This is a genomic window from Acinetobacter sp. 1542444 (assembly GCF_000581835.1).
GTDB lineage: Bacteria > Pseudomonadota > Gammaproteobacteria > Pseudomonadales > Moraxellaceae > Acinetobacter > Acinetobacter pittii.
In genome coordinates this window covers 692,058-807,400 of sequence record NZ_JEYA01000001.1, presented here as the reverse complement: position 1 = coordinate 807,400, position 115,343 = coordinate 692,058, and the positions used below count along the sequence as shown (strand labels likewise).

100 protein-coding genes and 1 pseudogene (2 of these 101 cut by a window edge) are annotated in these 115,343 nt (G+C 38.1%); 73 read left to right on the top strand and 28 right to left on the bottom strand.

The window, feature by feature from the left end:
- The 6 genes from pcaF to J580_RS08040 form a co-directional block, all read right to left on the bottom strand.
- On the bottom strand, positions 1 to 790 hold the 5' portion of the coding sequence (gene pcaF / locus J580_RS08065) for a 3-oxoadipyl-CoA thiolase (RefSeq protein ID WP_032003740.1). The gene continues 425 nt to the left of window position 1, outside the view; only the first 790 of its 1,215 coding nucleotides appear in the window; it begins with the start codon at positions 788 to 790; its stop codon lies off the left edge, out of view.
- 400 nt (positions 791 to 1,190) lie between these two features.
- On the bottom strand, positions 1,191 to 1,844 hold the full coding sequence (locus tag J580_RS08060; RefSeq protein WP_032003739.1) for a 3-oxoacid CoA-transferase subunit B: 654 nt from the start codon (positions 1,842 to 1,844) through the stop codon (positions 1,191 to 1,193).
- Positions 1,845 to 1,862: 18 nt separating this feature from the next.
- On the bottom strand, positions 1,863 to 2,534 hold the full coding sequence (locus J580_RS08055) for a 3-oxoacid CoA-transferase subunit A (RefSeq protein ID WP_017386040.1): 672 nt from the start codon (positions 2,532 to 2,534) through the stop codon (positions 1,863 to 1,865).
- A gap of 134 nt (positions 2,535 to 2,668) precedes the next feature.
- A complete protein-coding gene (gene catA, locus J580_RS08050) occupies positions 2,669 to 3,589 on the bottom strand; it encodes a catechol 1,2-dioxygenase (RefSeq protein ID WP_032003738.1) in 921 nt (306 codons plus the stop codon).
- A gap of 160 nt (positions 3,590 to 3,749) precedes the next feature.
- Positions 3,750 to 4,040: a muconolactone Delta-isomerase gene (gene catC / locus J580_RS08045; protein WP_005069136.1), complete on the bottom strand. Its 291-nt coding sequence runs from the start codon at positions 4,038 to 4,040 to the stop codon at positions 3,750 to 3,752.
- A 23-nt stretch (positions 4,041 to 4,063) separates the two neighbouring features.
- Complete coding sequence (locus tag J580_RS08040) at positions 4,064 to 5,170, bottom strand: muconate/chloromuconate family cycloisomerase (RefSeq protein ID WP_025467469.1); 1,107 nt, start codon at positions 5,168 to 5,170, stop codon at positions 4,064 to 4,066.
- 100 nt (positions 5,171 to 5,270) lie between these two features.
- Between J580_RS08040 and J580_RS08035 the strand changes: the two genes are divergently transcribed.
- Positions 5,271 to 6,185: a LysR family transcriptional regulator gene (locus tag J580_RS08035; RefSeq protein ID WP_017386078.1), complete on the top strand. Its 915-nt coding sequence runs from the start codon at positions 5,271 to 5,273 to the stop codon at positions 6,183 to 6,185.
- Positions 6,186 to 6,265: 80 nt separating this feature from the next.
- Positions 6,266 to 7,072 (top strand): TorF family putative porin, encoded by an 807-nt coding sequence (locus J580_RS08030; protein ID WP_032003737.1) that lies wholly within the window; start codon positions 6,266 to 6,268, stop codon positions 7,070 to 7,072.
- A 68-nt stretch (positions 7,073 to 7,140) separates the two neighbouring features.
- On the opposite strand, the gene J580_RS08025 is transcribed toward J580_RS08030, so the two are convergent.
- Both J580_RS08025 and J580_RS08020 read right to left on the bottom strand, forming a co-directional pair.
- Positions 7,141 to 7,857: a FadR/GntR family transcriptional regulator gene (locus J580_RS08025; RefSeq protein WP_009388335.1), complete on the bottom strand. Its 717-nt coding sequence runs from the start codon at positions 7,855 to 7,857 to the stop codon at positions 7,141 to 7,143.
- Positions 7,858 to 7,940: 83 nt separating this feature from the next.
- Entirely contained in the window at positions 7,941 to 9,674 is a 1,734-nt protein-coding gene (locus J580_RS08020; protein ID WP_032003736.1) for an IlvD/Edd family dehydratase, read from the bottom strand.
- 169 nt (positions 9,675 to 9,843) lie between these two features.
- Between J580_RS08020 and abaQ the strand changes: the two genes are divergently transcribed.
- From abaQ to J580_RS08005, 3 genes are read left to right on the top strand one after another with little or no spacing between them, the layout of a single operon-like run.
- Complete coding sequence (gene abaQ, locus J580_RS08015; protein ID WP_032003735.1) at positions 9,844 to 11,148, top strand: multidrug efflux MFS transporter AbaQ; 1,305 nt, start codon at positions 9,844 to 9,846, stop codon at positions 11,146 to 11,148.
- 10 nt (positions 11,149 to 11,158) lie between these two features.
- Entirely contained in the window at positions 11,159 to 12,157 is a 999-nt protein-coding gene (gene araD1, locus J580_RS08010; RefSeq protein WP_032003734.1) for an AraD1 family protein, read from the top strand.
- Positions 12,158 to 12,168: 11 nt separating this feature from the next.
- Entirely contained in the window at positions 12,169 to 13,743 is a 1,575-nt protein-coding gene (locus J580_RS08005) for an aldehyde dehydrogenase (NADP(+)) (protein ID WP_032003733.1), read from the top strand.
- Positions 13,744 to 13,797: 54 nt separating this feature from the next.
- On the opposite strand, the gene J580_RS08000 is transcribed toward J580_RS08005, so the two are convergent.
- Positions 13,798 to 14,694 carry a hypothetical protein gene (locus J580_RS08000; protein WP_032003732.1) on the bottom strand — a complete coding sequence of 299 codons (897 nt, stop codon included), beginning with the start codon at positions 14,692 to 14,694 and terminating at the stop codon, positions 13,798 to 13,800.
- A gap of 329 nt (positions 14,695 to 15,023) precedes the next feature.
- On the opposite strand from J580_RS08000, the gene J580_RS07995 reads away from it, so the two are divergent.
- The 3 genes from J580_RS07995 (at position 15,024) to J580_RS07985 (ending at position 18,335) form a co-directional block, all read left to right on the top strand.
- A complete protein-coding gene (locus J580_RS07995) occupies positions 15,024 to 15,854 on the top strand; it encodes an alpha/beta fold hydrolase (protein WP_032003731.1) in 831 nt (276 codons plus the stop codon).
- 159 nt (positions 15,855 to 16,013) lie between these two features.
- Positions 16,014 to 17,252 (top strand): NADH:flavin oxidoreductase/NADH oxidase family protein, encoded by a 1,239-nt coding sequence (locus J580_RS07990; protein WP_032003730.1) that lies wholly within the window; start codon positions 16,014 to 16,016, stop codon positions 17,250 to 17,252.
- Between the two features lie 15 nt (positions 17,253 to 17,267).
- Positions 17,268 to 18,335 (top strand): saccharopine dehydrogenase family protein, encoded by a 1,068-nt coding sequence (locus J580_RS07985; protein ID WP_032003729.1) that lies wholly within the window; start codon positions 17,268 to 17,270, stop codon positions 18,333 to 18,335.
- Between the two features lie 225 nt (positions 18,336 to 18,560).
- Here J580_RS07985 and J580_RS07980 read toward each other — a convergent pair whose 3' ends face one another.
- Positions 18,561 to 18,977: a MerR family transcriptional regulator gene (locus J580_RS07980; RefSeq protein WP_032003728.1), complete on the bottom strand. Its 417-nt coding sequence runs from the start codon at positions 18,975 to 18,977 to the stop codon at positions 18,561 to 18,563.
- A gap of 156 nt (positions 18,978 to 19,133) precedes the next feature.
- Between J580_RS07980 and J580_RS07975 the strand changes: the two genes are divergently transcribed.
- Positions 19,134 to 19,826, top strand: coding sequence for a type 1 glutamine amidotransferase domain-containing protein (locus tag J580_RS07975; protein WP_032003727.1), 693 nt, complete (start codon positions 19,134 to 19,136; stop codon positions 19,824 to 19,826).
- Between the two features lie 94 nt (positions 19,827 to 19,920).
- Here the strand turns inward: J580_RS07975 and J580_RS07970 are convergent, their stop codons facing one another.
- Complete coding sequence (locus J580_RS07970) at positions 19,921 to 21,126, bottom strand: NAD(P)/FAD-dependent oxidoreductase (protein ID WP_032003726.1); 1,206 nt, start codon at positions 21,124 to 21,126, stop codon at positions 19,921 to 19,923.
- A 158-nt stretch (positions 21,127 to 21,284) separates the two neighbouring features.
- Entirely contained in the window at positions 21,285 to 21,833 is a 549-nt protein-coding gene (locus J580_RS0104040) for an RrF2 family transcriptional regulator (RefSeq protein ID WP_032003725.1), read from the bottom strand.
- 406 nt (positions 21,834 to 22,239) lie between these two features.
- On the opposite strand from J580_RS0104040, the gene J580_RS07965 reads away from it, so the two are divergent.
- A complete protein-coding gene (locus tag J580_RS07965) occupies positions 22,240 to 22,608 on the top strand; it encodes a hypothetical protein (RefSeq protein ID WP_026056125.1) in 369 nt (122 codons plus the stop codon).
- Positions 22,609 to 22,666: 58 nt separating this feature from the next.
- Here the strand turns inward: J580_RS07965 and J580_RS07960 are convergent, their stop codons facing one another.
- From J580_RS07960 to J580_RS07950, 3 genes are all read right to left on the bottom strand, one after another.
- Positions 22,667 to 23,686, bottom strand: a complete 1,020-nt coding sequence (locus J580_RS07960) for an MBL fold metallo-hydrolase (RefSeq protein WP_032003724.1) — start codon at positions 23,684 to 23,686, stop codon at positions 22,667 to 22,669.
- 139 nt (positions 23,687 to 23,825) lie between these two features.
- A complete protein-coding gene (locus J580_RS07955; RefSeq protein WP_017481053.1) occupies positions 23,826 to 24,395 on the bottom strand; it encodes a TetR/AcrR family transcriptional regulator in 570 nt (189 codons plus the stop codon).
- 93 nt (positions 24,396 to 24,488) lie between these two features.
- Positions 24,489 to 25,424, bottom strand: coding sequence for a LysR family transcriptional regulator (locus J580_RS07950; RefSeq protein ID WP_032003723.1), 936 nt, complete (start codon positions 25,422 to 25,424; stop codon positions 24,489 to 24,491).
- A 179-nt stretch (positions 25,425 to 25,603) separates the two neighbouring features.
- Here J580_RS07950 and J580_RS07945 point away from each other — a divergent pair, with 179 nt between their 5' ends.
- From J580_RS07945 to J580_RS07850, 23 genes are all read left to right on the top strand, one after another.
- Positions 25,604 to 26,368 (top strand): SDR family oxidoreductase, encoded by a 765-nt coding sequence (locus J580_RS07945; RefSeq protein ID WP_032003722.1) that lies wholly within the window; start codon positions 25,604 to 25,606, stop codon positions 26,366 to 26,368.
- A 12-nt stretch (positions 26,369 to 26,380) separates the two neighbouring features.
- Positions 26,381 to 27,136 carry an SDR family NAD(P)-dependent oxidoreductase gene (locus J580_RS07940; protein ID WP_032003721.1) on the top strand — a complete coding sequence of 252 codons (756 nt, stop codon included), beginning with the start codon at positions 26,381 to 26,383 and terminating at the stop codon, positions 27,134 to 27,136.
- Between the two features lie 44 nt (positions 27,137 to 27,180).
- Positions 27,181 to 28,092 (top strand): SDR family NAD(P)-dependent oxidoreductase, encoded by a 912-nt coding sequence (locus J580_RS07935; RefSeq protein ID WP_000154577.1) that lies wholly within the window; start codon positions 27,181 to 27,183, stop codon positions 28,090 to 28,092.
- A 2-nt stretch (positions 28,093 to 28,094) separates the two neighbouring features.
- Complete coding sequence (locus tag J580_RS07930; RefSeq protein ID WP_032003720.1) at positions 28,095 to 28,556, top strand: MaoC family dehydratase; 462 nt, start codon at positions 28,095 to 28,097, stop codon at positions 28,554 to 28,556.
- Between the two features lie 9 nt (positions 28,557 to 28,565).
- Entirely contained in the window at positions 28,566 to 30,389 is a 1,824-nt protein-coding gene (locus J580_RS07925; protein ID WP_032003719.1) for an acyl-CoA dehydrogenase, read from the top strand.
- Between the two features lie 157 nt (positions 30,390 to 30,546).
- Complete coding sequence (locus tag J580_RS07920; RefSeq protein ID WP_032003718.1) at positions 30,547 to 31,920, top strand: outer membrane protein transport protein; 1,374 nt, start codon at positions 30,547 to 30,549, stop codon at positions 31,918 to 31,920.
- Positions 31,921 to 32,057: 137 nt separating this feature from the next.
- Positions 32,058 to 33,695: an AMP-binding protein gene (locus tag J580_RS07915; protein WP_032003717.1), complete on the top strand. Its 1,638-nt coding sequence runs from the start codon at positions 32,058 to 32,060 to the stop codon at positions 33,693 to 33,695.
- A gap of 74 nt (positions 33,696 to 33,769) precedes the next feature.
- Complete coding sequence (locus tag J580_RS07910; protein ID WP_032003716.1) at positions 33,770 to 34,672, top strand: bile acid:sodium symporter family protein; 903 nt, start codon at positions 33,770 to 33,772, stop codon at positions 34,670 to 34,672.
- Between the two features lie 366 nt (positions 34,673 to 35,038).
- A complete protein-coding gene (locus J580_RS23520; protein ID WP_154020721.1) occupies positions 35,039 to 35,200 on the top strand; it encodes a hypothetical protein in 162 nt (53 codons plus the stop codon).
- A gap of 236 nt (positions 35,201 to 35,436) precedes the next feature.
- Positions 35,437 to 35,991 (top strand): TetR/AcrR family transcriptional regulator, encoded by a 555-nt coding sequence (locus J580_RS07905; RefSeq protein WP_081403592.1) that lies wholly within the window; start codon positions 35,437 to 35,439, stop codon positions 35,989 to 35,991.
- Positions 35,992 to 36,057: 66 nt separating this feature from the next.
- Complete coding sequence (locus tag J580_RS07900) at positions 36,058 to 36,381, top strand: hypothetical protein (RefSeq protein WP_228131056.1); 324 nt, start codon at positions 36,058 to 36,060, stop codon at positions 36,379 to 36,381.
- A gap of 143 nt (positions 36,382 to 36,524) precedes the next feature.
- Complete coding sequence (locus J580_RS07895; RefSeq protein WP_032003713.1) at positions 36,525 to 37,040, top strand: hypothetical protein; 516 nt, start codon at positions 36,525 to 36,527, stop codon at positions 37,038 to 37,040.
- A gap of 78 nt (positions 37,041 to 37,118) precedes the next feature.
- Positions 37,119 to 37,697 carry an SMI1/KNR4 family protein gene (locus tag J580_RS07890; protein WP_050675741.1) on the top strand — a complete coding sequence of 193 codons (579 nt, stop codon included), beginning with the start codon at positions 37,119 to 37,121 and terminating at the stop codon, positions 37,695 to 37,697.
- A 173-nt stretch (positions 37,698 to 37,870) separates the two neighbouring features.
- Entirely contained in the window at positions 37,871 to 38,713 is an 843-nt protein-coding gene (locus J580_RS07885) for a hypothetical protein (RefSeq protein ID WP_032003711.1), read from the top strand.
- A gap of 139 nt (positions 38,714 to 38,852) precedes the next feature.
- Positions 38,853 to 39,572 carry a hypothetical protein gene (locus J580_RS07880; protein WP_228131055.1) on the top strand — a complete coding sequence of 240 codons (720 nt, stop codon included), beginning with the start codon at positions 38,853 to 38,855 and terminating at the stop codon, positions 39,570 to 39,572.
- Positions 39,573 to 39,583: 11 nt separating this feature from the next.
- Positions 39,584 to 40,063 carry a hypothetical protein gene (locus tag J580_RS0104030; RefSeq protein WP_032003709.1) on the top strand — a complete coding sequence of 160 codons (480 nt, stop codon included), beginning with the start codon at positions 39,584 to 39,586 and terminating at the stop codon, positions 40,061 to 40,063.
- 101 nt (positions 40,064 to 40,164) lie between these two features.
- On the top strand, positions 40,165 to 40,671 hold the full coding sequence (locus J580_RS07875) for a DUF2247 family protein (RefSeq protein ID WP_032003708.1): 507 nt from the start codon (positions 40,165 to 40,167) through the stop codon (positions 40,669 to 40,671).
- A gap of 66 nt (positions 40,672 to 40,737) precedes the next feature.
- Positions 40,738 to 41,217: an SMI1/KNR4 family protein gene (locus J580_RS07870; protein WP_032003707.1), complete on the top strand. Its 480-nt coding sequence runs from the start codon at positions 40,738 to 40,740 to the stop codon at positions 41,215 to 41,217.
- A 115-nt stretch (positions 41,218 to 41,332) separates the two neighbouring features.
- Complete coding sequence (locus J580_RS07865) at positions 41,333 to 41,794, top strand: hypothetical protein (RefSeq protein ID WP_032003706.1); 462 nt, start codon at positions 41,333 to 41,335, stop codon at positions 41,792 to 41,794.
- Positions 41,795 to 42,150: 356 nt separating this feature from the next.
- Positions 42,151 to 42,291, top strand: a complete 141-nt coding sequence (locus tag J580_RS22965) for a hypothetical protein (RefSeq protein ID WP_032003705.1) — start codon at positions 42,151 to 42,153, stop codon at positions 42,289 to 42,291.
- Positions 42,292 to 42,438: 147 nt separating this feature from the next.
- A complete protein-coding gene (locus J580_RS0104025) occupies positions 42,439 to 42,750 on the top strand; it encodes a hypothetical protein (protein WP_032003704.1) in 312 nt (103 codons plus the stop codon).
- Positions 42,751 to 43,002: 252 nt separating this feature from the next.
- Positions 43,003 to 43,716 (top strand): DUF2314 domain-containing protein, encoded by a 714-nt coding sequence (locus J580_RS07855; RefSeq protein ID WP_081403591.1) that lies wholly within the window; start codon positions 43,003 to 43,005, stop codon positions 43,714 to 43,716.
- A 160-nt stretch (positions 43,717 to 43,876) separates the two neighbouring features.
- Complete coding sequence (locus J580_RS07850) at positions 43,877 to 44,260, top strand: hypothetical protein (protein ID WP_032003702.1); 384 nt, start codon at positions 43,877 to 43,879, stop codon at positions 44,258 to 44,260.
- Between the two features lie 37 nt (positions 44,261 to 44,297).
- Here J580_RS07850 and J580_RS07845 read toward each other — a convergent pair whose 3' ends face one another.
- Positions 44,298 to 45,230, bottom strand: a complete 933-nt coding sequence (locus J580_RS07845) for a LysR family transcriptional regulator (protein WP_032003701.1) — start codon at positions 45,228 to 45,230, stop codon at positions 44,298 to 44,300.
- Positions 45,231 to 45,329: 99 nt separating this feature from the next.
- Here J580_RS07845 and J580_RS07840 point away from each other — a divergent pair, with 99 nt between their 5' ends.
- From J580_RS07840 to J580_RS07830, 3 genes are all read left to right on the top strand, one after another.
- Positions 45,330 to 45,764 carry a DMT family transporter gene (locus J580_RS07840; RefSeq protein WP_001166490.1) on the top strand — a complete coding sequence of 145 codons (435 nt, stop codon included), beginning with the start codon at positions 45,330 to 45,332 and terminating at the stop codon, positions 45,762 to 45,764.
- A gap of 9 nt (positions 45,765 to 45,773) precedes the next feature.
- Complete coding sequence (locus tag J580_RS07835) at positions 45,774 to 46,244, top strand: DMT family transporter (RefSeq protein WP_032003700.1); 471 nt, start codon at positions 45,774 to 45,776, stop codon at positions 46,242 to 46,244.
- 192 nt (positions 46,245 to 46,436) lie between these two features.
- Entirely contained in the window at positions 46,437 to 47,135 is a 699-nt protein-coding gene (locus J580_RS07830; protein ID WP_002113797.1) for an IclR family transcriptional regulator, read from the top strand.
- Between the two features lie 60 nt (positions 47,136 to 47,195).
- On the opposite strand, the gene J580_RS07825 is transcribed toward J580_RS07830, so the two are convergent.
- A complete protein-coding gene (locus J580_RS07825; protein ID WP_032003699.1) occupies positions 47,196 to 48,515 on the bottom strand; it encodes an MFS transporter in 1,320 nt (439 codons plus the stop codon).
- Between the two features lie 75 nt (positions 48,516 to 48,590).
- Positions 48,591 to 49,580, bottom strand: coding sequence for a hydroxyacid dehydrogenase (locus J580_RS07820; RefSeq protein WP_081313622.1), 990 nt, complete (start codon positions 49,578 to 49,580; stop codon positions 48,591 to 48,593).
- Between the two features lie 199 nt (positions 49,581 to 49,779).
- Between J580_RS07820 and J580_RS07815 the strand changes: the two genes are divergently transcribed.
- The 6 genes from J580_RS07815 to J580_RS07790 all read left to right on the top strand — a co-directional run bounded on the left by J580_RS07815 (position 49,780) and on the right by J580_RS07790 (position 60,841).
- Positions 49,780 to 50,457, top strand: a complete 678-nt coding sequence (locus J580_RS07815) for an RraA family protein (RefSeq protein ID WP_032003697.1) — start codon at positions 49,780 to 49,782, stop codon at positions 50,455 to 50,457.
- A gap of 156 nt (positions 50,458 to 50,613) precedes the next feature.
- Complete coding sequence (locus J580_RS07810) at positions 50,614 to 51,882, top strand: DcaP family trimeric outer membrane transporter (protein ID WP_032003696.1); 1,269 nt, start codon at positions 50,614 to 50,616, stop codon at positions 51,880 to 51,882.
- Between the two features lie 61 nt (positions 51,883 to 51,943).
- Entirely contained in the window at positions 51,944 to 52,132 is a 189-nt protein-coding gene (locus J580_RS07805) for a type II toxin-antitoxin system Phd/YefM family antitoxin (RefSeq protein ID WP_000435195.1), read from the top strand.
- Between the two features lie 199 nt (positions 52,133 to 52,331).
- Positions 52,332 to 54,071 carry a ShlB/FhaC/HecB family hemolysin secretion/activation protein gene (locus J580_RS07800; RefSeq protein ID WP_032003695.1) on the top strand — a complete coding sequence of 580 codons (1,740 nt, stop codon included), beginning with the start codon at positions 52,332 to 52,334 and terminating at the stop codon, positions 54,069 to 54,071.
- Between the two features lie 24 nt (positions 54,072 to 54,095).
- Positions 54,096 to 60,305 carry a DUF637 domain-containing protein gene (locus J580_RS07795; RefSeq protein WP_032003694.1) on the top strand — a complete coding sequence of 2,070 codons (6,210 nt, stop codon included), beginning with the start codon at positions 54,096 to 54,098 and terminating at the stop codon, positions 60,303 to 60,305.
- Positions 60,302 to 60,841 (top strand): hypothetical protein, encoded by a 540-nt coding sequence (locus J580_RS07790; protein ID WP_032003693.1) that lies wholly within the window; start codon positions 60,302 to 60,304, stop codon positions 60,839 to 60,841. The genes J580_RS07795 and J580_RS07790 overlap by 4 nt, the downstream gene beginning before the upstream one ends.
- A gap of 301 nt (positions 60,842 to 61,142) precedes the next feature.
- Here J580_RS07790 and J580_RS07785 read toward each other — a convergent pair whose 3' ends face one another.
- Positions 61,143 to 62,060, bottom strand: coding sequence for a LysR family transcriptional regulator (locus J580_RS07785; protein ID WP_032003692.1), 918 nt, complete (start codon positions 62,058 to 62,060; stop codon positions 61,143 to 61,145).
- A 97-nt stretch (positions 62,061 to 62,157) separates the two neighbouring features.
- Between J580_RS07785 and J580_RS07780 the strand changes: the two genes are divergently transcribed.
- From J580_RS07780 to J580_RS07770, 3 genes are all read left to right on the top strand, one after another.
- Entirely contained in the window at positions 62,158 to 63,540 is a 1,383-nt protein-coding gene (locus J580_RS07780; protein WP_081403563.1) for an aspartate aminotransferase family protein, read from the top strand.
- A 108-nt stretch (positions 63,541 to 63,648) separates the two neighbouring features.
- The gene (locus J580_RS07775) at positions 63,649 to 65,217 is read left to right on the top strand and encodes a CoA-acylating methylmalonate-semialdehyde dehydrogenase (protein ID WP_032003690.1); all 1,569 of its coding nucleotides are present in this window, start codon (positions 63,649 to 63,651) and stop codon (positions 65,215 to 65,217) included.
- Positions 65,218 to 65,320: 103 nt separating this feature from the next.
- Complete coding sequence (locus J580_RS07770; RefSeq protein WP_005075928.1) at positions 65,321 to 66,712, top strand: amino acid permease; 1,392 nt, start codon at positions 65,321 to 65,323, stop codon at positions 66,710 to 66,712.
- An 88-nt stretch (positions 66,713 to 66,800) separates the two neighbouring features.
- Here the strand turns inward: J580_RS07770 and J580_RS07765 are convergent, their stop codons facing one another.
- Positions 66,801 to 67,886 (bottom strand): HlyD family secretion protein, encoded by a 1,086-nt coding sequence (locus tag J580_RS07765; RefSeq protein ID WP_032003689.1) that lies wholly within the window; start codon positions 67,884 to 67,886, stop codon positions 66,801 to 66,803.
- Positions 67,883 to 69,460 (bottom strand): MFS transporter, encoded by a 1,578-nt coding sequence (locus tag J580_RS07760; RefSeq protein WP_032003688.1) that lies wholly within the window; start codon positions 69,458 to 69,460, stop codon positions 67,883 to 67,885. Before J580_RS07760 ends, J580_RS07765 begins: the two co-directional genes overlap by 4 nt.
- Positions 69,461 to 69,626: 166 nt before the next feature.
- Here J580_RS07760 and J580_RS07755 point away from each other — a divergent pair, with 166 nt between their 5' ends.
- A complete protein-coding gene (locus J580_RS07755) occupies positions 69,627 to 70,247 on the top strand; it encodes a TetR/AcrR family transcriptional regulator (protein ID WP_032003687.1) in 621 nt (206 codons plus the stop codon).
- Between the two features lie 80 nt (positions 70,248 to 70,327).
- Here J580_RS07755 and J580_RS07750 read toward each other — a convergent pair whose 3' ends face one another.
- The 3 genes from J580_RS07750 to J580_RS07740 all read right to left on the bottom strand — a co-directional run bounded on the left by J580_RS07750 (position 70,328) and on the right by J580_RS07740 (position 74,972).
- The gene (locus J580_RS07750) at positions 70,328 to 71,905 is read right to left on the bottom strand and encodes an aldehyde dehydrogenase (NADP(+)) (RefSeq protein WP_032003686.1); all 1,578 of its coding nucleotides are present in this window, start codon (positions 71,903 to 71,905) and stop codon (positions 70,328 to 70,330) included.
- A gap of 16 nt (positions 71,906 to 71,921) precedes the next feature.
- Entirely contained in the window at positions 71,922 to 73,709 is a 1,788-nt protein-coding gene (locus J580_RS07745; protein WP_032003685.1) for an IlvD/Edd family dehydratase, read from the bottom strand.
- 87 nt (positions 73,710 to 73,796) lie between these two features.
- Positions 73,797 to 74,972, bottom strand: coding sequence for a fumarylacetoacetate hydrolase family protein (locus tag J580_RS07740; RefSeq protein WP_032003684.1), 1,176 nt, complete (start codon positions 74,970 to 74,972; stop codon positions 73,797 to 73,799).
- Positions 74,973 to 75,083: 111 nt separating this feature from the next.
- On the opposite strand from J580_RS07740, the gene J580_RS07735 reads away from it, so the two are divergent.
- The 4 genes from J580_RS07735 (at position 75,084) to J580_RS07720 (ending at position 79,486) form a co-directional block, all read left to right on the top strand.
- Positions 75,084 to 76,019 (top strand): LysR family transcriptional regulator, encoded by a 936-nt coding sequence (locus J580_RS07735; protein WP_032003683.1) that lies wholly within the window; start codon positions 75,084 to 75,086, stop codon positions 76,017 to 76,019.
- 213 nt (positions 76,020 to 76,232) lie between these two features.
- Complete coding sequence (gene denD / locus J580_RS07730) at positions 76,233 to 77,204, top strand: D-erythronate dehydrogenase (RefSeq protein ID WP_032003682.1); 972 nt, start codon at positions 76,233 to 76,235, stop codon at positions 77,202 to 77,204.
- Positions 77,205 to 77,237: 33 nt separating this feature from the next.
- Positions 77,238 to 78,614 carry an MFS transporter gene (locus J580_RS07725; RefSeq protein ID WP_032003681.1) on the top strand — a complete coding sequence of 459 codons (1,377 nt, stop codon included), beginning with the start codon at positions 77,238 to 77,240 and terminating at the stop codon, positions 78,612 to 78,614.
- Positions 78,614 to 79,486, top strand: coding sequence for an NAD(P)-dependent oxidoreductase (locus tag J580_RS07720; RefSeq protein WP_032003680.1), 873 nt, complete (start codon positions 78,614 to 78,616; stop codon positions 79,484 to 79,486). The genes J580_RS07725 and J580_RS07720 overlap by 1 nt, the downstream gene beginning before the upstream one ends.
- 116 nt (positions 79,487 to 79,602) lie before the next feature.
- Here J580_RS07720 and J580_RS07715 read toward each other — a convergent pair whose 3' ends face one another.
- Positions 79,603 to 80,946, bottom strand: a complete 1,344-nt coding sequence (locus J580_RS07715; RefSeq protein WP_032003679.1) for a PepSY-associated TM helix domain-containing protein — start codon at positions 80,944 to 80,946, stop codon at positions 79,603 to 79,605.
- 323 nt (positions 80,947 to 81,269) lie between these two features.
- Here J580_RS07715 and J580_RS07710 point away from each other — a divergent pair, with 323 nt between their 5' ends.
- The 18 genes and pseudogenes from J580_RS07710 (at position 81,270) to J580_RS07635 (ending at position 100,078) form a co-directional block, all read left to right on the top strand.
- Positions 81,270 to 82,289, top strand: a complete 1,020-nt coding sequence (locus J580_RS07710; protein ID WP_032003678.1) for an ABC transporter substrate-binding protein — start codon at positions 81,270 to 81,272, stop codon at positions 82,287 to 82,289.
- A 2-nt stretch (positions 82,290 to 82,291) separates the two neighbouring features.
- Positions 82,292 to 83,302 (top strand): FecCD family ABC transporter permease, encoded by a 1,011-nt coding sequence (locus J580_RS07705; protein ID WP_081403562.1) that lies wholly within the window; start codon positions 82,292 to 82,294, stop codon positions 83,300 to 83,302.
- Entirely contained in the window at positions 83,299 to 84,063 is a 765-nt protein-coding gene (locus J580_RS07700; RefSeq protein ID WP_032003676.1) for an ABC transporter ATP-binding protein, read from the top strand. Before J580_RS07705 ends, J580_RS07700 begins: the two co-directional genes overlap by 4 nt.
- Before the next feature lie 2 nt (positions 84,064 to 84,065).
- Entirely contained in the window at positions 84,066 to 84,554 is a 489-nt protein-coding gene (locus J580_RS07695; RefSeq protein ID WP_032003675.1) for a GNAT family N-acetyltransferase, read from the top strand.
- Positions 84,555 to 84,561: 7 nt separating this feature from the next.
- Positions 84,562 to 84,657, top strand: a pseudogene (locus tag J580_RS23515) (sulfite exporter TauE/SafE family protein); the annotation flags it as partial.
- 182 nt (positions 84,658 to 84,839) lie between these two features.
- Entirely contained in the window at positions 84,840 to 85,724 is an 885-nt protein-coding gene (locus J580_RS07690; RefSeq protein WP_032003674.1) for a phosphoribosyltransferase family protein, read from the top strand.
- Between the two features lie 11 nt (positions 85,725 to 85,735).
- Entirely contained in the window at positions 85,736 to 87,229 is a 1,494-nt protein-coding gene (locus J580_RS07685) for a nicotinate phosphoribosyltransferase (protein WP_032003673.1), read from the top strand.
- Between the two features lie 60 nt (positions 87,230 to 87,289).
- A complete protein-coding gene (locus tag J580_RS07680; RefSeq protein ID WP_032003672.1) occupies positions 87,290 to 88,057 on the top strand; it encodes an NUDIX hydrolase in 768 nt (255 codons plus the stop codon).
- Positions 88,058 to 88,129: 72 nt separating this feature from the next.
- On the top strand, positions 88,130 to 89,524 hold the full coding sequence (locus tag J580_RS07675) for a methylenetetrahydrofolate reductase C-terminal domain-containing protein (RefSeq protein WP_032003671.1): 1,395 nt from the start codon (positions 88,130 to 88,132) through the stop codon (positions 89,522 to 89,524).
- A gap of 168 nt (positions 89,525 to 89,692) precedes the next feature.
- Positions 89,693 to 89,815 (top strand): hypothetical protein, encoded by a 123-nt coding sequence (locus J580_RS23910; RefSeq protein WP_000737387.1) that lies wholly within the window; start codon positions 89,693 to 89,695, stop codon positions 89,813 to 89,815.
- A 729-nt stretch (positions 89,816 to 90,544) separates the two neighbouring features.
- On the top strand, positions 90,545 to 91,606 hold the full coding sequence (locus J580_RS07670) for an HlyD family secretion protein (protein WP_032003670.1): 1,062 nt from the start codon (positions 90,545 to 90,547) through the stop codon (positions 91,604 to 91,606).
- Positions 91,607 to 91,630: 24 nt separating this feature from the next.
- Entirely contained in the window at positions 91,631 to 93,178 is a 1,548-nt protein-coding gene (locus J580_RS07665; RefSeq protein ID WP_032003669.1) for a DHA2 family efflux MFS transporter permease subunit, read from the top strand.
- A gap of 188 nt (positions 93,179 to 93,366) precedes the next feature.
- The gene (locus J580_RS07660) at positions 93,367 to 94,155 is read left to right on the top strand and encodes a hypothetical protein (protein WP_171071969.1); all 789 of its coding nucleotides are present in this window, start codon (positions 93,367 to 93,369) and stop codon (positions 94,153 to 94,155) included.
- The gene (locus J580_RS07655; protein ID WP_032003667.1) at positions 94,152 to 95,738 is read left to right on the top strand and encodes a GH3 family domain-containing protein; all 1,587 of its coding nucleotides are present in this window, start codon (positions 94,152 to 94,154) and stop codon (positions 95,736 to 95,738) included. Before J580_RS07660 ends, J580_RS07655 begins: the two co-directional genes overlap by 4 nt.
- Complete coding sequence (locus J580_RS07650) at positions 95,735 to 97,063, top strand: TolC family protein (RefSeq protein ID WP_032003666.1); 1,329 nt, start codon at positions 95,735 to 95,737, stop codon at positions 97,061 to 97,063. Before J580_RS07655 ends, J580_RS07650 begins: the two co-directional genes overlap by 4 nt.
- Positions 97,056 to 98,219: a hypothetical protein gene (locus J580_RS07645; RefSeq protein WP_032003665.1), complete on the top strand. Its 1,164-nt coding sequence runs from the start codon at positions 97,056 to 97,058 to the stop codon at positions 98,217 to 98,219. Before J580_RS07650 ends, J580_RS07645 begins: the two co-directional genes overlap by 8 nt.
- A 231-nt stretch (positions 98,220 to 98,450) precedes the next feature.
- Positions 98,451 to 99,422 carry a 5'/3'-nucleotidase SurE gene (gene surE / locus J580_RS07640; RefSeq protein ID WP_081403561.1) on the top strand — a complete coding sequence of 324 codons (972 nt, stop codon included), beginning with the start codon at positions 98,451 to 98,453 and terminating at the stop codon, positions 99,420 to 99,422.
- Positions 99,423 to 99,433: 11 nt separating this feature from the next.
- Entirely contained in the window at positions 99,434 to 100,078 is a 645-nt protein-coding gene (locus tag J580_RS07635; RefSeq protein ID WP_032003663.1) for a hypothetical protein, read from the top strand.
- A gap of 34 nt (positions 100,079 to 100,112) precedes the next feature.
- Here J580_RS07635 and J580_RS07630 read toward each other — a convergent pair whose 3' ends face one another.
- Positions 100,113 to 100,553, bottom strand: coding sequence for an HD domain-containing protein (locus J580_RS07630; protein WP_032003662.1), 441 nt, complete (start codon positions 100,551 to 100,553; stop codon positions 100,113 to 100,115).
- Between the two features lie 807 nt (positions 100,554 to 101,360).
- Here J580_RS07630 and J580_RS07625 point away from each other — a divergent pair.
- From J580_RS07625 to J580_RS07605, 5 genes are all read left to right on the top strand, one after another.
- Positions 101,361 to 101,927: a TetR/AcrR family transcriptional regulator gene (locus J580_RS07625; protein WP_032003661.1), complete on the top strand. Its 567-nt coding sequence runs from the start codon at positions 101,361 to 101,363 to the stop codon at positions 101,925 to 101,927.
- A gap of 600 nt (positions 101,928 to 102,527) precedes the next feature.
- On the top strand, positions 102,528 to 105,821 hold the full coding sequence (locus J580_RS07620; protein ID WP_228131053.1) for an STY4851/ECs_5259 family protein: 3,294 nt from the start codon (positions 102,528 to 102,530) through the stop codon (positions 105,819 to 105,821).
- A 2-nt stretch (positions 105,822 to 105,823) separates the two neighbouring features.
- Positions 105,824 to 112,147 carry a DEAD/DEAH box helicase gene (locus J580_RS07615; protein ID WP_032003659.1) on the top strand — a complete coding sequence of 2,108 codons (6,324 nt, stop codon included), beginning with the start codon at positions 105,824 to 105,826 and terminating at the stop codon, positions 112,145 to 112,147.
- Positions 112,148 to 112,501: 354 nt separating this feature from the next.
- The gene (locus J580_RS07610) at positions 112,502 to 113,020 is read left to right on the top strand and encodes a GNAT family N-acetyltransferase (protein WP_032003658.1); all 519 of its coding nucleotides are present in this window, start codon (positions 112,502 to 112,504) and stop codon (positions 113,018 to 113,020) included.
- Between the two features lie 245 nt (positions 113,021 to 113,265).
- The gene (locus J580_RS07605) at positions 113,266 to 114,048 is read left to right on the top strand and encodes an HNH endonuclease (protein WP_032003657.1); all 783 of its coding nucleotides are present in this window, start codon (positions 113,266 to 113,268) and stop codon (positions 114,046 to 114,048) included.
- Between the two features lie 131 nt (positions 114,049 to 114,179).
- Here the strand turns inward: J580_RS07605 and J580_RS07600 are convergent, their stop codons facing one another.
- A complete protein-coding gene (locus tag J580_RS07600) occupies positions 114,180 to 114,815 on the bottom strand; it encodes a PolC-type DNA polymerase III (RefSeq protein WP_032003656.1) in 636 nt (211 codons plus the stop codon).
- A gap of 400 nt (positions 114,816 to 115,215) precedes the next feature.
- A protein-coding gene (locus J580_RS07595) for an SDR family NAD(P)-dependent oxidoreductase (RefSeq protein ID WP_032003655.1) crosses the window boundary here: on the bottom strand, positions 115,216 to 115,343 show its 3' end. It continues 709 nt past the right edge of the window; the window shows 128 of its 837 coding nt (coding positions 710-837); its start codon lies off the right edge, out of view — the gene reads right to left on this strand; the stop codon is at positions 115,216 to 115,218.

Here is a 115,343-nt window from a genome sequence, read left to right as displayed (position 1 = left end):
GCAGAGCCGCAGCACCATCGTTAATACCTGAAGCATTGCCTGCTGTTACTGTGCCATCTGCTTTAACCACAGGTTTAAGTTTGCTTAAAGCTTCAAGTGTGGTTGATGCACGTGGATGCTCATCAGTATCAATCACAACAGCTTCGCCCTTACGCTGAGGGATTTCAACTGCCACGATTTCTTTAGAAAAAAAGCCTTTGGCTTGCGCGCTTGCGGTGCGTTGTTGGCTCACCAAGGCAAACTGGTCTTGATCTTCACGATTGACGTTGAACTGTTCAGCCACGTTTTCGGCAGTCTGGGGCATGGTGTCTACACCATACAATTCTTTAAGTTTTGGGTTAATGAAACGCCAGCCCATGGTGGTGTCTTCAATCTTCTGGTTGCGACCAAAAGCACTGTCTGACTTACCCATCACATAGGGTGCACGGCTCATGCTTTCCACACCACCTGCAATTATCAAGTTCGCTTCACCTGCTTTAATAGCACGGGCAGCAATGGCAATGGCATCGAGTGAAGAACCGCACAAACGGTTAATGGTCGTTGCCGGTACTTGATATGGCAAACCTGCAAGCAGTGCTGACATACGGCCGACATTACGGTTATCTTCACCGGCTTGGTTGGCGCAACCATAGATCACATCATCGACCTGATCCCAATCTACATTTGGGTTACGCTGCATGAGAGCTTTGATCGGCACAGCACCAAGATCATCGGCACGGACAGGTGCAAGACCACCGGCATAACGGCCGAATGGAGTACGGATGGCATCGATGATATAAGCGTTTTTCATTCTAACTTTTGTCCTTTACTTCAGGCCTTTTTAGCCATTCTCCGTAAGTATTTCGTGGTGGCGACATGGATGTCGCCGTGTTGCTCAGCACAACAGGGAGGTTGTGTCTGAGTAACAAAGGTTTTTGGTTACTTTTTTAAAAAAGTGACACGAATTAGCTGGTGGCATTTGGCTTAAACAGATAAGACCCTGTTGTGATGATTTATAAATTTTCATATCAACGGATAACATCACGGCTGTAATTTATTGTGATATCCATAGGTCTGTTGTATAAGCGATACCTTACTTTTGAAAGGTCAAAAGTAACAAAAACCTTTGTTGAACAGAGGAGGCTTCCTTGCTTCCCTGTCCAACGGGCGACATCCATGTCGCCTGTCACGATAGTTACTGCTGTTTAAACTTACCCTTGAGTCGCATCAATCAAAGTTGCACCAGTTAAAGCCTGTAACTCATCAAAGCTAAGACCTTCAACTTTCTCGATCACCTTTAAACCATCTTTAGTCACGTCAATCACACAAAGATCGGTGTAAATACGGTCAACACATTTTTTACCCGTAACTGGATAAGTTAGCTCAGCCACAATCTTCGGCTCACCTTGCTTGGTCACATGATCTGTAGTGATAAATACTTTCTTGGCACCCACAGCTAAATCCATCGCACCACCCACAGCAGGAATCGCATCGGGTGCACCTGTATGCCAGTTCGCCAAGTCACCATTGGCGGCAACCTGAAATGCACCAAGTACTGCAATATCAAGGTGACCACCACGCATCATCGCAAACGAGTCGCCATGGTGAAAAAAGCTGCCGCCTTCGAGCATGGTCACAAACTCTTTACCCGCATTAATCAGTTCAGGATCTTCTTCACCTGCAGCTGGCGGTGGGCCAAAAGCCAATAGGCCATTTTCAGAATGAAGAAAAATATCTTTATCGTCAGGTAAGTAGCTTGCAATCTTGGTCGGTAAACCAATACCCAAGTTCACATAGGCGCCATCTGGAATATCTTGTGCCACACGTTGTGCAATCTGGTCACGGCTGAGTTTCTGGTAGCTCATGTTATTTCTCCTTATTGCTTACTGTGCTGGCGCTACTTGTACAACATGCTGTACAAAGATACCTGGGGTGATGATGTGTTCCGGGTCTAATCCACCTAGCTCAACCACTTCAGAAACCTGAGCAATGGTGACATCCGCAGCCATGGCCATGATTGGGCCAAAGTTACGTGCAGATTTACGGTAAACCAGATTGCCCCAGCGGTCGCCTTTGTAAGCTTTAATCAGAGCGAAGTCAGCTTTAATCGGGTATTCGAGTACGTAATCTTTACCATCAATCTCACGGGTCTCTTTACCTTCAGCCAAAAGTGTTCCAAAGCCTGTTGGGGTAAACACAGCGCCAAGTCCCATACCCGCTGCCTGAATACGACACGCCAGATTACCTTGCGGTACCACTTCAAGCTCGACCTTTCCAGCACGGTACAGTTCATCAAATACATAAGAATCTGACTGACGTGGGAAAGAACAAATCACTTTTTTAACTGAACCAGCTTTAAGTAGTTTCGCCAGACCATAATCGCCATTACCGGCATTGTTGCTGACAATGGTTAAATCTTTAACACCGAGTTCAATAAGACCATCAATGAGTTCAGCGGGTTGTCCTGCGGTACCGAAACCACCAATCAGAATGGTTGCACCATCTTTAATCTGCGATAGAACCTCGCTTAGTGAGGACTTACTTTTGTCAATCATGTGAGAAACCTTAGAGCATGGGGTAACGTGATGTATTACTACCGCTAAAAATTTATTGAAATTCTTAATGGTAGTAATAAATGGAATAAATTTTGTGAGTCAAAAGCGAACTTTTAACTCACATATACTTTCAATTAAGCACTAGCGCGACGGCGCTCAACTTCAGTTGAAGGAGTAGCAGCGGCATCTTTAACAAGTTCGATGTTAAATGTGATGTGTTTGAAAGCGTGATCTAAACCACGGCGTTGAATTTCAGCTGGGTCAGTTACATCAACTGCTGTTGCAACTAAGCCGTCACGCGTTGCGAAAGCAAAGTCGTCCCATAAGTACTCATCACCCTCAATGTTGAATTGAGTAGTTAGCTTGCGGTAACCCGGTGCGGAAACGAAGTAATGAACGTGAGATGGACGGTTACCATGACGGCCTAATTTGTTAAGAAGGGCCTGAGTTGTACCTTCTGGCGGGCAACCATAACCTACAGGCATCGTCGTTAATGCAACATACTTACCATCAGCATCAGTCAAGATAGTACGACGTAAGTTGAAGTCAGATTGAGACTTATCAAAGAATGAATAGTTACCCAAACTGTTGGCATGCCATACTTCAACTTTGGCATTTTCAATGATATTGCCATCAGTATCAGTTACGGTACCTTCAATAATTAAGGTATCGATTTTGCCAGATTCTGTACCATCATCCATACGCGCAAAACCAACAGATTCAGGCGCGCCAGCTACATAAAGTGGGCCTTCGATGGTACGAGGTGTGCCACCCGTAACGCCAGCTTTTGCATCAGCTTCATCTGCACGTAAATCAAGATAGTGCTCTAAGCCTAAGCCAGCTGCCAAAAGACCAAGTTCGTTTGCTTGACCAGCATCTGTGAAATATTCCAAACCTTTCCATACTTCTGAAGGTTGAATATCTAAATCTTCAATGGCTTGAAATAAATCCCCAAGAAGGCGCACTACAATTTGTTGAACACGTGCATCAACTTCGCCTTTTGCAGTGTCGACATTCATTTGTTTTACAAGCGCATCAATTTGTTGACGGTTCATACTAAAACTCCTTAAGTATGCAATACGGTTTTGGGTGGCAGCGCTGCGGGCATTTTGTTTTGCTAGCGAATAAGTGCCGCCACGTTCCTTGTTACCTTCTGAATAATCTGCTTGGTTTTTAAATGGACTTCAGAGATCACATTTAAAAAATTCTTTTGGTTTACGAATCATCATCACGAACAGAAGAAGGGTGGCGATTCATTGCCATAACTTCAATGTTCATATAAGGATAGAGAGGTAAACCCTGTAAAATATTGTGCAATTCTTCATTGCTCTCGACATCAAAAATGCTGATGTTTGAGTACTGACCTGTAATACGCCAGATATGACGCCATTTACCTTGACGTTGTAAATCTTGCGAATAAGCTTTTTCAACGGCCTTAATTTCATTTGCTTTGTCGGCTGGCATATCAAGTGGAATATGCACATCCATACGTACATGAAATAACATGGGAAACTCCTTATCCTGTTGCCTTAACGACGTAACTTCTCGACTTTATCTTCATCAATTTCAATGCCTAAGCCGGGAGCCGTTGGCAAGTGCAATTCAAAGTTTTCGTAACGTAGCGGTTCTTTCAGAATTTCTTCGGTAAGCAATAACGGACCAAATAATTCAGTACCAAACGCTAATGTTTCAAAGGTTGCAAACGCATGAGCAGAAGCCATGCTACCTACAGGGCCTTCAAGCATAGTGCCGCCATAAAGATCAATTCCAGCCAAACCTGCAACCTTGGCAACTTCACACGCTTCAATGAGACCACCAGATTGTTCAATTTTCACGGCAAATACATCGGCACCATGACTTTTTGCAATACGGTATGCGCTGTCGGGACCAGTTAAAGCTTCATCCGCCATGATTGCGACATCAAAACGCTGTGTTAAACGCGCAAGTGCTTCAGTATTTTGAATAGCACAAGGCTGTTCAATTAAATCAATCCCGCCATCTTGAAGCTGTTGAATACCTTGAATACATTCCAGCTCTGACCATGCACGATTTACGTCAACGCGTACACTAATATCTGCACCGAGTGCTTTTTTAATTGCAATCACATGATCAACATCGTGTTGCAAAGGGCGTGAACCAATTTTGAGTTTGAACGTGTTATGACGTTTTAACTCAATCATTTTTCGAGCTTCAGCAATATCTTTTTCTGTGTCACCAGACGCGAGCGTCCAAAGTACAGGTAAACTATTACGCAGACGGCCACCTAAAACTTCACTTAATGGCACGCCTAAACGTTTTGCCTGAATATCAAGTAGAGCAGTCTGAATGGCACATTTCGCGAAACGGTTACCATTAATATTCTTACGAATCAGTTTTAGTGTTTGAGCAACATTTAAATCTTTAACTGATGCGAGTAATGGTGCAAAGTAAGTATCAATATTGGCTTTGACACTTTCAGGACTTTCTTCACCATAGTTCAGTCCACCAATGGTGGTCGCTTCACCCCAACCTACAATACCATCCGTGGTCGTAATTTTAACGAGCACCAAAGTCTGAGTACGCATTGTAGTCACAGACAGCTGGTGAGGACGGATAGTTGGAATATCCACAAGTATGGTTTCTATGGTTCTATACATGAAGTTTCAACTATTTCAAACTTGTTTACATACCATAGAAGAATGTAATAGCCTAAAATAGATATAGAACGGTATTTTAAGATACTAAAAAGGTATATTAATGGAATTAAGACATCTACGTTATTTTGTTACCGTTGTTGAAGAACAAAGTCTGACTAAAGCCGCAGAAAAGCTTTTTATTGCTCAGCCACCACTCACGCGTCAAATTAAAAAACTAGAGGAAGAGTTAGGTATTGATCTGTTCGTGAAAGGCTCACGTCCATTAAAAGTGACAGAAGCAGGGCTGTTTTTTTACCAACATGCTGTTCAGATTTTAACGCATACGGCTCAAGCAGCTTCTATGGCTAAAAAAATGAAGCTGGTCGAGAATGTTGTTAAAGTTGGCTATGTGAGTTCGCTTCTTTATGGGCGATTACCACAGGTCATTTATCTATTTAGACAAAAAAATCCTGACATTCATGTTGAGCTTATTGAATGTGGTACACGAGATCAGGTCGAAGCCTTAAAGTTAGGAAAAATTGATTTAGGTTTCGGACGGCTACCTATTAGCGATCCTGCCATTAAGCGACTTCTACTTCGAAAAGAAAAATTAAAACTCGCGATTCATAAAAAACATCCTTTAAGTGAGTTCCAAGAATCAGGAATTTATTTATCTCAAATTATCAATGAGACAATTTTTTCTTATCCCACAACACCTAAGCCGAATTTTTCGACCACTATTCAAGCTTTGTTTACCAAATTAGGTCTTGTTCCTGCCAAACTGACTGAAGTCCGCGAAATTCATATGGCACTGGGCTTAGTGGCATCTGGAGAGGGTATTTGTATTATTCCGGAAAGCGCCTGTGACATTGGAATGAAGAATCTAACTTATTTAAATATCTTAGACTTAGAAGCTTATAGTCCCATTTCTCTATCGATGCGCAATATGGACCAAAGTTCATATATTCCTAAAATATTAGATTGTATTGAAGAGATCTATAGCGAAGAAGAAGTATCCAGAAATTTAAATTTATAACTTTTTAATACGTTTTAAATTGAATTATCATGTTATTTTAAAACTTTAAACCTATAGGTAATATTTAAAAGGATTATTAGATGAGAAAAATTTTAGGGATAGCTTCTCTTATTATGTCTACTGGTGTTGTACATGCTGAGCAAGTAAATGAACAAGTCAACGAACAAGAAAAAATTTCTCCATACAGTGCTAATGTAACCTTCGCAAGTCAATATATATCACGTGGTTTTCAACAAACTTGGGGCAAGCCTGCATTACAAATTGGTCTAGATTATGCAAATCCGAATGGATTATTTGTGGGGACTTGGGCTTCAAATGTAAGTTCTAACTATCTTCGTGATGCTTCAGTTGAGTGGGATTTTTATACTGGTTATATAAAAACTTTTGATAAGTTTTCGGCTGGAATGACGGTTTTTTATTACTATTATCCAAGAGCTAAAAGTACGCCTGAAACGGGAAGTACCAGTTATAACTATGGCGAAATTGTGCCTCAAATTGGTTATGGACCTTTGACTCTTAAATATTATATTACCTACACTCCAGATTATGCAGGCTATAACTCAGATACGATGGGTGGCACAGAAGGTAAATGTTCACGAGGAACAACTTATCTGGATCTAACTTTTACTCAGCCTATCAATGAGTCTTGGACTTTTGGTGCCCATTATGGGTATGAAAGAATTAAAAATTTCTCGGAAGCTAACTTTCAAGATATGAAAGTCGAGCTGATTAAGGATTTAGGAGATGGCTGGACTACTAGCTTAGCGTATGCCAAAGCTTGGGACAAAGATGGTTTCTATAAAAAGTATAGTAATGGTGAAGCAGATGCACCAATTTCAAACCCGATTGATTCGACATTTACTGTTTCAGTTAAAAAGGTATTCTAATTTATAAATAAAAAAGCCTGATGACTCTATTTTGAGTGATCAGGCTTTAAATATTGAATACATAAAGATTATTTTTTAATTAAATCGTAAGCCATTTTGGTGTCGTCTAGCTGAACAAGTGAAGCATGGCGAGCCGAGAGCGGATCTTTATTTTCAATTGCGGTTAAAATCGCTTTATGTCTAGGTAACGAATGGCCTTGTAAATTTGGGCGTAGACTGGTGACTTGAATTGATTGCTGTAATGGTAAAACTAGCATTTTTGACATATAAGCCAATAAGTCATTATGCGTTGCTTTAGCAATTGCTAAGTGAAATTGAATATCTGGCTCTATAAATTCTTCAACTGTTGTCGCTTTTTCCATCCCATCATAAGCATGTTTAATACGTTCAATATCTTCTTCGTTTGCCGTACTTGCTGCAATATAAGCAAGCTCGGGTTCTAAAACGCGTCGTACAGTAGAAAGTGTTTTAAAAAATTCGTGTTCAGGCGTTGTTTGAATTAGCCAAAACAGTACATCGGGGTCGAGTAAATGCCATTCGTCTTTAGGTCTAACCACCGTTCCGATTTTGGGTCTAGAGTAAGTTAAGCCTTTAGCATTTAAAACGCGTATTGCTTCGCGAAAGACAGGGCGGCTGACTTTATATTCCTCACATAAATCTACTTCACTTGGGAGCTTTTCATTTTCTGAGATTTCTCCAGAAACAATTTTTAATCCCAATTGTTGAACAATTAATGCATGTTGGCTTTTGCTTGGAATAGGATTTTTATAGTCAGCTTTACTCATATTTCACTATTACGACATGTTGAATATCCTATGGTATAGATGACCTTGTGTTTTAACAAGATCATCTTTTTCAAGAATAAATATTAATGAGAATGACGTGGAACTTCTGAGCCACGGCAACCGACCAAGAAATCAAAATCACAGCCCTCATCGGCTTGTAAAACATGTTCTACATAGAGCTTACGGTAACCGCCAATAAAACTTGGTGGAGCTGGAGGCGCTAAATTCTCAAGACGTTGCTTAAGTTCTTCATCACTCACTTCTAGGTGAAGTTTTCCAGCATAGGCATCAAGTTCGATAAAGTCACCATTTTGAACTACGGCCAAAGGCCCACCTGCCATGGCTTCAGGGGCAACATGTAAAACGACCGTGCCATACGCTGTTCCACTCATTCGTGCGTCGGAAATACGAACCATGTCGGTAATGCCTTTGGCTAAAATTTTTGGTGGTAGCCCCATATTTCCAACCTCGGCCATGCCCGGATAGCCTTTAGGGCCGGCATTTTTCATCACAAGAATACAAGTTTCATCGACATCTAGATCTGGGTCATTAATGCGGGCTTTATAATCATCGAAGTTTTCAAATACGACTGCACGACCACGGTGTTTCATCAATTCCGGTGTGGCAGCAGATGGTTTAAGCACCGCACCTTTAGGCGCTAAATTTCCGCGTAAAATACACATACCGCCATCTTGGCGAATTGGGTTATCTATTTTACGAATCACTTCATCGTTATAAATAGGTGATTGCTGGCAGTTTTCCCAAATGGCTTGACCATTTACGGTTAAAGCGTGTGGATGTGGTAAGAGATTGGCTTCACCCATACGGCGAATTACAGCGGGTAATCCACCACTATAATAGAACTCTTCCATTAAAAAACGACCCGAAGGCTGTAAGTCAACAATGGTTGGCATTCCACGGCCAATACGGTTCCAGTCATCGAGTTGTAAATCAACCCCAATACGCCCAGCAATTGCCTTTAAATGAATCACGGCGTTGGTTGAACCACCAATAGCCGCATTGACTTTAATGGCATTTTCGAAAGCTTCTTTGGTTAAGATTTTGGAAAGACGTAAATCTTCATGAACCATGTCAACAATACGCATGCCAGAAAGATGAGCCAACACATAACGGCGCGAATCTACCGCTGGAATGGCCGCATTGTGGGGTAAAGAAGTGCCTAAGGCTTCCGCCATACACGCCATTGTAGAAGCCGTGCCCATGGTATTACATGTACCAGCTGAGCGTGACATACCAGATTCGGCAGATAGAAATTCATTTAAATCAATTTTGCCTGCTTTGAGTTCTTCATGCATTTGCCAAACGATTGTACCCGCACCAATGTCTTTGCCTTTGTGCTTACCATTCAGCATGGGACCGCCAGTCACTACAATGGCAGGAATATCACAACTTGCAGCACCCATTAATAAGGCAGGGGTGGTTTTGTCACAACCTGTCAGTAACACCACGCCGTCAATAGGGTTACCACGAATAGCTTCCTCAACATCCATACTGGCCAAGTTACGGGTAAACATGGCGGTAGGACGTAAATTAGACTCACCATTTGAAAACACAGGAAACTCAACAGGGTAGCCGCCCGCTTCTAAAATTCCTTTTTTTACATGTTCGGCAATTTTTCGAAAATGCGCATTACATGGGGTGAGTTCAGACCACGTATTACAAATTCCAATAATCGGTTTGCCTTGAAACTCATGATCTGGAATTCCTTGGTTCTTCATCCAGCTGCGATACATAAAGCCATTTTTATCCGTTGTACCAAACCAGGCAGCCGAACGAAGAACTTGTTTGTTATTCATACAAATTTCCCTATATAGTATTACTATTAGAATTAATTAATTTAAAAATACACCATAAATTTTATTTTTAAAAGGTTTGAAATTTAAATAGTATTACTATATTTTAAATTGAAAGGATAATTTACGAGCAAGATGCTCTATAAGTAAATAATAGGAAATGGAGTCGAACATGGATTTCGAAAAGGATGTAATACGGACGGTCACGTTTAAGCTGATACCTGCATTAGTCATACTATATCTGGTGGCATACATTGATCGGGCCGCTGTTGGGTTTGCCCATCTGCATATGGGTGCAGATGTAGGAATTGGTGATGCTGCCTATGGTCTAGGAGCTGGCTTATTTTTTATTGGATATTTTCTTTTTGAAGTTCCAAGTAATTTGCTTTTAGACAAATTTGGTGCTCGTAAATGGTTTACCCGCATTTTACTAACATGGGGCCTCATCACCATGGCTATGGCGCTCATTCAGGGACCAAAAAGCTTTTATCTGTTACGGTTTTTACTTGGTGTAGCAGAAGCAGGCTTTTTCCCGGGTGTTTTATATCTCATCACTCAGTGGTATCCCGTGCGCCATCGCGGAAAAATCATGGGAATGTTTGTGCTTTCACAACCGATTGCCATGATGATTGCAGGGCCTTTAGCGGGTCTATTACTTGGCATGGATGGCATTGCAAACTTACACGGTTGGCAATGGTTATTTATTGCAGTTGGCTTACCCGCGGTTTTATTGGCTTTACCAACATTTCTGTGGTTACCCGATAATATTGATAAAGTGAAATGGTTAAGCATTGAACAAAAACAGTGGCTTAAAAATGAACTTGTTAAAGATGAAGCCGAATACGATCAAACTCGACATGCCAATCCATTACATGCTTTAAAAGACAAACGCGTACTTTTATTAGCATTGTATTACCTACCAGTGACTTTAAGTATTTACGGTTTAAATCTCTGGTTGCCTTCTATTATCAAGCAATTTGGAGGCGGTACTGATCTTCAAATTGGGTTCTTATCTAGCATTCCCTACGTTTTTGGAATTATTGGATTATTAATCATTCCACGTAGTACCGATCGTCTAAATGATCGCTATGGACATTTAAGTTTTCTCTACGCCCTAGGCGCTTGCGCAATGTTTTTGAGTGGTTGGCTAAATTCTCCAGTCATGCAATTAGCTGCTTTGGCTGTGGTTGCGTTCTGCCTATTTTCATCAACTGCTGTGTTTTGGACATTACCGGGCCGTTTCTTAACAGGCGCAAGTGCAGCGGCTGGCATTGCCTTAATTAATTCTGTCGGAAATTTAGGTGGCTATGTCGGGCCATTTGGCATCGGACTTTTAAAAGAATACACGGGAAATATGGCTGCTGGTTTGTATTTCTTATCTATCGTTATGCTTTTTGGCCTGATTTTGACTTACATCGTCTATGCCAAGCTCGAACGTCAAAAAACACAAACAGTGAATATTCAAAAGCCTTTGTAAGGAATAAAACATGCAAATTATTCAATTTGAAAATCGTGCAAATCAACGTGCCGTTGCCAAAGTAGAAGGCAATATGGCATATCCGGTTAAAGATATTCAATCGGTTCGTGATTTAGCACTTTTGGCAATCCGCAATAAAGTTTCACTGGAACAACAAGTTGAGGCGTTAGGGTTTGAGTCCGAAACTTATGATTATTCATCTTTATTAGCAGACTTAAAGGTATTGCCGCCTTTAGATCATCCAGACCCAACGCACTGTCTGGTGTCCGGTACAGGCTTAACCCATTTAGGTTCTGCATCTGCACGCGACAAAATGCATCAACAAAATTTAAGCGATGACAGCTCGGTGACCGACACCATGCGAATATTTCAATGGGGGCTACAAAAGGGGCGTCCAGCACAAGGTCAGATCGGGGCGCAGCCAGAATGGTTTTATAAAGGCGACGGTTCAATTGTGGTAAGGCCGGGAGCTGAATTACCTTTACCACCATTTGCCGAAGATGGCGGCGAAGAACCTGAAATCGCAGGCCTCTATGTGATTGGAGAAGACTTAAAGCCTTACCGAATTGGGTTTGCGCTGGGCAATGAGTATTCTGATCACGTGATGGAGCGCCGTAATTATTTATATCTGGCCCATTCAAAATTACGTTTTTGTAGTTTTGGTCCAGCATTACGGACGGGCGAATTACCAAAACATTTAGTTGGAACCAGCCGTTTGCGCCGTGATGGGCAAATCATTTGGGAAAAAGAGTTTTTGTCGGGTGAAGACAATATGTGCCATAGCTTGGCAAATCTGGAATATCACCACTTTAAGTATCAACAATTCTTAAAAGCAGGGGATGTTCATATTCACTATTTCGGTACAGCGACTTTATCTTTTGCTGATGGTATTCAAGCACAGGTTAATGATGAGTTTGAAATAGAAATGAAAGAGTTCGGTTATCCACTCAAAAACAAACTTGCTCATATGCAACCCGAGTTACCGATCGGTTCAGTTATCACACTCTAAGGAATATAAAAATGGTTATCGGACACAACTTTATTGGCGGTTCACGTAGTGCACAAGGTTCTACTTTACTAAAAAGTGTGAATGCAACAACTGGCGAAACGCTGCCTTATGAGTTTCACCATGCAACCGAACAGGAAATCAATCAGGCTTGTGATGCAGCGAGCCAAGCTTTTAAGACTTACCGCCATACATCACCTGAACAGCGTGCTGCCTTTTTAGAAAATATTGCTGATGAACTCGATGCCTTGGGCACAGATTTTCTAGAAATCATCTCACAAGAAACCGCTTTACCACTTGCACGTTTACAAGGTGAGCGTGGCCGTACCAGTGGACAAATGCGCCTGTTTGCCAAAGTGTTACGCCGTGGTGAATTTTTAGGGGCGCGGATTGACACTGCTTTACCAGAGCGTCAGCCTTTACCGCGCCCAGACCTGCGTCAGATTAAAATCGGTGTCGGCCCTGTTGCAGTCTTTGGGGCAAGTAACTTTCCTTTAGCATTCTCAACCGCAGGTGGTGACACTGCTTCGGCACTAGCGGCAGGCTGTTCTGTAGTGGTAAAAGCCCATAGTGGACATATGGCGACAGCAGATTTTGTAGCGCAGGCAATTGAACGTGCCGTAGAAAAATCAAATATGCCTAAAGGTGTATTTAACATGATCTATGGTAATGGCGTGGGTGAACCTTTAGTGAAACACCCTTTAATACAGGCTGTAGGTTTTACGGGGTCACTTCGTGGTGGTCGTGCTTTATGTGATATGGCCGCAGCCCGTCCACAACCAATTCCGGTCTTTGCGGAAATGAGCAGTATTAACCCGATGCTGATGTTGCCAGAAGCCCTAAAAAACCGTGGAGAAAAAATTGCACAGGACTTGGCAGATTCAGTGGTTTTAGGCTGTGGTCAGTTCTGTACCAATCCGGGTTTAATCTTGGGTATTAAATCAGCCGAGTTTAGTCAGCTCATTAGCAACCTAACCGAAATTATAGGTGGCAAACCTGCACAGACTATGCTGAATGCCGGCACCTTAAAAAGTTATACCGCTGGTCTTGAGCATTTAACTGAGCATCAAGGTATTGAACACTTGGCAGGCAATACTCAACAAGGCAATCAAGCGCAACCGCAACTGTTTAAAGCGGATGTTGAATTATTACTGGCAGGCGACCAACTTCTGCAAGAAGAAATCTTTGGGCCAACTACGGTCATCATTGAAGTTGAAGATAAAGCCCAACTCATTCAGGCGCTACAAAGTATGAATGGTCAGCTGACTGCAACTTTAATTGCCGATGAAGCAGATTTAACCGAGTTTGCAGATGTAGTTCCTGTGCTAGAAGAGAAAGCTGGACGATTACTCATAAATGGTTATCCAACAGGTGTAGAAGTATGTGATGCCATGGTACACGGCGGACCATATCCAGCCACTTCAGATGCACGAGGCACTTCTGTTGGAACCTTAGCAATTGACCGTTACTTAAGACCTGTATGTTATCAAAACTATCCGCAAAGCTTATTGCCAGAAGCTTTAAAAGACAGCAACCCGTTGCAGATTTTAAGGCTGGTGAATGGTGAAATGACCAAAGAAGCGATCTAATCAATTAAAAAAGAGACCACAAACTGGTCTCTTTTTTATATCCTGAATAATAATTTATAGCGGAGTAGGCAAATTAAGCACGACTTGAGCATCTTCAATAACATCTAAGCGGAGAATAGTTGAAGCACTAAGCTCATTTAGCAACGTAGTTAAAGGTCCCTCATTTTTCTCAAGTTGAACATTCTTTGGAAAAAGCTTTTGTGCAAAAGAAAGAATGTTGGACTCAACTTCAGTTTGATGCCATTTTCCGTCAACAATATGTAGCATGGTGGCTCTGTTGATATGTGTTTCAGAATCAACATGTTTTAAAGTCGGTACAGAGGTCTTTAAGCTTAAATCCAATTTGCCATTAAAATCAAAAATATTGGCTTGGACTTCTTTTGAGTTAATGTTGACGTCAATTTTAGTTAACCATTTTGGTAGCTGGTAACCATATACACCACGTACTCTAGCAATTTCTGTATCTACAGGCAAAGCTAAAACATGTGCATGAAAGTGGCGTTGATGCATCGATTTCATTAACTCTGCGATGTGAGGCCCACGAGCATGAGGTTTACGTACAACAATCGCAATCGACACTTCGTCATACGGGTCATTGTCACAAACCGAATAACTAAAGAACGTAACTGCGACCAACCCATAGCCCGGAAATGGTTGTAATGGCGTTAAGTCAGCAGGAAGTTTTGCTTTAATCTGTTTAATAGGTGCAAGCATGAGCAGTTGTACATTTGCACTACGATAATAAAAGTTCGGCGCCCAAACAGGGCCTACTCGGGATTCCATAATTTTTTTAGGAATATGACGAAAAAAATCGATGTTGCCAACAGCAGGATCTTGCGCGACTTCATCTAAATCAGGATTCATTCTAAAGCGGTCATAATAACCACCTTTGGGTACTTTGACTTTTTGTTGTCCAAATTCAACCTCAGTAAATTGTTGTTTTATATTCATGAGAGTTCACCTTTAATATTAATAGTACGAGTAGCTACGATTGTCTTTATCAAGACATTTAAATTTATTACCAAGACAGAAACTATAAGATTGAAGCTAACTTTAAGGTCAAGTCTTTAATTTTGAGGTGTAAAGTCTTTGACATTTAACAGAAATAAAATAAAAACAATTAAAGATTAAAAAGATACAATGTCGCCTAGAGTCTTCATATAAATTTTATTTTTAAAATATCATTTAAGATGATTGACCTTAAAGTTAACTTTAAGATTAATATAAATATCTAACCTTTATAACGAATCAACAAGCAGTTTTTCATCAGGAGAACAAAGATGGGATATGTAACCACAAAAGATGGCGTAGAAATTTTCTATAAAGATTGGGGACCACGCGATGCCCAAGTTTTATTTTTTCATCACGGTTGGCCTTTGAGTTCAGATGATTGGGACACACAGTTGCTTTTTTTCCTTAAAGAAGGTTTTCGTGTAGTTGCTCATGATAGACGGGGACATGGACGTTCGAGTCAGGTGTGGGATGGTCACGATATGGACCACTACGCAGATGATGTCGCAGAAGTGGTTAAACATCTGAACATTAAAAATGCAATTCATATTGGCCACTCAACAGGTGGCGGTGAAGTAGCTCACTATATTGCACGTCATGGTCAAGATAATGTTAAAAAAGCTGTACTTGTCAGTGCAGTTCCGCCACTGATGGTTAAAACTGAAAATAATCCTGAAGGTTTACCAAAAGAAATCTTTGATGACCTGCAAAATCAGGTTCTCACAAACCGTGCGCAATTTTTCCGAGATCTTCCATCTGGTCCGTTCTATGGTTTTAACCGACCAGATGCGAAACCATCTGAAGGCATCATCTCTAACTGGTGGCGTCAGGGCATGACGGGTAGTGCCAAAGCACATTACGATGGTATCGTGGCGTTCTCACAAACTGACTTTACCGAAGATTTAAAAAAAATCACCATTCCTGTTTTAGTGTTGCATGGCGATGACGACCAGATTGTGCCTTATAAAACGTCTGGCGTAAAATCTGCTGAGTTACTTCCAAATAGCCAACTCAAGATCTATCCGGGTTTTTCTCACGGTATGTTAACTGTAAACCATGAAGTGATTAATGCTGACTTGTTGGCGTTTATTCGTGAATAATTTGAAGTTCTAATCTTTTAAAAAAGAGGCGCATTGAGTGCCTCTTTTTTTATATAAAAATAATAAATTCAATTAATTAAATATAGAAGTGCGAAAAGGTATTGACATTAAAGTTAGCTTTAATCTTAAAGTAAAGCCATACTGAATGAGGTCATTCCAATGAAAGTGTTCGAAAAATTAGTATTCCCAAATGGCTCATATGTTCCAAACCGTATTGCTAAAGCGGCAATGGAAGAAAACATGGCTGATTTAAACCACGCACCATCAGAAGAATTAATGCGTTTATATCAAGCTTGGGCAAATGGTGGTGTAGGTCTAATTATTACTGGAAATGTGATGGTAGACCGCCGAGCGATGACTGGACCGGGCGGTGTAGTATTAGAAGATGAAAAGCATCTAGATACTTTTAAAAAATGGGCACAAATTGGTCGTTCAAAAGGTGCTCAGGTTTGGCTTCAAATTAACCATCCAGGACGTCAAATGCAAGCAAATCTTGGTCAGCAGACTTGGGCACCATCGGCTATTTCACTTGATCTTGGCAAAATGTCAAATCGCTTTAATACACCAATTGAAATGACTGAATCTATGATTGCAGAGGTGATTCAGCGTTTTGCAAACACAGCGCGTCTAGGTGAAAAAGCTGGGTTTACTGGTGTAGAAATTCATGCAGCACATGGTTACTTATTAAGCCAGTTTCTTTCACCACTCAGCAATAAACGCCAAGATCAGTGGGGTGGTTCTTTAGAAAATCGCGCTCGTATTTTAATTGAGATTGTGGAAGCAGTTCGTAAAGTCGTTTCGCCTACGTTTACTGTTGCAGTAAAACTGAACTCAGCCGATTTCCAACGCGGTGGATTTAGCGCTGAAGATGCTCAACAAGTAGTTAAAATGCTAAATGAACACGCTGTAGATTTGGTTGAACTTTCAGGCGGTAGTTATGAAGCACCTGCCATGCAAGGTCAAGCACGTGATGGCCGTACACTTGCTCGTGAAGCTTACTTTTTAGAATTTGCACAAGAAATTCGTAAAGTTGCCAAAATGCCTGTTATGGTGACAGGTGGCATACGCCGTAAACAAGTGGCAGAGAAAGTGGTTGAAAGTGGTGTAGATATGGTCGGTATTGCCACAGCTTTAGCAATTGAACCTAATTTGCCAAATGCTTGGAAACAAGGCAAAAATGTTTCACCTGAACTTAAGCCGATTACTTGGGAAAATAAAACATTCGCTTCTCTTGCCAATATGGCAGTGGTGAAATTCCAGTTACGTAATTTAAGCGCTGGTAAAAGAACAAAACCAAATGTTTCACCAGCTTGGGCTTTAATTTTGCAACAATCAGCGATGTCATGTCGTCCCCGCCAATACAAAAAAGGCATGCGTGACTATACATTTGCTTCTTAATAAGTGAGTTGTGTTATGACAAATCCGAATGATTCAAACTGGATAATTTATGGAGCAAATGGCTACACGGGCGAGTTAATCGCTCGTGAAGCTGTACGCCAAGGTCTAAAACCAACTTTGGCTGGTCGTAACAAAGCTAAGGTTGAAACATTAGCTCAAGAGTTGGGGCTCGACTATAAAGCTTTTGGGCTTGATAACATAAATGCGGTAAGTGAACAACTCCAAGGCTTTAAACTGGTCATGCACTGTGCGGGGCCATTTTCAGCGACATCGAAACCTATGATGGAAGCGTGTATTAAAGCAGGCGCTCACTATTTAGATATTACGGGTGAAATCTCTGTATTTGAATTGGCACAGTCACTTAACAGCCAAGCTGAAAAAGCCGATATTGTGCTTTGTCCGGGTGTTGGTTTCGATGTGATTCCGACAGATTGTGTCGCTGCTGCGCTCAAAGAAGCATTGCCAGATGCGACCCATTTAGCGCTTGGCTTTGACTCTAGAACAGGGTTTTCTCCAGGTACAGCTAAAACAAGTACAGAAGGCATGGCCGAAGGTGGAAAAATTCGTAAAAACGGAAAAATTATCACCGTTCCATTAGCCCATTATGTGCGTACCATTGATTTTGGTGATGGTAAAAAAAGTGCCATGAGTGTTCCGTGGGGAGACGTATCTACAGCTTTCTATACAACAGGTATTCCAAACATTGAAGTATTTGTACCTGCATTTCCCAAAATGATTATGGGCGCGAAAATGATGAACTATTTACGCCCAGTATTAAAACTAAATGCTGTACAGAAGTTTATTAAGTCGCGTATTGAAAAGACAGTTGTTGGGCCAAATGAGGAACTTCGCGCAAAAGTACCCACCTATGTTTGGGGTGAAGCAAGAAATATGCGTGGGGAAATCAAAACCGCCCGTATCCAAACGGAAAACGCTTATAGCCTTACGGTAAATGGTTCACTGACTGTAGTGAATTATTTGCTCAAAAATACCGTTAAGGGTGGTACATACACACCTGCAAAATTGATGGGTTATAAGCTAGTGACCGAACTACCGGGTTCTGGTCCACTGGTCATTAATTAATAAAGCCTTTATTAAAACAGTACATTTATTGATGGTCCCGAGTAAGGTTTTCACTATCAAAAGATTGGCTGATTTTTTCTATAGTATTTGTATGAAAAAACGAATTACAGCGTGGGTCCGTAATTCGTTTTTTTAGATTTATAGATTGATACTTAAACGCTTTGGTTACTTAGTTGATACCAGTACCCATCTATACAACGCGAGAGCGATTAACTCTAATTGAAATTATGGTGTTTTTGCGTTGTCAAAATAGAGATTCATCAGACGTTCTGCATTTTGCTCACATGTAATTTCATCTGGTTTGTTATTAATAGCTTCAATCATGGTATATAAGTTTTGCTTACTGACTTTTAGCTTTTGTTCTAAAAGTTCTATTTCCTGAATTTTGGTTTCAATCGTTTGAATGAGAGCATCATGGTCCCAAGCGACAACTTTCGATGGCAAAAATGCTTTAATTTCTGCTAAAGAAAACCCGACTTGTTGAGCTTGCTGGATTAAAGAAAGTTGTTTCAAATCGTTATCTGTATATTCACGGTAACCATTCGATTTTCTTTTGGCTTTAGGCAAGAGTTTAATTTGCTCGTAATAACGAATAGTAGGGGTACTTAAACCACTTAATTTCGATAACTCGCTAATATTCATAGCTACATACTCTCTTGACATTCAAGCTAACTTTAGACTTATAGTAACACAAAAGCAAGGTTCATAACTTTACCAAGCACACACTTTCAGTAACAACTTTCTATGCTTTGATAGACGAAAGAATAGAATTATAAATATGAAGAATGAGGTGAGAAAATGTCTAAACGCATATTACACGTCGTGACCAATGTTTCACGCTATAAGGATGTAGATCAACAAACAGGACTGTGGTTAGGTGAACTCACCCATGCCTATGACGAATTTGAAAAACAAGGTTATGTGCAAGATATTGTGAGTCCAAATGGCGGAAAAACTCCAATTGAACCAAAATCGCTTGTCCCTTTAGTAGCAGATAAATCTGTTAAAGACCGAGAAAAAGATCAGGCTTTTATTACGCTGCTGGCAAATACCTTTAAGCCTTCCGATATTAATTGGCAAGATTATGACGTGATCTATTACACAGGTGGCCATGGGGTGATGTGGGATTTTTTAGATAATCCTGAACTTCAAGAAATCACCAAAAACATTTATGAAAAAGGCGGCATTGTTTCGAGTGTTTGTCATGGCTATTGTGGCTTGCTCAATGTCAGACTTTCAAATGGTGAACGACTTATAAAAGGTAAAAAATTAACAGGCTTTGCATGGAGTGAAGAGGTTTTGGCAGGGGTGGCAAAAAAAGTGCCGTACAATGCCGAAGAGTTAGCGAAAGAATATGGCGCTCGTTATGAAAAAGCTTTTATTCCTTTTGCACCATACGTCGTTCAAGACGGCAAATTAATTACCGGTCAAAACCCTTTTTCAGCTAAAAAGACGGCTTTAGCGATAATAGAAGAGCTAGAAAAGTCATAATTTAGTAATTCAAATATAAACCCTAAAAGTAGGACCAGCGATGGGCTTACTTTTAGGGTTTTTAAATAAATGGATTGATCCTACGAGGTTAAATTTAAGGAACAATCACAAAATCAGGGTTTGCTATTGCAAAAACTGCTTCACGGTCTGCAACTGGTGGATAAATCCAGACAGTATTAATTTCCTGTTTAATTTTTTTCGCTTCTTCACGCACAAATTGAACTTGTCGATCCCAACCTTCGGTATAAAGTGCACCCCAAGGACCTAAGTCAACACAAGTTACATATTTTGGTTGGCTGTATGGATGAAGGGGTAAATCAACCAATTCTGCCGCAGCGTTATAACCCGCTACACGGCCTAAGCTCATAGCATGCTGACACGACATCACGTTAAAATTATCTAAATCATCGGTTGGAACTTTTACAGTGTCGCCAGTCACAAAAATGTTTTTTGCTTCAGGTGCATGTAAATAAGCATCCCCAATCAAACGGCCCAAATTATCTTTTTCACCAGCAATTTGAGAGGCAAGTGGGTTGGCCCGCATACCGGCAGTCCAGATCACGGTTTCTGTTTCAATTTTTTCTCCGTTAGAAAGCGTTACACCTGATGCATCTAACGCCGTAACTCGTAGCCCAGCTTTACCTTCAACACCGAGTTCGTTAAGGGCCTCTCGAATAACAGTAGCAGCTTGGTCACCCATTGCTGCACCAATTTCTGTTGAAGAATCAACTAAAACCACACGAACATCAGTTTCACCTAAAATGCTACGCAGACGTTCAGGCATTTCGGTCACGGTTTCTAAGCCAGTCAGTCCACCACCAGCAATAACTACAGTGTTACGTGCCGCATTTGCAGGTTTATGGGCTAAATTTTTAAGATGTTGATCTAGCTTTTCCGCATCTTCTAATGTACTTACACTAAAGCCATATTCGGTAAGGCCCGGTACCGGGGGCATAAAAGTGGTACTTCCTGTTGCCAGAATAAAACGATCATAGCTTAAGGTTTGATTGTTGCCATCAGTGGTTGAAACTTCGATGGTCTGTTGGTCGACATCAATTTTATTTACCCAACCTGCCAGAAATTTAACTCCCACCACACTTAATAACTCTGAAATATCTGGATTCATGTTTTCGAGCACAGCTTCATAAAGACGAGGACGAATCCCAACATTCGGGCTAGGGGAAACCATCAGCACCTCAATGTTTTGTTCTTGCGACGCTAAGTGAATTGCTCTTTGGGCAGCGAGTGCAGCCCATAAGCCAGCAAAGCCAGAACCTGCAATAATAATACGCTTACTCATTTGATTATCCTTTTGATAGATTTTCGGACATCACATTCCAACTCATCACAAAATTTTGGGTGAGCGAATCCATTCTCTGATTGTCCGAAAAAATCTGAGAAGGCATTTAAAAAGGATTAAGGGTATTTTATGTTAGGGTGCGAACCCCTACTAACTTATTAGTCGGGGGTATCCCGCGATATTTTACTTTTACGCATTTTTGCTGTTCTTCCTTCGATGCGTTGATTGATCCAGCCATTTACATCACTAAAAAACACGTCAGGTGCATAACGGCCAAAACGGTCTGCAATATCGCCAAGTGTATGAGCACCTAAAGCATCTCGCATGGCTTTTTCGGCTTGTAGCATGACTGCATGTACTGCGCACACACCACTGGTTGCCCAATCGGGTGGGGCATTGTTAAAAACTGCACATTTCCCACGAACTTCTTGGCACTCAAAAAGCGGTTTTTCACCCTCAATTGCATTCACGATATCTAAAAAACTGATTTCGTGAGCAGATCGAGCCAGTAAATATCCACCACGAACACCTTCTTGAGCAATAACGAGACCTGCCTTTTCAAGTTTAGGAAAAATCTTGGCCATAAAACTCGGAGAGACTCCTTGTAATTCAGCAAGATCCTTACTACTCAAAGGTTTATCTTCATTGTTCACAAGAAAAAGAAGACAGTGAATCGCATACTCGACGCTACTAGTGATATAAGCCATTTAATTTCATAATTGATCAATTACAAACACAGACTAATGTAGTCTGTGTTTTAAGTCAACAACAAAACTAAGACAAAGTAAGTCCTAGTTTTAAAAAGGCTATTTAAAAGTATTAATTTTGAATATATCTAATTGAATAATTTAAATTTTATTAAATAAAAAGATTTTAATAATTTATAAAAAATATTTTATTGAGTTCTTTTAATCGTATGAATGTCTAATAGGTGTTTAATCAAATAGTTCACAACTTATAAGTAAGATAGATGAAATGGGATAGGCATTTATCATTTATTTATAGAGTCTTTTAAATTATATTTACGTAGATTGTTTTACTTAAAATATTGAATAGCTTTATCTGAATAAAAATATTTTTTACATAGCATGATGAATGAATAAGAGAGTTGTTTTGAAAACTGAATTTATTATTAGATGTATTTATGCACTTTGCCTTATCGGTGCAGGGTTCAACCATTTACAAACAGTTTTGATGCATGGTTTGTTTTGGGACTATAACAATGCGCCTTTATTTACTTGTATTTATTGGACATCTTTAACGTTTATTGATCCACTTGCAGCAATTCTTCTATTTTATAGACCTCGTATCGGCTTAATTCTAACTTTTCTTATTATATTTAGTGATGTCATTCACAACACTTGGATTACATTAAAAGTAGGGCGAGACTTGCTCAACTATATGTATATTTCGCAATTTTTATTTCTGGTTTTTGTTTTGTGCACAATTAAGTTTCCTTGGAAAGCACATAAAACAAGTTAAAATTTAAAGATTGGAGAGCAAAAGCATTTTTTTTACTCTCCAAATAATTTTTTCAAACTTACGAACGCCACCAATAATTTTCAATATTTGGTTCCTCTAAGTTCAATAATTCACCCATTTGCGGTGTGCTAATCGCTAAATTATTTTGTTGAGCCAAAGCGACGATACGTTCAAACGGGTCATCCCAAGCATGAAGTGCCAAATCAAAAGTACCATTGTGCACAGGCAACAAATGACGACCTTTTAAATCGATATGCGCTTGTAAAGTTTGCTCTGGCTGCATGTGAACATCAGGCCATTCAGGGTCATAAGCACCAGTTTCTAGCATGGTCAGATCAAAAGGACCGTAACGATGTCCAATCTCTTTAAATCCATCGAAATAGCCCGTGTCGCCACTAAAAAATACACGCAAGTCATTATCAATAATCACCCACGAAGCCCAAAGTGTGGCATTGCTATCACCCATACCACGGCCTGAAAAATGATGGGCAGGGGTGGCAACCAGTTCGAGTCCATCGACAGATGTTGTGTCCCACCAGTCGAGCTGTTGAACTTTTTCTGATGGAATTCCCCATTTAATGAGTGTGTCGCCCACGCCAAGAGGTGTTAAGAAATGCTCAACCTTATCTTGAAGTTGCATGACTGCATGGTAGTCGAGATGGTCGTAGTGGTTATGCGACAAAATCACGCCTTTAATGGGTGGTAATTCGGCAATGCTAATTGGGGGCTGATGGAAACGTTTTGGTCCAAGCCATTGAAAAGGTGATGCACGCTCTGAAAAAACAGGGTCGGTCAACCAAAACTCATCTTGCAGTTTTAATAAAATGGTTGAGTGGCCCAAACGAAATAGAGAGCGATCGGGTGCACTTAAAAGCTGTTCTTTTGACAAACTTAAAACAGGAATTTCTTTGTTTGGAACAGTGTCTTTGGGTTTGTTAAATAAAAACTTCCACATGAGTTGAAGCGTTTTGCCAAAAGAAGGCTTGTGTTGGTTTGGACGTGTATTTCTAAATTTGCCATTGTGTTGCTGAGATGGCATTAAGGGAGCAGGCAAGTCTGTTGTGTTTGAAATAGTCATTTTGTTTTTCCTTATTGGAACAAACCTATACGTACAAATAAGAACTTGGGCTAAGTACTTATTTTGATTTATTTAAATGAGTATTTACTCACTCATTAATTCATTCAAAAATAAGGACGCCGTGCATCCTTACTTTTATCTATATTGAAACTGCATGCCAAAAGGCTTCAAAACCAGATTTGCGATAACGCTCGGCTTGAGAAGGGTCTTGGGCAATAAAATTGAGTGTAACTTCGGCAAGCGCACCTAAAATTGAAGCAATAAATAACGGTGGGTAATCTCTTAATTTTCCGTCATTAATACATTCTTGAATGTTTTGGGTGAGGTCACAAAAGGTTTGCATGCCAATTTGTTTGCTTTGCTCAGTAATTTGTTCCGATGTTGAAAGCTGCGCCATTACTTTACGTTTAAGGGGAGTTTCTAAACTCCAGTCCAAATAGCTTTGCCAAATATGTGACATTTGTGTTTGCAGGTCTGAGTCAGCCGGGTAACCATGCATCATGACCTGACGTAGTTCAGCCTTTAGTGAAAGATATAACTGGTTAAGCAGCTCTTCTTTATTACTAAAATAGGTAAATAAAGTACCTTCTGCCACACCAGCAACTTTAGCAATTTTTGAGGTAGACGCACGCTCGCCAAGCTCTGCCAATGTTTCGATAGCAGCACTTAAAATTGCATTCCTTTTATCTTCACTACGAGGACGAGCCATATACAAAAATATTAATTGAGTGATTACTCAATCATACATAAAAATATGAGCAGTGCAAGCGAAATAGAATTTTACTGTCATAAATTTAATATTTTATAAACTATTCATAAGCTGCAATATTTGGCTCTTACACCATACAATTTGGTGTTCATGGGACTTTTGCTGATCCCAATATAAATTCATTTGATATCTAACAATATCTATCGGTAGCGGATGCACCTTAATTTGAGGGTAATTATCTTTAAAATGAGCAATTTGACATTGAGGAATCGTGAGTAAATGGTCCATTTGTGTAATTAATCGGATTGCCGTTTCATATTGTTGGCAGCGGAAACTAATTGTTCTTTTGATACCTTGTTTAGATAAGAAAAAATCTTCAAAGACACGACCTGTAGGACGAGAAGACACTGTAATGTGCTTAGCTTCTAAATAAATTTCTTTGGTTAGGTTCGTTTTGGATAATAAGGGATGCTGCTTGCGACTTATTACCACAAATTGATCTTTAGTAAGGCATTCATAACCAATGCTATCTTCAACCGAATGTTGAACATCAATCGCAAAATCGATTTTCCCAGTAGAAAGCTCATGTCTTAAGTTTTTACGATCAATGCGTACGCTATTTAACTGTAAATTAGGATTAAATTGAGTTAAGTGCTGAATAATAGAGGGTAAAAAAATTCCTTCATACTCATCATTCATAGCAATTGTGAGATGCTTTAAATCTCGTGCTGGGACAAAGTCATGCGTGCTTTGAATTGCTTGATGCATAAGTTGTAATGACTGTTCAATTTTAGGCCATAAACGTTTGGCTAAAGGTGATGGAACAACACCGTGTCCATCTCGAATAAATAATGGGTCATTAAAATGATCACGTAAACGAGCTAATGCATGGCTAACAGCAGGTTGACTTAGAAAAAGTTGTTCACTGGCCCGTGTTAGATTTTTTTCTTTATAAATTGCCACAAATACACGAAATAAATTGAGATCAATACGAGCAAGAGAGGCAATATTATTATTCATTTCATTCATAGTTTGTTATTCAAACAATTCATTTTATTCATTGTAACAAGTTAGATATGGTCAGGAAATAGCATAAGAAATAGAGTGATTAATACTGTGAATTTTGAATGTAGCGCTTGTAGTAACAGCATTTAGAAAGCGTTGATTACAACTAATTTTTATAAAACCTATGAACATAAGGAAATGATATGGCAACACATTTATTTGATTTGACTGGAAAAATAGCCTTAGTTACAGGTGCAAGCCGTGGTATTGGTGAGGAAATTGCCAAACTTTTAGCAGAACAAGGTGCACATGTAATTGTATCTAGTCGGAAAGTTGAAGATTGCCAACGTGTTGCTAATGAAATTATTGCAGCAAATGGAAAGGCGGAGGCAGCCGCTTGTCATGTAGGTAAGTTAGAAGATATTGCAGAAATTTTTGAATATATTCGTAAAGAACACGGTCGTTTAGATATTTTAGTCAATAATGCGGCCGCCAACCCTTATTTTGGTCATATTCTGGATACAGATATTGGGGCCTATAACAAAACGGTTGAAGTCAATATTCGTGGATATTTCTTCATGTCTGTCGAGGCGGGGAAATTAATGAAAGAACAGGGTGGCGGTGCAATTGTGAATACCGCATCTGTAAATGCCCTGCAACCCGGAGACCGACAAGGTATTTATTCTATTACTAAAGCTGCGGTGGTGAATATGACTAAAGCTTTTGCAAAAGAATGTGGACCATTGGGTATTCGAGTGAATGCTTTATTGCCGGGTCTTACCAAGACCAAATTTGCTTCGGCACTATTTGAAAATGAAGATATTTATAAAAGCTGGATGGACACAATTCCATTACGCCGTCACGCAGAACCGCGTGAAATGGCTGGAACTGTACTTTATTTAGTGTCAGATGCTGCGAGTTACACCAATGGTGAATGTATTGTGGTTGATGGCGGTTTAACTATTTAGGGAGGAATAGCAATGTACGAACATTATTCAGGTCAAGTAGTCTTAATCACAGGTGCGGCGAGTGGATTTGGTGCATTGCTGGCACAGCAACTGGCAAAGTATGGTGCAAAATTAGTGTTGGGTGACTTGAATATTGAAGGGTTAAATACTGTAGTTGAACCGCTACGCCAAGCAGGAGTGGAGGTGGTTGCGCAAGTGTGTGATGTTAGCTGTGAAGCAGATGTACAGGCTTTGGTGCAAAGTGCAGTTACTCAGTTTGGTAGAATCGATGTCGGGATCAATAATGCAGGTATGAGTCCGCCTATGAAAAGCTTTATTGATACCGATGAAGCAGATCTGGATTTGAGTTTTGCCGTCAATGCCAAAGGTGTGTTCTTTGGAATGAAGCATCAAATTCGTCAGATGTTGCAACAAGGTGGTGGCATTATTCTGAATGTTGCTTCTGTTGCCGGTTTAGGTGCTGCTCCCAAATTGGCTGCCTATTCTGCGGCAAAGCATGCTGTGGTGGGATTAACCAAAACAGCAGCGATTGAATATGCAAATAAAGGCATTCGAGTTAATGCAATTTGTCCATTTTATACAACCACCCCGATGGTGGTCGACAGTGAACTCAAAGAGAAACAAGACTTTTTAGCGCAGGCCTCGCCAATGAAGCGTCTTGGCCATCCAAGCGAAGTGGTGGCAATGATGCTGATGATGTGTGCCAAAGAAAACTCATATCTCACAGGTCAAGCCATTGCAATTGATGGCGGCGTAACAGCTTATTAAAACATTTATTAAATACATCTTATTCATATATTTAGGAAAAAATCATGACAATTAATTTAAGCAATCGAGTGGCTATTGTTACAGGTGCAGGCGCAGGTCTAGGGCGGGAACATGCATTGTTACTGGCTCGTTTGGGGGCAAAAGTGGTCGTGAATGATCTTGGTAGCGATGTGAACGGAAAAGGCGGCTCAACCATGGCGGCCCAAAAAGTCGTGGATGAAATTATTGCGGCTGGTGGCGAGGCGATGGCAAATGGTGCTTCAGTCACGGATATTGAACAAGTACAACAGATGGTAGATGAAACAATTGCCCGTTGGGGACGTGTAGATATTTTAATTAATAATGCTGGAATTCTTCGAGATAAAACTTTTAGCAAAATGTCCTTAGATGACTTCCGTACCGTGATTGATGTCCACTTAATGGGGGCAGTAAATTGCACTAAAGCGGTATGGGATATCATGCGCGAGCAAAAATATGGTCGTATCGTTATGACGACTTCATCCTCTGGTCTATATGGCAATTTTGGGCAGTCCAACTACAGTGCTGCAAAAATGGCATTGGTTGGACTCATGCAGACACTGGCTTTAGAGGGTGAAAAATCTAATGTTCGGGTGAATTGTTTAGCACCAACAGCTGCAACTCGTATGCTTGAAGGATTATTACCCGAAGAAGCCCTTAAAGCTCTTGCTCCAAGTGCGGTCAGTCCTGCAATCGCGACTTTGGTTAGCGAAGATGCACCTACCCGTATGATTCTTTGTGCTGGCGCAGGTAGTTTTGAAGCTGCCCACATTACCCTTACGCAAGGAATTTATTTAGGTACGGATGAACAAGTTCCGCATGTTTTAGCACAACGTTTAGCTGATGTTTCAGACCGAACAGATGAGTTTGTGCCTGTCAGAGGAGGCGCTCAGGGTGAGCTTGAGCTGAAAAAAGCTTCATTAATGGCAGGAGAATAATTTTGACAAAAAATACATTAAGCATCGACCAACTGGTTGAGTTGCAAGGTCAAGCATTAGGTAGCTCGCAATGGATGACCATTGATCAAAGCATGATTAACACCTTTGCGGATGTCACACAAGATCATCAATTTATTCATGTGGATGAAGAAGCTGCTCGTCAGACACCTTTTGGGGGCACGATTGCCCACGGTTTTTTAACACTCTCTTTACTTTCAGCGATGGCCGCTCAGGTCTTGCCGACTGTACAGGGGCAGAAATCTGGCGTGAATTATGGCATCAATAATTTGCGTTTTATGAGTCCTGTACATAGCGGTAAGCGGGTACGTGGAAATTTTCACTTAAAAAATGTTTCCCAAAAAAATAAGGGAAGTTATCAGTTGATCATGGAAGTCACGATTGAAATCGAAGATCAGGCAAAACCAGCACTTGTGACAGAGTGGCTTACACTTGTAAATGTATAGGAATAAACCATGAGCAATGAATTAATTCTCTCTCGCCGTGATGTCGATTTTTTGCTATTCGATTGGCTAAAAGTCGAAGAACTCAGCCAACGCGATACTTTTGCAGGGCAGGACCGTTTTGAATATACCTCTGTTTTAAACGTTTACGAGGCTTTGGCAACCGATTTATTTGCTCCTCATAATAAAAAAAATGACAGTAACGAACCTGTTTTTGATGGTGAACGTGTAACTGTCAATCCTGAAGTCGGGGTAGCACTTAAGGCCTTTGCTGAAGCAGGTTTGATGAGTGCAGCGTTTCCGTCAGATTGGAATGGGATGAACTTACCCAATACCATTGAGCGTGCAGGTATGGCATATCTACTTGGTGCCAATTCGGGAACAGCGGGTTACGCCTTTTTAACCATTGGTAATGCAAATTTATTAATGGCTCATGGTGAACCTGAAAAAGTTAAACCCTATATCAACGCCATGATAGAAGGCAAATGTTTCGGAACGATGTGTTTATCGGAGCCGCAAGCAGGTTCAAGTCTGGCTGATATTCGTACACGTGCGATTAAAACAAAAGATGGTCGTTATCGTTTGTTTGGAAACAAAATGTGGATTTCAGGCGGCGAGCACGATATTTCTGACAATATTGTTCATTTGGTTTTGGCAAAAATTCCAGATGAAAATGGACAATTACCAGCAGGTGTGCAAGGCATTTCTCTGTTTACCGTACCGCGCAAATTACTCGATCAAAATGGACAGCCAAGTGAACGTAATGATGTGGTATTAGCTGGAATTAACCACAAAATGGGTTATCGGGGAACTGTGAATTGTGTGCTGAATTTTGGGGAAGGTCGTTTCACACCCGAAGGAGAAGCAGGCGCAATTGGTGAACTAGTCGGCGAAGCTGGTAAAGGACTGGCCTATATGTTCCATATGATGAATGAAGCCCGAATTTCGGTTGGGCTTGGGGCAGCAGCATTGGGATATACAGGTTATCTTCATGCTTTAGATTATGCAAAAACCCGAGTACAAGGTCGTTCTCGTAGTGAACGCAATCCAAGTTCTCCACAAATTCCGCTCATTCAACATGCGGATGTTCGCCGTATGCTCTTGGCGCAAAAAGCATATGTCTCAGGTGCGTTGGCACTGTGTCTATATGCAGCCCGATTAACCGATGATATTCACTCGCTTGAAGATGCCGAGCAGCGCAATCAAGCCCATCAATTACTTGATCTATTAACACCAGTGGTGAAAAGCTGGTCTTCTGAATGGGGGCTTGTGGCAAATGATTTAGCCATTCAAGTTCATGGAGGCTACGGTTATACCCGTGAATATAATGTTGAACAGTTTTATCGGGACAATCGGCTCAACCCGATTCATGAAGGAACATTTGGCATTCAAGCACTCGATTTATTAGGAAGAAAAACTCGTCTTAATCATGGACTGTCGATGAAGCTATTACATGAAAAAATCATGAATACGATTGAAAAAGCCAAAGCAGAGCCTTCTTTAAAAGATCATGCAGATCAATTAGACCAAAAATGGCAACTCATCCGAAATGTAACAGAGAAATTGCATGCCTTAACTGATGTAGAACTTCAACTGGCAAATGCAGCCAATTATCTGGAAGCTTTTGGACATCTTGTGGTGGGGTGGTTATGGCTTGATCAAGCGGTAGTCATTCATAAACTCATGCCGAACTCAACAGATCCTGATTTTCTGTATGGGAAGCTTGCAGCGTGTGATTATTTCTTTGGCTGGGAAATGCCGAAAATTATGAGTTGGTTAGCGGTGCTTGATCCGGTAGAGACGACTCCACTCAATATGTCAGAAGAATGGTTCTAGTAAGAACCATTCCTTAACCGCGCCGTTTGACAGAAAAGGAGAACAACCTGATTTTATAGAAAATGCCTAATAAGAATCACTATGTAAAAACAAACATCAGGCGTTCAGTAAAGAGCGCCCTAATAAGTAAAAATAAAAATCTAGGACGGATTAAAAGATGAAAAAGAAAACATTAGTCATGGTCATGGCTGCATTTTGTACGAGCCCAATCTATGCAGCAGCATTTGATCGAACAGGACAATCAATTTCTGCATTTCTACAACCCGGTAATTATTTTGAGGCAAGTTTATCTGTTTCAGATACTTCGTTAGAAGGACAAGAAGCGGGGACAAACCCAACGCGTAATAGTATTTCTGATATTGCAAACTCTGATTATCGTCCCAGTGCAGCTTTGAAATTACAGTTAGCACCTCAGTTTTCATTTGGTTTTCTTTACGATCAGCCATTTACTTCCGACTCTGAATATTATGGAAATAACAGCTTTGTTGCTAAGCCGAGTGATACGATTTTAATACCGGGTATTGATTCAGCAACACTTGCCCAAAAGACCGGTAGAGAAGTCGTAACAGGGAACACCAAATCGAATTTTGTTATGCAAAATTTTAGTCTGATATTTGGTTATCAACCGGATAAGAACTGGAACTTTTATGCAGGTCCTGTTTATCAGACGTTTAAAAGTAACGTCAATTTAAGAGGTCAAGTTTTCAGTTTATATAATGGCTATGACTTTAATGCCAAAGAGGTTGGAGATTGGGGATGGTTGGCAGGATTTGGTTATCAAATTCCCGAAAAAGCCATTAAAGCCTCATTGACCTATCGTTCAGAAATTATGCATGAAGTGACAGCTAATGAAAATGCGCCACTGGTTGATATGTTAAGTACGCAGCAAGGCCGTGATTTTCTTGATCAGCATTTAGCCTATATGGTTTCTATAGGACAACTCACTGAATCGCGGAAGGAAACACTCAATCGTATTGTTGCGGGCTTACCCGCAGCAGGCACATCAGGCTCAACTAAGTTTAGAGCTCCAGAGTCAGTGAATTTGGAATTTCAGACCGGATTACGCAAAGGTACTTTATTGTTCGGTAACGTACGTTGGGTTCACTGGAATGATTTTGAATTTAAACCCTATCGTTTTGGCGAAATCTCAGAAGTTGTTGGGGTTCTATCAACGCCAAGTCGACCAAATGGTTTTAATCTGGTTCGTTATTATGATGATCAATGGTCTGCCAATCTTGGGATTGGACAACGCCTAAGCGATAAATGGTCGGGTTCAGTTTCTGTAGGTTGGGACTCGGGAGCAGGTGAGCGCGTGTCCACAGGTGGGCCAGCTAAAGGTTATTACAGTGTTGGTCTTGGTGCGCAATATAGTCCAACTTCAAAATACTTTATTTCAGGTGGAATGAAGTATCTATGGCTCGGTGATGCCAAAGGTCAGCTTGGTGCTCAGGCAGGCAGTGAATATTATGTGGGTGAATATAAAAATAACTATTCAATCGGTTACGGTTTGAAAATTGGTTATAAATTTTAATTCAACTATTTGATGGATCGCTTAGTTATATAAAGAGTTTATTTCTGCACCAGAGTAAGCAGATTAAGAGATTAAAGAAAATATAAAAAGTGGAGTAGGAACAGTTCCATTTCTCCCTCTCATAAAAGGACAATAAGATGACAAATCAGATCTGGTTAGACGAATATAAGCAATGGAATATAGAAAGTACGATTACATTGCCGGATGAACACACTTCACTTCTCGATTTTTGGGACAACAGTTTTAATAAGTTCCAGCAAAGAAAGGCTTTTATATTTGCAGATCAATCTTTTTCTTATGCTGAAATTGATTTATATAGTCGACAAGTAGCAACATTCTTGCAAAGTTTAGGGCTAGAAAAAGGTACACGTGTTGCCGTAATGATGCCCAATATTATTCAGTACCCAATTATTTCACTTGCCGTCATTCGTGCAGGTTACATTCTGGTCAATATTAACCCCCTCTATACAGCACGTGAGTTAAAGCATCAATTAAATGATGCAGGCGCAAAAGTCTTATTTATATTAGAGCAGTTTTTACCTGTTTATGACGCTGTCAAAGAGCAAGTGGCGGTTGAACAAATTATTACCACCACCATGACTGAAATGTTAGACCAACCTACTGAATTAGACACCTTAGATTCTAAAAAATACGCTTTTAAGCAAATCTTATTGAAGACAAATGCCCGAGACTATATACGTCCTAAGCTTGTTCTTGAGGACACTGCGCTTTTGCAATATACGGGCGGAACCACAGGTGTATCCAAGGGCGCAGAATTAACCCATAAAAATATTGTCGCCAACTTATTACAAAATAATGTGGTTTTTAAAAGCTACTTTGGTGACCGAGATGCTTTCGAAGATGAAATAGCGATCTGTGCCTTACCGCTTTATCATATTTTTGGTTTTACTGTCTGTTTATTGCACAGTGCAATGAATAAAGGTTATGCCACTGTTTTAGTTCCAAATCCGCGTGATTTAGATGCTCTTGTACATTGTTTTGAAAAATATCGTCCTACGGTTTTTCCTGCTGTAAATACATTATTTAATGCACTGATTAATCATGAAGGCTTTAATAAGCTGGACCACAGCCGTTTAGAAATTACCACAGGCGGCGGTATGGCAATTTTGAAATCCACTGCCGATGGATGGGAAAAACTGACAGGACGTATTATCCGTGAAGGGTATGGCTTATCAGAAACTTCTCCTGTTGCGACCTTTAACCCGCCAATCTCTAATACTTTTAGTGGCACAATCGGTATTCCTGTACCGAGCACGGATATTGCAATTTTGGATGATGAAGGTCATCAATTAGCGCCCGGTGAAACTGGAGAAATTGCAATTCGTGGCCCGCAGGTCATGAAAGGTTATTGGAATTTACCTGAAGAAACGAAAGCGGTCATGACTGCTGATGGTTTCTTTAGAACGGGTGATATTGGCTTTATGAATGAAAAAGGCTATACCAAAATTATTGACCGTAAAAAAGACATGATTTTAGTTTCAGGCTTTAATGTTTTTCCGAACGAAATTGAAGAAGTTTTAGCCCAACATCCAAAAATTTTAGAAGTCGCCGTGGTTGGCATTGCAGATGAAAAATCGGGTGAAGTGCCGAAAGCCTTTATTGTCAAAAAGGATGACTCTTTATCGGTTGAAGAAATCCAAATCTATGCAAAAGAAAACCTGACTGGCTACAAACAACCACGCTATATTCAATTTATCAATGAATTACCCAAGTCGAATGTGGGTAAAATTTTAAGAAAAGAACTAAAAGTTTAATAAGAACTTTTAATTAAAAACATAAGCGTATGGGACTAGAAGCTCCATAAATAAATGAAAAAAGGAATGAGATTATGGGTTCAGGATTAATTACCGTATTTTTACCAATTGCACTCGCAATTATTATGGCTGGGTTGGGTCTAGAGTTGACCATAAATGACTTTAAACGCGTGCGACAACACCCAAAAGCCGTGTTTATCGCATTATTTTGCCAACTGGTTATTTTAGTCGGTATTGCATTTATTATTTGTAAGGTTCTTGCTTTACCACCCATGCTTGCTGTTGGATTAATGCTCCTTTCTGCATCACCGGGCGGGCCAACAGCTAATTTATTTAGTTATCTCTATAAAGGGGATATCGCTTTAAATATTACTTTAACAGCTATAAATTCGGTCATTGCTGCCTTTACACTTCCATTAATCGTGAATTTTGCAATACAGCACTTTATGGAAAATGGGCAAAATGTAGGATTGCAATTCTCTAAAATCATACAGGTTTTTCTTATTATTTTAGTGCCCGTTGGGATCGGGATGTTAGTCCGTCATTTTGCGCCGCATACGGCTGAAAAACTCAATAAACCTGTGCGTATCTTTGCTATCGTTTTTCTCGTATCGATCATCATATTAGCAGTTGCACGAGATTACCAAAATCTAATGACGTATATTGGGCAAATTGGATTGGCAACTTTGCTGTTTTGCGTATGTAGTTTAATGGTTGGCTACTTTGTTCCACGATTATTGGGTGTAAATAGCTTTCAGGCAAAAGCTTGCGCGTTTGAAATTGGAATTCATAACAGTACCTTAGCCATGACCATTGCTTTTACAGTAATGGCAAGCAGTATGGCCGCTATGCCAGCAGCAGTTTACTCATTATTTATGTACATTGTTGCTGCAATCTTTGGCACATTGCTAAATCGTCTAGAAAAGAAAGACATCACCCAAATATCACCTAAAACGTACTCAAAGAATCTTCAGTAATATCGGGCAGATAACGGTATTTAACTACCACCAAATGTTTATAGTTTGAATTAAAAGAGGAGGCTAATACCTCCTTTTTTAGTCTCAAAATTTAAAATATTTATGGCCGAGTAAGCGCAGTCACAATAAAAGAAAGCGTTAGAGTGCTGTTATAAAAGCAAATTGTTAAGCTAATATTTAAGGTTTTCCTTAATTATGTAATTAAATGAAAAACAATAATTTAATTAAATAATTTCTAGCCAATTTCACATTGACAGCTCAAATATTGAAGATTACCATTTGCGGGCTGGCCTACATTGCCAGCCGGTTTTGACGGACCGCTATTTGAACCACATCAGGATTATTTCTTCTGAGGAGTAGTCTTGTGTGCACACCTCGTTCCCTCCCGTAGCGGTAGGGCGGGAGTGGGACACCTTCGGGTGTGCTGGAGTTCAAACCAGTCCGTCAACCTGCTTCCGTTCTGCCACCATAATTTATAATGCTTTGGCAGAACTCCCAAAAGAAGGAGTTGGCTATGCACATTCATAAATTATTGGCAGTCACTGTCAAAATCTATCTCGACACAACTTAAATCAATTTAAAGCAGTTTGATGAGCTATAGGCTTTTCAGGCTTTAAATCATTACGTCTAAAACTTAGCAACAATAAAACATGAGATGTGCCAAGCACAGTCTTTACGGCTTTGCTGTGCCTTTTTTTCTCCCAGAAAAGGCACAGGCTTTTTTATCTCTTTTAGCAACAACAAGAATTTATAACGGTAAAACAATGCCAACTTTAGAAAGATCTTCCAAAAAATTACAGGTTCTTCATACAGCAATTGAACTGTTCAATCTCTATGGATTTCACAATGCGGGCGTGGACTTAATTGTCAAAAAATCCAAAATTCCTAAGGCCACTTTTTATAATTACTTTCACTCAAAACAGCGACTTATTGAAATGTGCGTATCCTTTCAAAAAAGCAAACTCAAAGAAGAAGTGCTGGCAATTATCTACTCAAGCCGTTACCGAACCTCAAGCGATAAACTCAAAGAGATTATTGTTTTACATGTCAATTTTAATAGCCTGTACTATCTATTGCTTAAAGCCATTTTTGAAACTGAACAGATTTACCCGCAAGCCTACCGTATAGCGCTTGAATATAGAAAATGGCTGCTTAAAGAGCTTTTTGATCTGGTTTTTAGTTTGGAAACTCCTGCTTTAAAACCAAGTGCCGACATGGTTTTAAACCTGATTGATGGCTTGATGTTCCAAATTTTAAGCTCAAAGAGTTTGGAGGAAAGGGATGTGGTGGTGGGGAGGTTTTTTTGGGATAATATTTGATAATGCTTAATTCTAATTTTTACTCACTAAAGGTTAGAGATAAATTTAAAGTTATAACTGTAGACCATGGAAACTAAACAAATAATTGAAGGGGTTTTAATGCAAGATGTGAGGGAAGGTTTATTAATACTTGAAAATAAAAAAGTTGAGAATATTGCTGAAGTCTATTCTTTTGAACAAATTAGAGAAATACTTATTTTTGCTCTATCTGATAGTACTTCAGAATATTGGACAATATTAGCTCTAAACCTATTGAGTAAAAAATCCGAGTATATTTCTGATGAAATAATCTTAATACTTAAAGAAATAGCAGGCATGCCAAAAAAATATACACAAAAAACCAGACATGAAGCATTAAAAATATTTAAGCAACAAAAGTGGAAATACTAATTAGGGGAATTGTATGAATTGAATTTTCCAAAGAATATAGTAGTTAATTTAACATAGGAGTGGCTATGTATAGATGGGGTATACCGCAGTGAAAAGTATGAATGAAAACTACGTTCATCTTTTCATAGTGTTGGAGTTTTATTGTGCAGAATATTAAAATGAAAGATGACTCATGTCATTTTTTTACTGAGCAAGATATTACAAGTAAGCAAGTTATTAAAGTTTGCTTTGATATATCTGATTTTGAAGAAATTCAAGAAGTTTATGATTTTTTTGGTGATAAAATATATGGAAATAATCGAGAATATTTGAATGACATTCATCCAAATACAAAACAATTTGGAAGGAATTTGTCAGCATTTCATGACTATTTAAGAGGATATCTCATTGGTATTTTTTCAGAAAAAAGAAATGAAATTTTATCAATAACTATAACCAATAACAGCAATAAAAATGTGGATGATGATTGGTTGGATTTCTTTAGTATAATTATGCAAACATTTTTTGATGCACATAAAAATATAAAATATGGAATTTATATGGACTTGAATTTTTCAAGAAGCATTATGGCTAATATGATGGATTATTTTAGTTTTTTAATTTCTGATTATCATAATAGGCCAAAAGACGAGCTGGATGAGAATGGTAATTATGTGTAAAAGTCTTTAATTTGGTATACTAAGTTGTGAATATTTATAGATCTATTTTAAGGCTTCCCAATCTATAAGGTACTTTATATGAGTAATTTGGTGACTATGCTTTCTTCTATTAAAGCTGAAAAAAATTATTTTATTGAAAAATTAGAAAAAGTTAATGGATATTCAGAACAAGAAATCGCTGAAATTGAGAAATTAAATAATATTTCTGTGCATGGTCAATTGAAAGAGTTGCTAACAACTATGGGTAAATGTTCAGGAGGGTTGATTTTTGGTGATGATTTTTACATATACAGATATTATAGAAATGCGGGATTTAATATACAAAGGCAAAAAAATTTAATGGCTGATAAAGAACTTGCTATCAATTATAGAGAGAGTGGTGAGAAATTAGATTTAGCTGAAGAACAATATTTTGAGATTTGTGGTGAGAATGAACATGCTAATATTTTCTTCATGTATACAAAGGATATTAATGATATTGTTTATGAGTGGGATGAAAATAGCAATATAGTAAAAAGATTTGGAACACTATTTGAGTACTTAATTCGATACAGAAAGAGATTAGGTTCATATTCGTCTCAAGGCACAATTCGAGGTGATGAAGATCCTACTTTATTCGATGAGTTAACAACAGGAAGATTATTGCTTTCTAGCTAAATTAGAAATAATACAACTTTATTTGTAAAAAGTTTTACAAGCTATATATTAAAACTATCTTATGAATTTTAAATTATTTTATTCCAAAATATTGGTTTTTAAATTTATAATCATGAAGTTAACTATTCTTAAGGAATATTTTCTTATATTGTGAAAACTATTGAGATTGCCTGATGAAAGAAATAAGAGAATTAAATAAATTATTAAAATGTTATAAAACATATAGTATTGGAAGTTTAATTCATTCATTAAAATTTGATCAAAAACACATACTAGATACCATAGATGGGGAAGATATACTTTTTCCTCATCATATAGTTAGTATGTCTATATCTTATGCCCAATTGGCATTCTTAAAAATTGAAAATAATAAGGCAGATATGGATGCTTTAAATAGTTTAAATCTTGCCTTGATGTATGCAGAGGTGGGAAGAGCATTACAATTAAATGATTTTAAAATAAAACCTTTAGATAAAATGAATGTACATGAGTTAAAGAAGTATTTTTCAGAATTTTCTGCACTACTTTTTTGGGCAATTCTATTGAATAATAAAAATTTAGCAAAGAAATTAGCGCGCCAAGTGGAGTTTTGTTTACAACAAAAATTTCTATCTGATTTTCCTTTAAGTTATAACTATTTTTCATTATGGGCTTATTACAAATGGATTAATGAAGAATTTACATTAGCGTCAAAAATAGATGGAAAATTTAAAGATTTGATAAATAATTGGTTATGTGACTCAGTATTTTTAGAACTATTACTCATAGATATAGCAAATTTACACTGCGAAGAATTAATAGATAATAATTTACGTAAGTGTCCTCCAAAATTCATTAACCCTCCATTCACTTTATTGCCACTTGAAATTCATGTGATTAATAAATTACGTGCATTAGATAAATTAGATGAAATATCTTTAAATCATCCTTTAATGAACACTCATTCAGCAAAAATTAAAGAACTTGAAGTGATAAGTGATGATTTGCTTGAAACGATACAGATAAATTTTTTGTAGCTGAATCAATCTACTCAAAAGTTTGGTTGCAAACAGATGGGGGTACAGGAGGATACAATGGCATGAATTTATATATCTACCGAATATATTGATAAATTTGAATTAATTATAGTCATTACTTAGAAATGGCTATTTATAGATGGGGTATACCGCAGTGCAAATTATGATTGAGCCATCAGTTCTTAGAAGCAAATCTCCATTTTTTATTATTGCTAAAAATTTCCTTATTTTTGGATTGCTTTGGATTTTATCTTTATTCTTGTATAGTGTTTTTGACTATGAGTCATATTCTTCCATATTTATTTATCTAATTAGTTTCTATGCTAATTATTTTTTTGGATATTTAATATCTAAACCTATTGTTACAGACCTTGACTCAAACACTCTTAATCGAGTTAAGTTTTTAAGCCTTATATTTTTTGCTCTTTATTATGTAATAATACCTCTACGGTTCTTTCTATTTGAAATTCATGATGATTTATATGGTTTTAGACTTGGATTTGGACTCGTTTTTCCATTCTGGACACTAACTCCAATTTTTATCACTAATCTGAAGAGTAAGTTTTATATTTATTTATGTGTCTTGCTATGCGCTCTAGAAGTAATTTTTTGGGTAATGTTTTTTAAAATGAGTGAGTCTGAATTTTACAAGAGACCTTCATCTGTTGCTATGTTCACAAGTTCTCTTATATTCGCTTTAACTTTTCCTTGCTATTTATCTTGGCTAAGAGAAATAGACATCAATAAATGGGTTTTACCATTCTTTTTTAAAGAAGATAGATTTATATCTAAATTAATATCATGGGTAGCAATAGGACTTGGTAGTTGCTTTATGTTTTTATTCTATCTTTTCTTCTAAAAGGAGTACCTCTGAGATCTTTACATCAGGTAGCAGCTAGCCAATTGGGTATAGGAGTATGGTACCAGAAAGGATTTGAACGAAATGGTATTTTGTTTATTCGACCAAATCATTACCACCCATCGGAGGCAATGGGGGCGCAATGTGCAAATTGTAATACGATTGTTTGGATAACTGGACGTAATGATCCTATTTTAAATGAAGAGTTGCCAGAATATGCTGTTAATGGTGGTTCTCTTTATCGTAATTATATTGAGAATAAGACTAAAAGGTTTTTAAACTCTTTACCTTCATGTCCACATTGCTATCAACAAGCCTATGATTTATTTATAAATAGTACAATTATGCCGAGATATCAAAATGGGGACTACTATTCATTAGAAAGTGATCTAGGTCCTAATGAAGAAATGTCAGCTAAAGTCAAAGATATATCAGTGTGGTGGTATGGTGATGAAGCCGAGGCTAAAAGACTGAGTTTGAAATTGTTATAATATTTTTAAATATATGCTTGATAATCAATAAACTATTACTTGTTAAGATTTTGCACATAGTAGAATTACAGTCTTTTTATTAACAAACGAGACACAAAGAGATGAAGTTGTTTCCAATACCTGCTGATTTTATTAATGAAAAGGTGAACCTTTCATGGTGTGATATCAAATGGGGCTATGAAAATAATCTTCTCACTTCAGAAATACCAATAAAAAAAGCAGAAAATAGTTTATTAACGGCAAACTATACTAACGCTGAACTTGAGTTGTCATTCCTTATCCCGAGTGAATCAAATGACATTACTGTCTTCATTAGTGAACTATGTCCTAACTTTAAAGAAGATGAATATGAGAACATCAGTCAAAAATGGTTATATGTAATTCTTAGCTGGCTCTGGCTTAATCGCGCAAGTTTTGAAGATCCTTTAGATGAGGTAGAAAATATTTATACAGATTTTGATTATCCAGCCGAAATCGATAATTTTATTAAATATATGCCTCCTACGGATGGATACGATCCTTCATTGTATTCTCATGCAGAAAATATTAATCGCTTAATGAAGAATTGGGAAAATTATTTACAACAGAGTGCTCTAATGTACAAATAAAGCACTATGTGATTTATGACACTTAAGAATATTAGGCAAATTTTTTAAATAGTGGAGAACCATCAAATGCTACAAGATATTGGGGATCAGTATCCAAATGGCACAATTAATAAAGAAATTATTGAAAATTTTGCAGCTACCTTAGAAGTTATATTTCCACCAGAATATGTTGAACTTATTTCTCAACATGATGGCATCTATCCTGAAATTTCTAGCTTTGACTATGTTGATACTGACGGTGAGCTAAATATCAGTACAGTAGAGTTAGGAGGATACTTGCATGAACCTAGAATAGAAGGGATGCAATTTCCTGAAGGCGATGATGACTATGAGGGAAAATTAATTAGCTTTGGATCTACACCTGGTGGAAATTTTATATGTTTCGATTACAGATTTCCTTGGATCAAAGATCAACCTAAGATTGTGCTTGTTTTACATGATGAATTCTATAATTTTGGAATAAATGAGGGTAAAAGAAAGGTTCTGTATCTAGCAGATAACTTTGTGCATTTTATAAATTCATTACATGAATTTATTGAGTATTAGCAATCTACGATAGTTTTTTGATTTTTAAATAATAATTTATTTAAAAGTGCTCAATAGTTGAAAAATAACAATTTGGAGACAGAGCGATTGGTAAAGTAAATATTAAAGGCTAGTAATGATTTTATATGTTTGTAGTTATGTAGTAAGAACCCCATTTTTTTCAGAGAAAAGAATAGATTTAAAAGAAATGGGTTGGGAAAAATTATCAAATATAATTAAGAACGTTTTTTATTTTGGAGGTAGTGTCATTATTCATAAGACAGACGCAGATTATTCTGAAGAGTTTGAGCGATTAGCATATAGTGATATTGATAGCTACAGCATGGTTTGTGATTCTAGATATGGTTATTTGTTGGGATGTAGTATTAGTGAAAATGAAGAATATCCTCATGGTACTTATTTACGTCTTGTGAACAGAGCCGCTAAAAATCCTGATGAAATTTATATTTTTGAACCCCATGAAGATGAATGGAAAGCAAAATATGTTAATCAAGATTTAGAATTATCATTAAAATTATTTAAAGATATTTACGAGGATGGCGAATTATCATTTGAGTCAAAAATAATGTTTGAGTAGCTAAATAAGATTTAAAAAATTAATAGCAAAAATGTAGTATTTCCAATCTCATTATATTGTTGGATATTTGGGTGACACAGTTGTAGTTATGAAATCCTAAGTGTTTGAAATAATTCGATTGTAGTGATAGAACTTCTGAAATTGAACCTGTGCAAGGTAAATACTGGATTGCTTTATAGTGGGCTAAGTATAACTAAATTGCACTTTTGGCATTAGAGAAAGTTCACGAAGATATGGGAGTTTTTTATTTTACACATTGCTTAAAAAATATACAGAAACCTCTCTAAAACGAGTTGGAACACTACAAACGCGAATGATACGTTAAGTTTCACTCTTCCCAATAAGTGAGGTGAGCAATGAAATTGTTAGCTTTGATTAGTATGGGAGTTGCAGCGAGTTATTGGTATAAAACTATAAAAGATAGCAAGCCAACTCTTCTAAAACCAAATTTTGATGAAATAGTAAAAAACTTTGTATTAGCAGAATTTAACGCCTAATACATACCGTTAATTTTAATTAAATAAAAAGCTCATCGGAAGGTGGGCTTTTTATTGTAGTGGTTTTTATTTATTTTATTGTTGACTGTTAAAATTTAAAAATATATTTTGTCTTTTTTGTTTTTTAATTCAACGAACTAAGAAATTATGAATAAATATCTTATGCTAACTCTTCTTGCAGCTTCTACTCTTTCTTTGACTGGTTGTGCACAAATGTTTCCAGCTCAAGCTTCTAAACTTGAAAATGGAAACTATATGATTCAAACCACTTCTAATATTTTAGGTTCTAATGAAGCAATGGAAAACAAAGTAAACAAAAAAGCTGAAACCATTTGTGCTGGTAAAGGCTTTAGTGAAATAAATAATAATCATCAAACTCATAGCCAACAGATTTATACAGCTCAAGTAATTACAACAGGTACCTATAAGACTTTCAATAAGACGATTAAATGTAATTAACCACTTTTACAGATTGCAATTGAACCCACTTCGGTGGGTTTTTTTAAAGGTAATTTTAATTTGCCGAACTTCTTATGGTTCAAGAGGCTTACTTTTATTTAGTCTTGGTCTTTTTATCTTTGAACATTGGTGTCATAGTTAAGAAATTTAAAGATATTTAAATTTATCATAGTGTTATTATAAGAAAGTTTAATATTAATTAACTGTAATATGGGTTATATGAATAAATTGCATAAAAATGAATCTCCAGAAATGATTCTAGCTTTTGAGAGTGCTATAAGTACATTTAAATATTTTTGGCGTGAACTTTATTGGGAATATCGACGGATTGTTCCAGCTTTAGAACTGGCTTATGTGAAATGTGCATTTATCCAAGAAAACCTTGAAGATAAAAATCAACCTTTAATTGAGTATATGTGGATTGATCAAGTTGATTTTGATGGCAGTATAATTTCAGGAACTTTGTTAAACGAACCTTATATTATTGATAATGTGCAAGCTGGTGAAACAGTAAGGCTTCAATTTGAGTCTATAGTCGATTGGATGTTCTTATCTAATGGCACTGTTCATGGTGCGTTTACGATTCAAGAATATCGTAAGACTTTAAATACATCAGGTCGTAAAGAATATGACGAGGCGTGGGGGATTGATTTTGGTAATCCTGATGAAATTTTTCTAGTTTATGACCAGAAAAATTGTCCCGAAAATCTAGACGAACATCCCATGTGTAAGAATATTTTGGATCAGTTCATAAATATTATAAATACAGATCCTACAATCATTACTGAAAAAGATGAAAGTGGTAATCAATTATTACATCGTGAAGTTATAGCGGGGAATTATTTATTTGTTCAAGAACTTTTAAGTTTGAATACTAATAATTTGGAAGTGAATAATAAATCAATGACTCCTTTAGATTTGGCTCATAAGATGGGTTGGAGCAATATTGTAAGTTTACTTAAGTAGTTTTGAGCTGGCCCTCTAATGGAGGGCTTTTAATGAGTGAAATTTATGAAAAATAAAATTAGCTTTCAAATACTAATAAGGATTAAGTAAATTCTTAAAAATTAATATAAGTTCTTGAAATTTTGATAGAATAATTTTTCTTAAAGATTGATAAAAATACATGTTTATAGAATTTAAAGATTTAAAGAAAAAACGGTACATTGCTTTACTAACTATAGTTTTTCTTATTTTTAGTGGTGGGTATTTAGTTGTTAACAATAAGGGAAATATTCAAAGAGTTGAATTAGTGATATATACAGATAAAGCTATAAGTGAGAAATTTGGAGAAATCAAAAGTTATAGTATCCGTAGTTTTGGGTCGGACCATTATTCTAGTCCTAAGCGACCAGCTTACTCTTATAAGGTTGATATAACTGGTGAGAAAGCTGATGGGATAGTTGAAATTGATATGAGAAAAGAGCAAGAACAGCTTAAATATCTATATACGATTAAAATTACGGATGTAAGTCCTCATAGTTTTCGTATACGAATAGGAAAACATTGATACATCTTAGTCTTTAAGATTTGTTATAAATCAAAAATTAATTCTGCCAATACGGTGTGTCTCCATAGATTTCAGCAAAATAATCGATCACCACTCGAATATTTAAGGGTGGATGGCGGACATTTGGGTAAATGGCTGCGATATATTGGGGATGTGATTTAATCGTGGCTTCATATTCAGGTAAAAGCTTTATTAAATCACCTTGTTTTAAAGCTTCGCCAATCAGCCAATCAGGAAATAAAACAATCCCCATGCCATGAAGCGCGGCTGTCATTAAACTCTCGGCATTGTTTGAAGAAAGCAAAGGAGTAATTGGATAATGTACCCATTCTTCATTGGACTTTCTCACTAACCAGCGGTTAGGACCTTCAAAACCTTTATATACAAGGCATTTGTGCTGATTAAGCTCTGCCGGATGATCAAGCGTACCGTATTTAGCAACATACTGAGGAGACGCCGCTAAATGATATTGTTGTGTAGCCAAAATACGTGCATGAAATGATGAATCAGTCAGTGTTCCAATGCGGAATATTAAATCTGTGCTTTCACGTAATGGATCTATAAATTCATCGGTTTGAATCAATTCTATTAAAAGTCTTGGATAACGCTCTGACAATCCTGCCAGCCACGGCGCAATATGCCGTTGACCAAAAAACACAGGGGCATTAATTCGGACGAGTCCGGATGGCTCTATAGTTTTATCTTGTAATGCCTTTTGTGCTTCATCAAATTGTTCGGTAATTCTTTTCGCATATTCAAAAAATAATTTGCCCGATTCTGTCGGAGTAATTGCTCGCGTATTTCTATAGAAAAGTTGCTGCCCCAACGCATCTTCAAGCTGCTGGATGGTTCGAGAAATCATAGATGCAGATACGTCTTCTTTACGCGCTACATTTGAGAAGTTTTGTGCGTTATAAACACTAATAAAGAAGCGAAGCGTGCGGATATCAATCGAATTTGTTAAATCCATTTGTGCAATTTCTGCAAAAGTGATTCATGAATTATGCTGTTTTTCTGATGAATTGGCTACTTTAGTATTCGTTGCCTAGATACAGATGAGGCAATGTAGATGCAAATTCTATTACTACTCCTAACTATTTTAGGGGGAATGGGGCTATCGGTCGAAGCAGGGCTTTTAGGGCCGTTAGGAAAGGAAGTGGGTGAGTTATGGGCCACGTTTAGTATTTTTGGCGTGGGTGCAGCACTTACCTTTTTACTCATGTTGTTTTTTAGTCCACGTAATAGTCCTTCATTTTTTACACTTCCATCTTGGCAATTACTGGGTGGTGTTTTGGGTCCTGCTTACGTCATTATTTTGACCATTACCACTCCAATTATCGGTATTGCCATGACGATGATAGGCATTTTAGCGGGTCAGGTGTCTAAAAGTCTGATCATCGACCATTATGGTTTGTTGGGGACTCCACACCGAAAGGTAGACCGTAAACGAATTTTGGCACTCATTTTTATTGTTGCTGCACTTGTACTTGTCGCAAAAGCATAGGAGAGCCGCATGACAATTTTAATGATCCTTCTCGCCGTCATTGGTGGTGCTTTATTGAGTGTACAGGCTGCAATTAATGGTCAACTTGGAGCTAAGGTTGGTGTATTTCGTAGTGCTTTTTTGACTTTCTCAGTCGGTGCTCTAATTACTGCACTCCTTATTTTTTACTTTGAACCGAAACACACCTTAACCTTGTTAGATGTTCCCAAATGGCAGTTGTTGGGTGCTATGTGTGGAGTGCCTTATATTGTCATTATGGTACTGGCCGTGCAAAGAATCGGAGCCGCGGTTGCTACGGTGGCTGTTATTTTTGGGCAACTTTTGATGAGTATCTTGATTGATAACTTTGGCTGGTTTGGTAATGAAATGCTCTCTTTTTCACCGTATCGATTAGGAGCGCTAATTTGCTTAGGGATTGCTTTATATTTTATCTATTCAAGTAGTAAAGACAAAAAAAATAGAAGCGTAATACAAGCTTAAAATTGAAATTAATATAGGTCTCATTGTTAGTCGTAAAGCATACTAATAATGAGGCTATGCTTCATATTTTAAGTACGTTGATAAATGAAAGAAGTTGCTGTCGAGAGATAGAATTAAAATATAAGAAATATGGTAAAGTTAAAAACCTAATTCAATACATTAAAATTGATATCAAGCTATTGTAGGAAAAACATGGTTAAAATTAAACCTCACCCAGCAACAAGCGGAAATGCATCGGCTGATCGCCTTTTAACTTTGTTAACTGCTTTTAGAATAGGTGATAAATCTTTAACCCTAGCAGAACTCGCAGAACGAACAGAATTAAATAAAGCAACCATCATGCGCTTAATTGTTTCGCTAGAAGATTTTGGTTTTGTTAACCGTCTTTCTGATGGCAGATATACGCTTGCCAGCGAAGTTATGCGTTTAAATACAATTTATCAAGATGCTTTAGATCTAGAAAGACATGTGGTGCCGTGTTTACAGCAACTTGTTGATGAAACTGGTGAAACTGCTTCATTTTACGTTAAACATGGGGCATATCGTCTTTGCCAATATAGAGTGAACTCTACCCATCGACTGCGTGTTCATATTCAGCCGGGCGAAGTTCGACCAATGGATGGAGCAGCAGGCGCTCAAGCATTGCGATCAACACACGAACAAGTTTTAGCAAGAACTGAACCTTTTTATTCAACGGGTGTAACGGAACCGCATGCTGCTTCAATGGCATTGCCAGTATTTGATGCTCAAAATGATGTAGTTGGAGCATTAGTCGTTTCGGGGCCATCAAGCCGTTTTACTGCGGAAATTGCAAAATCTGTGGGGGATTTTTTCTTCAAAATTGCAGATGATTTAACGAAAAGTTTAGGTGGTAAGAGTATTCGTAATTAATTCTAATATTGTAGATATAAAAAAGAGGCTAAATCGTTAGCCCCTTTTTATGTATATTGTTTATGAAGTACTTTGTGGTTGGCTAAACAAAACAGCTTTCTTTCTAGACATAATGAAAACCATGATAGCCGACACGAGATTTAAGGCTGCAAGTGGAAGTAAGGCAATTGCGTGGCTTCCTGTTGCATCATGAATTGCGCCATAGATATTCACCATCATGCCGCCACCAATCAGATTGGCAAATGCACCAATGGCTGCTAGACCTGCCGCCGTTGTACTCGGTGACATCCACGATGATGCTAAAGCCCAGAAAGGACCTTTCATAGAATATGCGCCAATTAATACGACACTGAGTAAAAAGATTGTGCCAATAAGTGAAGACGTGAACAAAGCAATTAATAAACCAAATGAGATCATCAATAGTGTGATTGCTGTATGCCAACGGCGTTCATTTTTACGATCTGAGCTACGACCCCAAAAAATCATGGCAATAGAAGCTAGGCCATAAGGAATTGCATTCACTAAACCAATTTCTAAATTACTCAAACCAAATGATTTAATTAATTGTGGCGCCCAAACACTCATTGTACTGCCAGCAGCAGAAGCACCAGAATAAATAATGATCATAAACCAAATATATTTATTCTTTAAAAGTTGCCATAGTGAAATATGGCCAATTGGGGTTTTTTGTTGACGTTCAAACTGTAATCTTTCAACTAACCAAGCTTTTTGTTCGCTATTAAGCCATTTTGCTTGTTCTGGTCGATCTGTGAGTGCAAATAGGCAGGCAATACCTAATAAAATGGCAGGGATACCTTCTAAAATAAATAGCCAATGCCACCCACGCATGCCCATCCAGCCATCTAGCGATAATAAAAGTCCCGATAGTGGTGAACCGATAAAGTTTGCACCCGGAATCGCCACCATAAATATTGCGACCATTCTGGCTCTATAATTAGCAGGCAACCAATAGGTTAAATATAAAATTACACCAGGGAAAAAGCCTGCTTCGGCAGCGCCGAGTAAGAACCGCATAATATATAATGATGTGGAGCTTTCAACGAAAGCTGTTGCGGCTGTAATCACTCCCCACGTCACCATAATTCGGGCAATCCAAACTTTTGCTCCAAATTTTTGCATGGCGAGGTTGCTGGGTACTTCAAATAGAAAATATGCAAAGAAAAATAAGCTACTGGCAAAACCAAAAGCAGTAGCTGTTAGGCCAAGATCTTCATTCATTTGTAATGAAGCCATACCAATATTGCCACGATCAATAATAGCGATGACATAACAAAGTGTTAAAAATGGCAGTAATCGCCACGCCACCTTGCGCATTGTTTCACGTTCAATCGCACTCGGTTGAGAGTATTCTGTAGACATAAAAAAATCCTTTTTTATATTCAGTATTTTAATTGTTCTAGCATCTAAAAGCTCAGAAACAATTCAGTTCCATGATTAGCTATTAAGTAACTTCCAGTTAGCGATAGCTCGTGGGTTTAGTAATTGGCCATTCCAAATACTCACAATCTGTTCAAGTGCTAAAAGACCGACGCGATTACGTGAATCTGTTGTGTTTGCTCCTATGTGAGGAGTCACAACCAAGTTAGGTAATTCCCATAGTGGATTATCTTTTTCTGGTGGTTCTGAAGAAAAGGTATCTAAACCTGCACCAGCAATTTTATTATTTTTTAGTGCATCAACTAATGCAGCCTGATTAATTAATTCACCACGTGCTGTATTGATTAAGATGCTTGAGCGTTTCATCTTTTCAAATTGGGCATGAGAAAATAAGTGTCTATTCTCTGCTGTAAGTGGGCAATGTAGGCTAATAATGTCACTAGTTTCTAAAAGTTTTTCAAAGTCGTGTTCCTGTTCTACATAATCGAGCTCTGGTAAATTTTGTAAAAACGGATCATATACTTTTACTTTCATGTTTAAGGGAGCGACTAACTTCATGAGTATGCTACCGATTGCCCCTAAACCAATTAAGCCCAACGTTTTGCCATAAAGCTCCACACCATTTGCACTTGCTTTGTCCCAATGACCTTCTCGAATACGTTGGTCTAACCATGTGACTTGTCGAGCAACATTAAACATGAGTGCAAAAGCGTGTTCGGCAACAGATTGTGCATTCGCGCCTACTGCAATAGTGACAGGAATTTTTCGTTCAGCAGCAGCTTGAGTGTCGATTGTGTCAAACCCAACACCATGTTTTGCAATCACTTTTAAATTATCAGAAGCAAAAATCATATCTCTAGAAAGTTTGCCTGTTCGAACAATGATTGCATCAGGTTGTTCATCATGGATGAGTTTTTCCATTTCATCTTTTGCCATGTAGGGTTCAGTTGGAATCAACTGAATATCATGAGACTGAGCATACAGTAACGCATCTGAAGTTAATGTTGGCCCCGTGATAAGAACTTTACGTTTCATTTTGACTTGCACTCCATTTAAGTATTTTGAGCAAAATACGTCCTTAATAATCCATATTATTAAAACGACATTTCAAAAAAATAGTCAATAGTAAAAACAAAATTTAAAAATTGAGTAAATTTTAGTTTAAATTTAATTAAAAATGAAATGACATTTCAAAAAAATGCTGTCATATTAATTTGCACAAGAAAACTGATCTAAGGGAAAAGTTATGGCAATTGGTTTTAGAGTGCTAAAAAACGACAGAAAAGTTGAGCAAAAATGGATTGAGCAATATCGAGATCTACCAGTCGCTAATGTCAGTGACTCAATGAATCGAATGACATCAGGTGGGGCTCAATTAAGACCAATGCATAAAAAGGGATATCTTTGTGGGCCAGCCATTACAGTTAAGGCTCGTCCGGGTGACAACTTGATGTTGCACTATGCTATTGATATCGCCCAACCGGGAGATGTCATTGTGGTTGATGCTGGTGGCGATCTAACCAATGCATTAATTGGAGAGATGATGGTTGCGTATGCCATTAAGAAAGGTATAGCTGGCATCGTTATTAATGGCGCTATTCGTGATTCGGTTGTCATTGGAGAGGGAGATTTTCCACTTTTTGCAGCAGGAGTATCACATCGAGGACCTTATAAAGACGGACCGGGGGAAATTAATGTCCCTATCGCGATTAATGGAATGGTGGTTGAACCTGGAGACTTAATTTTAGGGGATGAGGATGGGCTTTTAAGCGTGCCGTATGCAGATGTCGAAGAAGTTTATCTGAAAGCAAGCGCCAAACATGCCGCTGAACAAAAGCAATTAGAGCAAATCGCCGTAGGTGAAAATGACCGTAGCTGGGTGATTAACAGCTTAAAACAAAAGGGCTGTGAATTACCGGAATAAGGTTATTCAAAACCATTCAAGTTCGACGGGAACTAGCGAAGTCAATGATTGAGCTTCGTTAGCCTATCTAAAGTTAATTCAATAATCATTATTTTACTGATTGAAAAATAGGAAATTTCAATTCGGTCTATGTGATTTCGTCTAAAGGAAAAAGACATGAAATATAAAGGGATAATTTCTTTATCATTATTAATGAGTATGACTTTGCAGCAAGCCAAAGCTGAAAGCGAAGATAACTCAGCGCTAAATGAAAAAATAATTAAATTACAACAGCAAATAGATTATCTCATGGAGAGGCAGAACTTAAATCAAAATAACGGATTGAATAAAGCACCTGAATTGAGTCAAAACAAAACATCAAACACTGACAAGCCTGTTTCGACTGATCAGACTAAAATTAAATTTTATGGAAATATACGTGTTGATGCTGCATATGATTTTGAAGGTTCAACGCGTTCAATTGCGAATAAAACAGGGTCAATACCATTAGACAATTCAAACTCAACAAGTAAATCATTAAATGTCTCTGCTGCGACTTCACGTGTTGGGGTGGATATCGTTAAGCCGACCTCGAAAGGAGATTTGGTTGGAAAGCTAGAAGCCGATTTCATGGGAAGTGGTGGAGATAACGGTAATGGTTCGGTTCGGGTTAGACACGCTTATATTTCACTAGGAAATTGGTTAATTGGTCAGACGACTTCACCTTTTGTGAATAGTGATACTGCTCCAAGTTTGGTTGATTTTACAGGTGCGATGGGCACAGGAACTCAGCGTAATGTACAGGTCCGTTATCAGCATATCGTTGATGCCAAACAAAAACTATTAGTCGCTTTGGAAGGCGGTGATGTTGAAAACAAAAATGTAGAAGGTGGAAGCCGTTTTCCTGCATTAACCATGCGATATGAATTTAAGAATCCAGATTTTTTGGTTCAATTGCATGGCATGCTTCATGAAAATCGAGCAGTTTCTGACTCGAATGAAGAGCAAACTAAACTTGCTTGGGGTGCTGGATTAGGCACAAAGTATAAGCTTTCTGAAAATGACTCAGTTGTGTTTAATTACTATCACATAGCTGGTGATAACCGTTACATGCTTTATTCAAAAGATAATGATGCCTTCTACTTTGATCAAAATCGGATGTATTTAAGTGAATTTGATTCTGTCGAGTTAGGGTATATGCGCAAATGGAATGAAAATTTACGCTCTTCTTTGTCTGCTGGTAGTCTTATCTATAAAGATTCAAATTTTTCAGTAAATAATCCTGATCAAAATAAAAGGCTAATCAATGCAAGCGTCAATTTATTTTGGACTCCTGTTGAGAAAGTCGATCTTGGTGTTGAATACACCTATGGAAAGAGAGAAACATTTTCAGATTTAGAAGGGAAATTATCTCGAATCAACTTATTAGGTCGATACAATTTTTAATGTAATTACAGCCACTTTAATATCAGAAGTGGCTTTCTTTTATCTGAGAAGGGCTAATATTATGGAACAAATTAATTATGCCAATGCAAGATCACAATTTTCAAAGGTCATGGAAAGAGTGCTGTTAGGTTACGCCGTAAAAATTACACGAAAAGAGAAAGATGCTGTGGTTCTAATCAGTGAAAAAGCATACCTTGAATATAAAAATGCAATGTTTGAGCTCAATAAATTAAAAAACAAAGATTTTTAACTCCCAACAAGCAGCTTCTCAAGCATTTCCATAAAAGTTTTTAAAATAATATTATGGTTTTTTGATTAAAATTAATAAGATGAAGGCCGCTAGTTACTTAATCTTCATAAACTTTATTTTATCAAAAGATAAAGAAAAATTGAATAATATGTTATTTTGTGTAAAATAAAGTTCTTATACGTACAATTCTGTATATGAGATGTTAACTAGAAATTTTATAACCTCTTCCATTGTTCTTTTTGCGGGTTTTCACCAATATGTTTATGCCATCGAAGATGTTTCATTGCCCAGTCAGGTGCTACAAGATCAACGTTTAAAAGAGCTTAACCAGCAATTACAAGACCAGATTTCTCAGCAAACTCCTTACCAAAACACCAAGCCATTACAGGATTTTAAGCATTTAGTTGTTGAAGAAAGCCCATGTGTAACGGTTAAAGAAATTAGTCTTATCCCTTTAAATGGTCAGTCGCAGTCTGACTTACAGCAATTTAACTTTGTGGTTAAAGCTATAAAAAAACACCCACAGAATGTTTTGGGTAAATGTATTGGAACCCAAAGTTTACATAACATTGTCAACTATGCCCAAAATGAACTTCTAAAAAAAGGTTTTATTACCAGTCAAATTGTCGTGAGTCCACAAGACTTAAATCAGGGGAATCTGAACCTGAGTATTCAAATCGGACGTTTAAATAAGATTGTTATACAAGAAGGAAAAATTTCCTCATTACAGCTTAAGACAGGGTTGCCATTTAAAGCTGGCGACATTGTAAATCTAAAAAAACTCGATCAGGGGCTGGAAAATCTAAAACGTGTCTATGCGGTAGATATGCAAATTACTCCCGCAACTGCTCAAGATAAAGAATTAACGGGCTATAGCGATTTAATACTCAAACTTCAATCCCTACAAAAAGTTAATTTCAATTTAAGTGTAGATGACTCGGGTAATCAGGACACTGGTACCTATATGGGGAATATTGGGCTAGGTATCAATAATCCATTTCATTTAAATGATATTTTATCGTTAAACGTGAGTCACTCTTTAGATGACTTTAATGAAGACTTAAACCGAAGTTATTTTATTAGTTATCAGTTACCCGTTGGTTATTATGATTTAGGTCTTAGTTATAATGACTATCAATATAAGCAAACAGTCTTAGGTGGGAATGGTCCACTGCTTTACCATGGCAACAGTCAGCAAGCCAACCTAAATTTATCTCGTGTCATTAGCCGTAGTGGACAACATAAAACCAGTGTCTATGGAAAGATTTATCATAAGGAAAGCCAAAGTTTTATTGATGATATTGAAATTAATGTCTTACACCGAAGAACCTCAGGCTGGAATTTAGGGTTTCAGCACCGTCAATATTTAGGAAATGCAGTATTAGACGGCAGCATCGATTACCGTCGTGGGATGGGAGTAGGTGCCCGAACTGCACCAGAAGAAAATATTACCAATATTGAGGGAAAACATCTTCCTGTAGAAGGTTACTCCCGTGCTCCACTTTGGAGTGCAGATCTGCGTTATACCACACCATTTCTTTTGCTCGAAAAACCAGCTCAATATCGCCTTAACTGGCGTGGACAATATGCGCCTAAAATTTTAGTACCCAATGACCGCTTTTATATTGGTGGGCGCTATAGCGTGCGTGGTTTTGATGGTGAGCTCATGCTTTCCGGAGATAACGGACAGTATGTACAGCAAGAAATCAGCTTGAACGCACCAATTCCAAATACCCAGTTTTACATGGCAGTCGATCAGGGTTGGGTTAATGGGCGTAATAGCATACCGGGTCAGCGTTATTTACTCGGAAGTGTTTTAGGTCTACGCACTTATCAAAATAGTTTTTATCTGGATACCTTTACTGGTCGGGGGCTGATTGCACCTGACAGCATAAAAAAAGACTGGGTTACCGGTTTTAGTATCAACCTTTCTTATTAATTTACTTTAGAAAAGACTTCATTCATGAACAAGAATAGTTATCGCATTATTTATAGCAAAGCACGTCAAATGTTTGTGGCCGTGGCTGAAAATGTACGAAGCCAAACCAAGACTTCTGGTCAAAGTGAAGCAAGTGGCCACAACAATATTAATAACACTGAATCTCAGGCATTTCATCAACTCTGGCAAGTGAAAGCACTTGTTGCCAGTATTAGCTTGTGGATGCCTTTAGCACCTGTCTATGCGGGTATTGTAGCGGACAGTGCGGCAAATGCTGCGAATAGAGCAGTGATTGGTGCTGGTAAGAACTCGGCAGGTACTGTTGTTCCTGTCGTTAATATTCAAACTCCCAAAAATGGGATATCCCATAATATTTATAAACAGTTTGATGTACTGGCTGAAGGCGCTGTACTGAATAACAGTCGTCAGGGTGCTACAACAAAAACAGTAGGAAACGTTGCAGCGAACCCATTTTTAGCTACAGGTGAAGCACGAGTTATTTTAAATGAAGTAAACTCATCAGCCGCTTCACGCTTTGAGGGGAACTTGGAAGTCGCAGGGCAAATGGCAGATGTGATTATTGCCAACCCGTCTGGTATTAACATTAAAGGTGGTGGCTTTATTAATGCCAACAAGGCAATTTTCACCACAGGTAAACCTCAGCTAAATGCTGATGGCAGTATCAAGCAATTTACGGTTGACCAAGGAAGAATTACGGTTTCAGCGAACCCTAATTCTAAATTTGGACTAGGTGGAAATAATAACGATGCAAATTATGTGGACCTCTATGCGCGTGCATTAGAACTCAGTGCTGAACTACGTGCCAAAAATGATATTCAGGTCATTGCCGGGGCGAATAATGTCAGTGCAGATTTACAGGATGTTACTGCTAAAACTGGTACTGGAACCGCACCGACATTGGCGGTAGATGTTAAAGCGCTGGGTGGGATGTATGCCAACAACATTTATTTGATGGGAACTGAAAAAGGTTTGGGCGTGACTAACGCAGGGACGATTCAGGCAGTCAACAATCTGGTGATTACCAGTGCCGGAAAGATTGAACACAGTGGCACAATCAGTTCGACCAGTAAAACCCAAGGTTTAGTGAATATACAAACAACGGGTACTGGTGCAGCTGCCGACATCAACTCATCAGGCAGTATTAACAGTAATAGCATGTTAAATATTGATTCAGGTAATAACCTGAATGTAAATGCTAAAGAAATTATTATTAATAACGGTAGCCTGGCTTCATCACCTTTAATCGTTAATGCCAAAGGTAATATCAATCTGGCTGCTGATACCCGCATTATGGATGACTCACAAGGTGGAGATGTCTATATTGATGCAGCGAATATTAATCTTGCCGCTGGGTCAGAACTCAAAAGTAACCGTGGTACAGCAACCATACAAGTACAAAAAGACTTGGTTGCAGCCAAAGACGCAAAACTGATTGCTGCCAAAGATTTAAATGTTTTAAGTAATGGTAAGTTATCACTTACAGAGAACCATATACAGGCATCTTTAGGTTCAATCAACTTACAAGCAAATTCAGCTAATACCCAAAATATCATTGACCTTCAAGGCGGGACGATTTATGCGGGTAAAGATTTAAACCTGTATAGTTCAGGAGATTTAAATCTAAAGAATCTTGGATTTTCACTTGAAAACGCTGCAACAAGAGTTAAAAACATTAAAGCCTACAGTGGACGTGATCTGGTCTGGAACAATGCTGACAAGGCACTTCCGCTTATTACAGGCATTGTTCAGCTTGATGCAGCCAATAATTTAACCGTTACGGCAAAAGAAATTTCTAACAAAGACAGCATTCAACTACATGCCAATCAAATAGCACTCAATAGTGCACTGACTTCACAAAAGAATATTGATGTGAGTTCTGAAATTGCTGATCTTGTTTTAAGTCAGGCACTCAAGGCTCAAGGTGATATTAATCTAACCGCACTTGCTGGTGGAGTTACTGCAAATAGCTTAAAGGCCACATCTTCGGCTGGAAAGATTTCTATACTCGCGAATAAAAATATAAATTTAAACTCGACCCAGACAAGCAAGGCGATGCCTTCAGCTGATAAAGATGAATTAACAACTGATCAGACGGTTATTAGTGGCTTAAAAGGGGTAACACTTGGCTCGATTGGTGATGGCACCGTTAACTTGCAATCGGTACAAGTTAATGCAAGTCAGGGCGATATATTAGTTTCGAGTAATAATGGAATCAATCTAAAGGCTAATACCGATGTAGTTGTTACTGGGGATACGGGCCGATTTAAAACGGTAAATAATGTTCTAAAGGGACAAACCGTTTCGATAGAAAATAGCAAATCTGATATTAAAATCCAAAATACAGACCTCAGCTCTACGGTTGGTAAACTTGCGATCAATAGTAGAGCAGGCATGAGTACAATTATCGATAGCGTATTAACGTCAAAAGGTAATACTGAACTCTATGCAAAAGATTTACTGACTTTACAGGGTGTGAATGCTATATCAGACCAGCATCTGGCGGTAAGCTCTGGCCGTACGGTTTATAGCAATGCTGAGTATACGCCAGCGACCAAATGGATTGCAGATAAAGTCACTAACTTAACATCTAAGGGCGTTACCTCTGTAACGGCTACAGGAAACCAAGTATTACAAAATACAAATTTAACAGGTGGAGCTGTTTTATTAGAGGCGGGTGGTTTTATTTTAGGTCAGACTGGATTGAACTTAAATGCGGTCGGAAGTGATTTACTCAAGAATGATACAAAGTTAAATAGTTTAAATGGTGACCTAACAATTCAAACCAATTCTAACTTAACGATTGATCCTAAAGTTTATAGTTTAAAAGCAGTAGGTGATATTGAACTCGCCTCTAAAAATGGCACTTTAACTTTAAAAGGCTATGGAGGAACAACTGGTAATGGTTCAGAACAAGTTGTTAAGTTGGATACAGCAAATGGTGGTATTAATTTAGAGGGTGCTAAAGTTGATATTCAAGGTTCACAGTTAATTGCACAAAAAGATATTAAGATCGTTTCAAGTAAAGATGATGTGTTAGTTGATGGAGTAAAAAATAGTCTAGAAAATATTAAAAGTTTAAAATATAAAGAAGACTTTATAAAAGAATTATATAGTTTAAGAGCAGTATTGGAAAAAGAAGAAATTAATTTAGTAAATAAACCCCGTTATAATGAATATAAAAATGAACTAGATGAAATTCTTAAAGGTAGAAAAAAAATCGAAGAAATGATGAAATATTCAATGACTAGGTCGGTAGGTCAAAAATTATTACAGGAATCAATAAAAAAACAAAATAAACTTGAAGAAAAATATCCAGAAATTAATGAATTATCAAATAAAGTAAAATTATCAATTAAAGATATTGAAGATAATTTAAAATATTTTGAAGAAGAAGTTGAGGGTTCTGAACATTCAGAAGTTAGTTTTAGAGTCTTATCAGGAAATATAAATATTACTTCTGCTAAAGGTTTATCTATTAGTGGTGGAAATATTTCTGCTCAATCGGGGCAGGTTAATTTAGAAGCAAGTGGAGTTTTATCTGAACAGTATAAATCTTCAATTAGTACTGGGGCTAATCAGCCACCAAAATCATTAAATGCAAGTATTATTATTGATGGCCATACAGATTTTTATGAGAAAGGTACTGAAGGTGAAGGAAATTATAGCTTCAGAACATTAGTTAGCCCTACCATTATTAATGGTGATAAAGGGGTTAACATAAGAACAGTAGGTAAAACTAAAGATGATAATTTAGTTTTACAAGCTACCGGTATTACTTCAAAAAATGGTGACGTGAAAATAGAATCAAATAAAAGTATTTTATTTGATGCAGCTATTGAGCAAAGCTATGATCTGACCACCACGACTGAAAAGAAAAAATCATGGGGTGGTTTAAAGAAAAAGTATATTACGACTGTTTCTGAAAATAATGACACAAATGCAGCTTCAGTTGATATTTCAGCAAAGAATATTTCTATTGAAACGAAAAAACTAGATCCGTCAGTAGATGCTAAGACACCAGATAATAATATTGATATTTATTCTGGGCGTTTTATTGCTGAGGGAGGAACAATTTCGATTAAATCTGGCGGGAATCTTAACTTTTACACTGTGGAAGAATCTTCTAGCAGTACAGTGGATGTTACAAAGAAAACCTCATATTCTAAACTTATCTCGCTTTTAGCTTCCTCAAAAACTACAACTAATACAACACGAACTCAGATTAGTGAATTACCTGCAACTTTAAAAGCAGACTACATTGGGACTAAATCAGGCTTTGATACTAAGCTTGTTGGAACAGAGTTTGAATATTTAAAAGATGCAACGATTGAAACTGGAGGAACACTTGAGTTAATAGCTGCTAAGACATCTATTACAGAGCTCTTAAAAAAAGAAAAAAGCTCATTAGCTTGGCAGGCTATGCAGGATAAAGGCTCAATTACTGAAACTGCTCAATTACCAAGTTTTAATGGTCCAGTTTTACCTACCTTTAAAGCTGCAGGTGGTTTGAGTGTGCAAGTTCCAATTAGTGAAAAAGATGCTAATAAGATAGAGCTACGTAATGCAATTCTTGAGTTATCTAAGCAACCTGGGAATGAATATTTAAAAGAGTTTGTTAATCGAAAAGATGTAGATTGGCAAATGGTTTTATTAACTCAAAAAGATTGGGACTATAAATCACAAGGTTTAACAGGAGCAGGGGCTGCGATTATCGCGATTGTAGTAACAATGGTTACTGCAGGAGCTGGGGCAGCAGTCGTGGGTGCTTTGGGGGGATCCGCGGCTACTTTAGGTGGATCTGCTATTGCTATGACACAGGCAGCATTGACATCTTTAGCTACTCAAGCAAGTGTGAGCTTAATCAATAACGGTGGAAATATAGGAAAAACACTTAAAGAGTTAGGAAGTAAAGACTCAATTAAGAATTTGGCGGCTTCAGTTGTTACAGCAGGTTTATTAAGTCAAGTTAGTACAGCTCTAAATTTAAAACCAGATAGTACTGTTTTCTCAGATAGATTGGTAAACAACTTTACTACCTCAGTCAGTTCTACATTAGTACAAACTGCTATTAATGGAGGAGACTTAGAGGAAAACCTTAAAGTTGCTTTATTATCTGGTTTAGCTGGTGCATTACAAGGGCAGATGGCACAAAATATTAAAGGGCTAGAAGATATTAATTACATTGCTCATAAGTTAGCGCATGCTTTAGCAGGCTGTATTGCAGGAGCAATTCAAGGACAATGCCAAGCTGGTGCTATTGGCGGAGCTGTTGGTGAAATTGTTGCAGGTTTTATCCCTCCTTCAACTGGTTTGCTGTATACAGAAGAAGAAAAACAAAAAATATTAATGGTTGGACAACTAACCTCAGGTGTTATCGCTGCTTATGCTGGATATGATGTAAATGTTGCATCTAACTCTGCAAATATAGCTCTAACAAATAATGCTTTTAATGAAAAGAAAGTTAAAGAGCTATTGGACCAAGCAAAAGGATATATGGGAGAAAAGGGTGGACAAGCGTTAGATGCAGTTAGTAGAGGAATCGCTAAAGGTGACATAAATGCTTTAAAAAATGCCCAAACTCAAATAGCTGAATATTTATTAAAAAAAGCAGATTCTGGTGGATTGTCACAAGCAGAAATGGTTACATTTGGTACCTTATATGCTTTGAATGAAACTTTATTTCCCACAAATATTCTAGATGTTATCCCTGGGGCAGGGAAAGCAATTGGTAAAGGTAATGATCTTTTAAAAGGAATTAGAGCAGCTGCCCCAGCTTCGGCAGCATCTGCTACTGCAAGATTAGGGTTGAGAGAAGATTTAGCTAAATTAGCAAATATACCTCGCAATATGGAAATTCAACCAGCAAATATATGGGGGAAAACTATTCAGGATATTAAATATTCATTTGAAATGGATGGTGCAGTACTTACATTAGTACCTCCTAAATCAAGTACTTCTGGATTAGCCCAAGTTTATAGTGTTAAAAATAGTGCAACGGGTATCAAGGAGTTTGAATATCATCCTGGTGGTGGTACACATTCCAGTGATGGGGTTAGATATTATAAAATAGTTATGAATGATGGAACTCAGTTTAGAATTATTGATCCAAATAAGGGTTTTAAACCAGGAACTATCACATCAAATCAGATTTATCTAAATCCAAATGGACAAAAATTGAAATATGAGAATGGTAAATGGGAAATTTGGAAATGAAATTAATTCCTGATCTATATGCACCAATTAACCCAAATAAAGGTGCTGCTGGCTTTAGCTTGGGAATGTGTTATGTTGACTTCTTAGAGCAAGCTGAACATCTATTTATTAATGATTATCTGAACGAAATGCATTCTGATAGTATCTGGAGGATCTATGAACAAAGAGTATTTAATGAAATCACTCAAATTCAGTATAACTTTAACTATTGTTATTGGCAGGATTCAGTAGTATTAGTCTTTAATGGAGATAATTCTGAATTAGAGTCCATCCAGTTATATCCAGGCTATAAAGGTGCACTTTTTAAAGAATTTTATATTGGTAATAGCTTAAGTAAGCTTCATGAAAAATTTAAATTTTTCTTTTATGCCGATATGCATTATTTAATTGATAGTGATAGTGATAGTGATAGTGATGAAGAGGAACCTGTTTTAATTAAAGGTGTAGCATTGAAAACTGACTATTTAGTTGAATATTCAGACACTTATTGTGACCATGTCATAGAACAAATAAATGTATTCAAAGTTAATACATAGAGTGAGCTTTTGTAACTCATAGAGATCGTTTAAACTTAACGATCTCTAGATCTATTTTAGAATTGGTATTTTGAGTAAGTTATTATGTGTTTGAACATCATTTTAAATGCTGCTTCAGTACTTCATTCAAAATACCTCTACTCTTAACTTTCCAAAATGTAGATGTATCAATATATCTTACTCTAATTAATGATTGCCCATTTTAAATGGGCTTCGTTCTATAAAATAGTAACTTATTCTTAATAAGCTCTATATTATACTTCCATGAATTAATAGAACAGCTCTATTAATATAAAGATTTCTAACCCCCAACAATCCGCTTCTCAAGCATTTCCATAAAAGTTTTTAAAATAATATTGTGGTTTTTGCCTTTGTGAGTAATTAAACAAATAGGTGTGCTGTAATGCATTTTTTCCTTTGAAACAGTTTGCATAAAACCATCTTCAACCCATTTTTTTGCGTAGTGGTCGGGTAAAAAACCTAAGAATTTTCCAGTTAAAATCAGAAATGCGATGCCTTCACGGTCGCTTGCTGTCGCTTTACAATCTAAAAGCTGATGCAACTTTGCCGCTTCTGGTGTGATGGCATAATTAGGAAGGATTGCTTGCCATGTTTTTAACTCATCTAGATTCATGTTGCTGCACTGGCTAAACAATGGATGGTTTTTGCCGCAGTATAAAAATGAACTTTCACTATATAAATCGAAATAGTCTAGACCAGACAAAGGCGTAACAAGTGGAATAACACCTGCATGTAAGCGGTTATCGAGCACGCGGCACTCAATATCTGACAGGGTGCTCATACTAATGTTAATAATCACTTCGGAGTGCTCTTCAGCAAGTTGTGTCAAGGTATTGGTGATATAACCTCTTGGCATAGTCACAAGGTTATTAATAATTCCAATATTAAATTCACCCTTAAGACGGTTATGCATTTGGTTAACTTTGGAGCGGAAGTCTTCAATCGCTGCCGTGAGCACTTCGATATATTCTAAAATTTCTCGTCCTTCATCGGTTAGGGCAAAGCCTGCGCGACCACGTTGACATAGTCGAATGCCTAGACGATTTTCTAAATCACTCATATGCAAACTAATTGCAGAACGACTAATACCTAAAATACTTTCGGCAGATGTAAAGCTGTGACAGTCGCAAACCGTTTTAAATATTTTAAGTAATTTAATATCAAAATCAGTGACTTGATTTAATTTTTTAGGTTTCATTTAGTTTTGTTTTTTTAAATCTAAACTCAAGATAATTTGAATTTATCAAACTTATTACGCTATGTACACTCAAACCATAATTTGAAAATAAACAGGAATGGTTATGTTTGATACGGATAAATTTAGCGACTCAGAGCATACTTTGGATGCGGTTCAAACTAATAACAATATGCATATAAATTATCAAGCACACTGGATGCCTTTCTCAGCAAATCGAAACTTTGCTAAAGATCCGCGCATGATTGTGGGCGCAAAAGGATCATACCTAATTGATGATTCGGGCCGTGAAATTTATGACTCACTCTCAGGCCTATGGACTTGTGGTGCTGGTCATACGCTTCCTGAAATTCAACAAGCGGTAAGTGCACAATTAGGTCAGCTTGACTACTCACCAGCTTTTCAGTTTGGTCATCCGTTGTCTTTTAAGTTGGCAGATAAAATTGTTCAGCATATGCCTGAAAAACTACAACACGTTTTCTTTACCAACTCGGGTTCAGAGTCGGCAGATACGGCGATCAAAATGGCACGTGCCTATTGGCGTATTAAAGGTAAACCGAGCAAAACCAAACTGATTGGTCGTGCACGTGGCTATCATGGTGTAAACGTTGCTGGAACAAGCTTAGGCGGTATTGGTGGCAACCGTAAAATGTTTGGTCAACTTATGGATGTAGACCATTTACCGCATACCTTGCAGCCGAATTTAACTTTTACCAAAGGTTGTGCAGAAACAGGTGGGGTAGAGCTTGCCAATGAAATGCTTAAGTTAATTGAGCTACATGATGCTTCAAATATTGCAGCCGTTATTGTGGAGCCTATTTCTGGTTCGGCGGGTTGTATTGTACCGCCAACGGGCTATTTACAACGTTTAAGAGAGATCTGTGATCAGCATGACATCTTGTTAATTTTTGATGAGGTGATTACAGGTTTTGGCCGTTTAGGAACTTGGACGGGAGCAGAGTATTTTGGGGTAACACCAGATATTTTGAACTTTGCGAAACAGGTGACCAATGGTGCTATTCCTTTAGGTGGTGTGGTGGCAAGCCATGAAATTTACTCAGCCTTTATGCAACAAGACTTACCAGAGCATGCCATTGAATTTACCCATGGCTATACCTATTCGGCACATCCGGTTGCTTGTGCGGCTGCTTTAGCTGCGCTTGAAGTTTTAGAAAAGAAAAACCTGTTAGCTCAATCTGCGGCGTTAGCACCAACTTTTGAAAAAATGCTGCATGACTTAAAAGGCTCACCGCATATTTTAGATATTCGTAACTGTGGTTTGATTGGTGCTTTGCAGTTAGCGCCACGTGATGGCGATGCCACAATCCGAGGCTTTGAGCTTGGTATGAAACTCTGGAAAGAAGGTTTCTATGTCCGCTTTGGAGGAGACACGCTTCAGTTCGGACCAATGTTTAACAGCACTGAGGCTGATATTGACCGCTTAATGAATGCTGTTGGCGATGCACTTTATCAAGTGAATTAAGGCTTATAGACATTTTAAGAGCATCGGTAAAGTCTATAGATGCTCTGTAAAAACTAAATGAAAAATACAGTTTGATCTGAAAACTAATTGTAGTAAGGAGTAACAACAATGACAAATGGCCTAGAAGATTTTAGCTATGAAGAAGTTTCAACTGAAAATAGTACGCATAGTGGACAAGCCAAAAAAGTGCTAGGGCATTTCATTCAAGGAAGAATTGTATCTAAAACGGCAAGAAAACAGCCAGTTTACAATCCTGCGACGGGTGAAATTAGTAAAGAAGTCGAAATTGCAGATCCTCAAACGGTAAATGAGGCAGTTCAGGTAGCCGAGCAAGCATTTCCTGCATGGCGAGATACACCAGTCATTAAACGTGCGCGTGTCATGTTTAAGTTCAAACAATTATTAGAGCAAAATGCCGAAAAGATTTGTGCTTTGATTGGGCAAGAGCACGGTAAAATTTCTCATGATGCTCAAGGCGAATTACAACGTGGTATTGAAAACGTTGAATATGCTTGCGGTGCACCAGAGCTTTTAAAAGGGGAATATTCAAAAAATGTCGGTCCAGATATCGACTCATGGAGCGAGTTCCAACCTTTAGGTGTTGTGGCTGGAATTACACCGTTTAACTTCCCAGCCATGGTGGCTTTATGGATGTTCCCAATGGCACTGGTCTGCGGTAACTGCTTTATTTTAAAACCTTCTGAAAAAGCGCCTTCTGTGGTTTTATACCTTGCAGAACTATTAAAACAAGCGGGTTTACCTGACGGCGTGTTTAATGTGGTGAATGGTGATAAAGAAGCGGTAGATGCTTTATTACATCATCCACGTATTCAGGCAGTCAGCTTTGTGGGTTCAACACCAATTGCTGAATATATTTACCGTACCGCAACATCAACGGGCAAACGTTGCCAAGCATTAGGTGGTGCAAAAAACCACGCGATTATTATGCCGGATGCCGATATTGATAATGTAGTCACTTCATTGTTAGGCGCAGCTTTTGGTTCTTCAGGTGAACGTTGTATGGCATTGTCAGTAGCAGTAGCCATTGGTGATGAAGTTGCCGATGTCGTGATTGATAAGCTAACTCAAGAAATGAAAAAATTGAAGTTCGGCAACTATGCAGATGCAAGCAACGACTTTGGGCCACTTATTACCCAAGCACATAAAGATAAGGTACAAGCCTATATTCAAAGTGCAGAACAGCAAGGCGCAAAAATTGTGGTTGATGGTCGTGATGCAAAACCGACAGGTTACGAAAAAGGCTTCTTTGTTGGGCCAACTTTAATTGATCAAGTCACACCAAACATGACCAGCTACCAACAAGAGATTTTTGGTCCTGTGTTGCAAGTTATGCGTGTGAATACTATGCAAGAAGCCATGCAACTCATTAATGACCATGAATATGGTAATGGTACTTGTATCTATACCCGTGATGGGGAAGCAGCACGCTATTTTAGTAGCCATATTCAAGTCGGTATGGTCGGTATTAATGTGCCTTTACCGGTACCTGTTGCTTATCATAGTTTTGGTGGTTGGAAGCGTTCATTATTCGGTGATTTACATGCTTATGGTCCAGATGGTGTCCGTTTTTACACACGCCGTAAAACCATTACGCAACGTTGGCCGTCTGCTCAAGTCCGTGAAGCAAAACAATTTTCAATGCCAACTTTAAATTAATTATTGCAACAAGGGGAAAACAATAAGTTTTCCTTTTTCATTATCGTAGGATTTTAAACATGTAATAGATTGTTTTTATAAATATATTTTTAAGGATTGAAATATGAATAATGATACAACAAAAAAATTAGGCGAAGGACTTTCAAATCGCCATATCACAATGATTAGTATTGGCGGTGTTATTGGTGCAGGTTTATTTGTCGGTTCATCCTCTGCAATTGCCAAAGCGGGCCCAGCAGTAATTCTTGCATACCTCATTACCAGCATTATGGTATTTCTGGTGATGCGAATGTTAGGTGAAATGGCCGTTTTAGAGCCGGACACTGGTTCATTTTCTACATATGCCCGTAAAGCGATTGGTCCTTGGGCAGGCTTTACCATTGGTTGGTTATATTGGTGGTTTTGGGTGCTTGCGATTCCTGTAGAAGCCATTGCAGGTGCTGAAATTTTACATTCGTGGTTTCCGAACGTTTCAGTTTCTATTTACGCATTTTGTTTTATTGTGTTCTTAAGCTTAGCTAACTTTTTTAGTACCAAAAGTTTTGGTGAGTTTGAGTTCTGGTTTTCTTTGGTCAAAGTAGTGGCCATTATCGGTTTCATTATTATTGGTATTTTGGCAATTTCAGGTATTTGGCCTTTAGCTAAAAATGTTAGCGGTGTTGCCAATTTATACAATAATGCTGGTTTTATGCCGCACGGTATGGGAGGCATTTTATCTGCCATTTTAATTACGGCATTTTCATTCTTTGGCGTAGAAATTGTCTCAATTGCAGCAGCGGAATCATCAAACCCTAAACAGAAAATCAGACGCGCTACCAATTTGGTGTTGTACCGTATTATCCTTTTCTTTGTGGTCTCAATGTTCATTGCTGTTTCACTTGTCGACTGGCGTTCACCAGACTTACAAAAGTACGGAACATTCCAATACGTTTTAATGAGCTTGAACGTACCGGGCACTAAACTCATCATTGATACGGTCGTGTTTATCGCCGTTGCGAGTTGTATGAATGCTGCGATTTATACGTCCTCTCGTATGCTATTTCGTTTGGGCACTCGTAGTGAAGCGCCTCAGGCAGTAACTAAAATCAATTATGCAGGTGTACCTGCAATTGCAGTGTTTTCTTCAACTTTTATTGGTTTAGTGTGTTGTGTCATTAACTATGTATTCCCTGGAAAAGTATTTGGCTTATTGCTTTCAAGCACAGGGTCAATTGCTTTACTGGTGTACTTAGTTATTGCGTTCTCACAACTACGTTTAAGACATAAGTTAGAAGCAGCTGGAGCGGAAATACCATTTAAAATGTGGTTATTCCCATGGCTTACTTGGTTTGTGATTATTATTATTTTAAGTGTGTTAGCTTATATGTTCTTCTCACCAGCATATAGTTATGAAACCACTTTATCTTTAGGTGTAACTTCGCTTGTGGTGGTTTGTGGTTTGTTTGTCACGCGAAAGCGTAAAGCAACCAGAGCGGTTGCCATGAATTTGGATTAATCATCCAATAAAATTAAATTATATATAAATTAAAAAAGAGACCATAAACGGTCTCTTTTTTTCTCTCATATTCCAAGATTTAGACGAACTATTTAGTCGTATCAATACAGACTAAAACCGATAAACCTGGGCGTAATAATTTAACGTCTTTTTGATTTTCAATAAGCTTAATTCGTAAAGGAAGGCGCTGAACAATCTTGGTAAAGTTACCAGTCGCGTTAGTCGCCGAGATGGGAGAAAAAAATGCGCCGGTAGATGGAGAAAAGCTATCTACCACACCTTTTAATTCAACGTTATAAGCATCTACATAGACATTAACTGGTTGTCCAATCTTGATCTTTTTTAATTCAATTTCACGGAAGTTGGCTTCAACATAAACCTGATCTAAAGGAACAACCACCATGAGTGGATTACCAGCACTCACAAAGTTACCTACGTTAGCTGACTTTTGACCAATCATGCCATCAATAGGCGCACGAACCTCTGTATAGCTCAAATTTAGTTTTGCTTTATCAAGTGCGGCTTGTGCTTGTTTAAGAGCAGCTTGTTTGGCTTGTACCTGAATCTTGTATTGGTTGAGCTGATACTGTGCATCAATCACTTTTTCTTTACTGCTGTCTAAGTCAGCATATTGTTCAGTCAATGTAGTCTTAGACTGCTGGGTAATTAATCTAGATTCCGCTCCAAGTGCTTGTAGTTGCTCATAACGCGCCGTATTGTCTTTTGTGAGCTTAATTCCAGCTTCTACTTTTCTCAGCTGTGCTTCAGTTTCACGAATAACAGTGGGTTGTCTATCCACTGCGAGCATTGCTTCACTCAGGTCAGCTTGCGCTTTGGCATAATTAGATTCAGCCTCAGCCAAAGCAGCTTGATAATCACGTGCATCAATCCTTGCTAAAAGTTGGCCTTTTTTTACGGTCTGATGATCTTTAATGTAAATTTCTTCAATATTGCCAGATACCTTAGGGGCAATAGTTGAATACTCTACATCTACACGTGCATCGTCTGTTTCAACAACCGAAGAGGGTAAAAATATAAGTTTTAAAACCCACAAAATAGATGCTAAGACAATAATAAACGCAATAGCCATAACCCAATGCTTTTTGAGAAATTGCACCTTGGTTAACTTGGGTGGTTCGGTATGGGTGGTGTCTTGGGCTTCGAGAGTACTCATAAAGATTTTCCTGAGTTATGACTATTCATTAACTTAATGAGAGCAATACGTGGCGGATAAGTTCGAACTGGCAAAATCAACATCACGATGAATAAAATAGCGGTAAGGCCAGCTAAGATGAGATATTGATCGCTAATAACTAAAACTGATTGTTGCGCTTGAATCGCAGAATTTAGGGCAGATAAACCACCTGAAACACGATCTGCACCATTTGCGGTGAGCACAGGTGGAGTAAGTGGGTTAATAACAGGGCCTTGAATATTTTGGAAAACATGTTGAGCAGTATTTTCAATCAGTCGTGTTGAATGGTATTCACCGCGCTCTCGATTGACCCAGTCCAAAATACACACACCCAGTACACCGCTAATCGCACGCGGGGTATTAATCATAGGGGATGCATAAATTGCCATGGTTGGGTGAACACTGTTTGTACCCATCATTAAGAGCGAGAGCACGACACAGGTTTGCCCCAGACATGAGATTGCATGCCAAAAATAAAATTGGTCTTGATTCCATGTGGTATCAAGTTGACTTGCACCTAGGCAACCAGCAATGACCAGAAGTAAACCAAACCCGTGTACATATCGGCTATCCACCCAAGCTTGATTTAAAAGCTTCACAACAATAGGAATATAGATAAATTGCAGGGCCGCAATTTGTAAGCCAATCCACATGGTCTGAGTGGGTTTATAGCCATGCACTGCACTTAAGTAATTGAGTGGTAATGTGCTGGTGGACATACCAATAATGACAAAGCAAAAGAGTGCGAAAACAGCATAAGCAAAATTTCTGATTTCGAGCATTTGCGGTTTAATGAGTGGTGACGGATAACGCCATTCATGTATGAAAAACCAAGGTAAAGTAATCGCACTAATTAAGGCTAGTACACAAATTAATTGGGAATGGAACCAATCTAAATGATTGCCATGCAACAACATGGTGCTCAGGCTCGCTAAGCTAATAATTGCTAAAATGGCACCAATCCAATCGTAATTTTTTATTCTTGAATAATTAAGAGGATCTTGGGGAATCCCAAAATACACAAGTGCAGCGCTTAGTGCACAAAAAGGAATAGTTTGAAAAAATATCATTTTCCAGCCAATTACTTCTAAATAAAAAGCTGAGAGTGCAGCACTTAAGTTGGGAAAGAACGTCGCAGTTAATGCATAGCAGGCTAATCCCCATAGTCGAATGTCAGGTCCTAAAAATCTAAGCGCACAGGCCATGAGTAAAGGAATGGTTAAACCATTGGCGAGGCCTTGTAAGCCACGTAATAGATAAAATATTTCGATATTTGGACTAAAAGGAATTAAAACGCTAGAAAAAAAGCAAAGTCCTATGGCAAAAAGAAGAACTCTGCGCATAGAAAAAATGACTGCCCAACTCGTAGACAGGATCATTCCAATAATCATTGCACTTGCGTAAATACTGTTAACCCAATAACCCGAGTCGACACTAATGCCCATTGCACCTCGAAGGTCGACTAAAGTAATGCTGGTAATTCGGTTATTAAATTCAACAGTCATTGCAGCAAATATTGCACCTGCTAAACCGATGAGTGGCTTTGTATTCATCTTTTACCTTAAATCTTAAACATCAATTCATTGCACGGAGTAGATATTTACTGTACTGTACCGATCGGTACTCTACTCTTTAATTAAATTTCCGTCAATTCTCGATTTTGAACTTTTCGATGAGTTACACTTAGAACGAAATCGCTAAAATTTTTATAAGGTCAATATGTCTGGTTCAACAAAAGCTCATGAAAAAGATCAAAAAATTCTGGATGCAGCAACAAAGTTTTTTTTGTTTCACGGCTTTAGTGGCACAACGACCGACATGATTCAAAAGGAAGCGGGGGTTTCAAAAGCAACGATGTATGGTTGCTATAAGAATAAAGAAGCGATGTTTGCAGCGGTGATTGAACGTCAATGTACCAACATGCAAAAACAAATTATTTTAGTTGAGACAAAAGCCGACAATTTACGCTCAGCACTAACTGAAATTGGGAAGACCTATCTGTGTTTTATATTATCGCATTCAGGCTTGGCGCTTTTTAGGGTTTGTATTGCAGAAGCGGTAAGGTTCCCAGAGTTATCTGAAAAATTCTTTGAATTGGGTCCACAGCGTCTAGCAAATATCATTGCAGGATATCTAAAAAAATCCGTTAAACAGGGCGAAATTGAATTAAGCTCTTCTTCAGAAGTTGCTGCGAATATATTTTTATCGCTATTAAGAAGTGATGCTCATCTAAAATGTTTGACGCATCCTGATTATTTAATATCAGAGAATGAAATTAGTACTTGGGTTGCGTATGCTGTTGATTTATTTTTAAAAAATATTAATTACAAACCAAATTAATTTAGGGAATTTTATTCTATCTATAAGCTCTGGATGTAGAAATTAAAAAGAGACCATTTTGTGGTCTCTTTTTTAATTGATTAGATCGCTCCTCTGGTCATTTCACCATTCACCAGCCTTAAAATTTGCAATGGATTGCTGTCTTTTAAAGCCTCTGGCAATAAGCTTTGCGGATAGTTCTGGTAACACACAGGTCTTAAGTAACGCTCAATGGCCAAGGTTCCAACTGAGGTGCCTCTTGCATCTGAAGTGGCTGGGTATGGCCCGCCGTGCACCATCGCATCACATACTTCAACACCCGTTGGATAACCATTTATGAGTAATCGACCAGCTTTTTCCTCTAGCACAGGAACCACATCTGCAAACTCGGTTAAGTCTGCCTCATCGGCAATTAAAGTCGCAGTCAGCTGACCATTCATGCTTTGTAGTGCCTGAATCAGTTGGGCTTTATCTGCCACTTCAATGATGACTGTGGTTGGTCCAAAGATTTCTTCTTGCAGAAGCTGGTCCCCCGCCAGTAAAAGCTCAACATCAGCTTTAAACAGTTGCGGCTGCGCCTGATTGCTTTGCTGGGTTTGACCTGCCAAGTGTTCAATGCCTTGATGCTCAGTTAAATGCTCAAGACCAGCGATATAACTTTTTAAGGTTCCGGCATTCAGCATAGTCTGTGCAGGTTTGCCACCCATAATTTCGGTTAGGTTACTAATGAGCTGACTAAACTCGGCTGATTTAATACCTAAAATTAAACCCGGATTGGTACAGAACTGACCACAGCCTAAAACCACTGAATCTGCCAAATCCTGTGCAATCTTTTCACCACGGGTTTTCAGGGCTTCTGGTAACATCAGCATCGGATTAATGCTGCTCATTTCAGCAAAGACCGGAATCGGTTGTGGACGGGCTGCGGCCATATCACATAAAGCGCGACCACCACGAAGTGAACCTGTAAAACCTACAGCCTGTATTAAAGGATGTTTCACTAGTGGCTCACCCACGCCATTACCATAGATCATGTTAAATACACCTTTTGGCATCTTTGATTTTTCTACTGCACGTTCGATTGCCTGAGCCACGAAGTCTGCTGTCGCCATATGTCCACTATGGGCTTTTACCACCACAGAACAACCTGCGGCGAGTGCCGAAGCAGTGTCACCACCTGCGGTTGAAAAGGCGAGCGGAAAGTTACTTGCCCCAAAGACTGCCACAGGGCCAACACCGATTTTAATCTGGCGTAGGTCTGGACGAGGTAAAGGCTGACGCTCAGGTAAAGCAGTATCAATACGGGCACCTAAAAAATCACCACGGAGCAACACTTTGGCAAACAGGCGCATTTGTCCACTGGTACGGCCACGTTCGCCTTGCAAACGTGCAAGCGGTAAAGCCGTTTCCTGTGAGACGATTTCTAGAAAATCTGTACCTAAAGCATCGAGTTCATCGGCAATATTTTCTAAAAAGGTAGCACGCTGTTCAGGTGAAGTATGGCGGTAAGTCTTAAACGCTTGACATGCTGCTTCACAGGCCTGATTAATTTCTTGCTCAGTTGCATGGCGAAATTCATAAGGCAAAGCTTCGCCAGTTGTTGCATTCACACTTTTTAGTAAAGTGGAACTTTGTGAACTACGTGAACCGCCAATAAAGTTGTGTCCGATAATGGTCATAACAAATATCCTGAAATTAATGAGAGTGTCTTGGAAGGTTGTCTTGATTTACGACTCGCATATATAAAGTTGCAGGTTCCAAACAACCGCCAGTAGATAATTGACCTACCATGTTGCGATACATTTCTTGCCAAGGTGTTTGAGAGGCTGAGACCGTCGGTTTCCATTCACGGCGCCGTTGTTCTAACTCTTCGTCAGAAATAAGCACGTTGACAGAACGTTTATTTAGATCAATGCGCAAACGGTCATTGGTTTTTAATAAAGCAATTCCACCGCCTATCGCCGCTTCGGGTGACATATTTAAAATTGAAGGGCTGGCAGACGTACCGCTTTGACGGCCATCTCCTAGGCAAGGCAGTGAATCGATACCTTTTTTAATTAACTCTGCGGGTGGGGCCATATTTACAACTTCCGCACTGCCCGGATAACCTACCGTACCTGCGCCACGAATGACTAAAATACAATGTTCATCAATATCTAAAGCTGGATCATTAATTCGGGCGTGGTAATCCTCTGGTCCTTCAAAAACGATCGCCCTAGCTTCAAAGCTATTTTCACTACTTGGGGCAGATAAATAGGTTTTCTTAAATGCTTCACCCACTACAGACATTTTCATAATGGCGCTGTCAAAGAAATTACCACTCAGCACGATAAAACCTGCACCATGTTTCAATGGTTGTTCATATGGGAAAATGACATCTGCATTTGAAGTTTTTGCATTTTTAGCAATTTCCCCAATTGTTTTACCGCTGACTGATGCACAGTCTTCATGTAAAACACCTGCTTTTTGTAATTCATGTAATACAGCAGGAACACCGCCAGCACGGTGGAAACCTTCACCCAAATATTTGCCCGCTGGCATGCAGTTCACAATAAGCGGAATGTTTTCACCCACACGTTGCCAGTCTTCTAAACTCAGCTCAATCCCCATATGTCGGGCAATCGCAATGAGGTGAGGAGGGCAGTTACTTGATGCACCTAATGCTGAGGCTACAGCAATGGCGTTTTCAAATGATTGTTTATTCATGATTTTAGATGGTCGTAAATCTTCTAGAACCATTTCACATATTCTTTTGCCAGTCATATAGGCCATTTGCCCACGTTCGCGATAAGGCGCTGGAATGCTTGCACATGTCGGTAAAGACATGCCCAGAGCTTCTGCTAATGCATTCATTGAAAGTGCGGTGCCCATGGTGTTGCAATGCCCGACCGAAGGGGATGCGGAAGTGGTCATTTCCATAAAGCCTTCATAGTCAATTTCACCTGTGGCAAGTAAATTTCTTGCATGCCAAAGTACCGTGCCCGAGCCAATTAACTCACCTTTAAAGTGACCATCTAACATTGGCCCACCAGATAACACAATGGCTGGTATATCTGTTGTTGCGGCTGCCATTAAACAGGCAGGGGGAGTTTTGTCACAACCTGTGGTTAGCACCACGCCATCAAGTGGATAACCATGTAAGATTTCAACTAAACCTAAATAGGCTAAGTTGCGGTCAAGTGCAGCAGTTGGACGACGGGTTTGTTCTGCAATCGGGTGGACGGGAAATTCCATGGGTATACCACCCGCATCTCGAATACCTGCTTTAACCCGTTCGGCAAGTTCTTTATGGTGACGGTTACATGGAGTTAAATCACTACCTGTTTGTGCGATACCAATAATAGGGCGGCCTGATTGTAGCTCGGCACGGGTCAGGCCATAATTCATGTAACGCTCGACATAGAGTGCTGTCATGTCGGCATGTTCAGGATCATCAAACCATTCTTGGCTACGTAAAAAAATCCGTTTATTTTGATCATTCATTTTTTGATCCTTTGACTCATACTTTTTGAAATTTAGTTTACTTACGAGATGAATTTTGCAATTCAACCGATCGATAATACGTGAAAATTATAGTAATTCGCGTTGTTTTAAATTGTGCATCAAAGCATTTATGCCAAAATTCCACGGCATCGCTTTATCACTGGTCATGACTGTGTTGTATAAAGTGCCGAGCTTTGGTGAATGGATACGCACCACATCTCCGACTTTATGGGTAAAGCCTGCACCAGCTTGCTCACGATCTTGGGTAGGCGCAAATAAAGTACCCAAAAACAAAACGAAACCGTCTGGATATTGGTGATTTTCATTCAGCGTTTGTTGAATTAAATCTTCGGGATCACGACTAATTTGAGACATAGAACTAATGCCATTGAGCACAAAGTTATCTGTACCCTGAATTTGCAGCTCAACATCGCAAGCACGGATATCGTTTAAAGTAAAGGTAGAGTCAAAAAGACGAATAAACGGGCCGATTGCACAAGATGCATTGTTATCTTTGGCTTTACTCAACAGTAGGGCGCTACGACCTTCAAAGTCCCGTAAATTCACATCATTACCTAAAGTCGCACCTAAAATTTTACCGTGGCTATTTGCAACCAATACAACTTCTGGTTCTGGATTATTCCACTCAGACTTTGGGTGAATACCAATATTTTGCCCCGTTCCTACGGCTGCTAAGACAGGTGCTTTAGTAAAAATTTCAGCATCTGTACCAATGCCCACCTCAAGATATTGAGACCACATTTTTTGTTCAATTAAATATTCTTTGAGTTGTAGAGCTTTTTCAGAACCGGGTTCAATTGTTTTTAAATTATCGCCAATTACCCCTTGTACAACTTCACGGATTGATTGGGCTTTTTGTGCATCGCCACCTGCTTGCTCTTCAATCACTCGTTCTAACATGCTTGCGGCAAAAGTAACACCTGCCGCTTTAATCACTTGCAGGTCAATAGGGGCTAAAAAATATGCCTTGTTGGTATCTGGCTTGGCGACAGTATTTGCAAATAACTCATCAATTGAGCCAACTAATTTTCCTTCAATTTCAGCTAAAGCTTTTAAAGGATCTGAACTTTCAAGTAACTGGGAAATAGTGTGGAACTTTTCAGAAATATCAAAAACCTGATCGCCTTTTAAAAGAATCGGAGATGGACCGGAAATTTGATTTGGAATCCACGCGCGACCAATTAGAAATCCTTGGGTAGCGTCGTCTGGTAATGAGTTCTGGGAATTTAACGTAAAGTTCATTTAAAGCATCCTTCTTTTATTTGAAATCATGATATGTTTCTTATTTAATAAACACCAATCGTAATAATTTAATTATTAATAACGAAAAGTTATCGAAAGGGATTTTTGAAAATGGCTGATTTGACTTACACAAGCTTAAATAATTGGTTGAAATTTAAACATTTAGTGCTATTAGAAACTTTGGCGAGAACCAATAACATGCATTTGGCAGCCGAGCAGATGAACCTAAGTCAGCCTGCGGTGAGTAAAATGCTAAAGGAAATAGAAGGTTTACTGGGCTTTCCTGTTTTTGAACGATTACCTCGAAATATGCCAGTAACGGCTTTAGGCGAACATGTAATTCGATATGCCCAGCGTGTATTAAACGATGCAAAGCATTTTGTCGAAGATATTGAAATTTTACGGTTAGGCGGTCACGGGTTTTTAAAAGTAGGTGGTATCTTTGCAGCAACCGCTGTGGTGATTCCAAACTCAATTATTGAGATTAAGAAACAATGGCCACTACTTTCTATCGATGTTGTTGAGCAGACCAGTGACCATTTAATGGAAATGCTAAGTGAGCATACTTTAGATTTAGCTATTGGCCGTTTTACCGATGTGACGCAAAGTCAGTTTTTTGATTTTCAACCTTTAGGCCCGGAGCCGTTTTGCATTGTTGTTAATAATGCTCATCCATGTGCCAAGAAAAAGTTTTGTAAACTAGAAGAATTATTAAATTGGCCGTGGGTACTCTACCCTAAAGGCACGCCAATTCGACAACGTATGGAAGGCGCATTTGCCCGAGCTAAAGTCAAAATTCCTTTAAATACAGTCAATACCATGTCGATGCAGACCTTTTTGCAGATCTTAAAAGGCGCGCCTATGGTAGGAATGTTACCCGAAGCCATGGTGATCGATCAGGTAAAAGAAGGGCAATTGCAGATTTTAGAAACAGATCTAATTTTAGATGCGCAGGATTATGGAATTTTGACGCGTAAAGATGAACCAGTTTCTGATATTGCAGCAGCATTTATAAATATCTTACTTAAAAATGCGAAACGTAAATAAAGTATTCAGCCTTAAGCCATGGAGCGGTTTGAGGTTTTCAAGTTGAAAGACAACTTGCTTTATTGAGTAAATTTATAAACACAAAACTGATATTAAAAAGTTATCAATATTTAGAAATTATTCATTGGAAATTATTGCAGGGACTCCTTATCGTTTAATTCACGACAATTACAAAAGTTTTTAAGTGAATAAAAACTAGGAAAGGACCTCTGTATGAATGTGCTAATCACTGGTGGAACAGGTTTTATTGGAAAACAAATTGCCAAAGAGATCTTAAAATCTGGCAGTTTGAATTTAGATAACAATAAACCTGAGCCCATCGATAAAATTATTCTGTTTGATGCATTTGCAGGCGATGATTTGCCTCAAGACCCGAGAATTGAAGTGATTGTCGGTGATATTACCGATAAAACTACAGTTGCTCATATTACAGAAAATATTGATGTCGTTTGGCATTTGGCTGCTGTGGTGAGCTCGGCAGCGGAGGCTGATTTTGATTTAGGTATGGATGTTAATCTGTATGGACTCTTAAATTTATTAGAAGAATTAAGAAAGAAACAAACCACGCCTCGAGTTATTTTTGCTAGTGGCTGTGCTGTATTTGGCGGTCAATTACCAGAAGTTGTGACAGATGAGACAGTGGTTACACCAAAGTCGTCGTATGGCATGCAAAAAGCAGTAGGAGAATTGCTGGTCTCGGATTACTCAAGAAAAGGTTTTATTGATGGACGTATTTTAAGACTACCGACTATTGTGGTTCGTCCCGGTAAACCTAATAAAGCGGCATCAACATTTTTTAGCTCAATCATCCGAGAACCATTAAAAGGCGAAACGGCCATTTGCCCAGTACCGGCAGATACTCCAGTCTTTGTTACTTCACCGCGACGTTGTGTTGAATCAATGATTAAAGCGGCATCAATTTCTTCAGGTGTACTTCAAGATAACCGAATTATTCCGTTACCCGGATTAACAGTCACGGTTAAAGAAATGCTTGAGGCGCTTGAAAAAGTTGCGGGCAAACAAGCAACTGATTTGGTGCAATGGCAAGAAGATAAAACAATTCAAAGGATTGTTCAAAGTTGGCCAGTTCAAGTGAAAGCTGAATATGCCGAATCTTTAGGTTTCCAAGCAGATAAAAATTTTGAAAGCGTGATTCAGGCACATATAGAAGATACCCAAAATTAATGGCAGTGATCGCCAGTTGATGTGAGATTTATTATGGAAGATATCAAAAATGTAACTGCTCTCGAAGAGCAGACAATTAAACGTATTTCGAACCGAATTATCCCGTTTCTCATTATTCTATTCATTATGGCATTTCTAGACAGGACCAATATTGGTTTTGCTGCGTTACATATGAATGATGCACTTGGAATTACTCAAACCATTTTTGGTTTAGGTGCGGGTGTATTTTTTCTAGGTTATTTTATTGCAGAAGTACCGAGTAATATTTTACTTCATCGGTTTGGAGCGCGGATCTGGATTGCCCGAATCATGATTACTTGGGGAATCATTGCAGCACTAATGGGCTTTATTCATAGCGGCACGCAATTTATTGTTTTACGGTTTTTACTCGGTATTGCTGAAGCGGGTTTCTTTCCAGGCGTGATCTTTTATTTAACCTTATGGTTTCCTGCAAAATATCGTGCCCGTGTTTTTGCCACGTTTTATCTTGGATTGCCAATTGCTCAAATTATTGGAGCACCAATTTCAGTTGGTCTTATGCAATGGGGCAATACCATTGGCTATGAAGGCTGGCGTTTGATGTATGTGCTAGAAGGGATCCCATCCATTATTTTAGGACTAATCTGCCTTAAATATTTAACCAATAACCCAAAAGAAGCAGAGTGGTTAACAGCTGAGCAGCGTCAATGGCTCATGAATACGCTTGAACGTGAAGAAAGAGAAAAAGAGCAATCTGCCGATGCTGCTTTAACTAAAGGTGAACTCATTAAACAAGTATTTAAAAATCCTTTAGTTTGGATTATGGCGGTTGTTTATTTTGGAATTACTTCCGGTTCAAATGCAATGTTCTTCTTCTTACCAAGTGTTTTAGAGTCATTCCGTAACACATTTGGTATGCAAATTAGCCTTATTCAAAATGGTTTACTTACCGCAATTCCATATGCATTTGCAGCTGTTGGAATGGTGCTATGGAGCCGCCGTTCTGACCGTAAACAAGAACGTTATAAACACGGTGCTTGTGCTGCACTTATGGCGGCATTAGCCATTGCGATTGCACTGATTGTAAATCAACCATGGGCCATTATTGTCGGCTTTATTCTTCTTGCGATTGGTGTATTTAGCGCAATTAACATTTTCTGGACTATTCCTGGGCAAACTCTAACGGGTGTTGGTGCCGCAGCTGGAATTGGATTAATTAATTCGGTAGGTAATTTAAGTGGTTTTACTGGTCCATATTTAACTGGATATTTATATACCACCACAGGCACTTATACAGTGGCATTCCTTGCTATTGCTGGCTTTGTAGCAATGGGTGGTTTGGGCTTATTGTTATTAGCAAAGTTAAAATCAAATAGTTTAAAAGTAGAACAGCAGCAACTTAAAGTTCGAACTGCTACGGAGATGAAATAATGGCGACCATTGGATTTGTGGGGACAGGCATTATGGGACTACCGATGGCTATGCATTTACTCAAAGCAGGCCATCAAATTAAGGTTTGGAATAGAACTTTATCTAAAGCAGATAGTTTAAAAGAAGCTGGTGCCCAAGTTTGCTTTGACCTTGAACAAGTCGGGAAAGATGTAGAGTTTCTAATCTGTATGCTTAGCGATGGAAAAACCTGTGATGAAATACTGTTTAAAGAACACGGCGCGACTTCGAAGCTAAAACCTGAAAGTACGGTCATTGTCATGAGTTCAATACCCGTTGAAGTTGCACAAGCACAAAGTGAAAAATGCAGAGAAAGAGGGTTTAAATATTTAGATGCTCCAGTCTCTGGAGGCGAAAAAGGTGCCAAAAATGCAAGTCTAGCGATTATGGTTGGCGGTGACGCTAAAACATTTTCACAGGCTGAAACTATTTTAAGTGCAATGGGACGCCCAATTTTAGTGGGCGGGGCTGGCTGTGGAATGCTCGCAAAACTTGTCAATCAAATGATAGTAGCAACTACCATTGCAACTGTAAGCGAGGGCTTATTGCTTGCCATTAAAGCTGGAGCTGATCCTATTAAGCTCAAACAAGCACTTACAGGAGGTTTTGCAGATTCTCCAATTTTACAGCAACATGGCGAGCGTATGCTAAGTAGAAATTTTAAACCGGGAGGCACTGCTCGAAACCAGCATAAAGATATTCATACAGCCGTTAGCTATGCTAAATCACTAGAATTGAATTTACCTGTTGCCCAACAAGTCAGCCAATTATTTGAAAATATGCTTGCTGCCGGAGACGGTGAACTTGACCATTCTGGTTTAATTCGTGAACTTGAGCGAATGAACCCAGTGTGAAATTGCTTTAAATTTAGCGGTACTTGATGAATAGACATAATCAAGTACCGCTTTTTTTATGGTTGATGCTTAGATTTTGTAATAAGAAAAATAATTAGTGGTTATTGAAATTTTATTTACGATTTAGACGGAATATATTTACGCATAGCAAAGATAAACAGCGTAAATAAAATACTAAAACCAAAAACAGGTAAGCTGAGACCTAACACGAGTCCCCCCAATATTAACCATATTTTTTGTGAGCTAGTTGCACGATTCCAAATCAATAAGCTTTGACCAACAAAATGGGTTGTCATGAGTTTTAAATTCGAGTTTTTAAACGCAGCTTTATATCCGTACATAATCATAATACACAGTGCGAAAGCATAAAGTGCCAGTACCAATTGATTTATCCAGCCAAATAAAACCCCAATATGCGCATCAACTCCCCAACGAGTGAGTTTTGCCACTAGTGAATAATCTTTAAAAGCAAGTTGATCGATGACTTTGTGTTGTTCCATATCAATGGCGATACTGTCTGCTTGAGTTGGCCATTTGCGCTGAATTTCGCCTACAGTCCAAGCTTGATTTCCACTGGTTGGTGGTTTGATTTGTATTTGTGCTGCATCAATACCATGTGCTCTGGCGATTGAAAGAGCAGTATCGTACTCAGTAGAGACAATATTTAAATTAAGATTTTCACTATGAGGCATCTCGTGATGTTCATGGTGCATCACTGTAGGTAAATTATCTGTTTGAAGGGAAGTTGCTAATGTTGGGGTTTGCCAGTTAAGCCACTGACGAGCAACTCGAATATTATCTCCAGCCCACTGGGACCATGTAAGACCCGTAATGGCGATTATTAATAGGAGAGGAAATAAAGTTAAACCCAGTGTGCTATGCCACCTTAGTAATTTATTTTTTTGTGTTTGTCTGATTTTAAGATTTTGACGACGTTTCCACCAATTATATAGTCCAGTTAAAGTCAAAATAGCTAACCAGCTTGCTGCCAGTTCACTATAAAAGCGGCCCCATTTTCCTAGTAATAAATTGCTATGTAACTGGTCGAGCGTAGTTCGAAATGGTAGAACCCCGCTCGTACCATAAACCGCTAGATGACCTTGAGCTTTAAGTGTAAAAGGATCAATAAAAACGGCTTCACTTGTAAAATCGTGGATAGGGTCTGAAAAAATTACACGTGTTGTCTGATCAGAGCTTGGGGCTGGCCTAACTTCAATTACCTGTGCAGACTTTGGCATTACTTGCTTTGCAGCTTCAATTTGCTGGCTCAGCTTATGTGGTGTTTGATTCAGTGGCTCAACATATAGAACATCTTTATAAATGGTTTGTTCAAATTGTGGTGTAATTGCATAGAGTAAACCAGTGATTGCTGCGAACAAGATAAATGGTGCAATAAAAATACCGGCATAAATATGAATTAAACGGTAAAGACTACGCCAGAAAGATGAGTGGGTCAGCATCGGAAGATAATGTCTATCAGATTTTGGGCTGGATTATAACGAGTTATTTATTTTAATGTTGATTGAGCTGTAGCCATTATTAAATTATTTAAATAGCTCTGATGTGCACTTTTTAAGCCAATAATTAAATAGTTTTTATTGCTTGGTAAATTTGGCGTTTTTTTTGCTTACTATCTAAGACCTTATCTAACATACTTTATTTGATTGTTGTATAAATGATAATTCAAACCGTCTTGCTCCCTTATGGTGTTTTTTTACATGAAAAATGCACCAAATAGACACGTCTTTTTATTTTGCACTATATTTGTGCAAGGCATGCCGTAATGAAGTTATTAGCTTCATTACTATCTTTACTCATTCTATGTGGATGTTCTTCATCTGAACAAAGTGGTAAAGCGCAAGAAAAGTTAGCGGCCCATTCGATATGTGTCTTTGATAGTACAAATACAAAAGTCTGTGTAGCCAAACCTGCCCAAAGAATTGTTTCTTTGTTTGAGTCGGGTTTAGATGGCTTATATATGCTAGGGCAAGGTCATAAAGTGATTGGCATACCGGCCGAAGTATACATCCAACCTTTATTGTTTAATGCCTATTCAAAAATAGATAAGCGTATTGCCAATAAGCAGCTTGCGACGCCTTCACAAGGAGCAAATGCAACCAATATTGAAAGTCTTGTGTTGTTAAAACCTGATCTGGTGATTGTAGGGAGCGGGCAGACTCAAACAATTGAGCTGTTACGGCAGTTTGGCATTGCTGTATATGTCATGGAGTCCAGTACTTACCAGCAAGTGAAAGAAGAACTTTCTGAAATTGCTATTCTGAGCGGTGCCCAAAAGCGAGCTCAGGAAATTTTAAATTTCTCTGATGAAATTGTGGCGGAGGTTGCAGCCAAAACGGCACGTCAGCCAAATAAACAATCGATTTACTATGCTTGGTCTGGTGGCCGAATTTTTTCTACCTCGGGACGTCAGTCGATTACCAATGACTTTATTGAGCTGGCGGGTGCTTACAACATTGTTCAGACCAATACGAATCAACCCAATGTAAATCCCGAGACTTTAATTGAATGGAACCCCGACAATATTGTGCTTTGGAATACCAACCCCCAACTAATTTATGAACGAAAAGAATTACAGGGTTTAAGTGCTGTGCAAAACCGAAAGGTATTTAATTTGAGTCCTGCATTTATATATAACCCACACACCATCAAAATTATTATTACGGCGATTTATTTGAATCACAGTATTTATCCCGAACAGTCCGATTTACCTGTAAGTGCTTTACAACAGCGTATTTTAACCAAGTTGTATGGTGAACACCTTGCCAAAGCGTTGGTGCAATAAAAATGGAAAAACTGAAATATTATTGGTTTTACCCTTTACCTTTCCTCATGATTTTTATCTCGCTGCTTATTGGGCCAACTCAAACATTGAGTGCATGGGATTATTTGCGGTGGGGTGTGCAAGCGGTGTTTGGTACGCCATATTTTGATGCTGAGCAATTTAGACTGATGCAGAACATTATTGTGAATGTCAGGCTGCCCAGAATTTTACTGACCTTTATGGTGGGAGCCGCATTAGCAACCGCGGGTAATGGCTTGCAGGCCTTGTTTCGTAATCCCTTGGTCGATTCTTATGTGCTGGGTATTTCATCTGGTGCCGCGTTTGGTGCAGCTTTGGCACTTTCTTTAAGTTGGCTTTCGCCAAATCTATCAGCCTTTATTTTTGGTGTGTGCGCCGTTGGCTTAACGTATTTATTTGCACATCAAAAACATGAAAGTCAGACGTCTTTAGTCATGGTAATTTTATCGGGCATGATTGTTTCGGGGCTGTTTTTGGCAGGTCTTACGGTTATTCAATACTTAAGTGATCCATTTAAATTACAAGCGATTGTGCAATGGACGATGGGCAACTTACATCAGGCATCTTGGCAAAAGGTTCAATACGCCATACTACCAATCTGTATTGGCCTTGCTGGATTATTTGCGATGCGTTGGCGCCTAAACCTAATGGCACTCGGTGCTGAAGAAGCGCAGGCCGTGGGTGTTAACCCAAGGTGGGAACAACTTCTTTTAATTGCGCTAGTGACTGTATGTACCTCAACTTCTGTGGCTGCGGCAGGGATTATTAGTCTATATGGGCTCTTTATGCCGCATATTGTGAGAATGTTGGTTGGGCCAGATCATCGCTACAGCATTCCTGCCAATATGGTGTTGGGCGGTAGTTTTCTACTCATGATTGATAACTTTTCTCGGGTTTTACTGACGTTTGAAATACCGATTGGTATTTTTACCATGCTACTTGGCGCACCATTTTTCTTATTATTAATGAAAACACAGAGGACTCATTGGGCATGATTCAAATTGATCAGTTAAATTATGCCTATGGGCACAAACAGGTCCTTAAAAATATTCATCTGGAATTTCCTGAAAATCAGTTTTCAGTGATTTTAGGGCGTAATGGTTGTGGAAAATCGACACTTTTTAAATTGATGGCGGGCCTAGAACCTGTAAAAGATGGCTTGATTCGCTACTTAGGAAAACCATTATCAGACTTTAAAGGCAAAGATCGGGCAGCCTTACTCGGCTTTTTACCGCAGTTTCATAAAACCGTATTTCCATTTTTGGTTAAAGATGTCGTGATTACAGGACGTGCAGCTTTTAGCCAATATCGTCCTTTAAAATCAGACTGGGAACGTGTAGACCAAGCTTTGCTTGATTTAGATATTGAGCATTTGCGTGACCGTCCTTATACCGAACTATCGGGAGGTGAAAGGCAATTGGTTATGATTGCCCGCATTTTAGTACAAGCACCGAAAGTCATTTTGCTTGATGAGCCAACCAATCATCTCGATGTTTATTATCAATCTTATTTAATGAAAAAATTGCGTCAGTTGTCGCGGCAAAATTTTACGGTGATTGCGATTATGCATGATCCCAATTTAGCTTTTTTATTTGCAGATCATTTGTTTTTTATGCGCCAACATGAGGTAGTTAAGCCTGAGTCTAAGACACGAATAACTGATCCTAAGTTTTTAAAAAGTGTCTATGATGTTGAGTTCCATGAAGCCATGATTCAAGACAAAACCATTGTTATCCCTGATCATTCTTGGCTATAAATATGATATTTCACTATCAACTATCGGACAAATCAGACTATGCCTCTGCGGTAGAGTTTGCACTTTATACTAGACAGCTTTTATTCCCAGAAATCTATCATGGGCAAGTTCCCAAAGATTTAAAAAATTTTGGGCAATATTATGTCAATGATCCATTAGGTTGCTTTATTACGGTAAAAGATAAAAACCGTATTATTGGCACTATTGCATATCGGGCGTATGACCATCGTTTTGATTTAAATTTGCCATCTAATACAGTGGAAGTGGTTAAGTTGTTTGTATTGCCTGAATATCGCCGTAATGGTATCGCAACTCAGCTATGTGACATGTTGTTTAGCCATGCAAAAAACAATGAAATTACGACTTTGTATTTGCACACTCATCCATTTTTGCCAGCGGCTGAAAAGTTTTGGCGTCTACAAGGCTTTGATGTCATTAACCGTGAGTGGATCGAGACCTATGACACCATTCACATGAGTAAATATTTATAGTTTGCTAGAAAAATTTATTTCAAAACTACCTGATTTATGGCGGGCAAAGTTATATCCGCTACTTTTAATAATAGTTCTACTCGTCATGCTTTTTGTAAATTAACTTTTTATTTCAATTAATTGAAGAATAATCTCTTTTAAATATCGAATTTCTAAATGCTCTAAAACACCAAATTTTTATGTCTTAAATGGCTTTGAAAAAAGTTTAAAAATTAGACTTGCAATATATAGTGGCTTTGTGCCACTATATATTCATCGAAGGTCATCAGACAAAAAGAGGATGATATGACTATCCAACTTTTAGATGCGGCAAGAAACGAAATTCCAGTGAAATTTTCGCAGTTTTCTGGTGGCGAGCGTCATGTTCAAATTGATGAGACAACCTTAGGTTCACTATCTGGCAATGTATTGGTCCGCGCACAAATGACCTCAAGTCACGATGTGATGGACTATTTACTACTTGAAAATATATTGCTGACTCAGGGTTTAACCGTTGACCTAGAAATTCCGTATTTTCCATACGCACGTCAGGACCGTATTTGTGCAGTAGGCCAAGCATTCTCACTCGATGTGATGACGAAGCTACTTAATATCAATGCGGATAAGAAAGAAGGCAAACAAGGCAAAATCACTGTGTGGGACTGCCATAGTGAAGTAACCACAGCATTACTCGCTGCAAATACTTCTTTTAGCGAAGTTGTGAATGTCAGTTCAGTCGACATCATCGCAAAGAGTGAAGCACTGAGCACATTGTTAAAAGATGAAAAAACAGTACTGATTTGCCCAGACAAAGGGGCGAAAGCACGCACACAAATGGTTGCAGACGCTTTTAATGTTGAGCGCAAACAACCCATCACTATTGTTCAGTGCGATAAAAAACGTGACCCAGTGACTGGCAAAATTTTAGGTACGCATGTACATGCGACTGATTTATCAGGCCTAACAGCGGTCATTACCGATGACATTTGTGACGGCGGTGCAACCTTTATTGGTATTGCCAAAGAACTGCGTCGCCTCAATTGCCATAAGGTTGTTCTATATGTGACCCACGGTATTTTTAGTAAAGGGATTGAAGTTTTTGATGGGCTGCTTGACCAGCTATTTACCTCGGACAGCTTTCCACAACAACCATCAGACAAAATTTCAGTAATTGCTTTTGCAGCAAAATAAAGAGAATAAAGATGACGATTAAATTGAATCCACTAAACGCTATCGATTTTTATAAAGCCGATCACAGACGTCAGTATCCGGCAGGTACAGAGTACGTATATGCCAACTTTACGCCGCGTTCATCTCGACTTGCTAAAATGTTGCCTGACTTCGATGATAAAGTTGTGTTCTTTGGGCTTCAAGGTTTTATTAAACACTTTTTAATCGATACGTGGAATGAAGGCTTTTTCAAGCAACCTAAAGACAAAGTGGTGGCTGCATATAAACGCCGTATGGATAGTTCATTAGGTGAAGGTGCTGTACCAGTCGATCATATTGAAGCGTTACACGACTTGGGTTATTTACCATTACGCATTAAAGCATTGCCAGAAGGTAGCCGCGTCAATATGCGTGTACCTGTACTCACCGTGATTAACACTGACCCGCGTTTCTTTTGGTTAACTAACTATATTGAAACCGTATTAAGTGCTGAGCTTTGGAAAAGCTGTACTACGGCCACAATTGCCTATGAATACAAACGCTTATTAACACAATATGCCGTAAAAACTGGCGCACCACTCGATTTTGTGCCTGTGCAAGGACACGATTTTAGTAGCCGTGGCATGAGTGGAGTTTATGATGCTGCTCAGTCTGGTGTGGGTCACTTAACTAGTTTTATTGGAACAGACTCGGTTGCTTCAATTGACTACGCAGAAGAATATTACAATGCCACAGGGGTGATTGGGGTATCTGTACCAGCGACCGAACACAGTGTGATGTGTATGGGCACAGAAGACAGTGAGCTAGAAACATTTAAGCGTTTAATTTGCGAACTTTATCCGTCGGGTGTTGTCAGTATTGTGTCTGATACTTGGGACTTTTGGCGAGTCATTACAGAATTTACGGTGGCTTTAAAACCTGAAATTCTGGCAAGACAACCCAATGCTTTAGGTTTGGCTAAATTGGTTTTCCGTCCAGACTCTGGTGACCCAGTTAAAATTATTTGTGGTGACCCAGACGCTGAAGTCGGCAGCCCAGCGTACAAAGGTGCAGTTGAATGTTTATGGGAAGTGTTTGGTGGTACTACAACTGAGCAAGGCTATAAAGTGCTTAATGAACGTGTTGGTTTAATTTACGGTGACTCGATTACCCTAGACCGTGCGCAGCGTATTTTAGAAGGACTTGAAGCCAAAGGCTTTGCTTCAAACAACTTGGTGTTTGGGATCGGCAGTTTTACCTATAACTACTTAACTCGCGATACCTTTGGGTTTGCGGTGAAAGCGACTTGGGGACAAGTGAATGGTGTAGGCCGCGAGCTGTTCAAAGACCCAATTACTGACTCAGGCGTTAAGAAATCTGCGAAAGGCCTATTACGCATCGAAGAAAGTGAAAATGGTTTTACTTTGTTTGATGAGCAAACCACCGAGCAAGAACAAGGCGGAGCACTAAAAACTGTCTTTGAAAATGGTAAACTTCAATATGAGTGTACTTTGGATCAAATACGTGAGCGTTTATCCATCGCATAACTGAGTTTAGATGAGCCGTTGCGTGTGTATCGGCTCATCATTTTTATTGAGAGACTGAACGTGACTATTCAAACTGAACAAGAATTCCTTGCCAGTTATGATCGCCGAGATTATGACGCACCTTTACTCACTGTCGATATGGCTATTTTCTCGGTATTTAATGGTCAGTTGCAGGTACTACTCATTAAGCGCCCAAACTTTCCAGCTAAAGACCAGTGGGCTTTACCCGGCGGTTTTGCCGATTTAACCCATGACCAAGATTTGATGGCCACGGCTTATCGTAAGCTGGTCGAAAAAACAGGAATTAGTTCACCTTACTTGGAACAAGTTGCCTCGGTCGGTAACGCGAAACGTGATCCGCGTGGCTGGGCCGTGACCATTTTGTATTTTGCATTAATCGATTTTAATGCTTATCAACATCAAGCTTTGGCTGAATACAGTGAATGGGTGCCTGTAGCAAAAGCACAAGATTTAACGTTGGCGTTTGATCATAATGAACTGCTCAGCTTAGCTTTAGAGCGTTTAACCAATAAAACTCGCTATACCGCATTACCAGCCAGTCTCATGCCCGAGTTATTTACACTGACCGAGCTACAGACTATTTATGAAATTATTCTTGGGCAATCCTTAGATAAAAAAGCGTTTAGACGCCGTATGATAGAAGCAGGTGCAGTTGAAGAAACCAACCACAGTAAAATTGTAGGCAAACGACCAGCTCAGCTTTACCGCTATGCACTCGATTCTTTCGATTTTATATTCCCACGTTCATTCGAATTACCTAGAAATAAAGAGGGTGAAGATAAGCAAAACAATGAGCTTTCTGACTAGCGCATCTTGATGCACTTTGATTTATAATGCCGCGCTTATGATTGATGTCATGTTTTGATAAGCGCTTTGCCTATGTCACACGTTTCTCCCTGCTTCCAGCAAAACCAGTTTTTTGTGTTGGTGGAGTACCTCACTTCACTACATGAAATTTATCCTGTAAGACATGAGTTTGCAGGGTATCCGGCTGCAATGACATTGGCAGATCGCGTACATTCAGATCATGATATTGCGCCGCTTGAGGCCAGCAAAAGTTACTCTGACTCAATAGAGAAAGTCTTACATTTCTCAGGTAAGGCCCGAGATATACAAGACTTTGAGCGCTTTTTAGAACAAGCTCAAGCAGCTAATATTCAAAACTTGTTATTGCTTACAGGCGACAAACTCAAAGAACACCATAATGGGCGAGATGGACAGCCGCGTAGTCGTTACCTAGAGTCGGTAAACGCGGTAATGGCTGCTAAGCAACACGGTGGGTTTCGTATTGGGGTTGCTTTTAACCCATTTAAATATGTCGAAGCTGAGCGTGATGCACAGTACTTAAAACTGCATAAGAAGATTAAAGCAGGCGCTGACTTTATCATTACCCAATTAGGCTATGACATTGAAGCCTTAGAACAAGCTAAATCATTTTTAACCAAGAACAATTATTCGCAGCAAATACTGGCTTGTGTCATGCCTCTGACTTTGGGCCGAGCCAATTTTATGGTGAAGCATAAAGTTGCTGGTATTGTGATTACTCCACACATGTTAAAAGTCTTAGCAGAAGAAAAACAGGCAGGGCATACAGACCGTGTTTATTTACGCTGTGCTTTACAGATTTTGATATGTAAACATTTAGGATTTGCTGGAATTCACTTATCTGCTTGTCATAAGCCAGAAGAGCAAATGTTGCTTGAGAGCTACATTGAGCAATACAGACATCTGGAGCTTAAAGCTTTAGAAGAGCTTTGGAATTCACTTTGGCAAGTCACGTCAGGCAAAGAGTTTTCGCCTGAAATTTCGCGTTTTTCACGTCAACCAACCTCTAAACAATTAATTAAATATCATCAGCTACATGTTATGCATGAAGCAATGTTTGGATCAAAAATCGCTAAAGGCGTCGGACGTTTTATTTTCAAAGCATCTTTTTGGGAAAATGCTTTGATCGCCAAACTCTTACTTAAAACGGAAGTGCTGAGTAAACATAGCCTAGTGGGCTGTGAAAGCTGTGGTCAGTGCCGCCTAAGCGATACTTTATACATTTGCCCTGAAACGTGTCCAAAAGGTTTAGCCAACGGCCCTTGTGGCGGTACAACTTTAGACCGCTGTGAATTTGGTGACCGTGAATGTATTCACTCAGTCAAAGCAAGACTTGCAAAAGCTGTTGCACAAACTGAAATATTAAAAGAGAAATTGATTCCAACTGTGTCTCTTGAAACTAGAGGAACCAGTTCTTGGAAAAACTGGTATTTAGCGACTGAGGCTTAAGTTTTGTATTAACCGTTGATTTGATCTTACTAAAAAAATCAAATGATATGCTAAAGCACGGCGATAATTTAAAAATAACAATTGTTTGCCTTAATTATGTCCAATCAAAATGGCTATCGAGGAGTATACTTAAAGCAAATCTTTTGCGTTAAAGGAAAGGCTGTCTCAATGAAAAAATTGGTTGCTGTACTTACTGTAATTGTTGTTTTAACTGGATGCGTTTACGACCCTGTTAATTACAACAAAATACACGACCAAGAGTTCCAAGATCACCTCAGGCAAAACGGTTAGTAATAAAAAGCCCACTCAATGAGTGGGTTTTCATTTGGAATAACTTTAGAAGAAATTTTTAAGGGTTTATATAAGTAAAAGATCACTTAAACCACTATTTTTAAAGGTTTGTTCGGCTTTTAAATAAAGAGTTTGAAATTATTTTTATCTGGAAAATATAAGTTATTTTAGTTATCAGGATGGCTTATTTATCAAAAATATCGTTTATTTGTTTTAGGGGTATTGTTATTTTTGAAAAATATAATATTTATAACTTATATATATTTTATATTTATAAGTATAACAACTTTGATTGTTAACTCATTTTTAAATTAAATATTGTTTTAATTAATAATACTTAATGATTACACAATAAAACTTATTCTTAATGTTAGTGAAATAAATCACTCTATTCAAACATATATCTCTATTTGTTACTATTCTTATAAATTATTTATTAACAAGTACTTATATTTGATTTTGGGGATTTTTTTAACCAAAAATCTCCACAAATTAGAATTACATAATTTTTTAATATAGTTTATATAATATGTTTTATTGACATAAATAGAAAAAATATCTGGCAAATAGGTCAATGATATTTAATTAACTTAAGAATCATAATTTGCACCAAATTTTACGCTGTCACGATTCATTGAATAAAACCAAGTGAAAAGTTACGTAAAAAAGAAACCAATAATTTTATTGGCTTAAATAAAAAATCGAATATTACAAATAAGCGGAATGAATATGGATAACGTAGCTCAGCTAGAAACTGATACTAATTTCCAAAGCCGAAAGAAAATAACTTGGGGTGTTTTTAGTGTCCTGCTGTTATTTTTATTTGCTGGCATATTATATTATTTTTTTGTATATCGTTTCTATCAATCTACAGATAATGCTTATGTGCAAGCCGATGTCACTTGGGTGATGCCAAAGATTTCAGGCGAAGTGATGGAGTTATTAATTAACGATAATCAGGTAGTAAAAAAAGGGGAAACTTTAGCAGTATTAGATCACCGTGATTATCAAGCTCGTTATGACCAAGCCCGTTCAGTAGTCAGCTTGAAAGAAGCTGCACTGGGTGTACAGCAACAAAATGAAAAGTCTGCACGCTCTTCAATTACTGAAGCTCATAGTGGCGTAGTGGCGGCACAAGCTGATTTAACTCGTTTAAGAAAAGAGTTTGAGCGTTATCAAGATTTATTAAAAGATGGGGTGATTACCCGACAAAACTTTGAAGGGGTTCAGTCTCAATATTTAACGGCGCAAGCTCAACTCAGCAAAGCGCAAGCCGCCGTAAATGCGGCAGAAGCTCAGTTGGGGAGTTTACAAGCGAGTCGAGCGCAGCTTCTAGCAGATATTCAAAGTGCCAATGCAAACTTAAACCTGTATCAGGTCGATTTGGCTTCATCAAAGGTGGTCAGCCCTGTAAACGGTAAGATCGGTAGCCTTGCAATCCAGAAAGGTTCACGTGTTTCTCCGCAAACTCGTTTAATGGCGATCATTCCTGAAAACAGTTTGTATGTACAAGCCAACTTCAAAGAAACCCAAATTGAAAAAATGCACATTGGTCAGAAAGTTGAATTAAAACTTGATGCCTACCCAAGCTTGACCTATAGCGGAAAAATTGAAAGCTTTTCACCAGCTTCAGGCGCGACTTTCTCACTTATGCCACCAGACAATGCCACAGGCAACTTTAACAAGGTTGTTCAGCGTATTCCTGTGCGTATTGTCATAGATTCAAGCCCGCATATTGATTTGATAAAACCTGGAATGTCGGTGAGTGCCACCGTTGACCTAAGAACTTAATAATAAAATTTTAGGTAATAACAAATGAATAAGCACCTTGAGGCCGAGTGGAGATTCCCAGCAAAAACTGCATGGGCAATTTTTGCTGCCATGATTTTTGGCAACTTCATGGCGATTCTTGATATTCAGATTGTGGCGAGTTCTCTAAACGAAGTTCAAGCTGGTATGAGTGCAAGTCGTTATGAAGTCACTTGGGTGCAAACGGTTTATTTAATTGCCGAGATTATTGCAATTCCAATGTCGAGTATTGTCTCGCGGGTGTTTTCAACACGGGTCTATTACACCATCTGTGCAATTGGTTTTACGGTCAGTTCTTTACTTTGTGCTTTGGCATGGAATTTAGAAAGTTTATTGGTTTTTCGCGGTATTCAAGGCTTTATGGGCGGCGGCATGATTCCGACCTCCATGACGGCATTGTACTTACTTTTTCCAGAACCAAAACGCTCATTGCCTTTGGTGATGTTTGGAATGATCAGTACTTTGGGGCCGGCCATTGGCCCAACCATTGGAGGCTGGTTAACCAATAACTTTTCGTGGCACTGGATGTTCCTGATTAATATTATTCCGGGCATTATCATTGCTACGGTCATTTACTCAGGCCCTAATATCGACCGTGCCAACTACTCACTCATCAAAAGCATGGACTGGTTTAGCCTGATTGGCATGGCGATGTTTTTGGGTGGGCTTGAATATTTCCTTGATGAAGGCGCACGACATGACTGGCTTGCAGACACAGGCGTTCGGATTGCGTTTATGATCTGCGTTGTGGGCGGCATGATTTTCTTCTCTAGAAGTTTTACCCAGCCTAAGCCTTTGCTCGATTTGTCTGTATTTAAAAACAAAAATTTTACCTTAAGTGCCATCACAACTTTTGTGATTGGCATGGCGCTGTATGGCTTGGGTTACATGATTCCCGTGTTTCTTGGGCAAGTCCGTGAAATGAACAGTAGCCAGATTGGTCACGTCATGATGGTGACAGGCATTGTCATGTTCTGCTTTGCGCCATTTCTTGCATGGCTCATTCCCAATTTTGATACCCGAAAAACCGTATTTGTCGGAATGATTTTGGCGGGCTTTGGTGTTTGGCTCAACTCACACCTCAGCATTCATAGCGATTATGACTTTATGTTTTGGCCGCAAATTTACCGTGGTATTGGCCTCATGATCTGCCTGATTGTGGTGTCGCATTTAGCCATGAGTACTTTGCCGCTGAGTAAAGTGGCTGATGCCAGCGGTATTTATAACCTGATGCGTAATATTGGCGGCGCGGTTGGACTAGCTCTCATTAACTCATCTTTAGATTGGCTCACTGCGCTTCATGTCACCCAGATTAATCAGTCGATGACACCCCAAAACTGGATATTTACAGAACGACTTGACCAACTCACGGCGCAGTATCAAGAAGTCGGCTCAAATGCACAGCAAATCGCGCTCAGTGTGATTTATCGTGACATTCATTTTCAGGCACTCACATCAAGTTTTAATGACCTATTACGCATGCTCGCAATCATCATGTTTGTGACCGCATTTTTAACCATCTTTATGGATCGGGGGAAGAAAATGAATATGTAGATATTTAAAAATAAAGGCAGCTTTCAAAGAATGAAAAACAATAGGGCATATCAAAACGTATCCCTTCATAGAAAAAGAACATTGATCTGAGTTTTCTAAAAATCGGTTGATGAGATCGGGGAACTCACAAATTAGAGGTGGAAGGTTAAAGGATTATGATTAATACAACGTATAAACTAATTTCAAAATTGAACCTGAAAAACACGACTTATGGTCAATATTTTGAAAAAGAGCAAATCGATACTGAGCGATTAAAAGTAATGTATTCCATTTACGAACAGTATTATGAAAATACGAGATTTTCTATTTTCGTAGATGATTTCCAAAATAAAAGCGGTGCGATCTTAATTTTTAACTCTGAAACAGATGAGATTGTAGGTTTCTCGACTGTGGTGGTGCAGCATTTCTATTTAAACGGTAAAGACTACACCGTGTTATTTAGCGGTGATACGGTCATTTTGAAAAAGTTTTGGGGCACGCGTAGTCTGCAAAGTACCATGCTCAAACTGATGATTAAGCTTCGAATCAAATATCCATTTAATGAACTCTATTGGTTACTCATTTCTAAAGGCTATAAAACTTACCTGTTACTTGCCAATAACTACTATGTGTATTACCCAAACATTAAAGATGAAAACCAGCATCTTTCAGAAGTGGTTGAGCACTACTGTGAAAAATTCTTTGGTGAATACTACGACCGTGAAGCGGGCCTTTTAAATTTTGGCGATGACTATCAACCATTAAAAGGTGAAGTCGCACCAATTACTGCCGAAATGAGAGAGAAAAACCCAAATATTCATTTCTTTGAGCAGAAAAATCCGACATGGAAAGCTGGCACAGAACTACCTTGTATTGGCCGTCTTGGTTGGAAAGACATAGCCCGTTTCCCCGTAAAGCTGATGACTAAACCGACCAGTAAAGGAAAGTTTGAAGCTTGCGTAACCCATAAAACAAAACGTAGAGAGGCCATCCAATGAAATCTAATGAATGGCTGACGCTTGGCTCACATCTAATTTTAAAAAAATGGTGTGATGCATCTGACCGTAATTTTCAAAAAGAGTTTAATGCTTTAGAGACCACGCAACGTCAAATTTTGCATTCGATATTACAGACCTCTACGTTTGCTAAAGATAAAAAGGTCCAAAATTATGAGCAGTTTGTAAAAGCATTTCCTGCGACACGTTACGGCGCATGGCGAGAAGATATTCAGCGTTACCGTGAACAAAAGCTTTCACTGTCGAGCAGTAAGTTAGTTCGTTTCCAGCCAACAAGTGGTTCGAGTGAACAAATCAAGTTCATTCCATATACCAAGCTGTTTTTAGATGAGCTTGACCATGCGATTGCGCCGTGGATGGCAAGTTTATACCGCAAATGCCCACAGCTTAGCTCGGGTACACATTATTGGTCGGTGTCGTGGTTACCTGAAAGCCAACGTGAAGTTTTAAAAGACAAAAACCTAAATGACGATAGTGCGCTACTTGGTGTAGGTAAGCGAATTTTGTCTAAGTTTACTCAAGCGGTTCCAAGTAACGTTGCTTTTGCAGCCAATGCCGATGATGCACTGTTTGCCACCATTTGCTATTTAGTCGCAAACCGTAACTTAGCCATGATTTCGGTGTGGAGTCCAACTTTTGCGCTGCAATTACTTGAACGTTTGGAGTTACTACAACAAGACGTGATTGAGGTTTTACAAAGTGGTTCATGGGGTAACCGTCAGGCTTCATTAAAAGAAGTCACTGCACCGCGTAGTCCTGAAAGTGCTCAAGCCTTAAGTGATGCTTCAAACGGCGCACAGATCGACTTTAAAAAGCTTTGGCCAAAGTTAAGTTTAGTGTCGAGTTGGGACACCGCAGGTTCAAAAGCTTGGGCTGAAAAATTAAAAGAGAAATTGCCCAGTGTTCAGTTTGAAGGAAAAGGTTTATGGGCGACGGAAGGTGTAGTGACTATTCCCTATAACGACCAATACCCGCTGGCCTATCAAAGTCACTTCTACGAATTTGAATATTTAGAGGGTGAGAAACAAGGGCAAATCATTCCGTCGTGGCAGCTTAAACAAGGCGATGTGGTCAGCCCACTGATTACCTCTGGCAATGGCTTGCTCCGTTACTGTCTGGATGACTGCTTACGGGTAACAGGCTTTATAGAACAAATTCCATGTTTTGAGTTCCAAGGTCGCCGTTTTGGTGTAGATCTGGTTGGTGAAAAACTCGCACCTGAAACTGCTCAGCAATTATTGTCACAGTTAAATGAAACGGAATCGAAGGCGATTTCTTTACTCGCAATTGATACGCAGCAACAGGTTAAACCATTTTACTGCGTGCTTTTTGAAGGTGATATTCATCACAGCATTAACAATGAATATATCGATAGTATCTTGCGCCAAAACTTCCACTACGAACTTGCACGAAACTTGGGGCAGCTCGACCAGCCTCAAATTCGCCAAGCCAATAATGGCTGGAATGCCTATAAAAAACTGGTCATGTTTGATGGCATTATCGAAGGCAATATCAAACCCGAGCCACTTAAAAAAGTCACCCTCAATAGTTTGGATCAACTATGAAAGGGATGAAGCAATTTAATACTCGTTTTTTAACACTTCGACACGCCTTGTATTTAGGCGTGTTGGTTGTGTCGAACACACACGCCATGACTTTAGATGAGGCTTTATCTGCCAGTTTAAGACATGAAAGTCAGCTTGAAGTGAGCCGTTTAAGCGTAAATCAATCCACCGCTGTGCTTGAACAGGCTAAACAGCGTGATGGACTTAAAGTCAATTTAGTCGGCCAACTGGACTATGAAAGAATAGATACGCCTTCACACGTTTTGTTTCCAACCGAAGGAAACCGTAAAGGCCGAAGTTTGCAATTGCAGGCAGATTATCCGATTTATACGTCTGGAAGACACCGTTTAGGAATTGATGTTGCCGAAAGTCAGCTTTCAGCCCAAAACCAAGGTTTGTCAGATCAACGATCGGAAACCATTTTAAATACCGTGATGGTCTATACCGACGTATTAAAGAAGAAAGCCATTTTAGAGCTTAGACAAAAGACTATGGCAAACCTACAACGGTCTTTATATGAGTCAAAGCGCCGTTTTGACGTGGGTATGATTACCCGTGCGGATTTGGCTCAGGTTTTGGCGCAAGTTGCTCAAGGCCAAGCCGATATTACACAGGCGCAATCTAACTTGACCGTAAGCGAAGCACAGTTTTATCAAGTAACGGGTACAACACCTGACAACCTAGTTGCGATTAAACAACTACCCGCTATTCCCACGAGCTTAGATGAAATTTTAGCTCAAACCAAAAACCATCCAGCTTTAATGCGCAGTAAATACGAAAAGCAGGCTGCCGAGAAACAATATGCTCTAACCAAACGCGAACTCTGGCCAACGGTCATGCTGACCAGCCGTGCCGGAAAACAAGATGAGGCAAGCTATATTGGTTCTGAAAGTAATAACTATATGGTTGGGGTACAACTTAATGTACCGCTCTATGACGATGGCTTAAATCGCGCCAATGTGAAAAAAGCACAGGCCGATATCGATTTGGCTAACCAAAAAACGCGAAGTCTTGAACTGGATTTGAATAAGCGGACCCGTACCACCTATGCGCAGCTTCAAACCATTCGACAAAATAAAGAAGCATTGGCAAATGCCATAGAAGCAGCATCTATTGCCTTTGTGTACACCCGTAAAGAGTTTGATGTTGGCACCAAAACCACATTTGATTTGCTCAATACAGAGCAAAAGCTACTCGATGTCCAAACCCAAAAAACTGTGAATGACCAAGACGAAGTGGTGTTTGTCTATCAGCTACTCGACCAAATGGGACGTTTAAATAACTTGGTTCCCACACAGACCGCACAACAGGTGAATAATGAATAAAACAAATACACCACTTGCTGACAGCACTCTCATTACCAGAGAAGCGACTTTGGCAGATGACGGTGCTTTACGAGAGTTAATTGCCGTACCCATGACCACCAAAGGCATACAAATTAGCTTTCAGCGCGAACCGAGTTATTTTAGAGCGTCTGACATTGTCTATCGGCATAAATTACATGTGGTGATTGAAGACACCGAGAGTCAGAAAAATGTCGCTTGTTATAGCAACGGTTATCGTCCGTGTTATGTCGATCGGAACATTCAAAACTTACGTTATGCGGGTGATTTACGGGTAGATCACAACTATCGGGGTAAATCCCTGGTTAAGGTTTTGGCGAAGCATGTAAAACAAACCATGCATGAACCGAACTATAGCCAAATGATTATTTTTGATGATAACCATGCCGCGCGCGCTGCCATCCAAACAGGCAAAACGGGAATGCCTGATTATTATGATGAAGGGCTTATAGAAACACTCAGTCTGACGAGTACTGGCGCAAAACGGAAAATCACGGCTTTTTTAAAGCAGACTTCTCAGCAGAGTAATGTTCAAGAGATTCGTACTTGTATTGCCGAAGCTCAGCATGTAGAAGCAATGAATCAGTTTATTGCCGACATGGCAGAGTTTTATAACTTTATACCTGCCTATAACTTTGAAGAACTGGCTCAAGGTCATCGGTATTTTTCAGGAATAAAACTCTCGGACTTTTCACTTTATTTTAGAGGTGAAAAACTAGTGGGCATGTTTGGCTTGTGGGATCAGCACAGTATTAAGCAAACCAAGATTCTAAATTATAGTTCCGCTATAGGCGTGCTTAGACCCGTTTATAACTTGCTGACTCCAATTACTAAGGGCATGCGTTTGCCTAAACTCGGTGACTCTATTCATTACCATGTGTTACATACGCTTATTTGTCATCCCGAAGATTTGGCTTTGCATCATAAAATGCTTGAAGATGCCTATAACAAGTCAAAACAGCAGGGTGTTGGTGTGGTGAGTTTTACGCTTTCCCATAAAGACCCGCGCTATCAGTTAAACCAGTTTTATAAAGGCGAACGCTTAACTGGAATGCATGGTTTTATTAGTTATGAAGGTGACCCAAGGCCAAATTTTGATAAAAACTTGATTCCATACTTAGAAGTTGGGCGTATTTAATTTAAAGCTTGAAGTGATACTTTTAATGAAGCCCACGGAAGTGGGTTTTGTCATTTTGAATATGAGCGCTGAAGTTGAAGGTCAGTTTATAAAAGAAAATATAGCAATAATTTATAATATAATTATTTAATTTTTAATGGAAAAGTATTTTAATTTTTATTGATGCGTAGTCACTAAACGTACATATAGCGCAACTACTATACAAATCGAAATTTAGAACATGGTAGTTAAGTGATGAAAAAAAGTTTATTGGGCGGCCTTATTCTGTCTTTATGTACAACTCCAGCTTTTGCGCTAAATATTTTATTGGTTAACGATGACGGTCTAACCAGCAATGTCAAAGCACTCTATGATGAATTAAAAGCAAATGGTCATAACGTGCTTGTGTCTGTACCGTGTTCACCACAAAGTGGTCGCGGTGGCGCAATCGTGATGTACAGCTCAACGACGATTACTGCGGATAACGATAAGCAAATTGCGGCTGAAAACGGTTGTCACAATGGCGCAGCACCCGTTGGTGCACCTGCGGCTGGAACCTTTACCAAAGCGGGTTATACCAATGGCGACTGGAACTACACGCATGGCACACCAGTGATGGCAACAGTTTATGGACTAGACGTGGTGGCGCCAAAACGCTGGGGTAAAGCGCCAGACTTAGTTTTATCTGGCCCGAATGAAGGACAAAATGTCGGAAAAGTCGTTGTGCACTCTGGCACCATTGGCAATGTACAGTTTTCGGCAGGACGTGGCATTCCGTCTATTGCTTTAAGTGCTGATACAAACACGGTAGATGACAAAACTTTAAACAACCCTAACTCTGCGATTGTGGCAAAACAAACTGTAGTGTTATTAAAAGAATTACAAGCTAAGGCAGGTAAGGGGCAATTGTTGCCAAAAGGCATTACGCTTAATGTTAATTTCCCTAAAAATTTAACAACCAGCACACCTTTTGCTTTTTCAAAAATTGGGACGTATGACTTATATAAACTGAAATTCCAAGTGACCAAAGACAATAAAGGCAACAATCAATTTGGTCTAGGAATAGACGCGGCACCATCGGCTCCAACTGCCGCGCAAATGTCGGATGAAAGCGCCGTAATGCAAAGCAAAATTGCAGTGACTGCTATGCAAGTTGCTTACGACCAACGACCAGCAGGTCAAGAATGGCTCAAAATTCGTTTAAAAAGCCTATTTAACAAGTAAGGAGAAAGACCATGAAACGTTGTTTGTTGGTTTTACTTCTTGGGCTTGGTTTGGCGGCTTGTAATGACAATGATCATGATGACCAAGTCTCGACTGAAAAACCTGCACTGGCTCCGAGCTTAGACGTTGGTACTTATATTATTAGTACCGAAACTGATCAAGAGTTACCTATGGCGGGGAAATACTATTCTGGTGCAGATGGTTCTAAATTATTGGTTTTAGATGATGACGAAAACCGTGCCAAGATTGTGATGAGCTATGACGCAAAAACCAAAGCTTGGCAGAGCAATCAGTCTAACCAAGCGATGACCGTTGAATTGGCGCATTATGAAAAAATTGATGATCAGAAAATTATGCTGAATCAATTGGTCGGCAATTACGATTTATCTTTTCCGGATGGAACAACGGTAAATGCCGAGGTGAATGCACAAGGTAAGATTGTCTCGAAAGATCCAAATTGTGTGTTTACAGGTGTTATTACTGAAAGTGCATTGGCGGATACTGCAAACTATCAACTGACCGATAACAAGTGTGGTGCGCTAAAAAACAACTCGAAAGGTTATGTTGTGGTAGATGAAGACTTAGAACCTATGAGTTTTAGACTTGTATCTGACACGGTTGCATCAAAAGATATTTGGGCATTTGCACAATCTTAAAAATAAAAAGGCAACGGATTCATTTCGTTGTCTTTTACCCCAACCTATCTTGCGCCGTTGAAACAGCCAACATGGTTTGAAGATAATAATCTACACGTGATTGATTATTTTCTTTATATGAGTTATGCGCATTAAAGGCTGCGTCATGAAGTTTTACAACTCGTGCGATCGGATTCGAACTACAACGAATTAAATATTCTTCGCGTGTTTCAGTTTCCCGTTTAGTTAATGCATCAACCGCATCACGGACTTCTTTTCCGAATAAACTTTCGATTTTGGCTAGGGTAAGAGGCGTGTCCTCAACGCTATCGTGTAGAAGGGCTGTAATAATATGGACTTCTGAAAACTGGTGCTCAATTAATGAGTTGACCACACCTTTAATATGGTAATCAAAGTAATCATGAGGACCATACTTTTGACCTTGATGCGATTCTTTTGATAATTTCTCTGCGAGTTCAACTTTATTTTGAGTCATTTTTTGCTCTTATCACTTTAAGTATATGACACGGCCTAATGTGTGAGATAGGTAGTTTAAGTCATAATTTTATACTGGATAGCGACTCATAAAAACATCTCTTAATAACAGTAGTGTCTCTTTTTATTTATTCATTCTTAGTTGAGGTAGGACAATTCAGACTTTAAGTTTTTGAAATTTTAAACTTTAACTTAATGATATAAGGGTAGATTAAAAATATTACTTAAGAATTTCCTTAATTATGTAATTAAATGAAAAACAATAATTATTTAAATATTTTCTAGCCAATTTCACATTGACACTTCAAATATTGAAGATTACCATTTGCGGGCTGGCCTACATTGCCAGACGGTTTTAGCAGACCGTATACGACCGCATCAGGATTATTTCTTCTGAGGAATAGTTTTGTGCGTACGCTCCTCGTTCCCTCCCGTAGCGGTAGGACGGGAGAGGGACACCCTCGGGTGTGCTGGTTGTCGTACCAGTCTGCTAACCCTCTTTCGTTCTGCCACCATAATTCTAATGTCTTGGCAGAACTCCATATATAAGGAGTTGGCTTTGTACATTCATCATTTCTTGGCAACCATTGCCAAAAGCTATAACAACACAGCTTAAAACACTTAACGCAGCTTGATTGCCGTAAGGCTTTTTCAGGCTTTAGCTCGTTATTACTTAAAACTTAGACAATTAAACCTTGAGATGTGCTGGGCACAGTCTTTACGGCTTTGCTATGCCTTTTTTCTCCCCAAAGGCAGCAGTTTTTATATCTCATTTATATACAACAATAATTTTTATAACGGTAAAAATATGCCAAAAATAGTTCTCCCAACACGTGCAGTACAAGTCGTAAATAAATCAATTGAGTTATTTCACTACAACGGATTTCATCTGGTCGGCATCGACAGACTTGTGAAAGAGTGTGAAGTGACCAAAGCAACTTTTTATAACTACTTTCACTCAAAAGAACGGTTGATTGAAATCTGCTTGATTGTGCAAAAAGAACGCTTAAAAGAAAAAGTGGTCTCAGTGGTTGAATATGACTGCGACACAAACGCATTAGATAAACTCAAAAAACTCTATCTTTTACACACAGACCTAGACGGGTTGTATTACTTATTATTTAAAGCCATTTTTGAAACAAAACTGACTCATCCAAAAGCCTACATAACCGCCTTGCGATATAGAACATGGTTCACCAATGAAATATATAGCTTGCTTAGAGCGCTTAACACCGATGTTTCCTTTACCGATGCCAAACTATTTTTATATCTAATCGAAGGTGCCATTATTCAGCGTTTAAGTTTGGGTGAAGTTGATGAAAGGGTGGTTGAGGTGTTTTTGAGGGGGATGGGAAATATTGCAAATAGAAAATGAGTTTATGGATCTTAGTTATTATTCAATTCAATAAAGAAGATTGTTAGTGACTATACCTATCGTTTTTTTCAAAAGATCGAATACTGTCAATCATATTGGTGAAAAGTCTGGATCAATGTCTCAATGATTATATTATTTACGATGAACCTAATAATTTCGGCTATGTCTAAGATCATTTGGGGTTAATACAGTCAAAACAAATTAAAAATGCCATACATAAGTGGCATTTTAAAATATCTAATCTCTTGTGTTTCGTAAGATTAAAAATTTTTTTCTAAAATTAATTTAATTTTCTTTATAACCTACAACAATACAAAATTAAGGACGTTCATTAAAAAATTAGGATCAATAAATTTTTTCTTTTCATGAGTATTTACAAATTTTATAAATCGATTCCATTATTTAATTATACAAGTATAATCTTTAGTAATACTTCACCAGAGAGTCTTCAGATGGTTTTTTGTTTATTTTTGGCTTGTGTACAAAAAAATTTTCTTAATAAAAACAAATAAAATCGTATGTTATTCCTGGGAATGGCTTGTTATAAAAGCATAATAAAATACAGATATTTGAAAGTAATATTTAAAATTCGAGTGTTTAATGATGTATCGTTTAAATTTTAGCTCTAGACAGTATTTAGCGCAGATATTAAAAACAAGAGGATTAACATCTGCTGATGCACGTGTACTTTACCAATATCAATTGTCTTTTCCTGAATTTAAAGAAATTGAGAACATTCTTAAAACAAGTTTTCAATTCCAAAATATAAATCGTATAGGCGATGAATGGGCTAACTTATTTACGTTGTACGCTGCCGAATGGTTTAGACGTGAATATACTGCAAAATGGACATGGGATCCGATTTTAACTGCCTTAGATATTAGGGATTTACCAGTAAACACCAGAAACGAAGTTGTAATTAAGGGACTGAGATTTTGGAAACGCCCGATTATTAAATATAGTAAAGCTAATAACTATTTAGGTTCGATTTTTAAAGAGGGTGGATTCCCCTCACGCTTGTTAAAAGAAGATGGAAATCGTTATATTGCGATTTTCCAAAAAGTGATCTCTTTATATTTAGAAAATAAATCTCATATTGATGAGTTAAGAGCTGAGGCACAACAAGAATTAAAGACTTTACCACAAGCATTTGAGCATGATGAAACACTATCTTTAGTGCTTGATATTGTAAGATTAATTATCGAAAAAGTGGAAAACTGTCAATTAACTGCTCTCCAAGACCCAATTATCACTTTAGATCAGCAATCTAAGCATTGGCGTAATGAATTTCCGTTGCCTATTGATGAAGACCAAACGATCGTAGAGGATTTTTTAAGAAATTTATTTAAGTCGGCCTCAGAAGAAATATCTAAGCATCATCAATTACGCCAAGCGTTAAAATGTACTCATAGCTTATCTGAAGACTTTAAATATTTATCTAGTACAATTTACTTGCCAGAAGAACTTTCATTTACACTAAATGAAGATGTTGAGTTGCGACGCACACGTGGTAATTTAGTCATTAAAGAAGGGTTGAATCATAAAAGCCAATTTTTATGTACGACTTATCTTTCTCAGCAAAATAATAAAGTCATTGCAGAAATTAATAGAGGTTTTTTAAAAGACATATATCGTCAATTCCACAACGAAGCTTTATATCTATGTTTAGAGGTGGATGGGGTAGTACTCAGTCATATTGAATTAGAAGATACGGCTCTCGATTTTGAAACCTTACCTATAGCTTTTGAAATACAAGAAAAACCAAAATATATTGCCCAAGGTGCTTTAAAAACCAAAGCGTCTGAAATATTCATTAGCCTGCCAGTTGGTGCAAGGTTTACCCATGTAGAATCGACAGAACTTTCTGAATTTGTAGGTCAGTTTTTAACATTTAAATTGTACAAAATTAGGGGGCAGCAACAGATATTGACACAAGATGATGATCAAATCATTATCAAATGTGGTCATTCTGATATTGAATTTGAGCAGTTATTGTTTAAGAAAAATAATATCAGCCAATTAGAGACCTGCCCAAGTTTAGCATTTATGGGTAAGCCAGCATTAAAAACTTATGGCACACATACCTTATTTCGTGGGAATGATCAGATCGAGATTACCCCTTTGCATTTACTTTTAGGGCAGCAAATGCTGACTTTAAAAAATAGACAAGGTGAAAGCTTATTAAAAAAGAAAGTGGTTATTTTACCAAAACATTTTAAGATTATGGTACAAGCAGGTGCAACACTAGATCAGGCTATACTTGGTATTGAGTCGGATGCAGAAATTCACATTGAAGTATCGAATTCTCACTCAAGCTTAGTTTATGAAAAGACTGGAATATCCTATAAGTGTCAAGTGAAATGTGCGGTTGTACCTTTAGCATTAAATTTAAAAATAACCTTTAAATTTGGTGGGGAATGTATTGTTACTGTTCCGTTCCCTGCAAGAGGCTTTAAACTGATTAATGAGCAAAAAGAAGTAACATCAAAAGATTTAGTAATTCACGACTTATTGAATACTGAACTGCAAGTGTACTCTTATGACCGCGCGGCTAAGTTAAATTTTGATATTGTATTAAAAACAAAAAAAAATCAGGGACATGATGTACCTTTTTATCGTAAGAAAATAAAGGTTAAACAAGGTATTTCTTCTATTAATTTATATGAGCTAGTAGAAGATGTGAAAGGCATTTTAGCCTTAGATGATGATTTGGATAGTTTCGTCGAATGTACTGTCAATTATCATCATAGCGAAAAAAAATGGAATATACGGCATTATGCGCATCAACTGAATTGGGGTAAAAACGTTCAGGGTTATTATAACGATAAAACTACTTTAGTTTTTAAGCCACAAGCAATGTCGTTAGTGCAACCACAAGTGGAACCACTCGATTTACTTGAAAAAAATGAATGGATAGGCAAAGTTTTCCAAGTTCCAGAATTGGATATGAATCATGCACCATATTTATTAATACCTGCAAAAGATTCGACATTGTTTAGAGCCAAGCTTATTCAAGAATTTAACTATCCTGAAGATACTGAACTAGATGTATTAACCACTGCTACACGTAATTTTGGTCAGAATAAACTCTTGATTAAGCAGTTTATTCGTGCAGTAAATTATGAAAATAATGAGGTATTCTGGGATCATGTGAAAGCATTATTACAGAATTATAATCATTTACCACTAAATACTTTTGAAGTTTTAAAGGGTCTAGCAAGTAATTATGATCAATTGGCTATCGCAATATTTAAACTTGATTTGTCTCTCGATATTTTACGTCGTTTCGAAACCGAATTATCGGTGATGTGGTATTTGATTCCAGTTGCTTCATGGCAGAAGGCAACTCATCAAGTGATTCAATATTGGCAGAAGATACTTGGTGATGATGGTGGGTACGGTCGAGGAAAGGCAGAAAATATCTTAAAAAGATTGAGGAATTTTACACCTTTATTGGCTGAATCATTTCATTCATATTACCTAAATAATCAATACTCATTTGGACCAGAATATAATTTTCAGATTTTAAATGATTATATTTTTGAGGGTAAGTGTTGGGGTGGAGTTGAAAACTCAGAATATCAGAGAATGCTACAACGCAACCACGGTGCAACAGAAGATCAAGCATGGCCAACTGCACTTTCGCAAAATAAATGGACTTACTTTGACTGTATGCAGAAGCTCCCTTTTAGCTGTCAATTGGCAAGTCAATGGAATAAAGATGTGGTGTATTTACCATTTTGTTTGGCTTATATGAATGTTAAACATCAATCTCTATTGCAATTGAGTGCCTATGAGGTACTGCAGCTTAAACAAATCATTGCATTTGATGAGCAATGGTTCAATCAAATTTTTAGTTCAATTGTTAAATATTTAATTTTAGAAGCGAAGTAACAATGTATAAATATTTTAGTTCTTTAACACAAGAAAGTATCCAAAAAAATAAAGAAGCGACTCTGAGTATATTGGGGATTTCGCATCCTGAACTACGTGATGTTCTAGGTCAGCAAATGTCTCAAGCTATGGGTGAAGATCAATCATTTTTATCTTCACCTGTAATCGAACAGATGTTTGCATGGAAGAAAGGCCAGCCTACTTTAGAAGATTTGGGGGGACAACTACTTCATGCAAATGTGATTCATGCTTTAGATCACAAAGAAAATGGAGCCTATCGTTTTAATCGTCACTACCAGCCTTATGTGCATCAATTACAGAGCTGGAATGCTTTGTTAGAAGATCACAAATCGATTGTGGTCACTTCAGGGACTGGTTCAGGTAAAACAGAATGTTTTATGGTGCCTATTTTAAATGACTTATATGAGGAGTTCATTCGGGAAGGACAATCTTTAACAGGTGTGCATGCATTATTTTTATATCCGCTCAATGCACTGATTAACTCGCAACAAGAACGTTTAGATGCTTGGACGCGACATTTCCTACCATCGAATGCTATTCGTTATTGTTTATATAATGGTAATACACCAGAGCATAAATCACAGAAAACTGGAGAACAAAATCTTCATCCGAATCAAGTGTTCACACGTGAAGAACTAAGATCAAATCCGGCGCCTATTTTGGTGACCAATGGCACCATGTTGGAATATATGATGGTACGCCAAATCGATGCGCCTATTTTGCAAAAATCTCAAGAAAAATTGCGTTGGATCGTATTGGATGAAGCTCATAGTTATATGGGCTCACAAGCAGCTGAACTAGCGATGCAACTACGTCGTGTTCTACATGCATTTGGTGTGGAAGCGAAAGATGTTCGTTTTGTTGCAACTTCTGCAACAATTGCAGGTGCTGATGCAGAAGAAAAACTAAAACAGTTTTTATCAGAGATTTCAGGTCAAAGTACTGAAAATATTTTGGTGATTGGTGGTCAACGTGAAGTACCGCCATTGGCATCTGTTGAAAATAACCTTCTAACTTTAGATGAATTGGTGTCTATTGATGAAGGACAAGAGGTTTCCTCTGAACGTTATCATAAATTGTCTGGACACCCAATTGCACTAACATTACGTGAATGTATTTGCTCGGAACGTGCTTTAACACTTGAAGATTTATTCAAAAAAACACAAGAAAAAGATTTTAAGCTATCTCAGCAAGAGATTTTAAAATGGTTAGATTTATTAACCTTTACAAAACCTTCTCATGCAGAACAAGCTTTTCTTAAGATACGAGTCAACTATTATCAGCGTGTAACTCATGGATTATGGAGTTGTATTAATGATAAGTGTGATCAAAAATCTGAAGATCTAAAAAACTGGAACTTTGGCCAAGTTTATGCGACACATCAAGAAAACTGTGCGTGTGGGGCACCTGTATTAGAATTAACATTCTGTAAGAGCTGTAAGGAACCACATTTATTAGGTTTATTGGGTAGGGATGATGTTCTTAAACAATGGACTGTTGAAGTTGAAGATGAATTTGCATTACTTATTGATAATGAAGCAGAAGAGCAAGAAGAAAAAGAATTTAAAAAGGCGATAAAGAATCGTTTAGTCGTATTTTCTTCAAATGAAAATAAAGAGAAAAACTATCGTCGAGACCAACTGAACTTAGATAATTTAAAACTTGGGCAAATTTCTAAAAATACGTTAAATGTGCATTATTTTGAGCCTTATAGCAGTGGTGATGCAGTTGAATGTAGCAATTCTGAATGTGGTTCAAAAGGAACAAAATATGACTTGCCATTTAGACGTGCGATTTTAGGTGCACCTTACTATATTACCCAGACTGTTCCACATCTTTTACAATATTGTCCAGATATTGATCAGGAGGATATTGAAGAAGTAAGCAAAAATTTTAATGATCCAGAATTTATTGAAGGTGAATTCAAAGAGCTGAAAGACTGCACAACATGGGATATGCCAGCTAAGGGTAAACGCTTAATTACCTTTACGGATAGTCGTCAAGGCACCGCACGCTTATCTGTCAAAATGCAACAAGAAGCAGAGCGGTCTCGTTTACGGGGGGCAGTAGTTGGTGCATTAATAGAACATACAAAAAATACAAGTCAACAACAAACCCTAAATCCTGCAGTGGTGACATTCACTCAGCTATTGAGTAAAGCAGAAGAAGAAGGAAATACGGCCTTAATCAATATTTGCAAAGCAGAATTAGAGAAGTTAAATACAAATGATACAAAATTTGAACTTCCTGAGATACCTTGGGAGGACCTATGTAAACGTATCGCAAAAGATTTTGATTTTCAAAATGGTATTTTACTCGCAAATCGTCATATCGCAGGTGAAGTTTTTGCTGATGCCGGACCACTTAAACTGGCACAGATGTTACTCACACGCGAGTTTTCACGTCGACCTAAGAATGCCAACAGCTTAGAAACTTTAGGATTGGTAAAAATTGGTTATCAGGGCTTAAACAACTTAAATGATCTGCCGAACTATTGGAAAGACTCTGGCTTAGGTAATCAAGATTGGCAAGATTTTATTAAAGTTGTTCTAGATTACTATATTCGTGAGAATACAGTGATAGATCTTGCTGATGATTGGCAGCAATGGTTAGGCGGGCGTGTACGTCCTAAGCATGTTGTGAGTTTTGAACTAGTAAATCAATTTAAATACAGAGATGATGGTTCGAAAAATAATAGTATTTTGGCATGGCCACTAGCATCAGTGTCTAAAAATCACCGCATAGTCAAACTTCTAGTATTAGGTGCAAAATTAGATTTAAGCTTGCAAGCACATCGAAATATGGCTGATGATTGGCTAAAAAAAGCATGGCAAGTATTAAAAGCTGAATTTCTAGTTGAAGATGGGAATTCAAAATATCATCTTAGAAAGGAAAAATTAACTTTTAGTTTGGTGGATAAAGTCTTTTTATGCCCAATTACGCATCGCTTGATGGATACCACATTCAAAGGGTTCACGCCTTATTTACCAATCAGTTTGCCGCATAATATTGATAAATATAAAACAGAAGAAATGGTTTTTCCAAAGCTGTGGCAGTTTGATTATGAAAATCTCACTGCACTTCATCAAGATTTAGCAGTGAGCAAGCTAAGATCACTAAATTTATGGACAGACTTGTCGGATAGCGCAGTATTGGGAGGATTCTTCTACCGTACAGCGGAGCACTCGGCGCAGCAGTCGGCAAATTTACTCAAGCAGTATGAAACTTACTTTAAGGCAGGTAAGGTTAATGTCTTAAATTGTTCGACGACCATGGAAATGGGTGTTGATATTGGAGGGATATCAACTGTGGTGATGAACAATGTTCCTCCACATCCTGCCAATTATTTACAACGTACAGGGCGAGCAGGACGTGGTAGCCAATCACGTGCTATTTCTTACACGATTTGTAAAAATAATCCACATGATCAGCAAGTCTTTAAGCAACCATTATGGGCTTATACAACTGCAATTCAGGCACCCCATGTGAGCTTTAATTCACAAAGGTTAATTCAACGACATATCAATGCACAGTTACTAGCCATCTTTTTAATCAAAGAAATTGGGGATACTGATATTGATCGACCTAAACTGGATTTAAAATGGTTTTATCTTAAACAACATGGTCAATCTGATTCAATTTGTGACACCTTTGAAAAATGGTTGGTAGGAAAAGCAGTAAAAGATTATAAACATGTATTAGAGTTTTTGAAAAAAGGTACAGCATTAAAAGATATTGATAATGTAGAAATCATAGATGCTTGCTTGACAAAAATACGTGAACTCAAGACAGAGTGGATAGAAGAATATGCGATTGTTGAAAGAGAGTATCAACAAGAACTGGCTACGAATCCTAACAGCAGTTATCTCTATCGATTAACATGCGAAAAATATCGTTTAACCCAAGCATATTTATTATCTGAGTTGGCGATGCGTAACTTTTTACCGAGTTATGGTTTCCCAACAGACGTGATTACCTTTGATAATACAAATAAGCTAGAGAAAGATCGTTGGGATAAGCTTTCAAAGAACCAAAAAACAAAAGATTTGGAAAGTCATCTTGATCGAGAGGATAATTTATCTCGTGTTAAAGGCTTGCCAAGCCGCAATATTGCTATTGCGATTCGTGAATATGCACCGGGTGCAGAAGTCATCGTTGATGGTCGCGTCTATACTTCGAAAGGCATATCACTTGCATGGCAAAATGTTCATAATGAACACGATAAGAAATCCCAGAAATTTGATTATGCTTGGATGTGCCATCACTGTGGTCAAACAGGGCTGACATCAGGTGTTTTGCTGAATGAAGAACAGTTGATATGTACAAATGCTAAATGTGGAGAAATTATAAAAGATGTTAAAAAAGTATTACGTCCTAACGGTTTTAGCGTAGATTATTATGATAAACCTAATAATGATGTCACGACGCAACAATATATCCCTGTTCAGAAACCTTGGGTAGGTCTTTCAGAAACGGCTTTGAGGTGGTCATTGCCACATGCAAATTTGGGATATTTAAATGTAGATCCAAATGGGCATGTATTTCAATATAGTTCAGGTTTGAATGGCACAGGATTTGCTATTTGTCTACAATGTGGTCGAGCAGATTCTATGGAAGAGAGTTACGATGGTGAAGCCAAGTTTCCAAATACTTTAACTCCCGATCGTCCACATAAGGCACTTAAAGCTCAAAAAGATGGTGATAAATTTAAACGACCAGATTGTGGTGGTTCAAGCGTCGTTCAATCTAATATTCATTTAGGCTGCCAAATAAAAACCGATGTGTTGGAAATTATTTTAAAACACCCGACCCGTAATGAATATATTTTAAATAATGAAGATGGTCGAATTATTGCAACAACATTAGTTGTAGCTTTACGTCAGGCTATAGCAACTAAATTGGGTATTGCTACTGATGAATTAGGTTATGCAGTAAAAGTTAAGAAGATTGATGATAAAGCAGTTTTAGTTTTACAAATATTTGATGATCTAAGTGGTGGTGCTGGTTTTTCGACAACAGCTGCAAATTATATTACTGAGGTATTAAGATTACTCATAGAAAAACTGCAATGTATAGACCACACTTGTAATTCAGTCTGTGGTAAATGCCTACTAGATACTCAAACAAGACATGATATAGAAAATTTAGATCGTAATTTGGCTTTGGAATGGTTAGGAGATGATTTTTTAAATTATCTAGATTCCCCAATTCCGGAAACAGAATTTATTGCAGGTACTCCATTTTCAATTATTGAGCAATATGTAAATCATGGTGCAACAAAGATCACATTTAACCTCACTGGTAATAGTGAAGATTGGGATATTTTATGTCCTGTAATCAGAAGAAAATTATTTAACTTGTTGAATAGTAATATTGAAATAGTATTTTTGCTTTCATCAAATGTGAAATTGACACCACACATACAGCAAGAAATGTTGACGTTGGAAAAAATTGGTATTTCATTTACGGTGAATAGCAATGTTACCTCTGAATATTTATATACTCAGATTTTAAGTAAGGAGAAAGTAATCTCCTTATACAATCAGTCGGCAGAAGTAAGTTGTTTTAATGAGTTATGGTTGGAGGGTCAAAGCCCAAGTTATAAATCAACTATATCCCCAAAGTTGCAATTACAAAAATTTAGTTTTGATTTTAAAGCTATTAAATCTTATGAAAATGAGTTTCAACGACTTAAAGTTGGCAAAGATTTTGACGGTGAATCAGTAAATGATTTTTCTCAAAAATTTTGGGCTAAAGTTTTACCAATATCTAAGCTACATGATTTAGTAAATGATGAGGTTATAGAAATAGAATACTCAGATCGATATCTGCAGTCCCCAGCAAATATCATTTTAATAATTGGTTTGTTGAAAGAAATCAAAAAAATATTATGTATTCGCCCTCGATTATCTATAATAACGTGTTTTAGAAATAAACAAATACAGGATGAAAAATTATATTCAGATTTCAGCCAACGTGAAGTTTTTGAGATATTCTTTGTAAATTATTTTGAAGATCAATTATCTCAGAAACTTAATTTAAATATATCACGATCAAAAATAGATCATTCTCGTTACTTTATTTTTTCATTAAAATCAGGTAAGAAAGTTGATATCCGTTTGGATCAAGGTGTTGGCTATTGGCAGGTCAAATATATTAATTGGCGTGCAATTCAAGAGAAAGGAGATTTTCCTTTCTTAGAAAGTATCCAGAAACAATTATTATGGATAAATGGAAATAATACCAATATGTATGTAGAGGGTGAAGATGGTTTTAAAACTGATATATATATCACAAAATCTTGAAGTAACGATCATCACTGTTAAGAATCAGATTTGAAAAAAGATGTTTGAAACTAGTAGTGTTTAGCATTTTCATAAAAACTATTCTTAAAGGCTTATTCAGCAATTTAGTCTCAAAACGAATAAGCCTAAACCTAAAATCTAATGCACAATACTTTGGGTCTATAGTACTAACTAATATAATGGTGAGTCGATATTGAAACTAAATAGGTAGCGATGATTTAGCCAAGGAATTAGTTTATATAATCATGTCATTTTATTAACAAAGAATTTCTATATTGCAATAGTTACCTACCTGATAATTATTTTATAAATAATATTAAATGAAATTTTATTTAGATAACTTTGAGAAAAAATATGAAAAATATTGAAATTTTAGAAATAAAAGAAGTTGGTGATTATGAAGAAGGCTTATCGCTACTGTTAGAGGATTCTATCAATAGTGGAGCTTCTATAGGTTTCTTAGCTCCTGTAGATAAGAACGAGGTCTTAAATTATTGGCGTGAGGTCAACCATAAATTAGAACAAGGTAGTAGCCGTCTATGGATTGCTATACAAAAAGGAAAGATCGTAGGTAGTGTTCAATTATCCTTGGTAAGTAAAAAGAACGGCGTTCATAGAGCTGAAGTTGAAAAACTCATGGTCCTGACAGCAGCAAGAAAACAAGGAATAGCAACATTACTACTGAATGAGCTAGAAAGTTTTTCAAAACAAAATGGTCTGCGTTTACTTGTATTAGATACGCGTGAAGGTGATGTGTCCGAGCAGTTATATAGCAAAATTGGATTTGTTCGTGTCGGTGTCATCCCAAGTTTTGCATTAAGTTCAAATGGGAGCTATGACGGTACGGCTATCTATTATAAAAGGCTTGGTTGAGTTCTATTTTTGGAAACTATCTATGGTGTATATTTTTGGAAACTATCTATGGTGTATATTTTTTAAACCTGTTACTTAACTTATGTGCACTTAAAGCTAACAATATGATTAATTGTTAAATTTTTCTTAGATGATTATTAAAGTTTATTAACTTAATAAACCAAATAAGTTTAAAATGTATTTTTAGATCGTAGATCATTTTGACATCTTTTTAATATTTTAAATTGAGTTAGTTAGGAATAAAGATGCCAACAGTTATTGTAGAAAATGATATTTCACAGTGGGATGATTTAACAGGTGAGGTTTATCATTTTCCTAAAAGATATAAGGACTTACTCTTAACTGGTGAAAAAGTTATTTATTACAAAGGACGAATGAGAGATAAAAATTTTGAATCTCGTCGACTAAGTAAGTTTCCTCATTATTTGGGGATCGCTGAGGTAGGAGATGTTATTTCCATCAATAATGACAAAGAACTCTTAGCGGAAATTATTAATTTTAGGCCTTTTATTGAACCAGTTGATTTTCAAATAAATAATGAATATCTAGAAAAAATTCCTAAAAATAAGGAAAAGAATTATTGGAGAGATGGTGTACGAGAGATTGATGATGATACTTACAATGCAATTATAAGCCTGGCGAATTTGGGGCCTGTTTCAGAAACAAAAACACTATTATCTAATGAGGATAGCCAAAGTTTTGAATCTGGAGTAGAAGGCAAACCAACTCTACAAATCACTACTAAGTATGAAAGAGATCAAAAGCTTAGAAAACAAGCAATTTTAATTCATGGTTATGCGTGTGCTGCATGTGGCTTTAATTTTGAAGAATTTTATGGTGATTATGCGAAAGGATTTATTCATATCCATCATATAGAGCCGCTTTTTTCAGTAGGTGAAAAAGTAGTAAATCCTGAGACAGATCTAGTCCCATTATGTGCAAACTGCCATGCAATTATTCATAGAAAAAGAGATAAAACATTAACAGTTGAGGATCTACAAAAAATGATTAACAGGAATGTGGTGTAACAATATTAATTAAATAATTTTTTTGAAAAAATAGGCAGTTGCTTTAGTTTTTTGATTTACGTCGAAAAATGAGATCTTAAATTTTTCATGAGGACACTTGTAAATTAGCAGGGAATATCGCCTATGGATTGTTATTTAAGAAGTAAGGATTGAGCAGCTATATTTTTTAGGTATTTCGGTACTCTAGATATAGTAAGTTTATTAATGGCTAACAATAACTCTTGATCAATACTATTGAAGCCATATGTGTGACAAATATTCATACAAAGATAGTTGAATAATTGAGCCGTAACTTCAGCATCTGCTTCTGCGCGATGAGCTGTGCCATTAAACTTAATATTAAATAAGTCTGCCATTGCCCCAAGTCGATAACTGGGTTGATGAGGTAAAATACGGCGAGCAAGTTTCAAAGAACAAATGAGTCCATTGTGTGATGGACTTAACTCCTGTCGAATACTTTCTGCTTTTAGGAATTTCTCGTCAAATCCTGCATTGTGAGCAAGTAAAGGATCTGTTCCAATAAAGTCCAATAGAGAAGGAATGACTTCTTCCACTAAAGGAGCATGATTAACCATATCTTGAGTAATACCAGTCAACTTTGTGATGTAGTATGGAATATTTACACCACAGTTTATTAATGAAACAAAACGTTCTGTGATTTCACCTTCTACAATACGTAAAGCCGCGACTTCTGTAATACGATCACCAGCCTCAGGGCTGACTCCTGTGGTCTCGAAATCAAGTACAATGATTGGCGAAACATTCATAAAACGCTTTCTCTATTAGAAATTAGGTATTAAAAGCACAACACTTTTCATCATATTTTAGCAAAAGAGTTATGAGTTCTTTCATTCAATGGATCTACAGGTGAGCAATTATTGTTGTAGAGATATATCACAATAGATAGATATTGTGTTTAACATACAATGAAGTTATGCGACTTCAGAATGACCTAACAAGAAAGAATGATGTCTTCAAAAAAGAAGCTATGACTGCTGTTGCTGAATTGTTAGAAGTTGTTGGTGAACATTTTTTGCATCTGAAAAAGAAAATTTTAATAGAAAGTAGCACTACATAAGATTATGGTCTGAGTCAATGATTAGAATTTTGCTACTAATTAAATAAACACGGATATCTCAAAACATCCGTGTTAGAAAATACTTAAAGTTAATTATGGTTTTTCTTTGCCAAGAGCATGGTCTGTTTAAGTTGTTTACGGTTGAAACCTAAAAACTCAATCACATTTCTAAAAAGTGCTGGTGTTTTGGCAATCGGAGTGTTTATTTTAGGTACAA

Excerpts from the sequence above, each read along its gene's own strand:
- J580_RS08060 (WP_032003739.1), bottom strand. The coding sequence starts at position 1,844 with ATGAGCTACCAGAAACTCAGCCGTGACCAGATTGCACAACGTGTGGCA.
- J580_RS08055 (WP_017386040.1), bottom strand. The coding sequence starts at position 2,534 with ATGATTGACAAAAGTAAGTCCTCACTAAGCGAGGTTCTATCGCAGATT.
- catA (WP_032003738.1), bottom strand. The coding sequence starts at position 3,589 with ATGAACCGTCAACAAATTGATGCGCTTGTAAAACAAATGAATGTCGAC.
- catC (WP_005069136.1), bottom strand. The coding sequence starts at position 4,040 with ATGTTATTTCATGTACGTATGGATGTGCATATTCCACTTGATATGCCA.
- J580_RS08040 (WP_025467469.1), bottom strand. The coding sequence starts at position 5,170 with ATGTATAGAACCATAGAAACCATACTTGTGGATATTCCAACTATCCGT.
- J580_RS08035 (WP_017386078.1), top strand. The coding sequence starts at position 5,271 with ATGGAATTAAGACATCTACGTTATTTTGTTACCGTTGTTGAAGAACAA.
- J580_RS08030 (WP_032003737.1), top strand. The coding sequence starts at position 6,266 with ATGAGAAAAATTTTAGGGATAGCTTCTCTTATTATGTCTACTGGTGTT.
- J580_RS08025 (WP_009388335.1), bottom strand. The coding sequence starts at position 7,857 with ATGAGTAAAGCTGACTATAAAAATCCTATTCCAAGCAAAAGCCAACAT.
- J580_RS08020 (WP_032003736.1), bottom strand. The coding sequence starts at position 9,674 with ATGAATAACAAACAAGTTCTTCGTTCGGCTGCCTGGTTTGGTACAACG.
- abaQ (WP_032003735.1), top strand. The coding sequence starts at position 9,844 with ATGGATTTCGAAAAGGATGTAATACGGACGGTCACGTTTAAGCTGATA.
- araD1 (WP_032003734.1), top strand. The coding sequence starts at position 11,159 with ATGCAAATTATTCAATTTGAAAATCGTGCAAATCAACGTGCCGTTGCC.
- J580_RS08005 (WP_032003733.1), top strand. The coding sequence starts at position 12,169 with ATGGTTATCGGACACAACTTTATTGGCGGTTCACGTAGTGCACAAGGT.
- J580_RS08000 (WP_032003732.1), bottom strand. The coding sequence starts at position 14,694 with ATGAATATAAAACAACAATTTACTGAGGTTGAATTTGGACAACAAAAA.
- J580_RS07995 (WP_032003731.1), top strand. The coding sequence starts at position 15,024 with ATGGGATATGTAACCACAAAAGATGGCGTAGAAATTTTCTATAAAGAT.
- J580_RS07990 (WP_032003730.1), top strand. The coding sequence starts at position 16,014 with ATGAAAGTGTTCGAAAAATTAGTATTCCCAAATGGCTCATATGTTCCA.
- J580_RS07985 (WP_032003729.1), top strand. The coding sequence starts at position 17,268 with ATGACAAATCCGAATGATTCAAACTGGATAATTTATGGAGCAAATGGC.
- J580_RS07980 (WP_032003728.1), bottom strand. The coding sequence starts at position 18,977 with ATGAATATTAGCGAGTTATCGAAATTAAGTGGTTTAAGTACCCCTACT.
- J580_RS07975 (WP_032003727.1), top strand. The coding sequence starts at position 19,134 with ATGTCTAAACGCATATTACACGTCGTGACCAATGTTTCACGCTATAAG.
- J580_RS07970 (WP_032003726.1), bottom strand. The coding sequence starts at position 21,126 with ATGAGTAAGCGTATTATTATTGCAGGTTCTGGCTTTGCTGGCTTATGG.
- J580_RS0104040 (WP_032003725.1), bottom strand. The coding sequence starts at position 21,833 with ATGGCTTATATCACTAGTAGCGTCGAGTATGCGATTCACTGTCTTCTT.
- J580_RS07960 (WP_032003724.1), bottom strand. The coding sequence starts at position 23,686 with ATGACTATTTCAAACACAACAGACTTGCCTGCTCCCTTAATGCCATCT.
- J580_RS07955 (WP_017481053.1), bottom strand. The coding sequence starts at position 24,395 with ATGGCTCGTCCTCGTAGTGAAGATAAAAGGAATGCAATTTTAAGTGCT.
- J580_RS07950 (WP_032003723.1), bottom strand. The coding sequence starts at position 25,424 with ATGAATGAAATGAATAATAATATTGCCTCTCTTGCTCGTATTGATCTC.
- J580_RS07945 (WP_032003722.1), top strand. The coding sequence starts at position 25,604 with ATGGCAACACATTTATTTGATTTGACTGGAAAAATAGCCTTAGTTACA.
- J580_RS07940 (WP_032003721.1), top strand. The coding sequence starts at position 26,381 with ATGTACGAACATTATTCAGGTCAAGTAGTCTTAATCACAGGTGCGGCG.
- J580_RS07935 (WP_000154577.1), top strand. The coding sequence starts at position 27,181 with ATGACAATTAATTTAAGCAATCGAGTGGCTATTGTTACAGGTGCAGGC.
- J580_RS07925 (WP_032003719.1), top strand. The coding sequence starts at position 28,566 with ATGAGCAATGAATTAATTCTCTCTCGCCGTGATGTCGATTTTTTGCTA.
- J580_RS07920 (WP_032003718.1), top strand. The coding sequence starts at position 30,547 with ATGAAAAAGAAAACATTAGTCATGGTCATGGCTGCATTTTGTACGAGC.
- J580_RS07915 (WP_032003717.1), top strand. The coding sequence starts at position 32,058 with ATGACAAATCAGATCTGGTTAGACGAATATAAGCAATGGAATATAGAA.
- J580_RS07910 (WP_032003716.1), top strand. The coding sequence starts at position 33,770 with ATGGGTTCAGGATTAATTACCGTATTTTTACCAATTGCACTCGCAATT.
- J580_RS07905 (WP_081403592.1), top strand. The coding sequence starts at position 35,437 with ATGCCAACTTTAGAAAGATCTTCCAAAAAATTACAGGTTCTTCATACA.
- J580_RS07900 (WP_228131056.1), top strand. The coding sequence starts at position 36,058 with ATGGAAACTAAACAAATAATTGAAGGGGTTTTAATGCAAGATGTGAGG.
- J580_RS07890 (WP_050675741.1), top strand. The coding sequence starts at position 37,119 with ATGAGTAATTTGGTGACTATGCTTTCTTCTATTAAAGCTGAAAAAAAT.
- J580_RS07885 (WP_032003711.1), top strand. The coding sequence starts at position 37,871 with ATGAAAGAAATAAGAGAATTAAATAAATTATTAAAATGTTATAAAACA.
- J580_RS07880 (WP_228131055.1), top strand. The coding sequence starts at position 38,853 with ATGGGGTATACCGCAGTGCAAATTATGATTGAGCCATCAGTTCTTAGA.
- J580_RS07875 (WP_032003708.1), top strand. The coding sequence starts at position 40,165 with ATGAAGTTGTTTCCAATACCTGCTGATTTTATTAATGAAAAGGTGAAC.
- J580_RS07870 (WP_032003707.1), top strand. The coding sequence starts at position 40,738 with ATGCTACAAGATATTGGGGATCAGTATCCAAATGGCACAATTAATAAA.
- J580_RS07865 (WP_032003706.1), top strand. The coding sequence starts at position 41,333 with ATGATTTTATATGTTTGTAGTTATGTAGTAAGAACCCCATTTTTTTCA.
- J580_RS22965 (WP_032003705.1), top strand. The coding sequence starts at position 42,151 with ATGAAATTGTTAGCTTTGATTAGTATGGGAGTTGCAGCGAGTTATTGG.
- J580_RS0104025 (WP_032003704.1), top strand. The coding sequence starts at position 42,439 with ATGAATAAATATCTTATGCTAACTCTTCTTGCAGCTTCTACTCTTTCT.
- J580_RS07855 (WP_081403591.1), top strand. The coding sequence starts at position 43,003 with ATGATTCTAGCTTTTGAGAGTGCTATAAGTACATTTAAATATTTTTGG.
- J580_RS07850 (WP_032003702.1), top strand. The coding sequence starts at position 43,877 with ATGTTTATAGAATTTAAAGATTTAAAGAAAAAACGGTACATTGCTTTA.
- J580_RS07845 (WP_032003701.1), bottom strand. The coding sequence starts at position 45,230 with ATGGATTTAACAAATTCGATTGATATCCGCACGCTTCGCTTCTTTATT.
- J580_RS07840 (WP_001166490.1), top strand. The coding sequence starts at position 45,330 with ATGCAAATTCTATTACTACTCCTAACTATTTTAGGGGGAATGGGGCTA.
- J580_RS07835 (WP_032003700.1), top strand. The coding sequence starts at position 45,774 with ATGACAATTTTAATGATCCTTCTCGCCGTCATTGGTGGTGCTTTATTG.
- J580_RS07830 (WP_002113797.1), top strand. The coding sequence starts at position 46,437 with ATGGTTAAAATTAAACCTCACCCAGCAACAAGCGGAAATGCATCGGCT.
- J580_RS07825 (WP_032003699.1), bottom strand. The coding sequence starts at position 48,515 with ATGTCTACAGAATACTCTCAACCGAGTGCGATTGAACGTGAAACAATG.
- J580_RS07815 (WP_032003697.1), top strand. The coding sequence starts at position 49,780 with ATGGCAATTGGTTTTAGAGTGCTAAAAAACGACAGAAAAGTTGAGCAA.
- J580_RS07810 (WP_032003696.1), top strand. The coding sequence starts at position 50,614 with ATGAAATATAAAGGGATAATTTCTTTATCATTATTAATGAGTATGACT.
- J580_RS07805 (WP_000435195.1), top strand. The coding sequence starts at position 51,944 with ATGGAACAAATTAATTATGCCAATGCAAGATCACAATTTTCAAAGGTC.
- J580_RS07800 (WP_032003695.1), top strand. The coding sequence starts at position 52,332 with ATGTTAACTAGAAATTTTATAACCTCTTCCATTGTTCTTTTTGCGGGT.
- J580_RS07795 (WP_032003694.1), top strand. The coding sequence starts at position 54,096 with ATGAACAAGAATAGTTATCGCATTATTTATAGCAAAGCACGTCAAATG.
- J580_RS07790 (WP_032003693.1), top strand. The coding sequence starts at position 60,302 with ATGAAATTAATTCCTGATCTATATGCACCAATTAACCCAAATAAAGGT.
- J580_RS07785 (WP_032003692.1), bottom strand. The coding sequence starts at position 62,060 with ATGAAACCTAAAAAATTAAATCAAGTCACTGATTTTGATATTAAATTA.
- J580_RS07780 (WP_081403563.1), top strand. The coding sequence starts at position 62,158 with ATGGTTATGTTTGATACGGATAAATTTAGCGACTCAGAGCATACTTTG.
- J580_RS07775 (WP_032003690.1), top strand. The coding sequence starts at position 63,649 with ATGACAAATGGCCTAGAAGATTTTAGCTATGAAGAAGTTTCAACTGAA.
- J580_RS07770 (WP_005075928.1), top strand. The coding sequence starts at position 65,321 with ATGAATAATGATACAACAAAAAAATTAGGCGAAGGACTTTCAAATCGC.
- J580_RS07765 (WP_032003689.1), bottom strand. The coding sequence starts at position 67,886 with ATGAGTACTCTCGAAGCCCAAGACACCACCCATACCGAACCACCCAAG.
- J580_RS07760 (WP_032003688.1), bottom strand. The coding sequence starts at position 69,460 with ATGAATACAAAGCCACTCATCGGTTTAGCAGGTGCAATATTTGCTGCA.
- J580_RS07755 (WP_032003687.1), top strand. The coding sequence starts at position 69,627 with ATGTCTGGTTCAACAAAAGCTCATGAAAAAGATCAAAAAATTCTGGAT.
- J580_RS07750 (WP_032003686.1), bottom strand. The coding sequence starts at position 71,905 with ATGACCATTATCGGACACAACTTTATTGGCGGTTCACGTAGTTCACAA.
- J580_RS07745 (WP_032003685.1), bottom strand. The coding sequence starts at position 73,709 with ATGAATGATCAAAATAAACGGATTTTTTTACGTAGCCAAGAATGGTTT.
- J580_RS07740 (WP_032003684.1), bottom strand. The coding sequence starts at position 74,972 with ATGAACTTTACGTTAAATTCCCAGAACTCATTACCAGACGACGCTACC.
- J580_RS07735 (WP_032003683.1), top strand. The coding sequence starts at position 75,084 with ATGGCTGATTTGACTTACACAAGCTTAAATAATTGGTTGAAATTTAAA.
- denD (WP_032003682.1), top strand. The coding sequence starts at position 76,233 with ATGAATGTGCTAATCACTGGTGGAACAGGTTTTATTGGAAAACAAATT.
- J580_RS07725 (WP_032003681.1), top strand. The coding sequence starts at position 77,238 with ATGGAAGATATCAAAAATGTAACTGCTCTCGAAGAGCAGACAATTAAA.
- J580_RS07720 (WP_032003680.1), top strand. The coding sequence starts at position 78,614 with ATGGCGACCATTGGATTTGTGGGGACAGGCATTATGGGACTACCGATG.
- J580_RS07715 (WP_032003679.1), bottom strand. The coding sequence starts at position 80,946 with ATGCTGACCCACTCATCTTTCTGGCGTAGTCTTTACCGTTTAATTCAT.
- J580_RS07710 (WP_032003678.1), top strand. The coding sequence starts at position 81,270 with ATGAAGTTATTAGCTTCATTACTATCTTTACTCATTCTATGTGGATGT.
- J580_RS07705 (WP_081403562.1), top strand. The coding sequence starts at position 82,292 with ATGGAAAAACTGAAATATTATTGGTTTTACCCTTTACCTTTCCTCATG.
- J580_RS07700 (WP_032003676.1), top strand. The coding sequence starts at position 83,299 with ATGATTCAAATTGATCAGTTAAATTATGCCTATGGGCACAAACAGGTC.
- J580_RS07695 (WP_032003675.1), top strand. The coding sequence starts at position 84,066 with ATGATATTTCACTATCAACTATCGGACAAATCAGACTATGCCTCTGCG.
- J580_RS07690 (WP_032003674.1), top strand. The coding sequence starts at position 84,840 with ATGACTATCCAACTTTTAGATGCGGCAAGAAACGAAATTCCAGTGAAA.
- J580_RS07685 (WP_032003673.1), top strand. The coding sequence starts at position 85,736 with ATGACGATTAAATTGAATCCACTAAACGCTATCGATTTTTATAAAGCC.
- J580_RS07675 (WP_032003671.1), top strand. The coding sequence starts at position 88,130 with ATGTCACACGTTTCTCCCTGCTTCCAGCAAAACCAGTTTTTTGTGTTG.
- J580_RS23910 (WP_000737387.1), top strand. The coding sequence starts at position 89,693 with ATGAAAAAATTGGTTGCTGTACTTACTGTAATTGTTGTTTTAACTGGA.
- J580_RS07670 (WP_032003670.1), top strand. The coding sequence starts at position 90,545 with ATGGATAACGTAGCTCAGCTAGAAACTGATACTAATTTCCAAAGCCGA.
- J580_RS07665 (WP_032003669.1), top strand. The coding sequence starts at position 91,631 with ATGAATAAGCACCTTGAGGCCGAGTGGAGATTCCCAGCAAAAACTGCA.
- J580_RS07655 (WP_032003667.1), top strand. The coding sequence starts at position 94,152 with ATGAAATCTAATGAATGGCTGACGCTTGGCTCACATCTAATTTTAAAA.
- J580_RS07650 (WP_032003666.1), top strand. The coding sequence starts at position 95,735 with ATGAAAGGGATGAAGCAATTTAATACTCGTTTTTTAACACTTCGACAC.
- J580_RS07645 (WP_032003665.1), top strand. The coding sequence starts at position 97,056 with ATGAATAAAACAAATACACCACTTGCTGACAGCACTCTCATTACCAGA.
- J580_RS07635 (WP_032003663.1), top strand. The coding sequence starts at position 99,434 with ATGAAACGTTGTTTGTTGGTTTTACTTCTTGGGCTTGGTTTGGCGGCT.
- J580_RS07630 (WP_032003662.1), bottom strand. The coding sequence starts at position 100,553 with ATGACTCAAAATAAAGTTGAACTCGCAGAGAAATTATCAAAAGAATCG.
- J580_RS07625 (WP_032003661.1), top strand. The coding sequence starts at position 101,361 with ATGCCAAAAATAGTTCTCCCAACACGTGCAGTACAAGTCGTAAATAAA.
- J580_RS07620 (WP_228131053.1), top strand. The coding sequence starts at position 102,528 with ATGATGTATCGTTTAAATTTTAGCTCTAGACAGTATTTAGCGCAGATA.
- J580_RS07615 (WP_032003659.1), top strand. The coding sequence starts at position 105,824 with ATGTATAAATATTTTAGTTCTTTAACACAAGAAAGTATCCAAAAAAAT.
- J580_RS07610 (WP_032003658.1), top strand. The coding sequence starts at position 112,502 with ATGAAAAATATTGAAATTTTAGAAATAAAAGAAGTTGGTGATTATGAA.
- J580_RS07605 (WP_032003657.1), top strand. The coding sequence starts at position 113,266 with ATGCCAACAGTTATTGTAGAAAATGATATTTCACAGTGGGATGATTTA.
- J580_RS07600 (WP_032003656.1), bottom strand. The coding sequence starts at position 114,815 with ATGAATGTTTCGCCAATCATTGTACTTGATTTCGAGACCACAGGAGTC.